Source organism: Streptomyces sp. a15 (assembly GCF_059026085.1).
In genome coordinates, this window is sequence record NZ_JBWLKM010000011.1 from 131,929 (window position 1) to 213,070 (window position 81,142).

Below are 81,142 nucleotides of genomic sequence, written 5' to 3' on the forward strand. Positions count from 1 at the left end.
CCGCACCCGTAGGCCGGTCGGTCCGGGTCTGACTGCGGGACTCTGCCAGACCCGTAGGCCGGTCGGTCCGGGTCTGACTGCGGGACTCTGCCGCACCCGTAGGCCGGTCGGTCCGGGTCTGACTGCGGGACTCTGCCAGACCCGTAGGCCGGTCGGTCCGGGTCTGACTGCGGGACTCTGCCGCACCCGTAGGCCGGTCGGTCCGGGTCTGACTGCGGGACTCTGCCAGACCCGTAGAGCGGCAGGCCGGGATCTGACGGCGGGACTCTGCCGCACCCGCGGGACGCGGAGCCGCCGTCCGCCGACGGGGCCTCGTCGGAGCCGCGAGGCAAGGGGCCAGGGCCCGCCGACGGGGCCCCATCCGAGCCGTACGCCAGAATCCCGCCCTCCCCCAACCGGGCTGCGTCAGAACCCTGGACCGGAGCGCCGCCATCCGCCCCCGCGGGCTCGGCGGAGCCGGAGCACAGGAAACCGAGACCTGGCGACCCAGTCCCATCCGAGCCGTACGCCACCATCCCACCGTCCCCCGACCGAGCCGTCTCAGCGCCCCGGACCGGAGCCCCACCACCCACCGACGCAGGACTGGCGGAGCCGAAGGACGGGAAACCCAGACCCACCGACCGGGCCGGCTCAGAGCCGTGCGCCACCATCCCACCGCCCGCCGACCAGGCCGGCTCAGAGCCGTGCGCCGGGATCCCACCGCCCGCCGACCGGGCCGCATCAGAGCCCTGCGTCGGAGCGCCGCCGCCCGTCGGCGCGGGCCTGGCCGTGCTGCGTTCGTGCGATGTCCGGTCCCCCTCGTTCATCGGGCCCATGGTGTCACGCGTCCCCTGAGCGTCTCGCGCGGAATCTAGTCGCCGAAGACGAACTCCGGTGCGGAGCGGGTGAGGACGGCCGACGCCGTGGTGGTCGGCCAGTGCGCGGTCAGTTCCTCGGCGGCGGTCTTCAGGAGATCCGATACGGTCTGCGCGCCGCCCTCGTGCATCGCTTCTGTGACCACGAGGATCCGGCCGGTGTGCTCGCCGACCGCGGAGTGGCCGCTCTGGCGGTTGGTCCAGCGGCGGGCATGTGCCCGGCCGGCGGAGTCGACGAAGGTCACCTCGCCGGGTGCGGGGTGTTCGGTGTCGCCGCCGAAGGTCGTGTAGTGCTCGTCGCCGAGAGCGTGGCGCACCTCGAGCAGGGGACCGGAGATGCGGTCGACGTCGAGGGCCGCGACCGGTACGCCGTAGGCGACCGAGAGGGCGTTGCACAGGTCGACCACCGGGTGGATGCGGGGCAGTTCGCCCTCCTTGCGCAGTCGCCGCAGCAGTGATTCCGAGGCGCACCGGTACTGCGTCGGCTTGAGCCCCATCCGGGAGAAGGTCCGCCGCCAGGCCAGTACCTCGGGGAACGCGCTCTCGGAGGCGTCGGCCAGCCGGGCCGTGGCGCGGGAGGTGTACTCGGCGACGCGCGCGGTGACGTCGGCGGAGGTGTCGATGCCGGTGGCGTAGAGCGCCCCGGCGGAGAGTTCGGGGTAGTCGGCCCAGAGGGCGTCCGCGTGCCGGAAGCGCATGCTCACGCCACCGCCAGTCGTGCGCTCAGGCCGACGAAGCAGACCGCGAACACCCGGCGGATGCCGGTCATCACCTGGGGCCGGGCCAGCACGCGGTGGCGTACGGCGGCGGCGCACATGCCGTACGCGGCGAAGACGACGAATGTGAGGGCCATGAAGACCGCGCTGAGCCGGAGCATCGAGCCGAGGGAGCCGGACTCTCCGACGGGGACGAACTGCGGAAGGAACGCGACGAAGAACATCGTGAGCTTCGGATTGAGGAGATTGAGCAGCACCCCGGAGGCGATCACGCGGGACACCGGTCGCGGCTCGGATTCCGTCTCGACCGTCAACGCGTCCTTGTCGCGCAGTGTGGCCCACGCCATGTAGAGGAGGTATGCGACGCCGAGGTACTTCACCGTCTCGTAGGCGACGGCGCTGGTGTGCAGCAGTGCGGCGAGGCCGGTGATCGTCGCGATCAGGTGCGGCACGATGCCGAGGGTGCAGGCGAACGCGGCGACGATGCTCGCGCGGCGGCCGTGGGACAGCCCGGCGGCGAGGGTGTAGACCACGCCGGTGCCGGGGGTGACCACCACGACGAGGCTGGTCAGTAGGAACGCGATGCTCAAGGAGGGCCTCCGCAGGGTTCGTTGTCCTCTCACCCTGTCGTGGTCTTGGCCCGGCCGACAGAGCCAAAGTGTGCGGGGTTGAGTGGTCCATAACCGGTTCAGGCGAACGCCGCGTCCTGACGCCCAGCGGGTCGCCGGGGTCGGGATCGTGCCGTGAGCCTGCGTGCCGCCCCCCGCCGGGCCGCCGCCCATCGCACCGGCGTTGCGCCGTTCGAGTGGTGCGCCGCCTGTCACGGTCGTAGCGTCGAGGCAGGGACGGGTGCGGACGGCGGCCGGGAGCGGACATGCCAGGACTCGCGGTGACCAAGGCGGCGGCGCTGTGTGCCGCGGTGGCGTTCGTGGCGGCCATGGGCCCGGCCTCCGCCTCCCCTGCGGCGCCGTCGTCGGGGGTGCAGGCCGCGGCGCAGCCGGTCAGGGACACCGTGCTCGTCGACTGCTCCTCGAAGCCGCAGGTGCGTCCGGCCGACTTCATCCTGGCCTGCGGCGACGGCAACAGTCGCCTGGCCTCGCTCCGGTGGACGCACTGGGACGCCGATTCCGCGAAGGCGAGGGGCGTCAACTGGGTGAACGACTGCGATCCGTACTGCGCGGCGGGGACCTTCCACTCGTATCGCGTCGTCGTCCGGCTCGACCAGCCGCAGAGCTGGAACAAGGATCCGCAGCAGCAGCGCTACGGGCGGATGACGCTCACCTTCCCCGGTGACCGGCCGGAGCGGCCGGCGCGCACGGTGACCTACTCGCTGTGGAACTGAGCGGCGCCTTGTCCGGTCGTCACCCGGCCTCTTCCGGGCTGCGCCCGATGAGGTCGGCGAGCAGTTGCCCGCTGGTCACCGTCCGGTCGTCCTTGTGGGCGTGCCACCGCTCGAAGGTGTCCGCCGCGGCGTCGGCGAAGGAGCCCGTCAGACCGCTCCCCCGCCAGGCCTCGGCGATCTCCCGCATCTCCGGCTCCCAGCGCCAGGCCCTGGGGCCGGCGCTCGCCAGTTGTTCCGGCCGGGCCAGCGGGGTGTCCGGCAGCAGGTGCGCGGCGACGTCGAGGAGGTCGTCCAGGACGCCGTGGTCCTCTGCGAGGGCGCAGGCCTCGGCGGCGAGCGCGTACGAGATCTTGTTGTAGGCGGCGAAGGCCAGCTTGAGCGCCGAGGCCCGGCCGACCGGGCCGGCCAGGACGACCGGCGTCAGCAGAGTGGCGTCGAACAACGCCCGGACCCCTGATACGACCGTGTCGTCGCCCGACAGATAGAGCCGGGTGGTTCCCGCCTCACGGGGCGGCGGTCCGGTGAGGCCTCCGTCGACGAGTGTCGCGCCGGTGCCGTGCAGCGCCTCGGCGATCTGTGCCATGCGCAGGGGACTGACCGCGTTGGCATCGACGTAGACGCCCTCGAAGCCGACGGCCGCCGTCTGACGGGCGACGTCGAGGGCGGCGGCCGGCGGACACACGCTGAGGAGCAGGGTGCACTCGGCGGTCAGCTCCGCCATGCTCCCGGCGGGCAGCAGCCCCAACTCCGCGGCCCGCCGCCGGGTCTCGGCCGAGCGTCCCTGCGGCAGCCACCAGACCCTGCTGCCCGCGGCCCTCACCTGTGCCGCCACCTGTGCACCCATGGCTCCGGGGTGCACGATCCCCACATCGGTATGAACCATGCCAGGACCCTATCGCCGTCGGCAGGCCGCCTCGACGCCGCCCGCTTCACATTTCCCACACGTTCCCATCACGTCACGTTCATCGACGGGATAAACTCCGGGCGCTCCATTCGCACCACAGGGGGGATTCCTCATGCGTATACGCCATGTCCTGGCGATGGCCGCTGCCGTCGGGTCGATAGCCGCCGTGTCGGCCGGGCCCGCGCAGGCCGCCGAATACACCTCGGCCTTGAAGCTCAAGGGCGTTCAGTACGACGCGCCCGGCGCGGACTCCAACAGCTGCTCCACCGGCAACACCAAGAGCGAGTACCTGACGATCAAGAACTACTCGGCCTCGAAGACCGTCAACCTCAAGGGTTACGTCGTCAAGGACGCCACCGGCAACCGCTTCGCCTTCACCGCCAACCACTATCTCCAGCCCGGCGACTACGTGAAGCTGCGCGGCGGCAAGGGCACCGACTCGGACGCGAACAACGTCGTCTACCGCCAGAACTGCAACTTCATCTGGAACAACGACAAGGACACGATCTACCTGTACAAGCCGGGCGGAAGCCGGGCGGACGTACACGCGTACACCAAGAGCGGTTCCGACCCCGACCGCAACGGTTACATCACCTTCCACAGCTGACGAACCGTCACGGCCGTCCGGTCAGCGGCGAGTGCGCCACTTGCTCAGCAGGCGCTTCGCCTGGGCGCGGCGGCGCGGGTCGGATGCGGCGCGTCGCGCCTGCTCAACAGTGCGACGGCCCTGAGGACTCCGGGCGTACTGCTTGATGCGCTCGATGACGCTCGGCATGGTCGTCTCTCCTCCGGTCGGCGGGTTTCGCTCTCTCGTCGCTGTTCCTACCCGGTGCCGGACGATTCAGGCCACGGTCCGGTTCCCCGTCCCCTCAGGGCCGGGAACCGGCCTGTTCCGGCACTCCGGACAGCGCGGTCGTCGCTTTAGAATTCTGGCGACCGACACGGGGGATGAGTGTTATGGACACCGTTATCGTGCAGTTGCCCGACGAAACAGAGTCTCGTCCGGGAGCAATTCAGCAAAAGCCGCGACTTCTTCACATGGGGCCGGGTGAGACCAGGGACTTCGGGCGGGGAGCCCCGGGCAGAGCGCTGCCCATCATCCTGGCCGATCCCGGTGTGTCGCGGCACGCGGGCCGCATCGAGGCTGCCGGGGACTTCTGGCGGTTGTCGAACTTCAGCGCGACCTCCACCTATGTCGTGGAGAATCTCGAAGGGGCCGGCGAATACGTCAAGGTGGCTCCGGGGCGGCTCGGTGCGCCCGTGCCGTTCGAATTCTCCCGGGTGGTGCTGCCCGCTCTGGACAGCACCGCGAGTTTCAAAGTGTTCGCGCCGCAACACGCCTATGCGCAGGACGGCGCCGGGGCCGACCACGGGGAGCGGACCGTGAGCCCGTTCTCCCTCGACCCGACGTCCAAGTACTTCCTCGTCCTGGTCGCGCTGTGCGAGCCCCGGCTGCGCACCGCGTCCGGCGTGGCGCTGCCCGGCGCCGGCGAGATCGTGGAGCGGCTGCGGCCCTTGGAGTCGTGCCGGGATCTGACCCGTTCCGCCGTGAACTACCACATCGACTACCTGACGTCCGCCAAGCTCCGGCTGCGGACCGGGAACGAGGACGAGACGCGGGTGGGTGCCAAGCGGGAGGACCTCGTCACGCTCGCGCTGCGCTTCGATCTGGTGCGCGAGGATCACCTGGCCCTGCTGCCCCAACGCCTCCTCGGGTACGCGCACTGACCCTGACATCTGTCAGGGACCGCGGCACCACACCTCTCCCTAGAGTCCTGAGTGCCGGCTAAGTGCCGTGCAGCAGCACATCAGTTCAGGGGGAACACACATGAAGAAGCTGATGCAGAGCTCCGCCGTCGCGCTGGCCGTGGCCACGCTCGGCGCGGGAGTCCTGGCCACCACGGCCGAGGCCGCGCCGGCCGCCCCGGCCGCACCGGCCGCGGTGAGCGGCGGCGACCCGACGCTCACCGACGTCTACATCTGGGCCACCAACGTCAATCTGCGCGAGCAGCCGACCAGCGAGTCCAACCGCCTGGCCGTCCGCTCGAAGTACTGGCTCGACGCCGTGTGCCAGACGCAGGGCCAGACCGTCACCGACCCCGCAGTCGGCACCAACAACTGGTGGACTGCGGTACAGGAGTTCGCAGGCAGCGACATCGCCTGGGTCAGCAACCTGTACCTCCGCTGTGGCGTGAAGATCGAGGGCGTCCCGGACTGCTGACGTCCGTCGGCCATCGCGTGCATGGGGCTTGCCCGGCGAGGTCGGGCAAGCCCCATGCGGCTGTCTGTCTCAACGACCGCCGTCGCTCAGCAGCGCGCAGACGAAGTTCTCCTGGATGGCGCGCAGTTGGCGCAACTGCGCGGGGGCCGCGGTTTGGTTGATCTGGGTGGTGACGGAGAAGGTCAGCGAGCGGCTGCCGTCCGGGGTGGCGGCGATCAGCTGCGTGTAGCCGGGGGTGTTGCCGGTGTGCCCGAGCACGACACCGCAGCGCGTCGCGTAGCGGAAGATTGCGAGGCCCGCGGAGTTGCGTCCCGGCCCCGCGGGCTCGGACGCGCCGTCGATCCAGCGCCGCTGCGCGCGTACGACGCCCTTGCCGTACAGCGCTCCCCCGGCGTAGCCGCGGATGAAGCGGGTCATGTCGGCGGGGGTGGAGACGATCCCTCCGGACGCCCACACGCCGGAGGCGCTGAGGAGCTCGCTGACGTCCTCCGGGGGTGCGGACGGGCTCACGTCGTATCCGTGCAGGTACGGCTCGGGGAGCCGGTAGCCCTGCGGAAGGCTGGTGTCGCGCAGGCGCAGCGGCTCGTAGACGAGTTCGCGCAGCAGTCGTTCGTACGGCGTGCCGGTGACCGCCTCCGCCATCAGCGCTACGGCGATGTTGTCGGAGTTGGAGTAGTGGTACTGGCTGCCGGGCCGGAACAGCAGGGGTTCGTCGGCCACGTAGTCGAGGAGGCGACGGGAGTTGAAGCGGTGCCGCGGGTCGGCGATCACCTCCTCGAGGAAGGCGGGGTCGTCCGTGTAATCCGGCAGGCCGCTGGTGTGGTTCAGGAGTTGCCGCAGCGTCACGGAGCCCCAGGCCCTGGGCAGCCGGGGCAGGCGTTTGCGCAGGGTGTCGTCCAGACGCAGGGCGTGTCGGTCGACCAGGGTGAGCGCCACCGCACCGCTGAAGGCCTTGGCCGTGCTCGCGATGCGCATGTGGTCGTCCGTGCGGGGCGGCCGGCCCGTGGCGAGGTCGGCGACTCCGGCCCGCAGGACCTGCTTCTCGTGGCCGCGACGGAGCACGGCGATGATGCCGGGCGGGCCGCCCGGGCTGCCTACGAACTCGTCGAGCTGGTTCTGCAGCGTACGGTCGTCCGGCGGTCGCGGGGTGGCGTCGGCGGCGCTGCTGACGGCGGCCGGGGCCAGGCCCGCCAGGCAGATCGCGATGACGAGCGCCGGCCGTAGCCGTGGGCGACGGACGTGGGTGCGGCGGGGCAGTGCGGGGCGCAGAGGCATGGCGGCTCCTGAGGGTGAGCTTCGGTGCTGACCCAGCCTCACCGGGTAAGCAGCCCGCCTGCTCCTCGTGCTGCTGCATACGGCCCAAGGACGGACCGGCTCGGACCATCGGACAATCCGACTCACCGTGCCCAAGAACCGCGCAGAGGCATGACACTGCCTGTGACACCTGGGGCCGTTGTGGCCACTGTGACAGGGCAGGATCTTCGAGCGAGGGAACGCCATGGCGCGCATCACCGGCAGGACCATCCTGATCGTCGGCGCCTCGTCGGGCATCGGCGCCGAGGTGGCGCGCCACCTCGCCCCCGGCGGCAACCGGTTCGTGATCACCGCGCGACGTGCCCCCGAAGTGGCCGCCGTCGCGCAGGAGATACGAGCCACGGGCAGCGCCTGCCTGCACATCGCCGCCGACGCCCTCGACCCGCAGGCGGCGGCCGACGTCGTGGCGGCCGCGGCCGCGGAGTACGGGACCATCGACATAGCACTGCTCAACGCCGGCCAGGGACCGGACATGTCCATGGACCAGGTCACCGTGGACGAGGTCGCACGGATCATGGCGTTGAACTACGACGTCGTGGTCAACTACCTCATCCCGCTGATCGGGCAGATGGGAAGCCAGAAGGCCGGGGGACTGATCGCCCACACCAGCTCACTGACCGGGCTGATGGGCATCCCCCGCCAAGGGCCGTACTCGGCGGCGAAGGCGGCCGCGCGCACGCTCATCGACGCCGCGCGCGTCGAACTGGCTCCCCGGGGCATCCGGTTCACCACGATCCACCCCGGCTTCGTGGCCACCGAGCGCATCAGCGAAGACGGACTGCCCAAGCCCTTCCAGGTCAGCCAGGAGCGGGCGGCCCGGCACGTCGTACGCGCCCTGGAGAAGGAACCGGCGCAGGCGTACTTTCCCTGGCCCACGGCGGCGCTGGTCCGCACGCTGCGCGCGCTGCCCACACCACTCTCCGCACTGCTCCTGCGGAAACTGGCCTCCCGGTAGGCAAGCTCTCCGCGCCGGTCACACGGCCGGCGCACGCGCTGGAGTGGCCACGGGCTCCGGTGGGCGCACGCGGAACCGGTCGCGGCGCAGCAGGGGCCGCTCGACGAGGAGGTACGAGGCGAGGGCCGCCGCGACCGTCGCCGCGACGCCCGCGGGGAGCAGCCGGTCGCCGTCCACGCCGAGATCGGAGAGCAGCCGGATGACGGGGTAGTGCCACAGGTACATCCCGTAGCTGAGGTTGCGTCCGACCCATGCCAGGGCGGACACCGACAGCAGACGGGAGGGCCACGACCGGGGGCACAGGTCCAGGGCAGCCACCACCGTGGCCGACAGGACGGCGACGGCGAGGAATCCGACCGTGTACCACACGGGGTTCCACCGGCTCGCTTCGGTGATCGGGACCTGCCAGGCGATCAGCCCCAGCAGTGCGAGCGCGGGCCAGCAGAGCCGTCCCGCCCATCGGCGCAGCAGTGCCAGTCGAGGGTCGTCGGCGCGCAGCCGGGCCAGGACGACGGCCAGCAGAGCCCCGACGAGGAGCTGGTCGGCGCGGGTGTCGGGGCCGTTGTAGATGCGGTGCGCCGCCGTGGGGTCCCAGAGCACCGTCCGCCAGAGCACCGGCAGGACGCACAGCGCCGCGACCCAGCCCAGCACCGACCGCGCCGTCGCATGGCGCAGCAGCACCAACAGCAGGAGCGGCCAGGCCAGATAGAACTGCTCCTCCACCCCCAGCGACCAGGTGTGGCTGAGCGGCGCGGTGAGGTCCGAGTACGGCCCGGACTCCCCGGCCCGTACGAGATTGACCACCGAGGCCGCGGCCAGCCCGGCCGCCATCCACGCTCCGTCGAGCAGTGGCAGCGGGAGCGCCACGGACAGCAGGGCGACGACCGCGCACATCACCAGCATGGCCGGCACCAGCCGCAGCCACCGCCGCCGGTAGAACGACCCCAGGCCGATCCGGCCGGTACGGGCGTACTCGGCCACCAGCAGCCGGGTGATGACGAAACCGCTGAGCGTGAAGAAGACGTCCACGGCCACCGAGCCTCCGGGCACCGGATCCGGCTCCACGTGATACACGATCACCAGCATCACCGCGACCGTCCGCAATCCGTCCAGCCCCGCCACCCGCCCACCACGCAGTGCCGACGAAAAGCCCCGCCCGCCACGTCTGCGCCGTTGCGCCGGTGAGGGGACGAGCGGCAGCGCCGCTCGCACGTCCGGGCTCTGCCGCTCCGTAGCCTTGTCAGCCTCGTCTACCGTGCTCCGATGGGGGGTGCTCATGACGACGGCGCCTGCCCAGCGCAGCAGAGATCACACAACTTCTCATGTTCCCCACAGGTTCAGCGCCGCTTTCCGGCCGCCGCAGACATCGCACAGAACGAGCGCGCGCCGCCTTCGCTGAGCTGTCAGTCCCGGGGGCTCACGAACCAGTCGAGCGCCGCGGTGAGTTCCGCGGGCTTCTCCACCGGGAGTTCGTGGCCGGCGTCCAGGATGCGGATGACCGCGTCCGGATAGCCCTTCGCCATGCGGAGCATCTGGGCGACGGGCAGTTGGACGTCGTGGTAGCCGTGCACCAGCAGGGTGGGGGTGCGGATCTCGCCGACGCGGTCGAGGACGTCGAAGGCGCGCATGGCGGAGTAGAGCGTCATCACCACCTCGCGCGGGGTGGCCGCCGAGGCGCCGATGTAGGCGCGGATCTCCTCGCGCGGGTAGCCGGGGGCGAAGGCGCGCTGGATGTTGGCGGCGACGAAGAGCTTGAAGGGGACCAGGGTGGAGGCCGCCATCAGCAGGCCTCTTCCCCGGTTGTAGGTCATCTTGCTGATGGAGTTCACCAGCACCATGCGGTCGACCCGGTCGGGGTGGGCGAGGGCGATGGTCTGCGCGATCATGCCGCCCATGGAGTGACCGACAGGGATGAAGCGGTCCACCTTGAGGTGGTCGAGGAGGGCCAGGACGTCGTCGGCGAGGTCCTCGATCGTGCGGGCGCCCGATCCGGTGCTCTCGCCGTGGCCGCGCAGGTCGAGGCGGACCACCCGGCGTCCCGGGGCGAAGTGGGCCATCTGGTGGTCCCAGCGGTGGCGGTTGGCCGTCCAGCCGTGGATGAACACCAGGGGCGTGGCCTCACCGTCACGGGGGCCCTCGTCGTCGTACGTCAGTGTGGCGGCGTCGAGAGCGAGCGTTGGCATGGGGCCTGGCCTCCTGCGATGGCGATGGAGTTACTGCCGAGTACGGTAATGGGCCTGAGGGCCGCCGTCACCGTAGCGGCCCGAGGAAATCGAGGATGTGGCCGAACACGTCGAGGGCGGCACCCCGGCCGAGGAACGTGTCGAGGTGACCGTAGCCCGGGATCTCCGTGTAGGTGACGTCCAGCTGGGGCTGCCGGTGGGCGAGGACGTCGTGGCAGAGCTTCTGGGAGTCCTGCCACAGGCCGTTCTCGCTGCCGGACAGCAACAGAACCGGGGTGTCGATGCGGGCCGCCGCGTCCAGGGCGTTCGGCGGCAGGGACCGGTAGCGCAGGTCGGTGTCGTGCCAGCGGACCACGGTGCGGGCCAGTTCGATGCGGCGCAGGTGCGGCAGGATCCACAGGGGCGCGGGGCCGAGGAGTTCGGCGAGGCGGTCGTGGGTGGTCTCGGTGAGGTGCTCGTGGACGAAGAGCGAGGCGCCCGTGCCCCAGGCCGAGTTGTGCAGGATCTGGCAGGTCGGGTCGGGGCAGCTCGCCTTGCGGGAGGCCAGCGCGAACAGGGGGGTGTACTTCGACCACAGGCCGACCTTGCGGATGTCGACGGGTATGTGGTCGATACGGGACTTCAGCAGCTCACCCGCCAGGGTCATGCGCAGGGAGGTGCGGCCGGCGAGCTTCGGCGTGAGGAACACGCCCTGGGACACCACCCCGGCCAGGCCCGGCACCAGGCCGGCCGTCATGCTCAGCGAGAGGGTGAGCGAGCCGATGCAGTGGGCGACGACGAACAGGGGCCGGTCGCCGATCCGGGCGCGGATGTGGGCGACGGCTTCGGGGAGGTCGTACAGGGCGACGTCGTCGTAGGTGTACTTCTGGCCGGTCTCGTTGTACGGCAGCCGGCAGCTGCCGCGCCAGTCCAGCAGCCACGGCTCGTAGCCGTCGTCGAGGAGGACGTCGACGAGGTTGCGGGTCTCGGGCAGCAGGAACATGTCGGCGGAGGCGGTGTGGCCGTGCAGGAGCAGGACGGCGGGACGGTCGGCCTCGCCGCTGTCGACGCGGGTCAGGCCGAGGCGGACGCCGTCGCCCGCGCGGAAGGGGATCTCCTCGACCCGCGTCGGGTCGAGGCGGTGGCGGAGCGGGCGCAGGGCCGTGGTGGAGCGGACCTTGCGGAGAGTGGGCCTGGTGCTGGTGCCGGTCGCCTTGAAGATCATCGGTTGTGCTCCGTGGGAGTCTGGGTGCGGCGCAGGTCGAGCAGGTCGGCGGCGGCCCGGGCGAAGGGGCCGAGCAGGCCGCGGCCCATCTCCAGGCCGAACCAGGCCAGCCAGGTCAGCTTGGCGGCCCGCTTCTCCTGACTGGTGAGGCGCGGGTCGACCTTGATGCCGTCGATCTGGTCGCGTACGTAGCTGTCGGCGGGGACGACGATCTCGCCCGCCAGGTGGGCGCTCTCGCCCTCCCGGCCGATCTCGACGCTCAGCGCGCGGGTCTGGCGCCAAACGTCGCGGCGGGCGCGGGCGTACTTGCGGCCCTCCAGCCACCAGCGTTCGCCGTCGGTGTCGCGCAACTGGAGCCGATAGCACAGGAGTTGGTGGCGCAGGCCGTGCTGGTGCGGGATGCCCTCCTCGGGGCGGATCCAGACGTCGCCACGCTCCACGAGGAGCGGTTCGGGGTGTACGGCGGTGCAGTGGAGCTCGCCGCGCACGTCCACCCGGCGCTCGGTCACCAGTTGGTGCATGCTCGCGATGGAGAGGGTGAGCTCCGTCGAACAGGGGGTGGCGGGCGCGGACGTGCCGATGGGGCGTACGGCGCCCTCGGCGGTCTCCTTGAACCACAGGTAGGGCTGGTCGTCCTTGTGCGGCAGCCGGGCCAGACCGTCGCCGGCGAGCCGCTCGAACGTCTTCAGCTGGGCCCGGGCGTCGTAGCGGGCGGCGGGTTCGAGGCCGAGCGCCTCGACGAGGGTGGCGGTGCGGTCCATGGTGGCGGCCGGGCCCGTGAGCGTCGCCTCGCACAGTTTCAGGGCCGTGGGGCTCTGCAACACGCGGGTCAGGAAGGTCAGTTCGGGTACCGGGTCGGCCTGGAGGCGGGCGAGGGTGTCCGTGCGCCACTCGTCCCAGTCCTGGACGCGTACGTGCATGCCTCCGAGGGCCATGTCGCGTACGACGTCGTCGAGGGTGTTGGGCACTCCGGTCAGGTTGTAGTCGTAGCCCCAGGCGTCGGGCTCGCAGACGGCGGCGACCGCGGCCCGGCTCACCCAGTCCACCGGGGCGGCGTTCAGATGCCGGAAGGCCGGTACGGTCCGGAAGCGGGCGAAGGCCGAGAACAGGCCGCTGCTGAGGTCCTGGGGGTTGTAGGCGCCGGTCTTCGTGTGGCCGCCGATGCCGCCGGGGCGCAGGGCCGTGACGACCAGACCGTGGTCGCGGGCGCGGCGCAGGGCGACCTCGGCGGCCCACTTGGTCTGGTCGTAGCCCGCGACGAGGCGGTCGACATGGGCGAGCGGGTCGTCCTCCCCCATGGCGGTGATGCCGACCTCGTTGAAGACGGCGATGGAGGAGATGTGGTGCAGCGGCTTGGGGCGGCCGCTCGCGGCGAGCTCGGCCAGGGTCAGGGTGCCGAGGACGTTGCTCTGCCGCAGTGACTGGTAGCCGCGCAGGAAGTCCACGGCGGCGGCGACGCCCACGACGCTGTCCAGTTCCTGGGCGAGAGTGCCCCACACGTCGTCGGACAGGCCGAGGTGCGGGCGGCGGATGTCGCCGGGCAGCACGGTGATCCGGCGGCGCACCTCCGAGGACCAGGGCAGGCGGTAACTCTTCAGCGCCTCACCCAGCCGGACGACAGCCGCGTCCTCGTCGGCCGCGCGGACCAGGCAGTAGACGTGTGCGTCGCTGTGCCGCAGCAGGTCCAGCAGCATGTGACTGCCGAGGAATCCGGTCGCACCGGTCAGCAGGATCCGACGGGGCGGCAGCGGCTCGGGGGAACCGGTGAAGGGCAGACGGTCGACGAGGGCGAGGTCGGCGAGGATCTGGTCGAGGTCTTCGCGGCGGGCGGTGGTGTGGGGTGTTGCCGGGGCGGGCGTAGCCAGAGTGGTCAAGGGTGCGAGTGTGGGTGTGGGTGTTCGGTGGGTTGTCGCGGGCGTGGGCATGCGGAGCCCTGCCGCGGGGGCGGCCTTGAGCCAGCGCTGGGCGAGGCTGCGCGGGCGGGCATCCGCGAACACCTCGTCCAGGTCGATCTCCAGGCCCAGTCGGTCCTCCAGCTCCGCGACGAGTTCCACGGCGTTCACAGAGCCGCCGCCGGCGTCGAAGAAGTCGGCGTCGACAGAGAGGTGCCCGCCGGGGAGGTGGCGGCCTGCGGCGGCGGCGATCAGGGCGGCCAGGTCATCGACGTCCGGGAGTGGGGCGGAGGCGGGCGTGGGGTCGGACGCGGCGGCGGGCAGCGGCTCGGCGGCGGGTTCCGTGCCCGGCGCGGGCACCTGACCGAGCGCGGGATCCGTGCCCGACGCGAGCACCTTGCGGGGCACGGACTCAGCGCTGGGCGCGCGCCCCATGCCGGGCGCGGGCGCAACCCCGGGCTCGGGGACATTACCGCGCGCCGACTCAACCCCGAGCACGACCTCCACCCCCGGCCCAGACGCAATGCCGGGCGCGGCCTCAACACCGGGCGCGAACACCTTGCGGGGCACGGACTCAGCGCTGGGCGCGCGCCCCATGCCGGGCGCGGGCGCAACCCCGGGCTCGGGGACATTACCGCGCGCCGACTCAACCCCGAGCACGACCTCCACCCCCGGCCCAGACGCAATGCCGGGCGCGGCCTCAACACCGGGCGCGAACACCTTGCGGGGCACGGACTCAGCGCTGGGCGCGCGCCCCATACCGGGCGCGGGCGCAACCCCGGGCTCGGGGACATTACCGGGCGCCGACTCCACACCAACCCCGAACTCAACACCGGGTGCATGCTCAACGCCGGGCGCAGACACCTTGCCGGGCACAAACTCAGTGCTGGGCGCAGACCCCATGCCGGGCGCGGGCGCAACCCTGGGCTCGGGGACGTTGCCGGGCGCCGTCTCAACACCGGGCGCGGCATCGACGCCCGGCCCGGACGCAGCGCTCAGCCCAGACGCAACGCCGCGTGCAGGCTCAACGCCGGGTGCGGGGGCACTGCCAAGCGCGGCATCAACGCCAACCCCGGGCTTCATGCCAGGCGCAGGCTCCATACCGACCCCGGGCTCAACACCGGGCGCAGGCTCCACACCCGGCACTGGACCACCCCCGGACCCGGACTGCGTACCGGCATCCGGCCCCGCCGAGTCGGCCGCCCGCGCCCCCTCTGTCGCCCGCGCCACCTTCGCCAGCAGCTCGCTCACGCTGAGTCCCGTCCCACCCCGCTCGATCGCCTCGGCGGTGGCCCGCTGTACGGCATGGGCCGCCGCGGCCTCGTTCACCTCACGCATGAGTGCCCTTCATGATGTGCGCTGTCGTTTCCCACACGGCCACCGGTCCGATCACCGCTGCCGATCCCCTCACCGCTACCGGCCCGTCACCGCTGCCGCCACGACCGGAACCCCCGAAGCTGTTCCGGCGTGACCACGGTCTCCAGTCGCTCGTCGTCCTGGTCGCCCCCGCCGAGCGCGGCCACCAGACGCCGGGCCGGTACGTTGCGTGCGGTCCGTTCCGCCGTCAGCCGGATCTTGGTACAGCCGAGTTGTTCGGCGCGGTCCGCGAGCCACTGCAACAGGCGTTCTTCGACGCCCCGGCCGAGTGCGCGGCAGCTCATCAGCCAGGCCAGTACGTCGAGCCGGTCGCCGTCGGCGCGTACGGCGAGGAGGCCGATCTGGCCGTAGTCGCCGAACCGGTCGCGCGCGGCGGCCGTCCACACCTCGCCGTGCTCCCGCCACCGGGCGAGGTCGCCGCCGTCGGCCGACCGGGCGCGGAGGGTGAACTGGTTGGTGCGGCGCACGAGTTGCTCGGCCCGTCGCAAGTCCGCCACGGCCAGGGCCCGGATGTCGACCTGCAACTCCAGTTGCGCGAGGAACTCCTCGAAACCGGCCTGTTCGCGTACGGCGTCCCGCTCCCGTTCCTGCTCGTAGAACCGGGCCCGCAGGGTGTCCTCGGCGGTCGTCGCGGCGGAGACGAGCGGCCACAACCGGCCGAGGAACTCCTCCAGTCGGTCCGCCGGCGGGCAGGTGAGCGACAGCACCTGCGGCAGTGCGGAGCGGACGCCGGCGATCTCCACGGGGTTGTCGTCGAGGAAGAGGAAGCTGTCGAGCCCTAGGCCGAGCGTGCGGGCCGCGTCCGCCAGGCGGCCCGACTTGGGTCCCCAGGTGGCGGAGAGCACGCTGAAGTGCTCGGCCTTCAACAGGCTGTCGGGGCGGTCCAGGACGGCCCGTACGGTGTCCTCGTCGTTGTTGCTGACCAGCGCCAGCAACGTGCCCGCCTCCCGCCACCGCAGCAGTCGGCGGGCGAACAGGGCGCGCGGACCGGCGAGGTCGACCGCCTCGGGGCCGATCTCCCCGGCGACGCCGCCCCACAGGGTCTCGTCGCCGTCGACCGCGATCACCTTCGGCGCGGGCCGGCGGACCGCCCGTACGACTTCGGCGAGGCGCAGGGCCACCGCCGCCTGGAAGTGCGGGGTGAACGGCAGGTGGGCCAGCCGTTCGGTCCGCTCGTCGAAGCGTTCGTCGACCTCGTGGTGGCGGGTCCAGTCGTCGGGGCCGAGCACCGCGATGCCGGGCAACTCGGCGAGTTCGGCGGCGACTTCGCGCTCCCAGCGGGTGAAGCGGTCCGTTGTGCGCCCGCACGGCAGGAAGCCGACGATCAGCGGCTTTCGGGTGCGCTCCGCCAGGGCACGAAGCGCGGCGGGATAGGCGGTGCGGAGCTCGGCGAGCAGTTCGTCGTCCACCGGACCGAACCGCTCGAAGTCCGCCGCCCGCAGCAGCACCGTGCCCACCGCCATGGCGGGATCGGCGAACGCGCCGGACGGATCCTGAAGGCTCGCGAGCACGTGGTGGTACGGGGCTTCCGCGACCGTCGGCCCGCCGTCCTGCGCGTCCTCGTCGACCGCCGCCTCGTACAGCACCGGCAGGTTGCCGAGGGCGAAGGTGGCGGCGAGGGCGAGCGTGCCGTGCGCGACAACGGACGCCGTCGTCGTCCGCACCGGTGCCGTCGGCTCCACGGCCGTCTCCTCCAACAACCGCACCAGCTCCTCCCCCAGCTCTTCCGCGCTCGCCGCGTCCAGGATGTCGAGGTTGTGGTCGAGCCGGATGCGGCCCGCGTCCGGGGTCATGGTGATCATCAGGTCGAGGTCGGAGTAGCCGGTCCCGGCCGGCAGGACCTCGAGGTGGGTGAGACGGCCGGCGCCGGAGCGCACGTAGTTGAAGTACACCTCCACCAGCGGCGCGTTGGCCCGATACAGGCCCTGCTTGGCAAGCGTCGCAAGCACGTCCGAGAACATCGCGCCCTTCGCAAGGATCTTCTCGAGGCGGCCGTCGGTGCGGCGCAGTACGTCCTCGATGCGTTCGTCCGCCCGGGCCTCGGCCGGGAACGGGACCGGGACGCCGTAGAAGCCCACCGCGTCGAACGCGTCGGCGTGGATGCGGGTGTCCACGGGCACGGCGAGCACGAAGCGCTCCCGCTCCCGCAGCCTGGCCAGCAGGACGGTCAGGGTGCCCAGGCAGAAGGCGGCGGGGGTGACGGCGAGTCGGCTCGCGGTCGCGGCCACGCGTTCCATGAGTCCGTCGGGGATCGTCACGGTCACGCTGCCGGCGCGGTACGACCGCGTCGCCGGACGGGGGTGGGCGAGCGTCAGGTCGAGCCGGGCACTGCCCTGGAACGCCTCGCGCCACTCGGCCGCGCCGGCGCCGGGCTCGCCGGCCTGCTGGGCCTTGATCAGCAGGTCGATGTCGCGGTTGGTGACCGTGTCGCCCAGTGCGGTTCCGGACAGCTCGGCGTCGATCTCCCCGGCCACCAGCAGCAGCGACTGGAGGTCGCTCACGGCGTGGTGCGCGCCGAAGACCAAAGTCTGTCCCTGGGCACCGGCATCGAGGAGCTCGAACCGCCACAGCGGCGGGGTCGTCAGGTCGAACGGTGGCTCCAGCAGCCGGCGCAGCCGGTCGGCGGCATCGGGAGTCCCGTCGGTGACGGTCGTCCAGCGCAGCACGGGCCGCGCCAACTCCCGCTCGACGAGCAGCTGTCGCCCGCCTTCCGGGCCCGTGACGATCGCGGTACGCAGTGCCGCGTGCCGTGCGGTGAGCCGGTCGAGGATGCCGGTGAGGGCGTCTTGGCCGGTCGGCGTGGTGAGCCGTAGCGCGAGGCCGACCGCGTGGGCCGCGTCCGGCATGCCGGGCTGGGCGCTGCGCAGGAGTCGTACGACGTCACGGGTGGCGGGCCGCAGTGCGGTCTCGGGTACCTCGGCGACGGTCTCGGCCGGCTGGTGCTTGCGTTCTCCCTCGGGCAGCGCGGTGGCCAGGGCGCGGGCCAGACCGCGGATGTCGGACGCCGAGAACACGGTGGCGGCCGGGAGTTCGGCGCCGAGTTCGCGGGCGAAGGCGTTGCGCAGACGAACGAGCATGAGGGAGTCCAGGCCCAGCTCCTTGAGGGCCGTGGTCGCGGACACGTCCACGGCTCCGCCGGCGACCTGGCCGACGCGGGCCCGTACGTACGCTTCGAGCCGTTCGGCGCGTTCGTGGTCCGTCGTCGCCGCGAACACGCTCTTGACGAGATCGTCGGAGCCGGCCGTGGGCGCCGGGGCGCCGACCAGGTCGGCGAGGATCGGGCGGGTGCGTGCCGCGTCCGGGTCCAGGGCCAGCAGCTCCCAGTCCAGGGCGAGGGGCGCGAGCTGGCGGCGCTCGGTGCCGAGCACGCGGTCGAACAGCTCGCCGCCCTCCTGCGGGGAGAAGGCGACCAGCCCGGACCGGCCGGTCTCGGCGGCCCGGGTGCCGGACGCGGCGACCATGCCGACGCCCGCCCAGGCGCCCCAGTCCAGGCTCAGCGCCCGGCGGCCGGTGCGGGAGAGGTGGTGGGCCCAGGCGTCGAGGAAGGCGTTGGCCGCCGAGTAGGGGCTCTGCCCTGCCGAGCCGAGGAGGCCGGCGGCCGAGGCGAACAGGGCGAGGCTGTCGGCCTCCGGGACCAGTTCGGTGAGCAGGGCGGTGCCGAGGACCTTGGGGGCGAGGACGCGCAGGACGCGTTCGTCGGTCAGGTTGGCGACGGTGGCGTCGTCGAGCACTCCGGCCGCGTGGACCACTCCGGCGATGGGCCCGGCCTCGTGTCGTACGGCGTCCAGGGCGGCCGTGAGGCTCTTCCGGTCGGCGACGTCGGCGCGGGCGAGGTGCACGGTGATCCCGCGCTCCTCCAGTTCCCCGATCCAGCTCGCGGCGTCCTCCGTGGGCGTGCCGCGGCTCAGCAGGGCCAGTCGGCGGGCGCCCCGGCCCGCCAGTCGTTCGGCGACGACCCTGCCCAGGCCGCCCAGACCGCCGGTGATCAGATACACGCCGTCCGGGGTGATCTCGCCGTGGCCGCCGTCGTCGGGGCGGGTGCGGGTCAGGCGCGGGACCAGGCGGCTGTCGCCGCGCAGGGCGACGAGGCGTTCGTCGTCGGCGTGCCGCAGCTGTGTCCACAGGGCGTCGACGCCGTCGGCGGGCGGCAGGTCGATCAGTGTGGTCGACAGTTCCGGGTGCTCCTGGGCCACGGCGAGGCCGAAGCCCCAGGCGAGCGCCTGCTCGGGGTGGGTGACCCGGGTGCTGCCACCGGCGGCCTGGCTGCCCCGTACGACGACGAACAGGCGGGGTGCGGGCCCCTGAGCCCGGTCGGCGAACGTCCGTACCAGGTGCAGGGTGTTCAGGCAGCACAGCCGGGCTGCCCGCTGTGCCGTGCCGGCGTCCTCGACGGGCGGGGCGTCGAGCGCCGACAGCTGGACCACGCGCTCGGGCGGTGCGTCGGCGAAGGCCTCGTCGAGGAGTCGGGCCAGCTGGCCCGGATCGGCCGGCTCGAGGACATAACGGCCCGGGCTCTCCATGGCGTACGTCGATCCCCTGCGGGCGATCACATGGGGCACGTCGGCGGAGCGCAGCCGCTCCCCGAGGGCGTCGGCCACGCCCGTCCCGTCGGCCAGGATCAGCCAACTGCCGCGGGTCGGCGGCTCCTTGGCGGCCGGACGCGGCTGCCAGCGGGTTTCGAACAGTGCCCCGTCCAGGGGTGAGAGGGTGGCGAGTACGAACTCCTCGGCCTCCAGCAGGAGTTGTTCGTCCTCGTCGTAGAGGCGCAGGTCAAGGGTGGCCGTGTCTCCGGCCGTCGAGCGCAGGGTGCAGGTCGCCCAGGCGGGTGCGGTGCCGCGTCCGGTGAAGCGGAGCCGGCCGACTCCGGCGGGGACGAACGCCCGTCCCTGGGGTGCGTCGCCGGGCAGGGCGGCGGTGTGGAACGCGGCGTCGAGGACGGCGGGGTGCAGCAGGTGGCCGTCGGCGGGCCTGCGGGTCAGCCTGCCGAGCGCCGCGTCGGCCGCGTGCCGGCCCTCCTCCAGGCCGCGGAAGGCGGGACCGTAGTCGATGCCGACGGCGGTGAGACCGGCGTAGACGGCCGGGAGGTCGGACTGTTCCTCGCACCGCTCGCGCCACGCGGCGAGGTCCTCGCCCGCGTCCTCTTCCGGTGCGGTGACCGAGATCCGGCCGACCACGTGCCGCTCCCACGGTGCACCCGTGGCCGCCGAGGCGATGGTGAAGTCCCGGAAGCCGTCCGCGGCCGGCTGGAGGACGAGTTGCAGCCGTACGGGCGTCTGCGCGTCCAGGCGCAGCGGCTGTACGAACCTGACGTCGGCCAGCCGCACTTCTCGGCCGTCCTGCACGGCGGTGGCGGCCTCCAGGGCCATGCCGAGGAAGGCCGCGCCCGGAAGCCAGACCTCGCCGGTGACCCGGTGGTCTGTCAGATAGGAGAAGCGCGGGTCGCGCAGGTCGATGTCGGTCTGGAAGAGGTGGCGGTCGGGTTCGTCGCTGGTCTCGACGTGGGTGCCGATCAGCGGCGAGCCGCTGCTGGTCGGGGCGGGTGCGAGCCAGTGGCGTTCGCGGGTGAAGGCGTATGTCGGCAGGTCGACGCGGCGCCCGGCCGGGAACAGTGCCGACCAGTCGGGGGTGTGCCCTGCCGTGTACAGCTCCCCCAGTCCGCGCAGGAGGGCGTCCCGTCCGCCGTCCCCGCGGCGCAGTGACCCGACGCCGATCGCTTCGACGCCTTCCTCGGCCGCCACGGCCTCGATCGACGCGCCGAGGGAGGGGTGCGGGCTCAGCTCGACGAAGTAGCGGTAGCCGTCGGCCAGCATCCGCCGGACGGTGTCGGCGAAGCGGACCGGCTCGCTGAGGTTCGCGAACCAGTACCCGGCGTCCAGCCGCTCCCCGGGCACCGGCTCGGCCAGGACCGTCGAGTACAGCGGGGTCGGCGTCGAGGTGCCCCGGACGGCGGCGAAACGGCCGAGGAGTTCCTCGCGCAACGGGTGCATCAAGGGGGTGTGCGAGGCGAACGGGGTCGACAGCCGGCGGGCGGGTATGCGCCGTTCCTCCAGGTGTCGGGCCAGGTCGGCGAGGGCTTCGGCGTCGCCGGAGACGGCCGTGGAGTGGGCGCTGTTGACCGCAGCGACGAACAGCCGGCCGGCGTAGGGCGTGAGCAGTTCCTCAACCTGCGGGCGGGCCAGTTCCAGGGCCAGCATGCCGCCCCGGCCCGCCAGCGGTACGACGGCCCGAGCCCGCCCGGTCACCACGGTCACGGCGTCGTCCAGGGTGAGCGCGCCCGCGCTGTACGCGGCGGCGATCTCACCGAGGCTGTGCCCGGTCACCGCGTCCGGGGCGATGCCGAGGGAACGCCAGGCGGCGGCCAGAGCCGCGTTGACGGCGAACAGCACCGGCTGGAGGATCTCCGTCCGGTCGAGGCGGGTGGTGTCCTGCGGGTCGCGCAGGACGTCGAGCACGGACCAGCCGGCGTGCCGGCCCACCGCCTCGTCGATCCGGGTCAGCTCGCCGCGGAACACCTCCGACTCGGCGAGCAACTGCTCACCCATACCGGGCCATTGACCGCCGTGGCCCGAGAAGACGAAGGCGACCTTGCCCGCGTGCTCCTCCCGGACCGGCGCAATCGGCGTCCGTCCCTCCGCCAACGCTTCGAGCCCCGCGAGGAGTTGGTCCCGGTCGCCCGCGACGAGTGCCACGCGCCGCTCGAAGTGGCTGCGGTGCCGGGCCAGGGTGTGAGCGACGTCGGACAGGTCGGTGTCCTCGGTGAGGTGCCCGGCCACACGGGCGGCCTGTTGCCGTACGGCGGTGTCGTTGCGCCCGGACAGCACGAACAGCCGCTCGCCCGGGGCGGGTTGGGCCGTGGGCTCGGCCTCGACGCGCGGGGCGGGGGCCTCCTCCACGATCACGTGCGCGTTGGTTCCGCTGATCCCGAAGGCGCTCACCCCGGCCCGACGCGGCCGCTCGGCCGACGACGGCCACGGCACCGGCTCCTGGAGCAGGCGCAGCCCGCTGTCGTCCCAGTCCACGTGACGGCTGGGCAGGCCGGCGTGCAGGGTGCGCGGCAGCGTCTCATGACGCAGCGACTGCACCACCTTGATGAGCCCGGCGACGCCCGAAGCCGCCTGCGCATGCCCGATGTTGGACTTCAGCGAGCCCAGATACAGCGGGCGGTCCTGGGGGCGGGCGTCGCCGAAGACCTCGGCGAGGGCGTTCACCTCGATGGGGTCCCCGAGGGTCGTGCCGGTGCCGTGGGCCTCCACATAGTCGATGTCGGCGGGCTCCAGCGCGGACAGATCCAGGGCGCGCCTGATCACCTGTGCCTGCGCGGGACCGTTCGGCGCGGACAGGCCCTGGCTGCGGCCGTCCTGGTTGACGGCGGTGCCGCGCAGCACGGCCAGCACCTCGTCGCCGTCCCGGCGAGCGTCACCGAGCCGCTTGAGTACGACCATCCCCGCGCCCTCGGCCCAGATGGCGCCGTCGGCTCCGTCGGAGAAGGAGCGGCAGCGGCCGGTCGGGGACAGTCCGCGCAGCCGGCTGAACTCGACGAAGGTCTGCGGTGTCACCATCAGGGTCACCCCGCCGGCGAGCGCGAGGTCGCACTCGCCCGCGCGCAGCGCCTGGGCCGCCAGGTGCACCGCGACGAGGGACGACGAGCAGGCGGTGTCGACGGTCAGCGCGGGACCGTTCAGGCCGAGTGTGTAGGCGAGCCGGCCGGAGGCGACGCTGAGCGCGGTGCCGGTGCCGACGTATCCGTCGAGCTGTTCCAGCCGGGAGCCGGACAGGTAGTCGCTGCCGAACATGCCGACGTACACGCCGGTGGTGCTGCCCGCGAGCCGGGCCGGCACGATGCCGGCGCGTTCCAGCGCCTCCCACGTCGTCTCCAGCAGGAGTCGCTGCTGGGGGTCCATGGCGGCGGCCTCCTTCGGGGTGATGCCGAAGAAGCCCGCGTCGAAGGACTCGATGTCGTCGAGGAACCCGCCTTCCCGGGCGTACGACTTGCCCATCGCCTCCGGATCGGGGTCGTACAGCGACTCGACGTCCCAGCGCCCGGCGGGGAACGGACCGACCGCGTCACGGCCCTGGGTGACGAGGTCCCACAGGCCCTCGGGGTCGCTCACGCCGCCGGGCAGGCGGCAGGCCATGGCGACCAGGGCGACGGGCTCGTCGGTCGCCGGTGTCGTCGCCGGGCGGGTCGTCGGCCGGGCCGGGGCCGTGCGGCGGGTTGCCGCGAGGACGGTGGTCAGGAGGTGGTCGGCGAGGCGGGTCGGTGTGGGGTGGTCGAAGAGGAGGGTGGCGGGGAGTCTGGTGCCCAGCCGGGTGCTGATGCGGTTGCGCAGTTCGACCGCCGTCACCGAGTCCATGCCGAGGTCGCGCAGCGGCTGGTCGGGGCGTACGGCCTGCGCCGAGCGCATGCCGAGTGCGAGGGATGCCTCCTCACGGACCAGGGCGAGGACACGGGCGGCCCGTTCCGTCTCGGGCAGTCGGGCTAGGCGGTCCGCGAGGCCCTGGCCGGTGTCACGACCGGTGCGGGGCGCGGGCAGCAGCGAGCGCCAGAGGGCGGACGTCGGGCCGTCCGTCGTGGCCGCGTTCTTCCGCAGGCGCGGCAGGTCCAGGGCCCAGGCGACCAGGTGCGGGCTGCTGCGGCGCAGGGCGAGGTCGACGAGGTCGCGCCCCTGGTCGGCGGTGAGGGCGCGCTGGCCGAGGCGGGCCATGCGGTCGAGGTCCGCGTGCGCGGCGGCCAGTCCCTCGCCCGCCCATGCGCCGAAGGACACCGAGACGCCGGGCAGGCCCAAGGCGCTGCGGTGATGGGCGAGTTGGTCGAGGAAGGCGTTGGCGGCCGCGTAGTTGGCCTGGCCCGGGTTGCCGAGGACACCGGCCGCCGAGGAGACCAGAAGGAAGAGGTCGAGCGGCAGGTCGGCGGTGAGGCGGTGCAGGTGGGCGGCGCCGTCGACCTTGGGGCGCAGGACCCGGGCGAGGCGCTCGGGGGTCAGTTCGGCGACGATCCCGTCGGCCAGGACGCCGGCGCAGTGCACGACACCGCGCAGGGGCAGATCATCGCCGACCCGGGCGAGGAGGTCCGCCACCGCCGCTGCGTCGGCGATGTCGCACGCCGCCACCTCCGCCTGGGCGCCGAGGGCGGTCAGTTCGGCGATGACGTCGGCGGTTCGGGCGTCCGCAGGTCCCTGACGAGACGTCAGCAGCAGACGGGGAACGCCGCGTTCAGCGAGCACGCGGGCGATGTGTCGGCCAACGGCGCCCAGTCCGCCGGTGATCAGTACGGTGCCGTCGGTGGGGATCTCGTTCGAGCTGCTCGCCGCGTCGACCGGGCGGGCCCGCACCAGCCGGGGGGAGAGCAACACGCCTTCTCGGACGGCGAGTTCCGGCTCGTCCGTGGACGCGACGGCGGCCGTCAGAGCGGCGGCGGGATCCGATGCGTCGAGGTCCAGCAGGGTGAGCCCGAGGTCGGGATGCTCGGCGCGGGCGCTGCGGGCCAGGCCCCAGAGCACCGACTGGGCGAGACCGGGCACGGTGTCGCCGTCGCCGGCCGCCACCGCACCCCGGGTCACCCACACGGTCCGGGCCGGCGCCTCCTCGGCCGGCAGGGCGATCAGCGCCTGCAGTTCGGCGAGGGCGGTGGCCGCCAACTCCTGTGCGACAGCGGCGGTTTCCTCGTCCGCCGCCGGGCGCGGCCAGAGCCGTACGCGAACGTCGGTGCCCGCGCCTGACGTCAGGAGGCCGCTCAGGGCCTCGGCGACCTGCGGTTCGGCGCGGTCACCGACGACGCTCCCCACCGTGCCGGGCGTCTCGGCCGCCGGCACATCGACCGCCGTCCACGCCACCTCGTACAGATGCCGCCCGTTCTCCGAACCGCCCCGCAGGTCCGCGGGGCTCGCCGCGCGCAGTCGTACGGACTCCAGGCGGCCCGCGAGGAGACCGTCGGTGTCCCACAGCGTCACGTCCAGGGTCACGTCGGTGCCCGAGCCGCCGGTCCGCCGTACGGACGCGGTCAGTTCGGTGGCGCTGCCCGGTGGCAGGACGCAGCGGCCCACCGCGACCGGGAGCAGGACCCGGTCCTCGGACGCGTCGAACGCGGCGGCGACGTGCAGCGCGGCGTCCAGGAGCGCCGGGTGCACCGGGTAGGGGTCGTCCGCTTCCCGGGCCACGGACGGAAGGGAGAGCCGCGCGAGGAGCTCGCCGACGCCGGTGGTGACGGCCTGCCGTACGCCCTGGAAGGAGGGGCCGTAGCCCAGACCGAGGCCGGTCAGGCGTTCGTACGTCTGCTCGCTCCAGGCTTCGTCGGCGGTCTCCGGCCACACCGGTGGCTGCCCCGCCGTCGCGGAGGCCGGCTCTGCGGCCGACGCCGTGGCGTGCAGCGTCCACCCGAGGGACTCGTCGCCGCGGGGGCGACTGTGCACGGTGATCTCCGGCACCGGACCGGCGGTGGTCACCTCGACGGACACCTCGACCGTGCCGACGGCGGGCAGGGTGAGGGGGGCGAGGAGGAGCAGGTCGGTGATGTCACCCGGGCGGGCCACCGCCAGCGCGGCGCGGCACAGTTCCATCAGGGTGGTGCCCGACACCACCGTTCGGCCGAACACGGTGTGGTCGGGCAGCCAGTCGGCGGTGGCTGTCGACCATTCGTTGCGGAACGTCCAGCGGGTCTCGTCCGGGGACTGGAGCTGGATGCCGAGCAGTGGGTGGGACGCGCGGTCGAAGAAGCCGGGGCTCCCGGTGGCGGTCGCGGGCTCGATCCAGTGGCGCTGCTGGTCCCAGGCGTACGTCGGCAGGTCCGCCGGGGCGGTGTCCGGCACCAGGCGGCGCCAGTCGATGTGCCGTCCGTGGACGTGGAGTTCGGCGGCGGCGCGGTCGAGGCAGGCGGGGCCGTTCTCGTCGCGGCGCAGCGAGCCGACGGCTATGAGGTCGTGGCCGGTGTCCTCGGCGACCGTGCGCAGGGCCGTCAACAGGGCGGGATGGGGGCTGAGTTCGACGAAGTGGCGGTACCCGTCGGCGGCCATGCGCTCGACGGTGGGCGCGAAGCGGACGGGCTCGCGCAGGTTGGTGTACCAGTAGTCGGCCTCGAGTTCCCCGGTGACGGGTTCGCCGGTGACCGTGGAGTACCAGGCGACGGAGGTCGGGTAGGTCGTGACCCCGTCGAGTTCGTCGAGGATCGCCGTACGGACCGGCTCGACCTGAGCACTGTGGGAGGCGTAGTCGACGTCGAGCCGGCGGGCGAACACCTGCTGCCGGTCGAGGTCGGCGAGCAGGGACTCCACGGAGTCCGTGTCACCGGCGATCACGGTCGACCGGCCGCTGTTGACGGCCGCGACCGAGATACGGCCGTCGTGCTCGGCGAGGCGGGCGGTCACCTCGGTGTGCGGGAGGGCGACGACGGCCATGGTGCCGGTGCCGGACAGGTCGGTCAGGGCCTGGCTGCGCAGCGCGACCACGGCCGCGGCGTCGTTGAGGCTGAGCGCCCCGGCTACGCAGGCCGCGGCGACCTCGCCCTGGCTGTGCCCGATCACCGCGTCGGGGCGTACGCCGCGGGCCCGCCACACGGCCGCCAGGGACACCATCACGGCGAAGAGGACCGGCTGAACGACGTCCACCCGGTCCAGGGAGGGGGCGCCCGGGTCGCCGCGCAGGACGGACGCGACCGACCAGGTCGTGAAGGGGCGCAGCGCGGCGTCACAGCGGTCGAGTTCGTCGGCGAAGACCGCGTCGCTGTCGAGCAGGTCGCGGGCCATGCCGGTCCACTGGGAGCCCTGGCCGGGAAAGACGAAGGCCAACTTCCCGTGTGGTCTGGCCTGTTGGGGGCCGACGATCTGATCCGGCTCGGGCTGTCCCTCGGCCAGCCGGCGCAGTGCGGTCAGCAGCGCGTCGCGGCCGCCCGCCTGCACGACGGCACGGTGCTCGAAGTGCGTGCGGTGGTGCGCCAGCGTGGCGGCCACGGACGACAGCGGCGCGTACGGCTCGTCGGCGAGGGCCCGGTGGAGCCGGTCGGCCTGCCCCTGAAGGGCGGGGACAGTACGTGCGGAGAGCGGGAAGAGGCTCGGGGCGAGGCGGTCGCCGGCGCTCGGACGGACCGGGTCCGGCGGGGTCTCCTCGGGCACCCGGGCGGGGCTCGGCGAAGCCCCCGCGCTCGGCCGGGCGTGTCCGGGCGGCGCTCCCGCACTCGGCCGAGCCGGGTCCTGCCCCAACTCCCCGCCCGGGCGAGCCGGGTTTCGCAGCCCCTCCTCGCTCGGGCAGGCCGGGCCCCCCGACACCCCCACACCCGCACGAACCGGCCCCCGCCCCAACTCCCCACCCGAACCGGCCAGATCCCGCAGCGCCCCCTCACTCGGGCCAACCACGCCCCGCGACACCCCCGCACCCGACCGAGCCGGAACCTGCCCCGACTCCCCGCCCGGGCGATCCAGATCCCGCAGCGCCGCCTCGTCGGCGTCGGCCGGGCCCCGCAATCCCTCCTCGCTCGCCCGAACCGGGCACCGCTCCGGCTCCCCGCCGCCCGCCCGAGCCGGCTCCCGCGGCGCCTCCTCCAGCACCACGTGCGCGTTCGTGCCGCTGATGCCGAACGCGCTCACGCCGGCCCGCCGTATTCGCTCGTCGTCCCGGGGCCAGCTCCGGGCAGTGGTGAGCAGGGTCAGGCCGCTGTCGGGCCAGTCGACGTGTTCGGTGGGGGTGTCGGCGTGCAGGGACGCCGGGAGTTGCTCGTGGGCGAGGGACAGTACCGTCTTGATGACGCCGCCGATGCCCGCGGCGGCCTGGGTGTGGCCGAGGTTGGACTTCAGCGAGCCGATGCCGAGCGGCCGGTCGGCGGGGCGGCCGGGGCCGAACACGGCGGCCAGTGCCCGCCCCTCGATGGGGTCGCCGAGCGGGGTCCCGGTGCCGTGGGTCTCGACGTAGTCGAGGTCGTCGGGCCGGAGACCGGCCGCGTCGAGGGCGGCGCGCACCACCCTTTCCTGCGCGGGGCCGTTGGGGGCGCTCAGGCCCTGGCTGCGGCCGTCCTGGTTGATCGCCGAGCCCTTGACGACCGCGAGGACCCGGTCCCCGTCGCGGCGGGCGTCCGCCAGTCGCTTGAGCAGGACCAGGCCGCAGCCCTCGGCCCACACCACGCCGTCCGCGCCGGCGGAGAAGGGCGCGCACCGCCCGGACGGCGACAGTCCGCGCAGCCGGCTGAACTCGACGTGCCCGCGCGGGGTCACCAGCAGCGTGGCCCCGCCGGCCAGCGCCAGGTCGCACTCGCCGCCCGCCAGCGCCCGCGCCGCCAGATGGAGGGCGACGAGGGAGGAGGAGCAGGCGGTGTCGACGGTGACCGCGGGGCCCTGGAGGCCGAGGGTGTAGGCGATGCGCCCCGACGCCACGCTGGCGGCCGAGCCGGTGCCGACGTGCCCGTCGAGCTGTTCCAGCGGGGCCGAGGCCAGATAGCCGCTGTCGTAGAGGCCGACGTAGACACCGGTGGAACTGCCGTTCAGTGCCTCGGGGACGATCCCGGCGCGCTCGATCGTCTCCCAGGCGGTCTGCAGCAGCAGCCGCTGCTGCGGGTCCATGGCGGCGGCCTCGCGCGGCGAGATGCCGAAGAAGGCGGCGTCGAAGCGGTCGATGCCGTTGAGGTAGCCGCCGCGCAGGGAGTACGCCGTGCCGGTGGCCTCCGGGTCCGAGTCGTACAGGCCCTGGGTGTTCCAGCGGCCCGGCGGTACCTCGGTGACGACGTCCTGGCCTGCGGACAGCAGCCGCCACAGTGCCTCGGGGTCGTCGGCGCCGCCCGGGAAGCGGCAGGCCATGGAGACGATCGCGATGTCGTCGTCCGTGCGTACGGGAGTCACGGGCGTCACGGACGGAGACTCGGCGACGGCAGGAGCCGGGGCGTCGCCGAACACGGCCTCGGCGAGTGCCGCGACGGTCGGGTGGTCGAAGACGAGGGACGGATCGAGGGTCCGGCCCGTCCGCTCCGAGAGTTCCGCGGCCAGGGTCACCAACTGCCGTGAGCCCAGCCCGAATTCGGCGATCGGCCGGTGCGGGTCGACGGCCAGCGGGTCCAGCCCGGATGCCTCGGCCACGGCGGACACCAGCCACGCCCGCACCCCCTCGGGCGTGGTGACGGACTGCTTCGGGGACTCGTTCGCAGGCATCTGGGGAGGTGTCCTCGTGACGTCGGGCTCGGGCTGATTCCCGTACGGGCGAAAAGGGCGATACGGCCGGCAATGCGGGCGTACGACGGAACACGCGGCCGGTGTACGGCCGCCTGGCCGCCGTCGGCGCCAAGCGGTGTGTGCCGACGGCGGGTGATCTCAGCGGGTGGCGAGCACGGCGAGGGTGCCGCCGAGGTGGGCCGCTCGGGAGGCGTGGCGCTGGATCTTGCCGCTGGACGTCTTGGGGATCGTGCCGGGGTGGACCAGGACGACGTCCCGCACGGGCACGCCGTGGGCCTCGCCGATCGCGCTGCGGATCAGGTCGGTGATCTTCTCCGCCTCGCCCGCGGCCTCCGGGGCCGCCTCGGCGACGAGGACGACCTGCTCACCCTCCACTCCCCCGTCTCCCCCGTCTCCCCCGTCGACGGAGAAGGCGGCGGTGCAGCCGGGGCGCAGGGCGGGGTGGGCCATCTCGGCGGACAGTTCGAGGTCCTGCGGGTAGTGGTTGCGGCCGTCGATGACGATGAGGTCCTTGAGGCGGCCGGTGACGAACAGTTCGCCCTCGCGCACGAATCCGAGGTCGCCGGTGCGCAGGAAGCGGCCCTCGCGGCCGGCGAGGGTGGCGCGGAAGGTCTCGCGGGTGGCGAGGGCATTGCGCCAGTAGCCCTTGGCGACGCTCGCGCCGGCCACCCAGATCTCGCCGACCTCGCCCTCGGGGAGTTCCTCGTGACGTTCGGGGTCGGCGATCACCAGGGTCACGCCCGGGCCGGGCCGGCCGCAGCCGACCGCCGCCGCGTCCGCCTCGCCCGCGTGCGGTCCGGTATCCGCGGCGGCGAGGAGACTGGGCGGGGTGTCCACCCGGCCGCCGGTGACCATCACGGTGGACTCGGCCAGGCCGTAGCAGGGGTAGAAGGCCTCGCGGCGGAAGCCGGCCGGGGCGAAGGTCTCGGTGAAGCGCCGCAGGGTGGCGGGCCGTACCGGTTCGGCGCCGTTGAAGGCGACCTTCCAGGACGTCAGGTCGAGTTCGTCGACGAGTTCCGGCGTGGCGTGCTTCAAGCACAGCTCGTAGGCGAAGTTGGGGCCGCCGCTGCTGTGCGGGCGGTACCGGCTGACGGCCTCCAGCCAGCGGTCGGGGCGCTGGAGGAAGTGCAGCGGGGAGAAGAGGGTGGCGGTGACGCCGAGGTAGAGCGTGTTCAGGACCGGGCCGATGAGGCCCATGTCGTGGTACATCGGCAGCCAGCTGACGATCAGTTCGCGGCCGTACTCCTCGATGGTGTCCGGGGTGTGGCCCATCCGTTCGGTGATGATCCGCTCGTTGTCGAGCAGGTTGCCGTGGGTGACGACCACGCCCTTGGGGGCGGAGGTGGAGCCGGAGGTGTACTGGAGGAAGGCGACCGAGTCGGCGGTGAGGTCGGGTTCGCGCCAGGAGGCGGCCGGCTCGTCGGGGATGTCCTCGGTGGCCACACAGGTGATGTCGGCCAGCTCGGGCAGCTGCTCGGCCATGCCGGTCAGGGCGGCGATCACCTCGCGGCCGCCCAGGATCACCTTGACGTCCGCGTCGGCTATCAGACGTCTCATCCGGGTCAGCGCACGGTGGTTCTGCGCCCGGCCCTGCGGGGGCACGCCCGGAACGGCGACGACCCCGGCGGACAGGCAGCCCAGGTAGCCGGTGATGAACTCCAGGCCGGGCGGGTAGAGCAGCATGGCCCTGGTCCCGGCCAGGCCGCGCTCCTGGAGCCAGCCGGCGACGGCCCGGGCGCGGTCGGCCAGACGCCCGTAGGAGATCTCCTGGATCTCCCCGCCGCAGTCGCCCGTGACGAGAAAGCGGTACGCGGTCCGGTCGGGCTGGTGCGAGGCGTGCGTGGTCAGCAGGTCGACCAGGGAACGAGCCATATGTACGTGTCTCACCTGTCTGGATAGGTGGCGAGGAACTGGAGTTCGAGGGCTCGGCAAGGGTGCGCACGCAAGCCGCGGGCGGACCGGCCCCCTTGCCCGTCCGTCCCTCTCGACCGCTCGCCCGAGGTGCCGCGACACCACTTGCTACCGGTGAGTAACACGCTAGCAAGTCCCACGGCCCCGGCGGGCCGCCACAGTGTAAACCCTGTGCATCAAACGGAATTTGAGAGCTCAACGACATGCCCGCTCATCACGGGATGGCTGCACGCAAAAGGCCCCGACACCGAGCATCTCGGTGTCCGGGCCTTGCGGGCCGGTTGCCGTCAGCCGCCGTCGAGTCGGGCGCGCAGAAGCCCCTTGCCCAGTTCGGCACCCTTGCGGCTGTCCGCCTGAGCCTTGCGGAACAGGTCGGCGACCTCGGTGTCCTTCTCGCGCTCCGCGTCCTGGATGTAGCTCTCCAGGCGCAGCGCGTTGCTCAGGCACGCTTCCACATACCAGATCAGGTTGTAGTCCTTGTCCGGCGTACCGGTCACGCCGCCGGTCTCCGTGCTGCTGGTCATTCGGGCCTCCTCCAGCGGTAGACGTTCCGGGACCGCCCGGGTACCCGCCCTCCGGCCGGGCACACCGCCCAGCAATTCCGACAGTTGCCACAGAAGCGAACAGAGTCCGAGCACTTTCGAAGCGATGTTTCCATCGACCGTGCGAGACCGGTCGATGACGGTGTGTACTGTGCTGCGGGTGCCTCACGTGAGGGCTTCGTGCTCTCCGCTGCCCGGTTTCTCCCCACCTCCCCCCGGATCTCTCCCGACTTTCCCTTGGAACCGATTCGATGATCGAATTACCGGACCTGGTGGCCGGCGGTCTCGCCGCCGGCACACTGTCCGCGCTCGTCCTCGGCGGCGGGTTGCTGCGATCGCGGCGCCAACAGGCCGCGCAACGCACGGAGATCACCGCACTGCGCGCCCAACACGACGGCGTGATACGGGTCTTCACGGCGGAGGTGGAGCATCTGGCGGCGCAGCGCGTACCCGCCGCCGCCCGCCGACTGGCCCATCCGCACGTGGTCGTCCCGGGCCCCCTGGATCCGCAGATCGCCGGGGCGCCGCTCGGTCTCGCGCTGGAGAACGTGCTGAGCGGGCTGCGGGCCGAGCTGGCCGCGCAGCGCACCCGGATCGACGCGGCCGCGCAGGCCGGGATGCGCGGGGCCACCCGCGAGATCCAGGCCGCGCTGTACCGGCTCCAGGACGCACTGCGCGGACTGCAACAGCGCTATGACGATCCGGAGTTGGCGCAGACGCTGTTCCAACTGGACCACGAGAACGAGCAGTCGCTGCGGCGCGCGCAGGTCGCCGCGGTGGTGTGCGGGGCCTGGGTCGGACTCGCCCGCGAGGAGTCGCATCTGGTGGAGGCGGTGACCGGTGGCCAGGCCCGGCTGGCGGGCTACCACCGGGTCCGGGTGCACAACCATCTGGAACCGGGTACCGCGCTGGTCTCGCACGCCGTCGAGCCGGTCGCGATCATCGTCGCGGAGCTCCTCGACAACGCGCTGCGGCACTCCGCGCCGGACACCGACGTCCTGGTCAACCTGGAGCACGTCCATCACGGCGTCTGCGTCACCCTCGACGACGCGGGCCTCGGCATGACCCAGGACGAACGGGCCCGTGCGCAGCGGCTGGTGGCCGGTTCCGAGCCGATCCTGCTCACCGACCTCGGCGATCCGCCGCGCATGGGGCTCGCCGCGATCGGCCGGCTCACCCGGCAGTTCGACCTGGGCGTGGACCTGTCCTCGCCGTCACCCTACGGCGGGGTGCGCGCGGTGCTGCGGGTCGACAGTCACCTCCTGAGCCGCCTCGACCCCGTCGAGCACCCGCCGGCGGCCAGCACGCCGCGCTCGACCCGCAGGTCCGCGCCGCAGGCACCGGCCGCCGTCTCCCACGGCCACGACGGTGGCGAGCAGAGCCACGGGTACGGGGCCGAGCCGAGCGACGACGCCGCCACCGCCGTATCGGGGCATCAGGCATCGCAGGCCGACGCGGGCGGCCTGCCGCGGCGGCGGCGCCGGACGCGGGGCGCGGCGCCGGACGCACCCGCGCCGGAGCGGGCGGCGCGCCGCCCGGAGGAGGCCGCGGCCGCGCTCGGCGCGCTGCAGTCCGGCACCGCCGCGGCCCGCGGGCACACCGAGGGCGCGCGGATCGCCGTACGGGAGGAGACCGCCGTACCGGAAGCGACTGCGCACGACATCGAACCGGCCGACTACGAACAGACCGACTACGAAGGGGGAGCGGCTCGATGACCAGCCGCGATGCGGGCGACACGGCGTGGGTGCTCGAACCGATCCTGCAGGTTCCGCATGTCGTCGCCGCCGTCCTGCTGACCAGGGACGGACTGGTGACGGGTTACACGGAGGCGCTGTCGCAGGCCTCGGCCGAGCGGGTCGCCGCGATCACGAGCACCGTGCAGGGCGCGTGCCGTGCCGCGGCCGCCGCGTTCGCCGACGCCGACCGGGCCGAGGTGCGGCAGGTCGTCGTCGAGTCGGACCACGGCTACGTCCTGATCGTGCCGACGGACCACGGCACCTGTGTGGCCGCCTACGGGGACAGCGAGGTGCGCCTCGACCTGCTCGCGCACCGGGTCCACTCGCAGGTGGCGCGGCTGGGCGAGAAGGCGATGGCCGCGGCGACCCGAGGGGCCGACGGCGGCACACCGGCATGACCGGCCGCCGGGCCGGCCGTCCCCTGGTTCCCGCGTATCTGTCGACGGGCGGTGTGGCCCGGACCGGCCGGCCGCCATTGGAGCGGCTGTCGGTGCTCACCCGCAGCGGTGTGCCGGTGGCGACAGGGCTGTCCGCCGATCTGCCCGCCGCCGCGCTCGCCCTGCTCGACGCCCTTGAGGACGGGTCGCTCACGGTCGTGGAGGCGGCGGCCCTGCTGCGGCTGCCGGTCTCGGCGGTCCGGGTCCTGGCCGCCGACCTGATCGACCAGGACCTGGTACTGGCCCGCCCGCCGATCCCGCCCGCCGAACGCTTCGACCCCGAACTGCTGAAGAGAGTGGCTGATGGCCTCCGCACCCTCAAGCACGACTAGCGGGATCCACCTGCCCGACACGGCTCGTGACCTGGTGAAGATCCTGGTCGCGGGCCCCTTCGGGGTGGGCAAGACGACACTCATCGCCTCGGTGTCCGAGATCCGTCCGCTGCACACCGAGGAGCCGCTGAGCGAGGCGTCCGCGCGGGTGGACGATCTCGCCGGGGTGCGGGACAAGTCGACGACGACCGTCGCCGTCGACTTCGGGCGGATCAGCCTGCCGGGCGGGATCGTGCTGTACCTGTTCGGCACGCCCGGCCAGGAGCGGTTCCGGTCGCTGTGGGACGACATCGCGTACGGGGCACTCGGCGCCCTCGTGCTGGTCGACAGCCGCCGGATCGACGCGTCGTTCGACGTGCTCGGGCTGGTGGAGGAGACCGGGCTGCCGCACGCGGTGGCCTTCAACGCCTTCCCCGACGCGCCGGGCCACTACACCGAGGCGCAGGTGCGCGCAGCCCTGGACCTGGAGCCGGGCACGCCGATCGTGACGTGCGACGCCAGGGACGGCAACTCCTCGATCGACGCGCTGCTCACGCTGGTCCACCATCTGATCGACCGCCACCCCCCGGAGCACCGGTGACCACCTATCCCCCGCCCCAGCAGTCCTTCTCCCGCTCGACGCCCGTGCGGCTGTGGGAGGACGGCTTCGCGCTGGACCCGTACCGCTACTACGCCGCCCTGCGCGCCCAAGGCCCGGTCGGCTGGGCGGAGTTGGCGCCGGGCGTGCCGGCGTACGTCGTCACGGACCGGCGGGCCGCGCTGGATCTGCTCAACGACACGGACGCGTTCTCGCACGACCCGCGACCCTGGGAGTCGACTGTCGCGGACGACTCGCCGGTGCTCGGCATGATGCGCTGGCGGCCCAACTCGCTGTTCGCGGACGGCGCCGCCCACCTGCGCTACCGCGGTGCGCTGATCGACACCTTCGAGCAGATCGAGCCGCACGACCTGCGGGCGCGGGTGCACCGAGCGGTACGTCTGCTGGTGAGCCGGATCGGGCCGCGCGGCGAGGCCGATCTGGTGGGCGAGTTCGCCCGGCCGCTGATGGCGCTGGTGTTCAACAGCCTCTTCGGGCTGCCGGACAGTCGCAGCGACCGGCTCGACTCCGCGCTCGGCAAGATGATGGAGGGCGGCGCCGAAGCGGCTCAGGGCGAGGTGGAGTTCAGCAGGTACGTCCTCGGGCTGATCGCCGCCAAGACGGAGCGGCGCGGCGACGACCTGCCGAGCCGGCTCCTGGACCATCCGGCCGGGCTGACCCCGGAGGAGGTCGCCTGGCAGGTGTTCCTGACGCTCGGCGCCGGGCACGAGCCGACCGCGAACCTGGTGTCCAACGCGCTGTCGCGGATCCTCGGCAACCCGCTCTACTACTCCACCCTCACCAGCGGTGCCCGGACGGTGCTGGACGCCGTGGTCGAGGTGCTCCACCACGAGACGCCGCTGGCGAACTACGGCATCCACTACGCCCGCCGTCCCGTGCCCCTCCACGGGGTGTGGATCAGGGCTGCCGTCCCGGTCGTGATCTCCTACGGGGCGCTCGCCCACAGCGCCGAGCAGGAGGTCACCAGCGGCCGCCACCCCAAGGACGCCTCGCACCTGTCGTGGTCGGCCGGCCCGCATGCCTGCCCGGTCAAACAGCACACCCTGCTCATCGCGACGGAGGCGATCGAACAGCTCACCCAGTGGCTGCCCGACCTCGAACCCGTTGTGCCCCGCGAGCGCCTCAGCTGGCGGCCCGGCCCCTTCCACCGCTCGCTCACCTCACTGCCCGTCCGGTTCAGCCCCCGCGCATCCGACCAGCCAGGAGCCCCGTCGTGACCGTGACCGATCGCATCGACCGCTTTGTCATCGACCCGTTCGGATCCGACATCGCCGGCGAGAGCGCCCGGCTGCGCGCCCTCGGCCCGATCGTGCCCGTGGAGCTGCCGGGCGGCATCCCCGCCTGGGCGCCCACCGGCTACGACGTCCTCAGGGACCTCATCCTCGACCCGCGGGTCAGCAGAGATCCCCGCAAACACTGGCGGCTGTGGCCCGAGGTCGGCGAACACCCGTCCTGGGGCTGGGTCCTGGGCTGGGTGGGTGTGGTCAACATGCTCTCGACGTACGGCGCCGACCACGCCCGGCTGCGCAAGCTGGTCGCGCCGAGCTTCACGCACCGGCGCACCGAGGCGATGCGGCCGCGGGTGGAGGCGATCACCACGGAGCTGCTGGACGCGCTGGAGGCCGCCGACACCGACGTCGTCGACATCAAGGCGGGGCTCGCTCAGCCCCTGCCGATGCAGATCATCTGCGAACTGTTCGGCGTGCCCGAGGAGTTGCGGGCGGACACCGGGCGGCTGATCGCGGCCATCATGGACACCTCCGACCCGAGCCCGGAGCACGCCGCGTTCGTGCAGCAGCAGATCGGCACGGTGCTGCCCGCGCTCATCGCGCACCGCAGCGAGCACCCCGGCGACGACCTGACGACGGAACTGATCCGGGTCCGGGACGAGGACGGCGACCGGCTCAGCGACGAGGAACTGCTGTACACGCTGCTGCTGGTGATCGGCGCCGGATTCGAGACGACGGTCAACCTCATCGGCAACGCCGTCGTCGCCCTGCTCCGGCGTCCCGAGCAGCTGGCGGCCGTACGGTCCGGGGAGATCGGCTGGGACGCGGTGGTCGACGAAACGCTGCGGGTCCACCCCTCCATCGCCTCGCTGCCGCTGCGGTTCGCCGTCACCGACCTCACCGTCGGCGACGTCACCGTTCCGGCCGGGGACGCGATCATCACGACATACGCCGCCGCGGGGCTGGATCCCGCGCACTACGGGCCGGACGCGGACGCCTTCGACGCGGCGCGCCGGGCCGACGACCACCTGGCGTTCGGGATCGGCGTGCACCGGTGCATCGGCGCGCCGCTGGCCCGTACGGAGGCTCTGACCGCACTGCCGGCGCTGTTCGAGCGGTTCCCGGACCTGCGGCAGGCCGTGGACGCGGACGAGCTGCGGCAGGTGCCGTCGTTCATCGCGTTCGGCTGGCAGGAGATTCCGGTACGGCTGCACGGCTGACCGGAGAGTCAGTACCGCTGCAGCGACGTGAGGCGCGGGAGCGCGACCGGTCCCCCGTTCCGGTCGGGCCCCCGCGGTGCCTAGAACTTACGTGTGAAACAGAACAGATGTGAATCGCGTCGATGCCCGCTGTGCCGTGCACAGGGCTCACCCGTGCACAGGTGAGTCCGGATGGCCCGGTTTCGCCCGGTCGAGGACGGGCGGTTCGAGGTCGTCCAGGACCAGGTGGGCCAGGACGACCTCGTAGAGATCGCTGCCGGCGGCCAGCAGCCGGCGTTCGAGGACGGGTTCCGCGCTGCGGACGTGCTCGCGCACGGTCTGCGCGTGCATGCCGAGTGTCTGGGCGGCCCGTTCGGAGTTCCCGCCCGCCGCGATCCAGGTGCGCAGCGTCCGGCGCAGGTCCCGGGCATCGGCGTCCAGTCGGCCGAGGAGGTCGTGCGCCCACGTGTGGACCGCGGTCCCGGCGAGAAGGTCGGCGAGCCGGGTGGGGGCGGTTTGCTCCGCGCCCCGCGCGGCCGGGATCTCGGCCAGGCCGACCTGGGTGTTCAGGGCGAGGTGGGCGGCGGCGCGGACGGTCAGGTCGGAGAAGTCGGTGCCCAGCATGCCTTCGACGCGTTCCATCCGGGCGCGGACGGTGTTGCGGCTGACGCCGAGGACCTTCGCCGCGTTGACGGCGGTGAACTCCAGCCCGAGCCGCGTGGTGGCGAGGAGTTCGGCGCGGGTGTGGTGCGGCAGGGTGTCGAGCGGGCGCAGCACCTGGGCGGTCCAGTCGCGCAGGGCGACGGGGTCCATCAGACGTTCGGGGTGGGTGCGTTCGGCGTAGACGGCCGCCTTGTCGGGCCGGAAGTGCGCGACGGCGAGGGCGCTGACGGCCTGCCCGTAGGCGGTGGCGGTGCGGGCCAGGCTCTGCCGGACGCTGCCGCCGAGAAAGACGCCGGGGTTGCGCTCGATGAGCGATCGCAGGGCCTCACCGACCGCTTCCCCGGAGGTCACGACGATCACGTGCCCGTCCATGGCGGGGCAGCGCACGACGAGGGCCTGCTCCTGGGTTGCCGCGAGGCACTCCTCCGCGATGCGGTCACGCTCCTCGGCGTCGCCTTCGAGGACGTAGACGCAGGCCGTGTCCGTGTCGAGCAGCCCCGGCCACAGGCCCGCGGCGACACGGCGGGCGGACACGGTGTCCTCCACCATCAGCAGTTGCAGGATCGCCAGCCGCAGATCGGAGGTCGCCCGCTCCAGCCGGCGTCCGGCGACGGTCGACTCACGTGCCCGCAGCAGGAGCTCGACGACCTGCGCGGTGTGGGTCACGATGTCGGACGCCCGCCGGTCGAACGGCGACGTGCGCGCCACCGCGAGGACGCCGGCCGACGACGGGACCGACCGCTCCACCCTGACCAGCCGCAGATGCCGGCCCTCCCCCTCCCACGCGGCGGAGGCGATACGCCCGGCGACGATGTCCGCGACCAGGCCTGCGTCACGATCCGCGTCCAGGCGCACCGGGGTGCCGCCGAGGAGCGCGCCGGCGCCGTCCTGGAGGGAGGCCTCGCCGCGCACGGCGTCGGCGAGCCACGCGACGACCCGGCGTACGTCGCGCCCGGTCGGCCGCAGATGGTCGAGCAACTCCTGCGCCCATGCCGCGTCCGTGCCCGTCACCTCCGGGTGACGGAATCCGTCCTCTCGGCCAGCCACGTCGGCCCTCTCCTCGCCCATCGCATCACCCGGCATTTCGGTCAGGGACGTTACCTCACCCCTGCCGGACGCCCGCCTGTGCGAGCGCTCGTCCCGTCGCCCACGCGAACGTGCCGGTGGTCGTCGGGAGAGTGGCCGCTCGCCGTGGGCGGGCTCAGGTGAACAGCGAGCCCGTTCCCTGCGGGTCGAAGCCGGCGAGGGCCTCGTCGACGCGGGCGAGGGTGTCGGCGTGCAGGTCGACGCGGGCGGCGGAGAGGTTCTCGGCGATGTGGGCCGGGGTGCGGCTGCCGGGGATCGGCACCACGTGGTCGTCCTGGTGCAGCAGCCAGGCCAGCGCCAACTGGCCCGGCGTCAGCCCCAGGTCGGCCGCGATGCCGCGCAACGGGGCGTAACGGTCGTTGTTGGTCCTGAGGTTGGCCTCGTCGAAGCGCGGGATGTTGCGGCGGAAGTCATCCTCGGCGAGGTTCTGCACGGTGCCGGCCAGGAAGCCGCCGCCCAGCGGGCTCCAGGCCACGATCCCCACGCCCAGTTCCCGGGCGGCGGCATGCAGTTCGGGCTCGACGGGCTGCCACATCGACCACTGGGTCTGCACCGCGGCGACCGGGTGGACCGCGTGGGCCCGGCGCAGCTGGTCGGCCGTGACGTTGGACAGGCACAGGTGGCGCACCAGGCCGTCCTTCACGAGGTCCGCGACGGCGCCGACGGTGTCCTCCAGCGGGACCTGCGGGTCGGGGAAGTGCGGGTAGTACAGACCGATCACGTCGGTGCCCAGGTTGCGCAGCGACTGCTCGGCGTACCCGCGTACGTAGCGCGGCTCGGCGTTCACGGCGAGCTCGCCGAAGGCGTACGACACCGGGAAGCGGTGGCCCTCGGCGCCCTCGGGGACGCGGAAGCCGAACTTGGTGGCGACGGTCACGCCGTCACGCCGGCCCTTGAGGGCCTCGCCGACGACGCGTTCGTTGTGGCCGTCGGCGCCGTAGCCGTCGGAGGTGTCGATCAGGGTGGCGCCCTCGTCGAGTGCGGCGCGCAGTGCGGCGACGGCTCGCTCGTCGTCGATCTCGCCGTACATGCCGGGTGACAGCACCATTGCGCCGAAGCCGATCGCGGAGGTCTCGAGGTCGCCGAGGAAACGGCGGGGCAGGGTGGTCATCGGGCTGCTCCTGGTGTCCGGTCTCTTACGGTCTCGGTCACTTGCGGTCTCTTGCGGTCTCTTGCGGTCTCTTATGGCCCCAGCCTGTCCCCGGTTCCCTGCCGTCGTCCAAGACCTAGCGCTATAACCGTTGGTTATGGACGTTCATGTGCGAGACCTCCGCTACTTCACGGTGCTCGCGGAGCATCTGCATTTCACCGTGGCGGCCCAGAAGCTCTTCATCTCACAGCCCGCGTTGTCGAAGCAGATCCGGGCGCTGGAGCGGCAGTTGGGTTTTCCGCTGCTGGAACGCAGGCCCCGCGAGGTCGTCCTGACGCCCCAGGGACAGGCTCTGCTGCCGAAGGCCCGGCAGTTGGTGGCGGCCTGGGACGAGGCCTGGAGGGAGGCGCGGGCCGCCGGTCCGACGTTCTCGCTCACCGTCGGCATGCAGACGGCCGTCGGCCGTGACCTGCAGCGCGAGGCGCTGGCCCGGTTCCGGGACCAGGGCTGGCGGATCTCCCTGCGGCTGGTCAGCTGGGAGGATCCGACCGCGGGGCTCGGCGACGGAGGGTCTGATGTCGCGTTCCTGTGGCTGCCGCTTCCCGCGCCCGGCCTCGTCTCGCGCACGCTGGTCCGCGAAGACCGCTGGGTCGCCCTGCCGGCCGGCCATCGGCTCGCCGCCCGGCCGGCGGTGGACTTCGCCGACCTCGCCGACGAACCCTTCCTGGCACTGCCCCGCTCGGCCGGACCGGTGCGGGACTTCTGGCTGGCCACCGACGCGCGCGAGGGCCGGGAGCCCCGGATCGGCACCGAGGTGACGTCTCCCGCCGACGCCTTCGAGGCCGTCGCCTCCGGACTGGGCGTGGCCCTGCTGGCGGAGGGCAACGCCCGGCTCTACCCGCGCCCCGACGTGATCTGTCGCCCCCTGCGGGGCCTGGCACCGGCGGAGCTGGCCCTGGTGTGGCGCGCCGACGACGCCCGGCCCGAGGTGGCGGAGTTCGTGGCCGCGTTCACGCCGCTGCCGTGACCGGCGTACCATGCCACCCCCGCCATTCCCCTGACCGGCACACCATGCCGCACGCGGGCCTGCGCGGACGTCATGGCCACGCTCACGCCGCTGCCACAACCGGCGCCCCGTATGCCACCCACGCCACTCCCCCGGCCCGCACACCGTGCCGCACCCGGGCCTGCGCGGCCCGCACCCCCGCACGGCATAAGCTCGACAGATGGCCAAGTACTTCGACGTGCACCCCGACAACCCGCAGCCGCGCACCATCTCCCAGGTCGCCGACAGCGTCCGCTCCGGCGCGCTCATCGCGTATCCGACGGACTCCTGCTACGCACTTGGCTGCCGCCTGGGCAGCCGCGACGGCATCGACCGGATCCGGACGATCCGCCGGCTGGACGACCGGCACCACTTCACCCTCGTGTGCCAGGACTTCGCGCAGCTCGGCCAGTTCGTACGGATCGACAACGACGTCTTCCGCGCGATCAAGGCGTCGACGCCCGGCAGCTACACCTTCATCCTTCCCGCGACGAAGGAGGTGCCGCGCATGCTCCAGCATCCGAAGAAGAAGACGGTCGGCGTGCGCATCCCCGACCACGTCGTCACCCAGGCCCTGCTCACCGAGCTCGGCGAGCCGCTGCTGTCCAGCACGCTGCTGCTCCCCGACGAGGAGGAGCCGATGACGCAGGGCTGGGAGATCAAGGACCGGCTGGACCACGTCCTGGACGCGGTGGTCGACTCCGGGGACTGCGGCACCGAACCGACGACGGTCATCGACTTCTCCAGCGGCGAGGCGGAGATCGTACGGAAGGGCGCGGGCGACACGTCACGGTTCGAGTAACGGGTTCACCAAGGGGTGTTCACGGCGAGGTCAGAGGGCCAGGGGTGCGGAAGGTGCCCCTGATCGGGCGTGTCACGATGCCCATGATCCGTTCGGTCGTCCGGACGGTTCCGCCGGCCGACACTCCCACCGAGAGGCAGCCCCAGCCATGACCGCCGTACAGGGAACCGCAGTCGACATCACCACCGACGACGGCACCGCCGACGCCTATCTGGCACATCCCGGTGACGGCCGCCCCCATCCGGCCGTGCTGCTCTACATGGACGCCTTCGGGCTGCGGCCGCAGCTGACGTCCATGGCCGACCGGCTGGCCGAGGCCGGCTACACGGTGCTGGTGCCCAACGTCTTCTACCGTGACGGGCGGGCGCCCGTGGCGGAGCTGCCGGAGTTCATCGACGAGGGGACGCGGCCGAAGCTCTTCGAGCGGATCGGCCCGATCATGGCGGCGTTGACCCCGGAACTGGCGATGCGGGACGCGGACGCGTATCTGCGTCTGCTGGCCGACTCGCCCGCGGCCGCCGACGGCCCGATCGCCGTCACCGGTTACTGCATGGGTGCCCGGCTGGCTCTCCTCACCGCCGGCACCTACCCGGACCGGGTCGCCGCCGCGGCCGGCTTCCACGGCGGGCGGCTGGCGACCGACGCCCCGGACAGCCCGCATCTGGTGGCCGGCACCATCACCGCCGAGCTGTACTTCGGGCACGCCGACCAGGACCCGTCGCTGCCGGTCGAGCAGATGGAACGCCTGGAGGAAGCGCTCACCGCGGCCGGCGTCCGCCACACCTGCGAGGTCTACTCCGGCGCGCACCACGGTTTCACGCAGGCCGACACCGACGCGTACGACCGCGCGGCCGACGAGCGGCACTGGGCGGCCCTGCTCGACCTCCTGAAGCGCACCTTCTGACCGGCGGTGTCACGCGGGGTAGGTGTGCTTGGAGCGTGTCACACCCGGGCGCTCCCAAGAGCCTGTCTGGCCGGAACTCGCCCTTGCTTGACCGAAGTTCAACCCTGCCGAATGTGAGTTGACTCCTTACCCCGGGTTACCTTCAGGAACCGCTTGCTTTACGCAGCCATTACCCGTAACTCTTCCCCCTCAGGCCATGACTCGGGGGGAGTTGGCATATGGAAGGCACGGTTGACGGGTTCCGCTATGGGTTAGTGACCCCAGTGGTGGCCTATGTGATGGCATGTCTGGGAGGCGCGCTGGGGCTGCGCTGCACGGTCCGGTCCCTGCTCGACACGCAGTCGTGGAAGGCCGGCTGGCTGGCGCTCGGCGCGGCCTCGATCGGCTGCGGCATCTGGACGATGCACTTCATCGCCATGATCGGTTTCCAGGTCGAGGAGACCCGGATCCGCTACGACGTGAGCCTGACGGTGCTCAGTCTGGCCGTGGCGATCGTGGTGGTCGGCATCGGCGTGTTCATCGTGGGCTATCGCGGTGCGAGCCCGGTCGCGCTGTCCGCCGCGGGCGTCGTCACCGGACTCGGTGTCGCCGCCATGCACTACCTGGGCATGGCCGCGATGCACCTGAACGGAGACGTGCGCTACGACCCGCTCGTCGTCGCGCTCTCGGTACTGATCGCGATCGTCGCCGCCACCGCGGCCCTGTGGGCGGCCGTCACCATCCGCGGCTTCCTGACGAGCCTCGGGGCCAGCCTGATCATGGGCGTGGCCGTGTCCGGGATGCACTACACGGGAATGGCCGCCGTGAGTGTCCACCTGCACGGCACAGGCAGCGGCACCTGGGCCGGCGACTCACCCCACTCGCTGCTCTTACCCATGCTGCTGGGGCCCGTCGTCTTCCTCGTACTGGCGGGTGTGGTGGTGATGTTCGACCCGCTGCTGGTCCTGGGCGACGGCGACTGGAGCCGGTCCGCACGGCTCGGGCGAGCCACGCCGCCCCCGCCCGCCGAACCGCCGCGCTCCGCCTTCGAGAGCACGGCCCGCGCCGTACCGCGACCGCGACAGCCGTACGAGACTCCACCGCGCACCCGCCGCCGGTGAGCTGACCCAACTCCCGGCCGGCTCTAGATCGTTGTTACGGTGCACCGGTGTCTGATTCCTCACGTGATACCGCCGAAGGCGCCGGCTGGGGCTCCGCGGAACGCGGTGCGTACCAGCAACTCATGCCGCAGAAGGTCGAGAAGATCTCCTGGCTCGACCCGCGGATGCTCTGGGCCGCCCGCAACGGCGTCGTGGCCTCCTGGTTCGGGGACCCCACGGCCCGTACCCGCAACCGGTGGGTCGAGCAGCGGGCGGCGGCCGGCGCACCGGCCGACAAGGTGATCCGGCGCGACGACCCGGACCGGTTCTCCTTCATGGTCATCGGCGACACGGGCGAGGGCGACGATCCCCAGTACGCCGTCGTGCCCGGGTTCCTGAAGGCCGGTCAGGACACGCGGTTCGCGGTGGTCGCCAGTGACGTGATCTACCCGGTGGGCAGCGCGGACGACTACGGCACGAAGTTCTTCCGCCCGTACCAGGACTACCGGGCGCCCATATACGCGATACCCGGCAACCACGACTGGTACGAGGACCTCGGCGCCTTCATGCGGGTCTTCTGCGACGACGCCCCGCCCCTCGAACCGGAGCCCAAGCCCCGCCCCCTCACCCGCGCCTGGCTGCGGTCCCTGCTGTGGCACCGGCCTCGCGCGAACGACGGCCAACGCCTCGACGAGGTACGGGCGTTGCGTTCCGCGGCCGCCCAACAGGCCGTCCAGCCGGGCCCGTACTGGGCCGTCGACGCCGGACCGGTGCGGATCATAGGCATCGACACGGGCCTGCTGGGCACCCTCGACGCCGAACAGGGCGCCTGGCTGCGCGAGGTCTCCCAAGGGCCCCGCCCGAAGATCCTGATCACCGGGTCGCCGGTGTACGTGGACGGCGAGCACCACCCCTGCGCGATCGACGGCGGCGGCACGGTCGACGACATCGTCCGCGACCCCGACCACCACTACGTGGCGGCGATAGGCGGCGACATCCACAACTACCAGCGCTACCCGGTGCAGGTGGACGGCCGCACCATCCAGTACGTCGTCGCGGGCGGCGGCGGCGCGTTCATGCACGCCACCCACACCATCCCCCACATCTCGGTCGCGAACGTCACCGAGAAGGACTTCCGCTGCTATCCGCTGCGCGGCGACTCCCTCGCCTTCTACAGCAGGCTGTACGGCCGTCGGCTGCGCCTGCGCCGCTTCTTCACCCTCACCGAGGCCGAGGCGACCGCCGTGGTCGCCGAACGGCTCGGCATCACACCGACCCGTACGCCCGGCGAGCCCACGCGGATCACCCGGCGCACCCGTCTGGTGGCCAGCCTGCTGGGCGCGGGCGGCCGCCCCGACCGGACCTCGCGGTTCCGGCTCCCGGTCCGCAAGATCTACACGCAGCTGTTCTCGCCCAGCTCGGCCACGTACAGCCCGCCGTTCTTCAAGTGCTTCCTGCGCCTGGACGTCACGCCGGAGACGATCCGGCTGCGCTGCTACGCGGCCACCGGCAACCGCGCCCAGGAGATCGATCCACCGGTCGAGGACGAGATCACCATCCCGCTGACCTGATCGCAGCCGTACGTCCACCGCCTGTGACAATCCAGACCCGACCGCTGTACGACACGACCGCTGGAGGAGCCCGTGCCGCCGACCTCTCGACCGCTGCGCAAGCTGGGCTTCCTGACCATCGGGCTGTTCGACGAGGCGGATCCGCGCCGGGGCCACGAGTCCACGCTGGAGATCATCGAGCTGGGCGAGCGGCTGGGCTTCGACAGCGCGTGGCTGCGCCACCGCCATCTGCAGTACGGCATCTCGTCGCCGGTGGCGGTCCTGGCGGCGGCCTCGCAGCGCACCCGCCGGATCGAGCTCGGCACCGCCGTCATCCCGCTGGGCTGGGAGAACCCGCTGCGGCTGGCCGAGGACCTGGCGACGGTCGACCTGCTGTCCGGCGGTCGCCTCAACCCCGGGGTGAGCGTGGGCCCGCCCATGCACTACGACCAGGTCAAGGGCGCCCTGTACCCGGACACGGCGGAGGCCGAGGACTTCAGCTACGAGCGGGTGCGGCGGCTGCTGGACTTCGTGCGCGGGGAGCCGGCCACCGACTTCAGCGGGGTCGAGGGGTTCGAGGTGTTCAGTGACCGGGTGCAGCCGCACTCCCCCGGGCTGGGCCGCCGCCTCTGGTACGGCGGCGGCAGCCTGGGCTCGGCGAGGTGGGCCGGCGAGCACGGCATGAACTTCCTGGTCAGCAGCGTCGTCAAGGCCGAAGGGGCCGAAAGGGCCGAAGGCGCACCGGACTTCGCCGAGATCCAGCTGTCCCACATCCGCGCCTTCCGCGCCGCCCACCCCGACGGCGAGGCCGCCCGCGTCTCCCAGGGCCTCGTCGTCATCCCCACCGACTCCGCCTCGCCCGAGCAGCGCGCCAAGTACGAGGAGTACGCGGCGAAGCGCACCCCTCGTACGGCGACGCCGCAGGGCCCGGCCCGTCTGATGTTCGCCCCGGACATCGTCGGCACGTCGGCCGAGATCGCCGAACGGCTGCACGCGCATGCCGCGTTCCGCGAGGTCGACGAGGTCGCGTTCGCGCTGCCGTTCACCTTCGAGCACGAGGACTACGTGCAGATCCTCACCGACATGGCGACGAAGCTGGGCCCGGCGCTGGGGTGGCGACCCGGCGTCTGAGCGGGGTCACCAGCGCCCGGGCTCGGTGCCGGTGATCGGCTCCGACGGCTTGCCGTCCACCCCTACCGGGACGTCTCCGGTGAGCATCACCCGGTGCATGGTCCGGGGGAAGCCGAGGTGGGCGTTGTCGCCGGGCGCGAGGTGGATGGTGGCCCGGTTGTCCCAGAAGGCCACGCTGCCCGGCTCCCAGCGGAACCGGACCGTGTACTCGGGCCGGGTCGCCTGCTCCAGCAGCATCTCCAGGATCGCGGCGCTCTCGGCCCGGGAGAGGTCGGCGATCTGCTCGACGTAGTAGCCGTTGACGTACAGGATCCGCTCCCCGGTCTCCGGGTGGACGCGCACCAGGGGGTGCAGCGAGGCGACCTGATGGTCCAGCAGATGCCGCACGTACGCGTCCTCGCCCGGCCGCGGCTGGTAGCCCACCCCGAGCCGGTGCTCGGCGCGCAGCCCGTCGACGAACTCCCTTACCGGGCTTGAGAGTCCGGCGTAGGCGGCCGCCAGGTTGGACCAGGTGGTGTCGCCGCCGTACGGCGGGACGGTCTCCGCGCGCAGGATCGTCGCGGCCGGCGGGTCGACGCGGGCGCCGTGGTCGCAGTGCCAGCCGCGCAGCAGGGTGTGCCGTCGGCGCTGCAGCCATTCGTCGTGCTCCATGCCGAATCTGCCGCCCAGCTCCAGCCGGTCGGCGGTCGTCTCGATCTCCGGGAAGTCCGGCGGCGAGGCGCCGCCGCGCTTGCGCAGCACGACCGGTTCGCCGAAGCGGCGAGCGAACGCGATGTGCCCCGCGTGATCGAGTCGCTGCCCGCGGAAGAACACCACCTTCCAGCGCAGCACCGCCGCCCGGATCGCGGCGACCACTGCGTCGTCGAGGCCGCCGGCCAGGTCGACGCCGGTGATCTCCGCTCCGATGTGTCCGGCGACCGGTTTCACCTCGATCCCCTCGTCCGAGCGGTCCGCGGTGGCCCTGTCCGTCGTCATGCGTGCTCCGATGGTCCGTCCCTGCCGGCCCGGTTCGGCCGGTTCCAGGGAGATCGTGACAGCGTTCGGCGGGCCTGGCGACAGGGCCTCGTCCCCGCCTGTACGACAGCCACCACCGCGTCCGCCACGCCCGCGACGGAGCGCCCGGACGTGTCGATGTGCGCCGAGCCGTGGCCCTCGTCGCGCATCAGCTCCTGATAACGCCGGGTACGGGCCAGGAACTTGTCCACCAAGTACCGTTCCCGGTCCGTCCGCTCCGCGTAGCGAGCCGACTCGCGCAGCCGGTCGCCCAGGACCGCGTCGTCCACCGTGAGCCACACGGCCCGGGTGTGCGGGACGGTCAGCCGGGTCACGCGGGTGGGCCACAGTGCGGAGCCCTCCAGGACCAGGCCGGGGCCGTCGCCGGTAGCGCGGTCGGTGATCAGTTCCTCGATGCGCGGCCACAGGCGGGCATAGTGGTCGAGGACCGAGCCGATCAGCTCGTCGACGTCGAGAGTCGCGTAGTGCTCGGCGACGTGCGGGGGCATCTCCCACTCCGCCGTGTGCCAGGGCCGCCCCGGATGCCGGGCCAACTTGTCCGTCGAGCGGCAGTCGAACCCGAGCCGCTCCGCGACCACCCGGGCCACGCTCGACTTCCCGGCGTGGGACGTCCCCCCGATCAGCACCACCCGCACCTCCCGCATACGCGACACCTCCCTGAGCCCCGTCCGTCCGGTTGATCATTGCTGCCCCTGTCCCTGACTCTGGATGCACGACACAGTCAAGGGAAGGTCCCGCAGTGATCAGCATCCCGACCCACACCCTCAACGACGGTACGACGATCCCCGCCCTCGGCCTCGGCACCTGGCCGATGGACGACACACAGGCGGAACAGGCGGTACGCGGCGCGCTGGAGGCGGGATACCGCCTGGTCGACACGGCGACGAACTACCGCAACGAGACCGGCGTCGGCCGTGGCGTGGCCGGCAGCGGCGTGCCCCGGGAGGAGATCGTGGTGACGACCAAGCTCCCCGGCCGCCATCACGGCTACGAGGAGACCCTCGCCTCCTTCGAGGAGTCCCGCACCCGCCTCGGCCTCGACCAGGTGGACCTGTACCTGATCCACTGGCCGCTCCCCCGCGTCGACAAGTACGTCGACTCCTGGAAGGCCATGATCAGGCTGCGCGAGGAGGGGCTGGTCCGCTCGATCGGCGTCTCCAACTTCACGGCCGAGCACATCGAACGGCTGGAGAAGGAGACCGGCGTCCTGCCCGCCGTCAACCAGATCGAGCAGCACCCCTTCCTCCCGCAGGACGAGCTGCGCTCCTTCCACGCCGGAAAGAGCATCGTCACCGAGAGCTGGAGCCCGCTGGGCCGGGGCACGGCCCTGCTGGACGACCCCGCCGTCGTCGCGGTCGCCGAGGCCCACGGGGTGACGCCCGGGCAGGTCGTGCTGCGCTGGCACGTCCAGCTCGGCGCGATCCCCATCCCGAAGTCGGCGGACCCGGAACGGCAGCGCCACAACCTCGACGTCTTCGGCTTCGAACTGGACGCCGCCCAGATGGCGGCGATCGCCGACCGCGCCCCTCGGCGGATCGGCGGGGATCCTGAGACGCACGAGGAGTTCTGACTCGTCGGCGGGGTACTCGGGGGCCCGCGGGACAGGGCGGCCCGGTGGTGCGGCACGCCCGGGAAGGAGCCGACGGTGGGCGAGCGCGACCGGCTGCGGGACTACCACGGAAAGCGGGACTTCGGCCGGACCGCCGAGCCGCGCGGGCGACCGGCCCCGTCCGGCGGGGGACCCCGCTTCGTCGTGCAGATCCATGACGCGAGGACCCTGCACTTCGACTTCCGGCTCCAGGTGGACGACGTACTGAAGTCCTGGTCGGTCCCGAAGGGCCCCTCCGCCGACCCGAAGGACAAGCGGCTCGCCGTGCCCACCGAGGATCACCCGCTGGAGTACGAGGAGTTCGAGGGCGTGATCCCGCGGGGCGAGTACGGCGGCGGCACGGTCATCGTCTGGGACCACGGCACGTACGAGCCGCTGAGCCACGACCGGAAGGGCCGGCCCGTCGACTTCGGGGAGTCGCTGGAGCACGGGCACGCGACGTTCCGGCTGCACGGTGCGAAGCTGCACGGCACGTACGCCCTGACCCGGTTCCGGGGCGGCGACGACGAGTCCTGGCTGCTGGTGAGGAAGGCCGAGGGACGCGCCCAGGGGCATGGCACGCCGGATCCGCGCCGGGCCCGTTCCGTGCGCTCCGGCCGCACGCTCGCCCAGGTCGGCGCCGAACACCGGGAGGACTGAGCCGCTCGCGAGACCCAGTGCCTTTCGAGTGATCAGTGCCTCTCGACTGATCAGTCCGGAGTCAGTGTCTGCTCGGCCCAGATGGTCTTGCCGCTGCCGGTCTGCCGACTGCCCCAGCGCTGGGTGAGCTGCGCGACCAGGAGCAGTCCGCGGCCCCCTTCGTCGAAGGCGTGGGCGCGGCGCAGGTGCGGGGAGGTGGAACTGCCGTCGGAGACCTCGCAGATGAGGGTGCGGTCGCGGATCAGCCGTAGCTGGATGGGCGGTTCGCCGTAGCGGATCGCGTTGGTGACCAGTTCGCTGACGACGAGTTCGGTGACGAAGGCGGCCTCGTCCAGTCCCCACTCGGTGAGTTGCTCGGTGGCGGCCTGCCGGGTCGCGGCCACGTGGGCGGGGTCCGGTGTGACGTCCCAGGTGGCGACCTGGTCCGCGCCCAGTGCCCGGGTGCGGGCCAGCAGCAGGGCGACGTCGTCGCTGGGCTCCTCCGGCAGTACGGCCTTCAGCACGGTGTCGCACAGGGCGTCGAGGGTTTCGGTGCGGGCTGTCAGGGCGCGGCACAGTTCGTCGGTGGCGTGGTCGATGTCGCGGTCCCGGTCCTCGATGAGGCCGTCGGTGTAGAGGGCGACGACCGAGCCTTCGGGCAGTTCCACTTCGCTGGCTTCGAAGGGCAGGCCGCCGACGCCGAGCGGGGGGCCCGCGGACAGGGGGATGAGCTGTGCGGTGCCGTCGGGCAGGACCAGGGCCGGCGGGGGGTGACCGGCGGCGGCCATGGTGAGGCGGCGGGAGACGGGGTCGTAGACGGCGTAGAGGCAGGTGGCGCCCAGTTCCGCGGCCTCCTCGTCGGTGTCGTCGGACGCGAGGTGGGTGACCAGGTCGTCGAGGTGGGTGAGGAGTTCGTCGGGCGGCAGGTCGACGTCGGCGAGGGTGCGGACGGCGGTGCACAGACGTCCCATGGTCGCCGAGGAGGGGATGCCGTGGCCGACGACGTCGCCGACGACGAGGGCGACCCGGCTGCCGGAGAGCGGGATCACGTCGAACCAGTCGCCGCCGATGCCGGCGATCGACCCGGAGGGCAGATAGCGGTGGGCCACCTCGACCGCGGCCTGGCCGGGCAGGCCGCGGGGCAGCAGGCTGTGCTGGAGGGCCAGCGCCGTGGTGCGTTCGCGGGCGAAGCGGCGGGCGTTGTCGATGCAGACGGCGGCGCGGCTGGCGAGTTCCTCGGCGAGGACGGCGTCGTCGTCGCCGTAGTCGTCCACGTTGGCGATCCGCACGCCGACGGCGACGCCCAGCGTGGTGCCGCGGGCGCGCAGCGGCACCGCCATCATCGAGTGGGCCCCTCTGCGATGGGGGCGGCCCGCGGGGGCGCGCGCGTTGCGTTCGGCGACCCACCGCATGAAGTCCGGTTCGCCGGCCTGGCTGAGGACCGCCCGCCCCTGCCGCAGCGCCCGCGCGGGCGGCGAGTACGCGGGATAGACGTCCGCCCCGCCCAGGCGTACGGCGGCCTCCGGTGTGCCCTCGGTGGCGGAGCCGTGCGCGATGCGGCGCAGGACGAGGTCGCCGGTGAGCATCGTGGGCGGTTCGTCCGCCCCGAGGACCCACTCCAGGAGATCCACGCTGGCGAAGTCGGCGTAGCGCGGGACGAGGAGTTCCACCAGTTCCTCGGCGGTGCGCACCACGTCCAGGGTCGTGCCGATGGCGGCCGACGCCTCGTTCAGCAGCGCGAGGCGCTGCCGGGCCCAGTACTGGTCACTGCTGTCCAGCGCCGCCAGGGCGACTCCGGTGACCTCGCCGGAGGCGTCCCGCACGGGCCACATCTCGGTGGTCCAGGCATGCTCCCGGTTGAGGGCGGGCGCGCCGGTGAAGCTCTCGTAGCGGACCGGCCGGCCCGTCTCGGCGACCTGGCGCAGGTTGCTGTGGAAGCCCTGGCTGTGCTCGGCGTCCTCCACGCTCTCCGGGAAGTGCCTGCCGAGCAGGGCTTCCTCCGGCACGCCCATCACCCGGCAGGCCGTGTCGTTGAGGCGCAGATAGTGCTGCCGGGTGTCGAAGATCGACATGGACACGGACGCCTGCTGGAAAGCCTGCCCTGCGAGCGTCGCCTCGCCGGGCGGGTCGGCGGTGATCACGTAACCGTTCGCAGTGCCGTCGCCGCCGAGCACGGGGTGTGCCGTCAGGCGGAGCGGGACGAGGGAACCGTCCCGGTGTCTCAGTACGACGGTGCCGGTCAGGGCCGCCACGGCCCGGTCCGGGGGGTCCTCGGCGAGCAGCTCCCCTGCCGCGCGTCCCACGATCTCCTCGGCCGGGTATCCCGTCAGGCGCCGGGCACCGTCACTCCACCCCGTCACGATGCCTCGGGCATCGGTGGTCGCCGCAGCGGAGGCGTGCTCCATATCGTCCAGGATGGTCCCTTTGTGGCACCGCATCAACCGTGGTGCGGCCTTCGGGGTCCCGTCCGTGCGGCCTTCGGGGTCCCGTTCGTCAGGCGCGGTGGGCGCGGAGTGCGTCCAGGGCCCGGTCGGCGTGGGTGTTCATCCGCAGTTCGCTGCGGACGACCTCCAGGAGCGTCCGGTCCTCGGCTATGACGAGGGTGATCCGCTTGGTGGGTGCGAGGGAGAAGCCCCGCTTCACGCCGAACAGCTCCCGGACCGTCCCCTCGGGGTCGGACAGCAGGGGCATGCCGAGGTTGTGCTGGCCGGCGAACTCCTGCTGGCGTTCGACGGCGTCGCCGCTTATGCCGACGGGCCGGGCACCGACGGCGGCGAACTCGGCGGCCAGGTCGCGGAAGTGGCAGGCCTCCGCGGTGCAGCCGGGGGTGAGGGCGGCGGGGTAGAAGAACAGCACGACGGGACCGTCGGCGAGCAGGTCGGTCAGGCTGCGCGGCGTGCCGGTCTCGTCCGGCAGCGTGAAGTCCTCGATCTGGTCGCCGATCTCCAAACGCTTGCTCATGACCGGGCCTCCGCGCTCTGCGCGACGCTGCGGGCCCACAGGACGAGGGGCACCTGGAGCGGCAGCCGTCCGATGGCGGCGGCCTTCAAGGGGGCGGGGCGGTGTCGCCAGTCCACGGCCATCTTGATGTTGGCGGGGAACACGCCGACGAAGAACGCGGCGGTGGCCCGTGCGGCCGCCCGCCGGGTGCGCGGTGCGGCGATGCCGGCGGCCAGCGCCAGTTCGGCGACTCCGCTGGCGTACGTCCAGGTCCGGGGCGCGCCCGGCAGGCTGCTCGGAACGGTCGCGTCGAACGAGCGCGGCGCGGCGAAGTGGGCGGCACCCGCGGCGGCCAACAGGCCGGCGAGTAGCAGGGGCGAGCGTTCGGACCGTGACACGGTTTCTCCTCTGGTGACCTGCCGCGCGATATTACTGGACGGTAGAGGTGTGTGGGCCCGCCGCCCCCTGCTGTCTCTTCGAGGGCGACTCTCTTCGAGGGCGAGCCGGGATGGTCGCGCGCATCGCCGCGCCTTCGGACGGGGTGTCCTCGGGGACGGCGGCGATGCGGGGGACGGGCGCGCTCAGACGGTGCCGGCCGGTGCCGTGGGTTGCTGCTCGGCTTCGTCGTCGACGGCGTGCGACAGGAAGTCGTCGACCATGCGGTGGAAGAGCGTGGCGAGCTCGCGCAGATCCTCGGGCGCCCAGTCGGACAGCGCCAGCTGCATGCCGCGGGCGCCGGCCTCGCGGATGCGGTCGATGGCCTGCTGGCCGGTCTCGGTGAGCTGGATGCGCTGGGCGCGGCGGTCGTCGGGGTCGGGTACGCGGGTGACGTACCCGGACTTCTGCAGTTGCTGCACGGTGCGGGTGACGTGGGAGGCCTCCACGCCCAGCCGGGCGGCGAGCTCCCCGGGCCGCAGCGGCTCGGAGTCGGCGACCTGTCGCAGCAGGGCCACGGCGGCGCGGTCCAGGGGGACTTCGGCCAGGGCCATCAGCCGGTCGTGCTGCCGCGCACGGGTGCTCAGATAGGTGATGCGGGTGAGCGCCCGCTCGATCTCGATGACTTCCGGGGACGCGGGGACGTCGGGGAGCGATGATGTGGACATGGGCTCCACTTTATCATCTTGTTGCGTAACTCAAGTAATTTACTGCCTGAGTTTCGGATGAGTACTGCACCTGTACTACGTCTCACGGCTTGCGGCCGACACCGCCGAAGTCGTCGACCTCCGGAATGTCGGTTCCGGCTGCCGGTCCCGGGCGCCAGCGGGTGACCGAGACCACACCCGGTTCGAGCAGCTCCAGACCGTCGAAGAAGCGGGCGAGCTGCTCCGGGCTGCGGTTGACCCGCGGGTTGTCTCCCGCCTCGTTCCACTGCTCGATCATGGTGCGCATCGCCTCCGGATCGATGACCTCGGTGTCGTCGCAGAGCACGAGGTGGCTCCCGGACGGCAGTGCGTCCACCAGGCGGCCCACGACGTCGTACGCGGCGTCGTCGACGATGTGGGCCGTGATCCCCAGCAGCACGAGCGCGATCGGCTCGGCGAAGTCCAGCGTCTCCGCGGCCCGCCGCAGGATCGTCTGCGGGTCCCGGAGGTCGGCGTCGATGTAGGCCGTCGCGCCCTCGGGCGCGCTGGTGAGCAGGGCCTCGGCGTGGGCCAGCACGATGGGGTCGTTGTCGACGTAGACGATCCGGGTCTCGGGGGCGATCCGCTGCGCCACCTCATGGGTGTTGTCGGCGGTGGGCAGTCCGGTGCCGACGTCCAGGAACTGGCGTATGCCGGCCTCGCGGACGAGGTGCTCCACCGTGCGCACCAGGAACGCCCGCTGAGCCCGGGCGATGTCGAGGATCTGCCCATTGGCCGCGACGATCTGGTCGCCGACCTGCCGGTCGATCTCGTAGCAGTCCTTGCCGCCCAGCCAGTAGTTCCAGATCCGGGCGGAGTGCGGCACGCTGCTGTCGATGAGCGGGACGTCAAGTGGCATGGAAACTCCCCGAGTTGATCTGGTGTGCTGCCACCCCACCGCCTGGGAGGCGGGTCCGTCAAGCGCCGGAGGGAACACCGCCCACGAGACGTTCCCTACACCCGGTCCGCCTTGCGCTCCGCCCGCAGCAGCCACGCCAGATACGCGCCGCCGCCCACGCCCGTGACCACGCCGACCGGCAGCAGGGCGGAGCCGGTGACGCGCTGGGTGAGCAGATCGGCCGCGGACACCAGCAGGGCGCCCATCCACGCGGCCGGCAGGACGTTCGGTCCAGTCGGCGGGCCGCGGGCAGGGCTACCCATTCCTGTGTGCCGAAGGAGAGCCGGAAGCGCACGGGCAGCCGGGGCATACCGGCGATCGCCCGGGTGAGCCACTCCGCGTCCGGGCCTACTGGCCACCAGAACGAGCCCGACTGGACGAGGACACCGCCGAAGCGGTGCGGTGCCGCGACGGCGGCGTAGGCCGCGGTGAGCCCGCCGAGACTCTGTCCGGCGACCACGGTGTCCGCCGGGTCGTCGGTGAGCGGCAGGCGCGCGGCGGCCCACGGCAGCAACTCGTCCGCCAGGAAGGAGACGTACTCGGGGCGGCAGGCGAGCTCCGTCCACCGGGTGGCCTCGTCCACGGCCTCCGGCAGGACGGCGGCGACGGGCGGGATGCGGCCGTCGGCGATCAGGTTGTCGAGGAGGTGCGAGAGACCGAGCCGTGGCTGCCAGCGCTCACCGTCGAACATGACGAGGACCGGAAGCTTCGCCGACTCCCTCGGACCGACCGGCGGTTGGTACAGCCAGACGCGCCGACTGCCGCCGAGGTATCCGCTCGCGACATTGTGTTCGGTGACGGTTCCGCGGGCCGCACCGGGCCTCGGCTCCCAGTCCACCGCCGGTGCGGTGGCCGGGAGTTCGGCGTACGAGACGGGGGTGCGCTCCCAACGGTGGGGCAGGGACCGGCTGTTGAGCGGGTCGGTGCGCCGACGGGTGCGCAGCCACTGCCAGTACTCGGGGGTTCCCGGGGCCGCGGGGCCGTCGCCCTCGTCGACGTACACGTCGTAGGTACCGCGCCAGTCGTGGCGCAGGCGGAGCGTCCAGTGCCATACGTCCGTGCCGGGGACGTGCTCCATCAGGTTGCCCTCGGGATCGCGCGGGTCGCCCAGCTTGCTGGGCAGGACCTGGACGGCACGGGTGGCGGGGGTGCCGTGCCACAGGAACGTCACGGCCAGGTGGTCGGGGCTGCCGTGCGGGTCGGGGGCGACGAGCGGCGTCGGCGCACCTCGGCCCAGAACCTCTCGACGCCCTCCGGCGCGGGCAGCTCGCAGGCCGGCTCCGTGATCCTACCCACCCTTACTCAACCCGGGAGTTGGACTCACCATGACCACACCCACCCGCAACCGTCGCCGCGCCGCACTGAGCGCCGCCGTCGCCGTGGCACTCACCGCGGGCAGCACCCTGGCGCTCACCGCCACCGCGTCGGCCGCGCCGACCGCTACCACCGCCTCCACCGTCACCACTGCGCGCTGGTCAGAGGGCTGTACCAGTCGGCGTACTCGGAGCGGAACGACGCGCTCTGGGTCAGCGTCTCCGTGGGCCGGCCGCCGGTCACCACCTCCAGCCTGCTCAAGGTCGACCCGGACACGCTCCAGGTGGAGGCCACGTACACCCCGCCGGTCACCGACACGACCACCGGCGCCGTGGAGGCCGTCTACGGTGTCGCCGTCGACGACGAGCACAACACCGTGTGGACGACGAACACCCGCAACAACACCGTCGCCGTCTACAGCCAGCGCACCGGCGAGCACCTCGCCACGCTGCCGGGCGTGAACCACGCCCGCGACGTCCGCGTGGACGAGAAGCACAACACGGTGTGGGCGAGCGGCTTCGGCGACGGCACGCTCGTCGCGTACGACAGCCGTACCTTCAAGGAGAAGGAGCGGATCACCATCGAGGGCGCGGGACCGGCGGGCCTCGCCGTCAACGAGCGCACCGGCACGGTCTACGCCGCCGACCTGTCCAACGACCGGATCATCGAGGTCTCGCCCGGCTCCGAGACACCCCGGTTCGTCCCGGCCGGCGACGGCGCGATCGCGGTCGCCCTCTCCAAGAACGGCCGCACCGCGTACACCGCCGACCAGACGGCCGGCACGATGTCCGTGGTGGACCTGCGCACCGGCACCGTCACCAGGTCGGTGGCGACCGGTGCGGGCGCCCTGTCCGTGGCCGCGGACGACCGCTCCGGAGACGTCCTGATCGTCAACCGCACGGCCGCCAATGTCACCGTCGTCGACCCGCGCACGGGCACGGTCGAGGAGACCGTCCCCACCGGCGCCAACCCGAACCATGTGGAGTCGGTGGACGGCACCGCCTACGTGGTCGACAAGTCCGGCGCCGGCACGGCCGGCGAGGACCAGGTGACGCGGATCCGTATCGGCCGCTGACCGGGGTGGGATGCCGAAGGCCCGCCGGTCGCCGGCATCCCCCTGAGGCCTTCAGTGCCGACGTACCCAGGCGCTCTGGCCTCCGTCGACCACCAGGTCGGTGCCCGTGACGTACCGCGCCTCCGGCCCCGCGAGGAACGCCACCACGTCGGCGATCTCCGCGGGGGTCGCGGCGCGGCCGGCACCGCAGTCGTCGAGCATCTTCCGCAGGTGCTCCCCGTACACCGAGTCGGCCTCGGCCGTCGTCATCGCCGTGACGACGGCGCCCGGGCTGACCGAGTTCACCCGGGCGCCGCGAGGTTCCAGGCGAGCGCGGCGGCCTGGACCCGTACCTGGACGGCCCGGTTGGAGACGATGTACGCGGGCACGGCGTCGTCCCCGGCCGCGGCGACGACGTCCAGGTCGAGGAGTTCCTCGGCCGGTGTCGTCGCCAGGGCGGACTCGTCCTCCTCGGACAGGGTGGCGTAGTGGCCGGCGACGCCCGCGATGCACACCAGGGACGTGCCCCGGGTGGCGACGGCCTCGAAGCAGTCGATCACATGGGCGGTGCCGACCATGTTGACCTCGAAGTTGGTCCGCGCGGAGGCGATCGCGGCGCAGACGCCCGCGGTGTGCACGACGGCCGCCAGCGGCCCTTCACCGGCGGCGGTCTCGGCGAGCTTCCGTACCGACGCGCGGTCGCACACATCGATCACCATGCCCTGCGCCTCGTACCCTTCGGCGCGCAAGGTGGCGACGCTCCGGTCGAGTTGGCCGCGCGAGGCGTCGGCGAGGAAGAGGGTGCGGCCGCTGCCGAGCCGGCGCGCGACCGCCGTTCCGATGCCTCCGGCCCCGGTGACGACCACCACCTCGCGGCGTACGTCGTACGGAAGACCCACCATGGGACAACCTCCTTGTTGTCAGGCCCCGGTTGCCGGGACCTCCGTTCTCACGGTCTCGCTCCAGGCCGCGCCCGCGGCGATCGCCTGCCGCCACAGCCGCATCGCCTTGGGCGGCATGCCGACCGCGAGGGCGCCGCTCACCCGGTCCCCGGTGCGGTACACGACGACGAACCGGCGCTCGGCCAGGTCTCCGTCCACCACGGCCACCTCGTCGTGGCCCCGCAGGAAGCCGTACGCCTGGACCTTCATGTCGTACTGGTCGGACCAGAAGTACGGCACCGGCGCGAACGGCTTGCGCGCCTGGGGGTTGAGGAGGTTGCGGGCGGCGGCCATGCCCTGTTCGGCGGCGTTGGTGCGGTGCTCGATCCGCATCGAGGTGCCGAACAGCGGGTTGTACCAGCGGGCGACGTCACCGGCCGCGTACACGTTGCGCGCGGCCTCGCAGAACTCGTCGCACACCACGCCGTCGCCCATGGCCAGTCCGCTGCCGTCGAGCCACTCGGTGTTGGGCAGCGAACCGACGGCGACGAGCACCTCGTCGGCGTCGATCACCTCGCCGTCCGCGAGCCGTACGCCGTCCTCGGTCACCTCGGTGACGGTGACACCGCAGCGCAGGTCCACGCCCCGGTCCACGTGGGCCCGGGACAGCACCTGGCCGACCTCCGTGCCGACGGCGTGGGCCAACGGCACGGGGGCGGGTTCGAGGAGGGTGACGTGGGCGCCCAGGCGCCAGGCCACGGCGGCGGCCTCCGCGCCGAGGAAACCGGCACCCACGACGACCAGACGCCGCCCCGGCGTGAGCCGTTCCCGCAGCATCAGGGCGTCGTCGAGGGTGCGCAGTACGTGCGCGCCCTCGCCGGGCAGCCGGCGCGGCCGGACGCCGGTGGCCACGATCAGCCCGTCGTACGGCACGTCACTGCCGTCGGCCAACCGCACCGTCCGGTCGGCGAGTTCGAGGCCGGTCGCGGCCACACCCAGCCGCAGGTCGAGGCCGAGCCCGGCCAGGTCGTCCGGGGTGCGCAGGGCCAGCCGGTCCGGCTCCCACTCCGCGGCCAGCAGTTGCTTGGACAGCGGCGGGCGGTCGTACGGCATCCACGGTTCGTCGCCGACGAGGGTGAGCGTGCCGTCGTAGCCCTCGCGGCGCAGCGTCTCGACCGCCGCGAGCCCGGCGGCCGAGGCGCCGACGACGACGATCCGCCTCACTGCTCGACCAGTCGGATGGCGGCGGCCGGACAGATCGCCACGGCCTCGCGCACGTCGTCGAGGGAGTCCGCCTGGGGTTTCTCGTCCAGCAGGAAGGCGATGCCGTCCTCGTCCCGCTGGTCGAAGACCTCAGGGGCGGCCATCACGCACTGCCCCGACGCGACGCACTTGGGCTCGTCCAGTTCCACTCGCATGATCGGTACCTCGTTCGTTTTTTTCTGTGGGGGGGTGACGGTCGGCGGTGGTTTCACCAGGTGACGGGCAGTTCGTAGACGCCGTAGACCGAGCCGTCGTGCTTGAAGGGCAGTCCGTCGACCTCGGCCGCCAGGCGCAGGGTCGGGATGCGGCGGTAGAGGGTGCTGTAGACGACCTGGAGCTCCATGCGGGCGAGCGGCTGGCCGAGGCACTGGTGGACGCCGAAGCCGAAGGCGACGTGACGGCGGGCGTCGCGGGTGATGTCCAGCCGGTCCGGGTCGGCGAAGGCCTCCGGGTCGCGGTTGGCGATGTCGTTGGGCATGATGACGCCCTCGCCGGCCCGGATCACCTGTCCGGCGATCTCGATGTCCTCCAGGACCGCCCGACGCCGTCCGCCGTGCACGATGCTCAGGTAGCGCAGCAGTTCCTCCACTGCCGACCCGATGAGCTTGGGGTCGTCGGTGTCGCGCAACAGGGCGAACTGGTCGGGGTGTTCGAGGAGCGCGAGCGTGCCGAGGGCGATCATGTTGGCGGTGGTCTCGTGACCGGCCAGAAGCAGCAGCACACCCATCTGGGCGACGTCCTGCCGGGACAGCTCACCCGACTCGACCCTCCCCACGAGCCCGGAGAGCAGGTCGTCACCGGGATGGGCCATCTTCTCGCCCATCAGCTCGTCCAGGTAGCCGAGCAGCCTGCCGTGGGCGGCCATCCGGTCCTCCATGGCCGCGTCCCGCGTGATGAGGGTCTTGCTGTTCTCCTGGAAGAAGTCGTGGTCCTCGTACGGCACTCCGAGCAGCCGGCAGATGACCAGCGAGGGCACCGGCAGGGCGAACGCCTGCACCAGGTCGACGGGGCCGCCGACGGTGAGCATGTCGTCGATGAGGTCGTCCACGATCTTCTGCACGCCGGGCCGCAGCGCCTCGACGCGTTTCACCGCGAACGGGGCCGTCACCATGCGGCGCAGGCGGGCGTGCTCCGGGTCGTCCATGAGGATGAAGCTGATGTTGTTCTTGCCGTTGCTGGGGGCCTGGAGCGGATATCCGGGTCTGGTGATGTCGGCGCTGACCCGGGGGTCGAGGAGCAGGGCGCGCTGATCCTCGTAGCGGGTGACCAGCCAGGGCGTGCTGCCGTCCCATAGACGGACCTTGACGAGCCGGCCCTCGTCCTGCTGGGCCTGGAGGGCCGGGGGCGGGTCGAAGGGGCAGCCCGCCGCCCTCGCCATCGGGAACTCGGGGACGGGTGCGGCCGTTTCGGGCGCGGGGCCGGTCAGGGTGTCGGCCATGGCTCTCCTCGGTGTGGGGGGCTCCGTTCGACGGGCGGAGCGCCGGGGTGAAGTGGTCGAGGACATCGATGAGCACATGCAAACAGAGGGGGCTGACGCCTTCCCGCCAGTCTCCTGACAGAAGGCTGACGTGACCCAGATCACATCGCACACGAGCCATGCAACTCCCTTACGAAATAAGGGAGTTGTAGAGATTCTCGCCGCGTGGCGGCCTCAGGCCTCGGCGTCGGCACGCCCCAGCCAGTAGCCGAACCCCCGGCGCGTGTGAATCAGCACGGGAGCCTCACGATCCACCTTGCGCCGCAGCCGGGAGACAAGCTGCTCGATGGCGTTGTCACCGCGATGGTCGCCCCAGACGTACCGGCCGATCTGCTCCTTGGACAGCACCCGGTGCGCGTTGACCAGGAGATGGCGCAGCAGGCGGTACTCGGCGGGCGTGAGGTCGACCGTCCGCGTACCGCGGCGCGCCTCGCACAGCGTGTCGTCCAGCACCAGGTCGCGATAGCCGAGCGCGCCGTCCCGCGGCCGGCCCGGCCGCACACCCCGCAGCAGGACCTGGACACGGGCCAGGACCTCCGGCATACGGAAGGGCTTGGTGACGTAGTCCCGCTCACCGAGGCCCAGTTCGGGAATCAGCCGGTCCAGGGCGTCGTACGCGGTCAGCAGGAGCACCGGCGGGCGATGGGCCAGGACCGGACGGTCCCGGCCGATGCTTTCCACGTCCGGCAGACCGGCGTCGAGGACCACGAGGTCGTACCGTCCCTCGCCGAGCCTGGCCAGCGCCTCGGTTCCGGTGTCGGCCAGGCTGATCCGGTATCCCGCCAGTTCCAGGGTGGTGGAGAGCAGTTCGGCGACGTCCGGCTCACCGACGACGACCAAGAGGTGCTGACCGGCCCCGCGGGCGAGCGCCGGCTTCTCACGGGTGCTGCCGTACATGCGCCTCACCCTACCGCCCTGCTTGCCTGACTCAATTAATTTCAGGCCAGTTCACAGCAAGGCCCCGCAGCGGTCAGGAACCCGACGTGACCGGCGCCAGCCACATGCCGACGACCGCGTCGACGAGGCCGGTGGCGGCGTCGTGCCAGTTGGACCGGGGCGTGCGGGCACCCTCGGCGAGGGCCCGCTCCCGTTCGGCGGACATGTGCAGGATCAGATGACGGACCATGTCCCCGCGTTCGGCGCGGACCTCGGCCGGCAGCTCGGGCAGACACCGCTCGAGCCCGTCGAGGATCTGCCGCAGGGACGGCGAGGACAGGGACTCCTCCACCATGATCGGCCGGAGCGCCGGGTCGGTCATCACCTGGGCGCAGAACCGGGCGTACCAGGTGGGGCTGCCGAGCGCCCCGAGGTGCTCGGGAACCGGGCGCACCAGACAGCCCACCCAGTCGCGTACGTCCGTGGAGTCGCCGGTCGCGGCCAGCAGCCGGGTGCGGATCTCCTCGACGGGCGCCGCGTGCTTGCGGATGATCGCCCGCACCAGGTCGGCCTTGGTGCCGAAGTGGTAGCCGACCGCCGCGTTGTTGCCCTGACCGGCGGCCTCACTGACCTGACGGTTGGACACCGCGTACACACCCCGCTCGGCGAACAGCCGCTCCGCCGCGCTCAGGATCAGCTCCCGTGTCGCGCCGACCTGTTCGGCCCGTACCGTCCCGCCCGCCATGACCACCCTCACCTCCGCACCGGGACTTCCCGCGTCACCGCGGTGACCAGTCCCTCGAGCCGCCGCGGGTCCACCGCCTGAGCAGCGGTTCCAGGACCGAAGCCTACGCAGGCAAGCGGAGCCCTTAAAGTAAGTCAAGCGGCTGACTTATTTCTTGCCGAGACCTTTCACGATGCCTACGGAGGCTCCGCATGTCCGACGCCCTCGCCAGACCCGCCGACGCGGGCAGCGACGCCCCGCCAAGGTCGAACGCCGTGGTGGCGGTGCTGGCCTTCGCCGGAATCGTCGTCTCGCTGATGCAGACCCTGGTCATCCCGATCGTGCCGGACCTGCCCCGGCTCCTGGACGCCCCCGCCTCCGACACCGCCTGGGCGGTCACCGCGACCCTGCTGGCCGCGGCGGTCGCCACCCCGGTGGTCGGCCGGCTCGGGGACATGTTCGGCAAGCGCCGGATGCTGCTGGTCAGCATCGTGCTGCTGGTGACCGGCTCGGTGGTCTGCGCGCTCAGCGACGCCCTGGTGCCGATGATCGTCGGCCGGGCGCTGCAGGGGCTGGCCTCCGGTGTCGTGCCGCTGGGCATCAGCATCATGCGGGACGAGCTGCCCGCCGAGCGGCTGGCCGGGTCGACGGCGCTGATGAGTGCCTCCCTCGGGGTGGGCGGCGCCCTGGGTCTGCCCACGGCCGCGCTGATCGCCGACAACTTCGACTGGCATGTGCTGTTCTGGGCCTCCGCCGCGATGGGCGTGATCGCCTTCGCCCTCGTCGTGTCGTTCGTACCGGAGTCGAAGGTGCGCACCGGCGGCCGCTTCGACCTGGTCGGCGCCCTCGGCATGGCGACGGGCCTGGTGTGCCTGCTGCTGGCGATCTCCAAGGGCGCCGACTGGGGCTGGACCAGCGGCACCACGCTCGGCCTGTTCGCCGCCTCGGTGCTCGTACTGCTCGCCTGGGGCGTCTTCGAACTGCGCACCCCGCAGCCGCTGGTGGATCTGCGCACCACGGCCCGCCGTCAGGTGCTGGTGACGAACCTCGCCTCGATCGCGATCGGCTTCTCCATGTTCGCGATGTCCCTGGTGCTGCCGCAGCTGCTCCAGCTGCCCGAGCAGACCGGCTACGGCCTGGGCAGGTCCCTGACCGCCGGCCTGGTGATGGCTCCCTCCGGGCTGGTGATGATGGCGACCGCCCCGGTCTCCGCCGCGGTGTCCAAGGCCAAGGGGCCGAAGGTGACGCTGATGATCGGTGCGGTGATCGTGGCGTGCGGGTACGGCCTGAACATCGTGCTGATGTCCGAGGTGTGGCACCTGGTGATGGTCTCCTGCGTGATCGGTGCCGGTATCGGCTTCACGTACGGCTCGATGCCCGCCCTGATCATGGGCGCGGTGCCCGCGAGCGAGACGGCCGCGGCGAACAGCCTCAACACCCTGATGCGGTCCATCGGTACGTCGGTGGCGAGCGCCATCGCGGGCGTCATCCTCTCGCAGATGACCATCAGCCTCGGCGGCTACGCCCTGCCGTCCGAGAGCGGCTTCAAGACCGTCATGGCCATCGGCGCGGGCGCCGCGCTCCTCGCCTTCGCGATCGCCTCGTTCATCCCCGGCCGGCGGCCCGAGGTCACGGCCGTGTCGGCGCCCGCGTCCGCGGAGCCGGCGGCGGGCGCGCCCTCGGTGAAGTGAGGGCGCGCGACTGATCCCGGCCGGGTGGGCTATCCCCGGGTGCGCAGCAGGCTCACGCCCGCGCCGAGCGAGACGACGCCCATGCCGACGCTGGTCATGACGCCCTGGTCGCCGTCGACGACGAAGGGAGCGGCGGCGACCGCGAGGTTGAACAGGAACAGGAACCAGAGCACGGGCCTGGACGACAGCATCGGCTTCATCGGGGGTTTCCTTCCGGGCGGTGAACGCGCTCGGTGGGTATCGCGTGACCTTGCGCCGTCCACGATTCCGTCGCATGCCGCCCGACTCGATGGAGTGCGCTACCGGACCGGTGGTGTAGCCCTCTGCACCACCGGCCGTGCCCTCCTGCCCGAGGATGATGCGCAGGCCGCCCGTACTGCGTTCTCAGTAGCCCGGTTGTCGGCAGACGAACGACGACACGGCGGCCCGGTACCGGAAGGCTGTGGAGGTGGCCGAGACCAGCCGGGGAGACCTCCGTTCCATGGCCGTACTTCTGTGTCGACCGGGCCGAGCGGCCTTCCGCCGACGCCTGCCCGCCGTCCCGCTGTGGGTCGTGGTGCCGGCCGGTGTCGCCGTCGGGGCCGGCCCGAGCGGGGGCGCGATCCTCACGCCGACCGTCTCGGCTCCCACGCACCCGGTCGAACGGGAGGCCTCTCTCGCCTGACGCCTCCCTCCCCGAGAGGGTCGTCCGTGTCACAGGGCACGGGCGACCCTCGCCCGTCGTTGCCGCCGGCATCGCCCACCATGTCTCCAGGACACCGACCGGAGAACCCGATGAGCTTCCCTCTGCAGCGCTACGCCGACGACCACGTCCGTACGGTCGACACGATGACGGCCGCGCTGCTGTTCGCCGCCTTCCTGTTCGGCAGCGAGATCAGCGTGCCGGGCACCCGACGGCCGGACGCCATGGGGGCCACGATCGCCCTGGCGGCCGTCTCCGCGTCCGCGCTGCTCTGGCAGCACAGCCTCCCCCGCGCCGCCGTCGCCGTGACCGCGCTGGGCGCGGCCGGTGCCGCCACGCTCGGCCATCTGCTCACGCCGCTGCTGCTGGGCCCGCTCATGCTGGCGCTCTACCGGCTGGCCGTCGCCTCCGACCGCAGGACGGCACGCCTCTCCTTTCTGGCGGCCCTCGCCCTGCTGGTGGCGGCGGCCCTGTTCCTCGACCCCCTCGACCATCCCTGGCAGCTCGACACGCTCAGCCCCGCCGCCTGCCTCCTGCTCCCGGTCGCGGCCGGCAACGCGACCCGGCTGCGCGGCGCCTACCTGGAGGCCGTGCAGGCCCGCGCCGAGTACGCCGAGCGCAGCCGGGAGGAGGAGGCGCGGCACCGGGTCGCCGAGGAACGCATGCGGATCGCCCGTGAGCTGCACGACGTGGTGGCGCACCATCTGGCGCTGGCCAACGCGCAGGCGGGAACCGCGGCGCACCTGTCGCACACGCATCCCGCGCAGGCCCGGCGGATCCTCACCGACCTCACCGGTACGACGTCCTCGGCGCTGCGCGAGATGAAGGCCACCGTGAGTCTGCTGCGCCAGGCGGACGACCCCCACGCACCGCTGGCACCCAGCCCGGGACTCGGCCAACTCGCCGAGCTGACGGACGGGTTCGGGTCCGCCGGTCTCGCCGTCCACGTCAGCACCGAGGGCAGGCCCAGGCCCTTGTCGCCCGGCGTGGACCTGACGGCGTACCGGATCGTGCAGGAGGCGCTGACCAACGTCGCCAAGCACGCCTCGGCCGAGGCGGCCCGGGTACGACTGTGCTACGGCGAGGACCAGCTCACGATCACCGTCACCGACGACGGCACCGGCCGGGCCACCGCCGGAGCACCCGAGCCCGGCCACGGCTTCGGCCTGATCGGCATGCGCGAACGCGCCCGTGCGGTCGGCGGCGCCCTCCAGGCCGGCCACCGGCAGGGCGGCGGCTTCGAGGTCACCACCCGCCTCCCCCTGCACCCCACCGCTCCGCACCACCAAGAACGGACCCCATGACCATCCGTGTGCTGCTCGCCGACGACCAGGCCCTGCTGCGGGCCACCTTCCGCATCCTGATCGACTCCTGTGAGGACATGGAGGTGGTCGCCGAGGCCACCGACGGCGCCGAGGCGGTCGACCTCGCCCGGATCCACCGCCCCGACGTCGTCCTGATGGACATCCGCATGCCCGGCACCGACGGCCTGACCGCCACCTCCGTGGTCTGCTCGGACCCGGACCTGGCCGGTACCCGGGTGCTGATCCTCACCACGTTCGAGATCGACGAGTATGTGGCGCAGGCGCTGCGGGCCGGGGCGAGCGGCTTCCTCGGCAAGGACGTCACCGCAGAGGCACTGCTCGACGGCGTCCGGACGGTGGCCGCCGGTGACTCCCTCCTCTCCCCCGGCGCCACCCGCACCGTGATCAGCCGTTTCCTGGCCGCTCCGGGGCTCGGGATCCGGCTGGCGGCGTCCGAGGACCTCGGCGCCCTGACCACCCGTGAGCGCGAGGTGATGGCGTGGGTGGCGGAGGGGCACTCCAACGAGGAGATCGCCGGGAAGCTCTTCGTCAGCCCGCTGACCGTACGCACCCATGTGCACCGTGCGATGACCAAGCTGGGTGCCCGCGACCGCGCCCAACTCGTCGTGATGGCCTACCAGTCGGGCCTGGTGCAGGCCCTGCCGCCGACCACCGACCGCTGAGCCGGGGGCGACGCCCGTTCAGGGGAAACCCGCCCGGAGGGCGCGTGGCGGTGGGCGGGCCGGTCGACAACTGACCCGTGAGCCTCCCGCTGATCCCTCCCATGCTCGCCACGCCCGGCACCCTGCCGCCCGCCGCGCAGGACGCGCGGTGGGCGTACGAGACCAAGCAGGACGGCCAGCGGGTGGTGGTCTATCTCGCCGGGGACGGCAGCGTGGTGCTGCGCGCCCGGTCCGGGGAGGTCGTCACCGTCGCCTACCCCGAGCTGCTGCCGCTGGGCCACGCGCTCGGCACCACCCCGGCCGTGCTGGACGGGGAGGTCCTGGCGCTGGACGAAGAGGGCCGCGGCGACTTCCAGTTGCTCCAGTCCCGGATGGGGCTGGTGCAGGCACCCGGCAGGGCGGCGCGCCGGGCGGCGGAGGTCCCCGTCCATCTCGTGCTGTTCGACGTGATGCACCTGGCAGGGCGCTCCCTCGTCGCTCTCCGCTACGCCCGGCGGCGCACTCTGCTGGAGGAGCTGGGTCTGGCCGGTCCCCACTGGTCGACTCCGGCCGCGCTCGTCGGCCACGGCGAACAGGCGCTGCGGGCCACCCTTGGGCACGGTCTGGAGGGTCTGGTCTGCAAGCGGCTGGACTCGGCGTACGAGCCGGGTGTCCGCTCCCGTGCCTGGATCAAGATCCGCAACATGCGCAGCGAGGACGTCGTCGTGGGCGGCTGGCTGCCCGGCAAGGGACGGCTCACCGGCCTGCCCGGTGCCGTCCTGGTCGGCCAGCGTGCCGCCGGGCGACTGCGGTACGTCGGCGGTGTGGGCACCGGCTGGAGCGAGGCGGAGCGGGAGCAACTCGCCGCGCTGCTGCGGACCGCCGCGACGGACGTGTGCCCCTTCGACCCGGTGCCGCGGGTGCCGGGTGCGCACTGGGTGCTGCCACGGCTGGTCGGCGAGGTCCGCTACAGCACGCGTACCCGGGCCGGGATGCTGCGCCAGCCGTCCTGGCTGCGGCTGCGGCCGGACCTCGCGCCCGAGGAGTCGGCGGCCGATCTGCCGGACGACCTCATCTGAACACCTCACCTGAACAGTTCATCTGACACCTCGTCAGAACCCGACTGTTGGGGCGGCCGTTACCAGAGAGTCGCCCGCGCCATCTTGGCGCGGACATGAAAAGCGGCCAAGCTGAACTGCCCTAACCCCCCACAGCCGTTGGGCTGCGCCCGGACCAGAGGAGGACGCAGTGTCGTCACCGTCGTTCAAGGCACACCGCAGGAGATGGACCACCGTCCTGGGCGGTGCCGCCGCTCTCGTCATCGCCTTCCCCACCGCCGCCTTCGCGGCCCCGCCGACGGCGTTGCCCGGCAACGCCGAAGCCGCCGAGAAGACGTTCCAGCCGGCCTTCGACTACGACACGGACGGCTGCTACCCCACTCCCGCCATCGGCCCCGACGGCACGGTCAACGGCGGGCTCAACCCGACCGGCGCCCTCAACGGCAACTGCCGCGACGCCTCGGACCTCGACAACACCAACAGCTACTCGCGCTACAAGTGCAACAACGGCTGGTGCGCCTACATGTACGGCCTGTACTTCGAGAAGGACCAGGCCGTCGCCGGCAGCAGCCTCGGCGGCCACCGCCACGACTTCGAGCACGTCGTGGTGTGGGTGCAGAACAACCAGGTCCAGTACGTCTCGACCTCCAACCACGGTTCGTTCACGGTGACCGCGGCGTCCGGGGTCCGCTTCGACGGCACGCACGCCAAGATCGTCTACCACAAGGACGGCGTCAGCACGCACTGCTTCCGGCTGGCGAACTCCAATGACGAGCCGCCGGAGAACCACAAGGGCACCTGGCAGTACCCGCCCCTGGTCGGCTGGAACGGCTACCCGACGGGCGTGCGCGACAAGTTGAGCGCGTACGACTTCGGCAGCGCCAACTTCGGCCTCAAGGACGGCAACTTCACCGCCCACCTGTCGTCGGCCAAGCCGTCGGGGATCGCCTTCGACCCGGCTGCCTGAGCCCGCGCACCACGGTTCGGGCCCGGGACGTAGGACCCGCGGCACCCGCGGCCTACGTCCCGCGCCCGATCCACACGCGGCATCGCGCGGCATAGCGTCCAGCGCATGAACACGAGCGACACAAGCGACACAAGCGGGCGGCTCGAAGAAGCGCTGGAGCGCCTGCACACCTCGGGCCCGGAGCGCCTGGGCCGGCTCACCAACCACGCCCCCATGGTCGTCGAGGCGCTCGCCACGCACGGGCAGGCCGGCGCCGTGCACCGCTGGCTGGACCTCTACCGCGGAAAGCTGGAGGCCTTCCCCGACCGGGTGGCCCCCGTCATCGACGACAACTGGCCCTCGGCGCTCGGCGATCCACGCCGGGCCGCCGACTGGATCGCCTACTTCACGCACGCGCTCGCCGAACACCCGTGGAAGGACGTCCTCGCCGTGTGGTGGCCGCGCCTGCTGCCCGGCATCTACGGCGGCTCCACGCACCCGGTCATCCGCGTCGGCCACGCCGTGCGTGCCCTCCAGGCCGAGGAGAACACGCCCCGCCGCACCGAACTCGCCCACGGCCTGGGCTACTGGGCGGCCCGCCACCACCCGGCCTCCGGCATCACCCCGCTGCCCGGTGCGCCCTCCGCCGCGCGGTCGCTCGACGCCGTGCCCGCGATCGACTCGGCCGAGGGCGGATTCCCGGCCCGGCTCGCCGCCGTACGCCGGCTGCCCGGCTGGGCGGACGACGTGACCGACCCGGACACGGCCGGGGAACGGCTCGCCGAACTCGTCCGTGCCGCGACGCACCGCTACGCCACCCACGGCCACGGCGAGGAGACCATGCTCGTGCACGCGGCGACGGCCCCCAACGCCGTGCTGCGCGCCCTGGGTTCGCTGCCCCGTGAGATGTGGGTGGCGAGTCTGCGCGCGGCCTGGACGGCATCGGCGGCGGTGACCGCGATGTACGCGCCCGCGGAACCGGTCGCGTACGCGCCGCCCGCCCGACTGACGGCCGAGGAGGTCCTGGAGCGGGCCCTCGCCCACGGTGACGAGCATGTCATCAAGCTCACCGACACGGCACTGGACGTCGGCGACGAACGGGCGTTCGCCGCCGCGCTCCGCTCGGTCGAACTCAGCGCGCCGCTGTCCTGAACGGCGGCCGGACAACGCCGTGGACGCGCGCGGATCCGGCCGCCGCTGCTGCTGCGCGACCTGCGCCCGGCTGCCGCGGTCTCGGCGTCGGCGGGCTCCTGACGGATGCGGTGGTCGCCGAGGCGCGACAGCCCGCGGGGCGTGCATGAGTCGGGCGGTACGGCACGGAGAGAGAGCCGGGAGGGTCTATCGTGGCCACATGTCGGTGCCCGAACTGATCCGTATCGTCTCCCGCGACTCGCCCATGGCGCTCGCCCAAGTGGAGCGTGTCCGCGCCGAGTTGGCGGCCCTGTATCCCGGGGTGCGCACCGCGGTCGTGCCGGTGAAGACGACCGGTGACAAGTGGATGGGGGATCTGTCCCAGGTCGAGGGCAAGGGGGCGTTCACCAAGGAGGTGGATGCCGCGCTGCTGGCCGGTGAGGCGGATCTCGCGGTGCACTGCGTCAAGGACGTGCCTGCCGACCGGCCGCTCCCGGCGGGCACCACGTTCGCCGCGTTCCTGAAGCGGGACGACATCCGCGACGCCCTCGTGCACCCCGGCGGCCTCACCCTGGACGAGCTCCCGGCGGGCACGCGGATCGGCACCTCGTCGGTACGCCGGGTCGCGCAGCTGGCCGCCACCCACCCGGAGCTGGAGTGCGTGCCGTTCCGCGGCAACGCCAACCGGCGGCTGGCGAAGCTGGCGGCCGGGGAGGCGGACGCGCTGCTGCTCGCGGTGTCCGGACTGGAGCGGATCGACCGGCGGGACGTGATCAGCGAGGTCCTCTCCCCCGAGACGATGATGCCGCCGATCGGCGCGGGCATCCTCGCCCTGCAGTGCCGGGAGGGCGACACCGAGCTCATCGACGCGGTCAGCGGGCTCGGCGATCCGGACACGCATCGCGAGGCGACCGCCGAGCGCATGTTCCTGCACGTCCTGCAGGGGCACTGCAACAGCCCGATCGCCGGGTACGCGCGCGTGGACCGCGGCGGCGAGCTGTCCCTGCGGGCGTGTGTGTTCACGCCGGACGGCAAGACGCGGCTGAACGCCCACGAGTGGGCGGGCCGCCTCGACCCGGCGACGCTCGGCACCTCGGTCGCCGTGGCGCTGCTGCGTCAGGGCGCCCGCGAGATCATCGACGGGATTCCGCACTGAGCGGCGAGGGCCCGCGTCAGGCGGTGCCCTCTTCGGCCTGGTCCCGCAGGAAGTTGCTCACCTGGCAGGCGAGGCCGTCACGCACCGCGCCGGTGCCGACGGCTCCCTCCTTCAGTCCGATGCCGCCCGCCCACAGCCGGCGCTCGGCCCACTCGTCGTCGGCCCGCAGCTGCACCTGGACATCCACCTGGCTCAGGGACGCCTCCGGACCGGCCGCGTACAGCACGGCGGTCGCCCGGCGCAGCGGGTAGACATCGAAGCCCTCGATGAACTGCGAGTTGCGCCAGTCGATGAAGGCGCTCTCCCCGTCGGGGCCGATGCGCACGTCGATCTGGCCGTCCTCCAGGTGCACGGTGGCGTGCCGGCTGCCGCGGTTCTCGACGGTCACGCGAACCCGGAAATACGTCAGCCCTTCGGCGGCGTCGTCCCGCCCACGCGGCGGCTCGGCCGCTTCCAGGCGGTGGACGCGGACACGCAGACCGGCATGCTCGTCGTACTCCTGCCAGTCCCCGACCACATTCGGCTCGTACACAATCCACCTCTCGACCTCAGAGAGCTGCTTCTTATCTGTGTGCTCAGCGCACTGTCAAACGAGCAGAATGCGCTGTGGCCAGCGAATTCGTCCCCTTGATCGGTGATCAAGCCGTGCGCAGGAACAATTCGCCGACCGGCCGGACGGCCGGATTCGCGCGCGTGCCGCACATCACTTTCCGGACGGGTGGTCAACGGGCCAGACGGCCCACCAGCGAGGAGGCCGCGGTGATGCCGAGCGCGGCGGCGACGATCAGCACCGCGAAGTCGAGCGCCAGGTGTGCGGGCGTGCCCAGGAGGAGGCCGCGCAGCGCGTCGACCTGATAGCTGAGCGGGTTGACCTTGCTGACCGTCTGGAGCCAGCCCGGCATGACGGACAGCGGGTAGAGGGCGTTGGAGCCGAAGAACAGCGGCATGGTGATCGCCTGGCCGATACCCATCAGCCGGTCGCGGCTGAGCACGATGCCGGCGATGGTCATCGACAGGCAGGAGAAGAAGACGGACCCGAGGATCACCGCCGCCGCGACGCCGAGCAGCTTGAGCGGGTTCCAGGTCAGCGCCACGCCGAGCAGGGCGGCGATGACGATGACGACGACGGCCTGGATCAGCGACTTCACGCCGGCCGCGAAGGCCTTGCCGGTGATCAGCGCCGAGCGCGGGGTGGGCGTGACCAGGAGCTTGTTCAGGACCCCGGCGTCGCGCTCCCAGATGATCTGGATGCCGTAGAAGATGGCGATGAACATCGCGGACTGGGCGATGATGCCGGGCGCGAGGTAGTCGATGTAGGGGACGCCGGGGGTGGGGATCGCCTTGATGCGGGTGAAGGTCTGGCCGAAGATCAGCAGCCACAGGGCGGGCTGGACCGCGCGGGTGTAGAGCTCGGTGCGGTCGTGGCGCAGTTTCTGCAGTTCGACGGCGCACATCGCCACGACCCGGGTGGGCAGCAGCCGCCAGCCCGCGCGGGGCTCGGGCGGGCGCAGCAGCAGGCCGATGCCGCTCTCGCGGGCGCGGTCAGCCGACGCGCCTTGCGGTGCGGCGGGTGCTTCGGACATCGCGGAACTCTCCTGACTGGTCGTCGAGACCGCTGCCTGCCATGTCACGGAATACGTCCTCGAGGGTGGGCAGCGGGTCCGTTGCCTTGGCGCCACGGCGCTCACCGAGTCCCCGTCGCAGTTCGGCCGGGGTGCCGAGGGCCCGGATGCGGCCGCGGTGCATCAGGCCGACCCGGTCGCAGTACTGGTCGGCCTCGTCCATGTAGTGCGTGGTCACCAGGACCGTCATGCCGGTGGCGGCGCGCACGGCGTTGATGTGCTCCCACACGTCGGTGCGGGCGATCGGATCGAGCCCGATGGTCGGTTCGTCGAGGATCAGCAGCCGGGGTGCGCTGACCAGGGCCTGGGCGAGTTCGAGGCGGCGGATCATGCCGCCGGAGTAGGTGCCGGCGAGCCGGTCGGCGGCCTCGGTGAGGTCGACGGCGGCCAGGGCCTGTGCGACGCGCTCGGTGCGCTCGCGGCGGGGCACGTCGAAGACCCGGGCGAACAGGGCGATGTTCTCCCGGCCGGTCAGGCCCGCGTCGGCGGACAGCTGCTGCGGCACATAGCCCAGCAGGCGTCGTACGGCCATGGCCTCCTCGGCGGCGTCGCGGCCGAAGATCTGGACCATCCCGGCGGGGACGGGCAGCAGAGTGGTGATGCAGCGGATGGCGGTGGTCTTCCCGGCGCCGTTGGGCCCGAGCAGCCCGAAGACCTCGCCCTGCGCCACCGACAGGTCGAGCGCGTCCACCGCGTTGGTCTCACCGAAGGAGTAGGTGAGCCCCGTGCAGGCGACGGCCCCTGGATCGTCCCGCGTCATGACTCCTCGGCCTCCTCGTGCAGATTGACGGCGAGCTCGCGCAGGGCCGGGATCGCCGCGTGCAGCGCTTCCCGGTCGGCGGCGTCCAGCCGGGCCACCTGGCGTCGTACGAGGTCGGCGCGGCGTCTGCGCCACTCGCTCAGCCGGGCTTCGGCCGCGGGGGTGGGCAGCAGTCGCGCGGCCCGCCGGTCGGCCGGGTCCGTCTCGCGTACCAGATAGCCCTGCCGGGACAGCTGGTTGACCAGCGTCGAGACCGAGTTGCCTGCCAGATACAGCTCCTTGGCGGCGTCCGAGATCCCGATGCCGGGCCGGTCCACGACGAGGCGCAGCAGCTCCACCTCGGCGCCGCGCAGCCGGGGATCGGGCATGTCCCGGCGCAGCCGGCGCCGGATCAGCCGCTGGACGCCGACGAGCGCGTCGGCCAGTTCCTCGGGGAAGGTCTCGGGTTCCACACCGAGGAGGTTACCTCTGTAGCAGAGGTAACTTTCCCAAAGGCTGGTCAAGAGCTGCGCAAGTCGGGCGAGCACCCCGGAGCGGATATCACTCAGTGAATTCCAAAGATTTCGGAACGTTGCCTGTAGGCACTATTTCCGGTGCATTTTCAACCTTTCAGAATCACACGGTCGCAGGCCGTCATCGTATTCACGGAAGCATTCACGGAATTTGTTTCGGCGCCGCCCGTCGCGGGAATGCGCAATTCAGTGCTTCGGACAGGAGGCACGTCCGTGGGAGCCGGCCCTCCGGCCCCGGTGTCCTCCGCCTGGTCCGAGCCCGCGCCCCCACGGTTTCTGTCCCCGCCAGCACCCTGCTGAGGGAGGCGCGCACCATGCCTGTCACTGGCAGAACGAAGCCGCACCCGCACGACGACGCCCCCGACACCGCCGCCGATTTCGCCCGGCTGGCGCGCCTGCCCGCCGGCCCGGCACGCAAGGCGCTCCGCGACGAGCTGGTCGAGACCTGGCTGCCGATGGCCGAGCGCATCGCCGTCCGCTTCCGGGGGCGCGGCGAGTCCCTGGAGGACCTGTACCAGGTCGCCGCCCTCGGCCTCGTCAAGGCCGTCGACCACTACGACCCCGCGCGGGGCTGCGCCTTCGAGGCGTACGCCGTGCCGACCGTCACCGGCGAGATCAAGCGGCACTTCAGGGACCACATGTGGACGCTGCACGTGCCACGCCGTGTCCAGGACCTGCGCAACCGGGTGCGTCAGGCCACGAAGGAGCTGTCCCAGACGACTCCGGGCCGGGCGCCGACCCTCGCCGAGGTCGCCGAGTTCGCGCGCATGACCGAGGACGAGGCACGCACCGGGACGGAGGCCCTGGAGTGCTTCACCGCGCTGTCGCTGGAGGCCGAGATGCCCGGCACCGAGGGGTACGCCCTGGGTGACGCGATCGGCGGCCCGGACCCGGCGTTCGACATCGTCGTCGACCGGGTGGCCGTCAGGCCCTGCCTGGAGGCGCTCCCCGAACGCGAGCGGACCATTCTCTATCTGCGGTTCTTCCGGGGCATGACCCAAAGCCACATCGCCGAGCAGCTCGGCATTTCCCAGATGCACGTCTCCCGGCTGCTCAGCAGCTGCTTCGACCGGCTGCGCGAGGAGATCCTCACCGAGGCCAAGTGAGCCGCCGCCGTCACTCCGGCGGCACCCCGGGAATCTGCGTGGGGCCGTAGCGGTCGAGGGCCTCTTCCAGCTCGGCGCGGATTTCCGGGGGCATCTGCCCGGCCCGCCCCCACAGGAGGATCAGTTCGGCGACGTTGCGCAGCTTGATGTTGGTGTGCTGGGAGACGTCCTTGAGCACTTCCCACCCCTGGTCGGGTGTGACCCTGCCGAGCGCGACGACCATGCCGATCGCCTGGTCGACGACGGCATGCGACGCCACCGCCTCCTTGAGCTGGTCGATCTCTGCCTGCAGCTCGAAGATGCGGTCCGACTCGTCGGCGGGTTCGCCCGGTACTGCTGACACGCTTCCATCCTGTCACTCGTCCGGCCCCGCGCCACCGGACGGGACGCGGACAGGCCACCGTTTCGGTGCCGCCACCGGGGTACTCGGCAGGCGCCCCGAGCGGTTCCGGTCGGACACTGGGAGGAAACCTGTGGCCCCCGGCCGACGAGAGCAGGACAGGAACGCCATGAACCACGACCTGAAACGACCCAGCACCACCAAGAAGGTCCTGTCCACGCACTCAGTGTTCGGCGCGCCCTGCTGGGTGAGCCTGACCAGCCGCGACCAGCAGACCACGGAGGAGTTCTACGGGGCCGTGCTGGGCTGGGAGTGGCAGCCGGCGAAGCTCGGCGACCGCTTCCGGGTCGCGCTGGCGGACGGCACACCCGTGGCCGGGATCGCCGCGGTGGCCTCCATGTGGCAGATGGCGGTGGCCTGGACGCCGTACTTCGCCGTGCCCAGCGCGGACGAGGCGGCGGCGCGGGCCCAGGAGCGCGGTGGTACGGCGGCAGTGGGGCCGCTGTCCTTCCCGCCCGGGCGGGCGGCGCTGCTCGCCGACCGGGACGGCGCGACCTTCGGGATCTGGGAGGGCGAGCTCGTCGCGAACTGGGAGAGCTGGCGCGAGGCCCAGCCGGCCTTCATCAAGCTCCACACGCGTGATGCCTTCGACGCCGCGATCTTCTACGGCGAGGTCCTCGACTGGGCGTCGGACCGTCCCGGCTGCTGCGAGGTGCACTACGAGGGCGGCGAGGTCGTCCTGCGCAGCCGGGGCGATGTGGTGGCGCGCATCGAGTCGGGTGCGCTGGGGTCCGCTCCCGATCCCGCGATCCGGCCGCACTGGCAGGTCCACTTCGCGGTCTCGGACGTGGCGGCCTGTGTGCGGGCCGCGGAGGTGCACGGCGGCAGCGTCCTGTCCAAGGGCAGCGAGGAAGCCGTCCTGCGCGACCCCGACGGCGCGCAGTTCACGGTGACCTCGCGACGCGAACGCTGACGCTGACGGACGGCGTGGCGCGTCACTTGGCCTTGCGCGATGGCCTCGACAGCAGGACGAGACTGCGTGCCTCGACCGTCATCTCCGTGCCCGCCTTGTGCTCGGCCTCGTCGGCGCCCTGCGGCTCGGCGGTGTCGATCAGGGTCGTCCAGCGTTCGCCGTAGGTGACGTCCGGCAGGAGGAAGTCCACCGGCTCCCAGTAACCGTTGAGCAGGAGCAGGAAGGAGTCGTCCACCACGGGCTCGCCGCACGGATCGGGTTCGGCGATGGCGTCGCCGTTGAGGAAGACGCCGACGGAGTGGGCGTCGGAGCGGTCCCAGTCCTCGTCGGCCATCTCGCGTGCGTCCGGCAGCAGCCACACCAGGTCGGGCAGCGGCTGGCCCGCGTGCGTCACGGTCTCGCCGCGGAAGAAGCGGCGCCGGCGCAGCACGGGGTGGGCCGCGCGCAGCCCGATGACGTACCGGGTGAAGTCGGCCAGCGCCTGCTGGTCCTCGGTCAGCCGCCAGTCGATCCAGGAGACTTCGTTGTCCTGGCAGTAGGCGTTGTTGTTGCCCCCCTGGGTACGGCCCAGCTCGTCGCCGTGGCAGAGCATCGGGATGCCCTGCGAGAGCAGCAGGGTGGCCAGGAAGTTGCGCTGCTGACGGGCGCGCAGGTCCAGGACGGCCGGGTCGGCGGTCTCGCCCTCGGCGCCGCAGTTCCAGGAGCGGTTGGTGCTCTCGCCGTCCCGGTTGCCCTCGCCGTTGGCCTCGTTGTGCTTGTCGTTGTGGGAGACGAGGTCGCGCAGGGTGAACCCGTCGTGCGCGGTGACGAAGTTGACGCTGGCCCGCGGGCGGCGCCGGCTGTGCTGGTACAGGTCGGCGGAGCCGGTCAGCCGGGAGGCGAACTCGCCGAGCGTGTGCGGCTGGCCGCGCCAGAAGTCCCGTACGCAGTCCCGGTACTTGCCGTTCCACTCCGACCACAGGGGCGGGAAGTTGCCCACCTGGTAGCCGCCCTCGCCCACGTCCCACGGCTCGGCGATCAGCTTGACCCGGCTGATCACCGGGTCCTGCTGGATCAGGTCGAAGAACGCCGACAGTCGGTCCACCTCGTGGAACTGCCGGGCCAGCGTGGCCGCGAGGTCGAAGCGGAAGCCGTCGACATGCATCTCGGTGACCCAGTACCGCAGCGAGTCCATGATCAGCTGCAGGACGTAGGGGTGGCGCATCAGCAGGCTGTTGCCGGTGCCGGTGGTGTCGTAGTAGTGGCCCCAGTCGCCGTCCACGAGGCGGTAGTACGAGGCGTTGTCGATGCCGCGGAAGGACAGGGTCGGGCCCTTCTCGTTGCCCTCGGCGGTGTGGTTGTAGACGACGTCCAGGATCACTTCGAGGCCGGCCGCGTGCAGCGCCTTCACCATCGACTTGAACTCGGTGACCTGCTGGCCGCGGGTGCCGTGGGCGGCGTAGGCGTTGTGCGGCGCGAAGAAGCCGATGGTGTTGTAGCCCCAGTAGTTGGACAGGCCGCGGTCCGTGAGCACGCCGTCCTGCACGAACTGGTGCACCGGCATCAGCTCGACGGCCGTGACGCCGAGCGAGGTCAGGTGCTCGACTACCGCCGGGTGCGCGAGACCCGCGTAGGTGCCGCGCAGGTCGGGTGGGACGTCGGGGTGGGTCCGGGTGAGGCCCCGTACGTGCGCCTCGTAGATCACGCTGTCGGCGTACGACCGCCCGAGCGGCCGGTCGTCGCCCCAGTCGAAGGCCGGGTCGGTGACCACGCCGAGCATGGTGTGCCCGGCGCTGTCGGCGGGGGACGGGCCGTCCGCTGCGCGCTCGAAGAGCGAGGCGTGGTTGTCGACCTGCCCGTCCACGGCTCTGGCGTACGGGTCCAGCAGGAGCTTGGCCGGATTGCACCGGTGGCCGAGGGCCGGCTGCCAGGGGCCGTGCACCCGGAAGCCATAACGCTGCCCGGGCCGGATGCCGGGCAGGTAGCAGTGCCACACGAAGCCGTCGACCTCGTTCATCTGGACGGCGCGGTGCGTGCCGCGGTCGTCGACGAGAACCAGGTCGACGCGTTCGGCGACCTCGCTGAACAGGGCGAAGTTGGTGCCGTTCCCGTCATGGGTGGCGCCCAGCGGGTAGGGGCGCCCGCTCCACACGGGCACCCCTTTCCGCTGCGGTCGGCGCGCGGTCACCGCGCATCCTCCAGAACGCCGTCCGGCGTGCTCGCGGGCCCGGCCAGGGCCGCGACGGGCACCTCGCGGGGCACCTGGAGCACCTCGGGCAGGCTGGGCCACGGCGCCGTGGGGACGAGCGGGACACGCTCGCCGGCTCGGGCGCGCTGCGAGAACCAGATGACCTTGCTGCCGGTGTCGGTGGCGCAGCAGCCCCAGCCGTCGCTCATCGCGGCGATGTGCTCCAGACAGCCGCGCAGGTCCTGGTCCGGGCGCAGTTCGCAGTCGTTCTCACCGATGGCGGTGATGAGGTGCTGGCCGTTCCACCACATCTCGATCGACGTGTTCTTGTCCGTGGCGTGCTCGTCGATGGCCTTCAGCAGCATCTCGGTGCCTCGACAGACGGGCTCGACCAGGATGTCCAGGTCCCAGTACCGGAGGTGAGCGGCCAGGATGCGCCTGACCTGTCCGACCCGTTCCGGGCTGACCTCCACGTCGAGGTGGTAGTAGCAGGGCGATGCGGTCTTCATCGTCGTTCGCTCCTCACCGGCGAAGCTCTCGCTTCCCCTCACCCCCTGCGGGGCCTGGGCCCCGAACACGAAGCGTGAGCACTGATCGCTTCTGAGTCACCTCAAGCGTGGACGGGCTACGCCATTCGTGCAACACGAGAGAAGCGACGAGGTGACCGAGGTGAATGGGACGCACGAGGTGGTTGAAGCTCCAACAAGACGCTGAGTCGTGACGCGTGCACCATGTGTGAAGACCTCGATGCCCGTAACGGATCCGTGCGCGCCCGCGCATGGCCACCGCCCGACGGTCGGGAGACGCGCCATCGAGCCCCTGGAAGGTGAACGGCACCATGCTGCTGCCGGCCAAAGCCGAAGTGGCCCGCCAACTGCGGCGGTACCGGGCGTGGGAACGCATGATGCTCGCGGCCCCCACCGACCGCAGGGTTCGGGCCACTTTCGAGAACTCGGGCTACACCCTCTGCGTGCTGATGGGGAAGCGCTGCGCGCGCGAGGCCGCGGACGCCGCCGAGCGCTATCTGCGGACCACTCTGACCGCCTACCTCCGGGAGGACAGCGAGCGGCCCGGGACCCGCGTCCGGGACAGACGGGCCCCGCCGGCCACGGGCCGGCGTTCCCCCGCGGGGAGGTAGGCACCTTCCGGCAGCTTGGATCCCCGGCCGGGCCACGGACCCGGCCTCGAGCACGGCGGAGGTGCATCCCATGAGTTCGAACCAGGTCATCGGCCGCATTCCGGTGCGGGACGTCAGGCCCGCCGTGGAGTGCGGCAGGCGTCCGGCGAAGGCCGTCGTGGGCGAGACGTTCGAGGTCACCGCGACCGTGTTCCGCGAGGGCCACGACGCGGTCGCCTGCAACGTCGTCCTGACGGATCCGGAGGGCGGACACGGCCCCTGGACGCCGATGCGGGAACTGGCGCCCGGCACCGACCGCTGGGGCGCCGAGGTCACCCCCGACGTCGAGGGACGCTGGACGTACCGCGTCGAGGCGTGGAGCGACCCGCTGGCCACCTGGCGCCGCACGGCCGGCATAAAGGTGCCGGCCGGCATCGACACCGGGCTGGCCCTGGAGGAGGGCGCCGACCTGTACGAACGGGCGGCGGCCGGGGTTCCGCAGGGCCCGGAGCGTACGGCGGTGCTGGCGGCCGTGGAGACCTTGCGCAACGACATCCTGCCGGTCGCCACACGTCTCGCCGCAGCGTTGACGCCGGAGGTGGACGCGGTCCTGGCCCACTATCCGCTGCGGGAGCTGGTGACGGCGTCGGAGACGCTGCCGCTGCTGGTGGAGCGGGAACGGGCCCTGTACGGCTCCTGGTACGAGTTCTTCCCGCGCTCGGAGGGCACACCGGAGCGGCCGCACGGCACGTTCCGCACCGCGGCCCGCCGGCTTCCGGCGATCGCCGCGATGGGCTTCGACGTGGTGTATCTGCCGCCGATCCATCCGATCGGCCACACCTTCCGCAAGGGCCGCAACAACACGCTCTCGCCCGGACCGCAGGACGTCGGGGTGCCGTGGGCGATCGGTTCCCCCGAGGGCGGCCATGACGCGGTGCACCCGGAGCTGGGGACGATCGAGGACTTCGACTGGTTCGTGCGGGAAGCGAGAGGCCTGGGCATGGAGATCGCCCTGGACTTCGCGTTGCAGTGCTCGCCCGACCATCCGTGGGTGCAGAAGCATCCGGAGTGGTTCCACCACCGCCCGGACGGGACGATCGCGTACGCGGAGAACCCGCCGAAGAAGTACCAGGACATCTACCCGATCGCCTTCGACGCGGACATGGACGGGCTGATCGCCGAGACCCTGCGGGTGCTGCGGCACTGGATGGACCACGGGGTGCGGGTCTTCCGCGTGGACAACCCGCACACCAAGCCGGTGGTGTTCTGGGAGCGGGTCATCGCCGACATCAACCGCACCGACCCGGACGTGATCTTCCTGGCCGAGGCGTTCACCCGGCCGGCGATGATGCACACCCTGGCGCAGACCGGTTTCCAGCAGTCGTACACGTACTTCACCTGGCGCACCAGCAAGCAGGAGCTGACCGAGTACCTGACCGAGCTGTCCGGCGAGGCGGCCGCCTACATGCGGCCCAACTTCTTCGCCAACACCCCGGACATCCTGCACGAGTACCTCCAGCGCGGCGGCCGGCCCGCCTTCGAGGTGCGTGCGGTGCTGGCCGCGACGCTGTCGCCGACCTGGGGCATCTACAGCGGCTACGAGCTGTGCGAGAACACCCCGCTGCGCGACGGCAGCGAGGAGTACCTCGACTCGGAGAAGTACCAGATCAAACCCCGCGACTGGGA

67 protein-coding genes and 2 pseudogenes are annotated in these 81,142 nt (G+C 72.2%); 32 read left to right on the plus strand and 37 right to left on the minus strand.

The window, feature by feature from the left end; all coding sequences use genetic code 11:
• Positions 1–850 precede the first annotated feature (850 nt).
• Both AC5P09_RS14825 and AC5P09_RS14830 read right to left on the minus strand, forming a co-directional pair.
• Positions 851–1,552, minus strand: a complete 702-nt coding sequence (locus AC5P09_RS14825; protein ID WP_493874332.1) for a B3/B4 domain-containing protein — start codon at positions 1,550–1,552, stop codon at positions 851–853.
• Positions 1,553–1,554: 2 nt separating this feature from the next.
• The gene (locus AC5P09_RS14830) at positions 1,555–2,160 is read right to left on the minus strand and encodes a LysE family translocator (RefSeq protein ID WP_493874333.1); all 606 of its coding nucleotides are present in this window, start codon (positions 2,158–2,160) and stop codon (positions 1,555–1,557) included.
• A 284-nt stretch (positions 2,161–2,444) separates the two neighbouring features.
• Here AC5P09_RS14830 and AC5P09_RS14835 point away from each other — a divergent pair, with 284 nt between their 5' ends.
• Positions 2,445–2,912 carry a hypothetical protein gene (locus tag AC5P09_RS14835; protein ID WP_493874334.1) on the plus strand — a complete coding sequence of 156 codons (468 nt, stop codon included), beginning with the start codon at positions 2,445–2,447 and terminating at the stop codon, positions 2,910–2,912.
• A gap of 19 nt (positions 2,913–2,931) precedes the next feature.
• Here the strand turns inward: AC5P09_RS14835 and AC5P09_RS14840 are convergent, their stop codons facing one another.
• Positions 2,932–3,795 (minus strand): NAD(P)-dependent oxidoreductase, encoded by an 864-nt coding sequence (locus AC5P09_RS14840; RefSeq protein ID WP_493874335.1) that lies wholly within the window; start codon positions 3,793–3,795, stop codon positions 2,932–2,934.
• A gap of 133 nt (positions 3,796–3,928) precedes the next feature.
• On the opposite strand from AC5P09_RS14840, the gene AC5P09_RS14845 reads away from it, so the two are divergent.
• Positions 3,929–4,423 carry a lamin tail domain-containing protein gene (locus AC5P09_RS14845; RefSeq protein WP_493874336.1) on the plus strand — a complete coding sequence of 165 codons (495 nt, stop codon included), beginning with the start codon at positions 3,929–3,931 and terminating at the stop codon, positions 4,421–4,423.
• A gap of 21 nt (positions 4,424–4,444) precedes the next feature.
• On the opposite strand, the gene AC5P09_RS14850 is transcribed toward AC5P09_RS14845, so the two are convergent.
• Positions 4,445–4,591 (minus strand): hypothetical protein, encoded by a 147-nt coding sequence (locus AC5P09_RS14850; protein WP_493874337.1) that lies wholly within the window; start codon positions 4,589–4,591, stop codon positions 4,445–4,447.
• A gap of 182 nt (positions 4,592–4,773) precedes the next feature.
• Between AC5P09_RS14850 and AC5P09_RS14855 the strand changes: the two genes are divergently transcribed.
• Entirely contained in the window at positions 4,774–5,544 is a 771-nt protein-coding gene (locus AC5P09_RS14855) for a serine/threonine protein kinase (protein WP_493874338.1), read from the plus strand.
• Positions 5,545–5,644: 100 nt separating this feature from the next.
• Positions 5,645–6,037, plus strand: coding sequence for a peptidase M23 (locus tag AC5P09_RS14860; protein WP_493874339.1), 393 nt, complete (start codon positions 5,645–5,647; stop codon positions 6,035–6,037).
• 69 nt (positions 6,038–6,106) lie between these two features.
• On the opposite strand, the gene AC5P09_RS14865 is transcribed toward AC5P09_RS14860, so the two are convergent.
• Positions 6,107–7,312, minus strand: a complete 1,206-nt coding sequence (locus AC5P09_RS14865; protein WP_493874340.1) for a serine hydrolase domain-containing protein — start codon at positions 7,310–7,312, stop codon at positions 6,107–6,109.
• Between the two features lie 223 nt (positions 7,313–7,535).
• Here AC5P09_RS14865 and AC5P09_RS14870 point away from each other — a divergent pair, with 223 nt between their 5' ends.
• Entirely contained in the window at positions 7,536–8,306 is a 771-nt protein-coding gene (locus tag AC5P09_RS14870; RefSeq protein ID WP_493874341.1) for an SDR family NAD(P)-dependent oxidoreductase, read from the plus strand.
• 18 nt (positions 8,307–8,324) lie between these two features.
• Here AC5P09_RS14870 and AC5P09_RS14875 read toward each other — a convergent pair whose 3' ends face one another.
• The 7 genes from AC5P09_RS14875 to AC5P09_RS14905 form a co-directional block, all read right to left on the minus strand.
• Positions 8,325–9,428 carry an acyltransferase family protein gene (locus tag AC5P09_RS14875; RefSeq protein WP_493874342.1) on the minus strand — a complete coding sequence of 368 codons (1,104 nt, stop codon included), beginning with the start codon at positions 9,426–9,428 and terminating at the stop codon, positions 8,325–8,327.
• Positions 9,429–9,709: 281 nt separating this feature from the next.
• Complete coding sequence (locus tag AC5P09_RS14880; protein WP_493874343.1) at positions 9,710–10,489, minus strand: alpha/beta fold hydrolase; 780 nt, start codon at positions 10,487–10,489, stop codon at positions 9,710–9,712.
• A 67-nt stretch (positions 10,490–10,556) separates the two neighbouring features.
• Positions 10,557–11,693, minus strand: a complete 1,137-nt coding sequence (locus tag AC5P09_RS14885; protein WP_493874344.1) for an alpha/beta hydrolase — start codon at positions 11,691–11,693, stop codon at positions 10,557–10,559.
• The gene (locus AC5P09_RS14890; protein ID WP_493874345.1) at positions 11,690–13,993 is read right to left on the minus strand and encodes a thioester reductase domain-containing protein; all 2,304 of its coding nucleotides are present in this window, start codon (positions 13,991–13,993) and stop codon (positions 11,690–11,692) included. The genes AC5P09_RS14885 and AC5P09_RS14890 overlap by 4 nt, the downstream gene beginning before the upstream one ends.
• Positions 13,994–15,009: 1,016 nt before the next feature.
• Entirely contained in the window at positions 15,010–29,085 is a 14,076-nt protein-coding gene (locus AC5P09_RS14895) for an SDR family NAD(P)-dependent oxidoreductase (RefSeq protein WP_493874346.1), read from the minus strand.
• A 159-nt stretch (positions 29,086–29,244) separates the two neighbouring features.
• A complete protein-coding gene (locus AC5P09_RS14900) occupies positions 29,245–30,978 on the minus strand; it encodes a fatty acyl-AMP ligase (RefSeq protein WP_493874347.1) in 1,734 nt (577 codons plus the stop codon).
• A 326-nt stretch (positions 30,979–31,304) separates the two neighbouring features.
• Complete coding sequence (locus AC5P09_RS14905; RefSeq protein WP_388353403.1) at positions 31,305–31,541, minus strand: hypothetical protein; 237 nt, start codon at positions 31,539–31,541, stop codon at positions 31,305–31,307.
• A 269-nt stretch (positions 31,542–31,810) separates the two neighbouring features.
• On the opposite strand from AC5P09_RS14905, the gene AC5P09_RS14910 reads away from it, so the two are divergent.
• Genes AC5P09_RS14910 through AC5P09_RS14935 form a run of 6 tightly spaced genes read left to right on the plus strand, consistent with a single transcriptional unit; the run spans position 31,811 to position 37,111 of the window.
• Complete coding sequence (locus AC5P09_RS14910) at positions 31,811–33,274, plus strand: ATP-binding protein (protein WP_493874348.1); 1,464 nt, start codon at positions 31,811–31,813, stop codon at positions 33,272–33,274.
• Complete coding sequence (locus tag AC5P09_RS14915) at positions 33,271–33,693, plus strand: roadblock/LC7 domain-containing protein (protein WP_493874349.1); 423 nt, start codon at positions 33,271–33,273, stop codon at positions 33,691–33,693. Before AC5P09_RS14910 ends, AC5P09_RS14915 begins: the two co-directional genes overlap by 4 nt.
• The gene (locus AC5P09_RS14920) at positions 33,690–34,064 is read left to right on the plus strand and encodes a DUF742 domain-containing protein (RefSeq protein WP_493874350.1); all 375 of its coding nucleotides are present in this window, start codon (positions 33,690–33,692) and stop codon (positions 34,062–34,064) included. The genes AC5P09_RS14915 and AC5P09_RS14920 overlap by 4 nt, the downstream gene beginning before the upstream one ends.
• Positions 34,036–34,644: a GTP-binding protein gene (locus tag AC5P09_RS14925; RefSeq protein WP_493874351.1), complete on the plus strand. Its 609-nt coding sequence runs from the start codon at positions 34,036–34,038 to the stop codon at positions 34,642–34,644. The genes AC5P09_RS14920 and AC5P09_RS14925 overlap by 29 nt, the downstream gene beginning before the upstream one ends.
• Positions 34,641–35,879, plus strand: coding sequence for a cytochrome P450 family protein (locus tag AC5P09_RS14930; protein ID WP_493874352.1), 1,239 nt, complete (start codon positions 34,641–34,643; stop codon positions 35,877–35,879). The genes AC5P09_RS14925 and AC5P09_RS14930 overlap by 4 nt, the downstream gene beginning before the upstream one ends.
• Positions 35,876–37,111 (plus strand): cytochrome P450 family protein, encoded by a 1,236-nt coding sequence (locus AC5P09_RS14935; protein WP_493874353.1) that lies wholly within the window; start codon positions 35,876–35,878, stop codon positions 37,109–37,111. Before AC5P09_RS14930 ends, AC5P09_RS14935 begins: the two co-directional genes overlap by 4 nt.
• Before the next feature lie 147 nt (positions 37,112–37,258).
• Here AC5P09_RS14935 and AC5P09_RS14940 read toward each other — a convergent pair whose 3' ends face one another.
• Both AC5P09_RS14940 and AC5P09_RS14945 read right to left on the minus strand, forming a co-directional pair.
• Positions 37,259–38,800, minus strand: a complete 1,542-nt coding sequence (locus AC5P09_RS14940) for a helix-turn-helix domain-containing protein (protein ID WP_493874354.1) — start codon at positions 38,798–38,800, stop codon at positions 37,259–37,261.
• A 154-nt stretch (positions 38,801–38,954) separates the two neighbouring features.
• Positions 38,955–39,950: an aldo/keto reductase gene (locus AC5P09_RS14945; protein ID WP_493874355.1), complete on the minus strand. Its 996-nt coding sequence runs from the start codon at positions 39,948–39,950 to the stop codon at positions 38,955–38,957.
• A 136-nt stretch (positions 39,951–40,086) separates the two neighbouring features.
• Between AC5P09_RS14945 and AC5P09_RS14950 the strand changes: the two genes are divergently transcribed.
• The 6 genes from AC5P09_RS14950 (at position 40,087) to AC5P09_RS14975 (ending at position 46,440) form a co-directional block, all read left to right on the plus strand.
• Positions 40,087–40,956, plus strand: a complete 870-nt coding sequence (locus AC5P09_RS14950) for a LysR family transcriptional regulator (protein WP_493874356.1) — start codon at positions 40,087–40,089, stop codon at positions 40,954–40,956.
• 199 nt (positions 40,957–41,155) lie between these two features.
• On the plus strand, positions 41,156–41,776 hold the full coding sequence (locus tag AC5P09_RS14955; protein ID WP_266446120.1) for an L-threonylcarbamoyladenylate synthase: 621 nt from the start codon (positions 41,156–41,158) through the stop codon (positions 41,774–41,776).
• A 148-nt stretch (positions 41,777–41,924) separates the two neighbouring features.
• Positions 41,925–42,680 carry a dienelactone hydrolase family protein gene (locus AC5P09_RS14960; RefSeq protein ID WP_493874357.1) on the plus strand — a complete coding sequence of 252 codons (756 nt, stop codon included), beginning with the start codon at positions 41,925–41,927 and terminating at the stop codon, positions 42,678–42,680.
• A gap of 218 nt (positions 42,681–42,898) precedes the next feature.
• Entirely contained in the window at positions 42,899–43,780 is an 882-nt protein-coding gene (locus AC5P09_RS14965; protein WP_493874358.1) for an MHYT domain-containing protein, read from the plus strand.
• 47 nt (positions 43,781–43,827) lie between these two features.
• Positions 43,828–45,330: a metallophosphoesterase family protein gene (locus tag AC5P09_RS14970; RefSeq protein ID WP_493874359.1), complete on the plus strand. Its 1,503-nt coding sequence runs from the start codon at positions 43,828–43,830 to the stop codon at positions 45,328–45,330.
• Positions 45,331–45,402: 72 nt separating this feature from the next.
• The gene (locus AC5P09_RS14975) at positions 45,403–46,440 is read left to right on the plus strand and encodes an LLM class flavin-dependent oxidoreductase (protein ID WP_493874360.1); all 1,038 of its coding nucleotides are present in this window, start codon (positions 45,403–45,405) and stop codon (positions 46,438–46,440) included.
• Between the two features lie 6 nt (positions 46,441–46,446).
• Here the strand turns inward: AC5P09_RS14975 and AC5P09_RS14980 are convergent, their stop codons facing one another.
• Together AC5P09_RS14980 and AC5P09_RS14985 are read right to left on the minus strand one after the other, a co-directional pair.
• Positions 46,447–47,415 (minus strand): TauD/TfdA dioxygenase family protein, encoded by a 969-nt coding sequence (locus AC5P09_RS14980; RefSeq protein WP_493874361.1) that lies wholly within the window; start codon positions 47,413–47,415, stop codon positions 46,447–46,449.
• Positions 47,412–48,098, minus strand: coding sequence for a hypothetical protein (locus AC5P09_RS14985; RefSeq protein WP_493874362.1), 687 nt, complete (start codon positions 48,096–48,098; stop codon positions 47,412–47,414). Before AC5P09_RS14985 ends, AC5P09_RS14980 begins: the two co-directional genes overlap by 4 nt.
• Before the next feature lie 95 nt (positions 48,099–48,193).
• Between AC5P09_RS14985 and AC5P09_RS14990 the strand changes: the two genes are divergently transcribed.
• Together AC5P09_RS14990 and AC5P09_RS14995 are read left to right on the plus strand one after the other, a co-directional pair.
• Positions 48,194–49,024 carry an aldo/keto reductase gene (locus tag AC5P09_RS14990; RefSeq protein ID WP_493874363.1) on the plus strand — a complete coding sequence of 277 codons (831 nt, stop codon included), beginning with the start codon at positions 48,194–48,196 and terminating at the stop codon, positions 49,022–49,024.
• 75 nt (positions 49,025–49,099) lie between these two features.
• Positions 49,100–49,702, plus strand: coding sequence for a DNA polymerase ligase N-terminal domain-containing protein (locus tag AC5P09_RS14995; protein ID WP_493874364.1), 603 nt, complete (start codon positions 49,100–49,102; stop codon positions 49,700–49,702).
• A gap of 50 nt (positions 49,703–49,752) precedes the next feature.
• On the opposite strand, the gene AC5P09_RS15000 is transcribed toward AC5P09_RS14995, so the two are convergent.
• The 6 genes and pseudogenes from AC5P09_RS15000 to AC5P09_RS15025 all read right to left on the minus strand — a co-directional run.
• Positions 49,753–52,086, minus strand: coding sequence for a SpoIIE family protein phosphatase (locus AC5P09_RS15000; RefSeq protein ID WP_493874365.1), 2,334 nt, complete (start codon positions 52,084–52,086; stop codon positions 49,753–49,755).
• Between the two features lie 88 nt (positions 52,087–52,174).
• The gene (locus AC5P09_RS15005) at positions 52,175–52,642 is read right to left on the minus strand and encodes a peroxiredoxin (protein WP_493874366.1); all 468 of its coding nucleotides are present in this window, start codon (positions 52,640–52,642) and stop codon (positions 52,175–52,177) included.
• Positions 52,639–53,019 (minus strand): DoxX family protein, encoded by a 381-nt coding sequence (locus tag AC5P09_RS15010; RefSeq protein ID WP_493874367.1) that lies wholly within the window; start codon positions 53,017–53,019, stop codon positions 52,639–52,641. The genes AC5P09_RS15005 and AC5P09_RS15010 overlap by 4 nt, the downstream gene beginning before the upstream one ends.
• A 183-nt stretch (positions 53,020–53,202) precedes the next feature.
• A complete protein-coding gene (locus AC5P09_RS15015) occupies positions 53,203–53,724 on the minus strand; it encodes a MarR family winged helix-turn-helix transcriptional regulator (RefSeq protein WP_493874368.1) in 522 nt (173 codons plus the stop codon).
• Between the two features lie 82 nt (positions 53,725–53,806).
• Entirely contained in the window at positions 53,807–54,601 is a 795-nt protein-coding gene (locus AC5P09_RS15020; protein ID WP_493874369.1) for an SAM-dependent methyltransferase, read from the minus strand.
• Between the two features lie 262 nt (positions 54,602–54,863).
• Positions 54,864–55,936, minus strand: a pseudogene (locus AC5P09_RS15025) (enterochelin esterase domain-containing protein); the annotation flags it as partial.
• Between the two features lie 29 nt (positions 55,937–55,965).
• Here AC5P09_RS15025 and AC5P09_RS15030 point away from each other — a divergent pair.
• Positions 55,966–57,029: pseudogene (locus AC5P09_RS15030) on the plus strand (YncE family protein).
• Between the two features lie 51 nt (positions 57,030–57,080).
• On the opposite strand, the gene AC5P09_RS15035 reads toward AC5P09_RS15030, so the two are convergent.
• From AC5P09_RS15035 to AC5P09_RS15065, 7 genes are all read right to left on the minus strand, one after another.
• A complete protein-coding gene (locus AC5P09_RS15035) occupies positions 57,081–57,314 on the minus strand; it encodes an SDR family oxidoreductase (protein WP_493874370.1) in 234 nt (77 codons plus the stop codon).
• The gene (locus tag AC5P09_RS15040; protein WP_493874371.1) at positions 57,311–57,910 is read right to left on the minus strand and encodes an SDR family NAD(P)-dependent oxidoreductase; all 600 of its coding nucleotides are present in this window, start codon (positions 57,908–57,910) and stop codon (positions 57,311–57,313) included. The genes AC5P09_RS15035 and AC5P09_RS15040 overlap by 4 nt, the downstream gene beginning before the upstream one ends.
• Before the next feature lie 18 nt (positions 57,911–57,928).
• A complete protein-coding gene (locus AC5P09_RS15045) occupies positions 57,929–59,113 on the minus strand; it encodes an NAD(P)/FAD-dependent oxidoreductase (RefSeq protein ID WP_493874372.1) in 1,185 nt (394 codons plus the stop codon).
• Positions 59,110–59,307, minus strand: a complete 198-nt coding sequence (locus AC5P09_RS15050; protein ID WP_493874373.1) for a ferredoxin — start codon at positions 59,305–59,307, stop codon at positions 59,110–59,112. Before AC5P09_RS15050 ends, AC5P09_RS15045 begins: the two co-directional genes overlap by 4 nt.
• 53 nt (positions 59,308–59,360) lie before the next feature.
• The gene (locus tag AC5P09_RS15055; RefSeq protein WP_493874374.1) at positions 59,361–60,590 is read right to left on the minus strand and encodes a cytochrome P450; all 1,230 of its coding nucleotides are present in this window, start codon (positions 60,588–60,590) and stop codon (positions 59,361–59,363) included.
• A gap of 213 nt (positions 60,591–60,803) precedes the next feature.
• A complete protein-coding gene (locus tag AC5P09_RS15060; RefSeq protein WP_493874375.1) occupies positions 60,804–61,526 on the minus strand; it encodes a response regulator transcription factor in 723 nt (240 codons plus the stop codon).
• Between the two features lie 73 nt (positions 61,527–61,599).
• Positions 61,600–62,250 carry a TetR/AcrR family transcriptional regulator gene (locus AC5P09_RS15065; protein ID WP_493874376.1) on the minus strand — a complete coding sequence of 217 codons (651 nt, stop codon included), beginning with the start codon at positions 62,248–62,250 and terminating at the stop codon, positions 61,600–61,602.
• 191 nt (positions 62,251–62,441) lie between these two features.
• Here AC5P09_RS15065 and AC5P09_RS15070 point away from each other — a divergent pair, with 191 nt between their 5' ends.
• Positions 62,442–63,920: an MFS transporter gene (locus AC5P09_RS15070; protein WP_493874377.1), complete on the plus strand. Its 1,479-nt coding sequence runs from the start codon at positions 62,442–62,444 to the stop codon at positions 63,918–63,920.
• Between the two features lie 29 nt (positions 63,921–63,949).
• Here AC5P09_RS15070 and AC5P09_RS15075 read toward each other — a convergent pair whose 3' ends face one another.
• Complete coding sequence (locus AC5P09_RS15075) at positions 63,950–64,120, minus strand: hypothetical protein (RefSeq protein ID WP_493874378.1); 171 nt, start codon at positions 64,118–64,120, stop codon at positions 63,950–63,952.
• 281 nt (positions 64,121–64,401) lie between these two features.
• Between AC5P09_RS15075 and AC5P09_RS15080 the strand changes: the two genes are divergently transcribed.
• The 7 genes from AC5P09_RS15080 to hemC all read left to right on the plus strand — a co-directional run bounded on the left by AC5P09_RS15080 (position 64,402) and on the right by hemC (position 70,859).
• The gene (locus AC5P09_RS15080) at positions 64,402–64,584 is read left to right on the plus strand and encodes a hypothetical protein (RefSeq protein WP_493874379.1); all 183 of its coding nucleotides are present in this window, start codon (positions 64,402–64,404) and stop codon (positions 64,582–64,584) included.
• A gap of 110 nt (positions 64,585–64,694) precedes the next feature.
• Positions 64,695–65,906 (plus strand): sensor histidine kinase, encoded by a 1,212-nt coding sequence (locus AC5P09_RS15085; RefSeq protein WP_493874380.1) that lies wholly within the window; start codon positions 64,695–64,697, stop codon positions 65,904–65,906.
• The gene (locus tag AC5P09_RS15090) at positions 65,903–66,589 is read left to right on the plus strand and encodes a response regulator transcription factor (protein ID WP_493874381.1); all 687 of its coding nucleotides are present in this window, start codon (positions 65,903–65,905) and stop codon (positions 66,587–66,589) included. The genes AC5P09_RS15085 and AC5P09_RS15090 overlap by 4 nt, the downstream gene beginning before the upstream one ends.
• A gap of 77 nt (positions 66,590–66,666) precedes the next feature.
• On the plus strand, positions 66,667–67,647 hold the full coding sequence (locus AC5P09_RS15095; RefSeq protein WP_493874382.1) for an ATP-dependent DNA ligase: 981 nt from the start codon (positions 66,667–66,669) through the stop codon (positions 67,645–67,647).
• A 169-nt stretch (positions 67,648–67,816) separates the two neighbouring features.
• Entirely contained in the window at positions 67,817–68,593 is a 777-nt protein-coding gene (locus AC5P09_RS15100; protein ID WP_493874383.1) for an NPP1 family protein, read from the plus strand.
• Positions 68,594–68,698: 105 nt separating this feature from the next.
• On the plus strand, positions 68,699–69,724 hold the full coding sequence (locus AC5P09_RS15105; RefSeq protein ID WP_493874384.1) for a questin oxidase family protein: 1,026 nt from the start codon (positions 68,699–68,701) through the stop codon (positions 69,722–69,724).
• A gap of 199 nt (positions 69,725–69,923) precedes the next feature.
• The gene (hemC, locus tag AC5P09_RS15110) at positions 69,924–70,859 is read left to right on the plus strand and encodes a hydroxymethylbilane synthase (RefSeq protein ID WP_345564685.1); all 936 of its coding nucleotides are present in this window, start codon (positions 69,924–69,926) and stop codon (positions 70,857–70,859) included.
• 16 nt (positions 70,860–70,875) lie between these two features.
• On the opposite strand, the gene AC5P09_RS15115 is transcribed toward hemC, so the two are convergent.
• The 4 genes from AC5P09_RS15115 to AC5P09_RS15130 form a co-directional block, all read right to left on the minus strand.
• Complete coding sequence (locus tag AC5P09_RS15115) at positions 70,876–71,391, minus strand: hypothetical protein (protein ID WP_266446050.1); 516 nt, start codon at positions 71,389–71,391, stop codon at positions 70,876–70,878.
• A 190-nt stretch (positions 71,392–71,581) separates the two neighbouring features.
• A complete protein-coding gene (locus AC5P09_RS15120; RefSeq protein ID WP_493874385.1) occupies positions 71,582–72,442 on the minus strand; it encodes an ABC transporter permease in 861 nt (286 codons plus the stop codon).
• Positions 72,402–73,241, minus strand: a complete 840-nt coding sequence (locus AC5P09_RS15125) for an ABC transporter ATP-binding protein (RefSeq protein ID WP_493874386.1) — start codon at positions 73,239–73,241, stop codon at positions 72,402–72,404. The genes AC5P09_RS15120 and AC5P09_RS15125 overlap by 41 nt, the downstream gene beginning before the upstream one ends.
• Entirely contained in the window at positions 73,238–73,693 is a 456-nt protein-coding gene (locus AC5P09_RS15130) for a MarR family winged helix-turn-helix transcriptional regulator (RefSeq protein WP_493874387.1), read from the minus strand. The genes AC5P09_RS15125 and AC5P09_RS15130 overlap by 4 nt, the downstream gene beginning before the upstream one ends.
• A gap of 374 nt (positions 73,694–74,067) precedes the next feature.
• On the opposite strand from AC5P09_RS15130, the gene AC5P09_RS15135 reads away from it, so the two are divergent.
• On the plus strand, positions 74,068–74,859 hold the full coding sequence (locus AC5P09_RS15135; protein ID WP_307672553.1) for an RNA polymerase sigma factor SigF: 792 nt from the start codon (positions 74,068–74,070) through the stop codon (positions 74,857–74,859).
• A gap of 10 nt (positions 74,860–74,869) precedes the next feature.
• Here the strand turns inward: AC5P09_RS15135 and AC5P09_RS15140 are convergent, their stop codons facing one another.
• Entirely contained in the window at positions 74,870–75,202 is a 333-nt protein-coding gene (locus tag AC5P09_RS15140) for an ANTAR domain-containing protein (protein WP_307672554.1), read from the minus strand.
• Between the two features lie 166 nt (positions 75,203–75,368).
• Between AC5P09_RS15140 and AC5P09_RS15145 the strand changes: the two genes are divergently transcribed.
• Positions 75,369–76,172 (plus strand): VOC family protein, encoded by an 804-nt coding sequence (locus AC5P09_RS15145; protein ID WP_493874388.1) that lies wholly within the window; start codon positions 75,369–75,371, stop codon positions 76,170–76,172.
• A gap of 22 nt (positions 76,173–76,194) precedes the next feature.
• On the opposite strand, the gene glgX is transcribed toward AC5P09_RS15145, so the two are convergent.
• Together glgX and AC5P09_RS15155 are read right to left on the minus strand one after the other, a co-directional pair.
• A complete protein-coding gene (gene glgX / locus AC5P09_RS15150) occupies positions 76,195–78,309 on the minus strand; it encodes a glycogen debranching protein GlgX (RefSeq protein WP_493874400.1) in 2,115 nt (704 codons plus the stop codon).
• A gap of 26 nt (positions 78,310–78,335) precedes the next feature.
• Positions 78,336–78,848, minus strand: a complete 513-nt coding sequence (locus tag AC5P09_RS15155) for a pep a2 (protein WP_493874389.1) — start codon at positions 78,846–78,848, stop codon at positions 78,336–78,338.
• A gap of 329 nt (positions 78,849–79,177) precedes the next feature.
• Here AC5P09_RS15155 and AC5P09_RS15160 point away from each other — a divergent pair, with 329 nt between their 5' ends.
• Together AC5P09_RS15160 and AC5P09_RS15165 are read left to right on the plus strand one after the other, a co-directional pair.
• Entirely contained in the window at positions 79,178–79,477 is a 300-nt protein-coding gene (locus AC5P09_RS15160) for a DUF5133 domain-containing protein (RefSeq protein ID WP_493874390.1), read from the plus strand.
• A 70-nt stretch (positions 79,478–79,547) separates the two neighbouring features.
• Positions 79,548–81,142 (plus strand): alpha-1,4-glucan--maltose-1-phosphate maltosyltransferase (locus tag AC5P09_RS15165; RefSeq protein ID WP_493874391.1); only part of this gene is annotated, 1,595 nt, incomplete at its 3' end.

Excerpts from the sequence above, each read along its gene's own strand:
- AC5P09_RS14825 (WP_493874332.1), bottom strand. The coding sequence starts at position 1,552 with ATGCGCTTCCGGCACGCGGACGCCCTCTGGGCCGACTACCCCGAACTC.
- AC5P09_RS14835 (WP_493874334.1), top strand. The coding sequence starts at position 2,445 with ATGCCAGGACTCGCGGTGACCAAGGCGGCGGCGCTGTGTGCCGCGGTG.
- AC5P09_RS14840 (WP_493874335.1), bottom strand. The coding sequence starts at position 3,795 with ATGGTTCATACCGATGTGGGGATCGTGCACCCCGGAGCCATGGGTGCA.
- AC5P09_RS14845 (WP_493874336.1), top strand. The coding sequence starts at position 3,929 with ATGCGTATACGCCATGTCCTGGCGATGGCCGCTGCCGTCGGGTCGATA.
- AC5P09_RS14850 (WP_493874337.1), bottom strand. The coding sequence starts at position 4,591 with ATGCCGAGCGTCATCGAGCGCATCAAGCAGTACGCCCGGAGTCCTCAG.
- AC5P09_RS14855 (WP_493874338.1), top strand. The coding sequence starts at position 4,774 with ATGGACACCGTTATCGTGCAGTTGCCCGACGAAACAGAGTCTCGTCCG.
- AC5P09_RS14860 (WP_493874339.1), top strand. The coding sequence starts at position 5,645 with ATGAAGAAGCTGATGCAGAGCTCCGCCGTCGCGCTGGCCGTGGCCACG.
- AC5P09_RS14865 (WP_493874340.1), bottom strand. The coding sequence starts at position 7,312 with ATGCCTCTGCGCCCCGCACTGCCCCGCCGCACCCACGTCCGTCGCCCA.
- AC5P09_RS14870 (WP_493874341.1), top strand. The coding sequence starts at position 7,536 with ATGGCGCGCATCACCGGCAGGACCATCCTGATCGTCGGCGCCTCGTCG.
- AC5P09_RS14880 (WP_493874343.1), bottom strand. The coding sequence starts at position 10,489 with ATGCCAACGCTCGCTCTCGACGCCGCCACACTGACGTACGACGACGAG.
- AC5P09_RS14885 (WP_493874344.1), bottom strand. The coding sequence starts at position 11,693 with ATGATCTTCAAGGCGACCGGCACCAGCACCAGGCCCACTCTCCGCAAG.
- AC5P09_RS14895 (WP_493874346.1), bottom strand. The coding sequence starts at position 29,085 with ATGCCTGCGAACGAGTCCCCGAAGCAGTCCGTCACCACGCCCGAGGGG.
- AC5P09_RS14900 (WP_493874347.1), bottom strand. The coding sequence starts at position 30,978 with ATGGCTCGTTCCCTGGTCGACCTGCTGACCACGCACGCCTCGCACCAG.
- AC5P09_RS14905 (WP_388353403.1), bottom strand. The coding sequence starts at position 31,541 with ATGACCAGCAGCACGGAGACCGGCGGCGTGACCGGTACGCCGGACAAG.
- AC5P09_RS14910 (WP_493874348.1), top strand. The coding sequence starts at position 31,811 with ATGATCGAATTACCGGACCTGGTGGCCGGCGGTCTCGCCGCCGGCACA.
- AC5P09_RS14915 (WP_493874349.1), top strand. The coding sequence starts at position 33,271 with ATGACCAGCCGCGATGCGGGCGACACGGCGTGGGTGCTCGAACCGATC.
- AC5P09_RS14920 (WP_493874350.1), top strand. The coding sequence starts at position 33,690 with ATGACCGGCCGCCGGGCCGGCCGTCCCCTGGTTCCCGCGTATCTGTCG.
- AC5P09_RS14925 (WP_493874351.1), top strand. The coding sequence starts at position 34,036 with ATGGCCTCCGCACCCTCAAGCACGACTAGCGGGATCCACCTGCCCGAC.
- AC5P09_RS14945 (WP_493874355.1), bottom strand. The coding sequence starts at position 39,950 with ATGACCACCCTGCCCCGCCGTTTCCTCGGCGACCTCGAGACCTCCGCG.
- AC5P09_RS14950 (WP_493874356.1), top strand. The coding sequence starts at position 40,087 with ATGGACGTTCATGTGCGAGACCTCCGCTACTTCACGGTGCTCGCGGAG.
- AC5P09_RS14955 (WP_266446120.1), top strand. The coding sequence starts at position 41,156 with ATGGCCAAGTACTTCGACGTGCACCCCGACAACCCGCAGCCGCGCACC.
- AC5P09_RS14960 (WP_493874357.1), top strand. The coding sequence starts at position 41,925 with ATGACCGCCGTACAGGGAACCGCAGTCGACATCACCACCGACGACGGC.
- AC5P09_RS14965 (WP_493874358.1), top strand. The coding sequence starts at position 42,899 with ATGGAAGGCACGGTTGACGGGTTCCGCTATGGGTTAGTGACCCCAGTG.
- AC5P09_RS14980 (WP_493874361.1), bottom strand. The coding sequence starts at position 47,415 with ATGACGACGGACAGGGCCACCGCGGACCGCTCGGACGAGGGGATCGAG.
- AC5P09_RS14985 (WP_493874362.1), bottom strand. The coding sequence starts at position 48,098 with ATGCGGGAGGTGCGGGTGGTGCTGATCGGGGGGACGTCCCACGCCGGG.
- AC5P09_RS15000 (WP_493874365.1), bottom strand. The coding sequence starts at position 52,086 with ATGGAGCACGCCTCCGCTGCGGCGACCACCGATGCCCGAGGCATCGTG.
- AC5P09_RS15005 (WP_493874366.1), bottom strand. The coding sequence starts at position 52,642 with ATGAGCAAGCGTTTGGAGATCGGCGACCAGATCGAGGACTTCACGCTG.
- AC5P09_RS15015 (WP_493874368.1), bottom strand. The coding sequence starts at position 53,724 with ATGTCCACATCATCGCTCCCCGACGTCCCCGCGTCCCCGGAAGTCATC.
- AC5P09_RS15020 (WP_493874369.1), bottom strand. The coding sequence starts at position 54,601 with ATGCCACTTGACGTCCCGCTCATCGACAGCAGCGTGCCGCACTCCGCC.
- AC5P09_RS15040 (WP_493874371.1), bottom strand. The coding sequence starts at position 57,910 with ATGGTGGGTCTTCCGTACGACGTACGCCGCGAGGTGGTGGTCGTCACC.
- AC5P09_RS15050 (WP_493874373.1), bottom strand. The coding sequence starts at position 59,307 with ATGCGAGTGGAACTGGACGAGCCCAAGTGCGTCGCGTCGGGGCAGTGC.
- AC5P09_RS15055 (WP_493874374.1), bottom strand. The coding sequence starts at position 60,590 with ATGGCCGACACCCTGACCGGCCCCGCGCCCGAAACGGCCGCACCCGTC.
- AC5P09_RS15060 (WP_493874375.1), bottom strand. The coding sequence starts at position 61,526 with ATGTACGGCAGCACCCGTGAGAAGCCGGCGCTCGCCCGCGGGGCCGGT.
- AC5P09_RS15065 (WP_493874376.1), bottom strand. The coding sequence starts at position 62,250 with ATGGCGGGCGGGACGGTACGGGCCGAACAGGTCGGCGCGACACGGGAG.
- AC5P09_RS15070 (WP_493874377.1), top strand. The coding sequence starts at position 62,442 with ATGTCCGACGCCCTCGCCAGACCCGCCGACGCGGGCAGCGACGCCCCG.
- AC5P09_RS15075 (WP_493874378.1), bottom strand. The coding sequence starts at position 64,120 with ATGAAGCCGATGCTGTCGTCCAGGCCCGTGCTCTGGTTCCTGTTCCTG.
- AC5P09_RS15080 (WP_493874379.1), top strand. The coding sequence starts at position 64,402 with ATGGCCGTACTTCTGTGTCGACCGGGCCGAGCGGCCTTCCGCCGACGC.
- AC5P09_RS15085 (WP_493874380.1), top strand. The coding sequence starts at position 64,695 with ATGAGCTTCCCTCTGCAGCGCTACGCCGACGACCACGTCCGTACGGTC.
- AC5P09_RS15090 (WP_493874381.1), top strand. The coding sequence starts at position 65,903 with ATGACCATCCGTGTGCTGCTCGCCGACGACCAGGCCCTGCTGCGGGCC.
- AC5P09_RS15105 (WP_493874384.1), top strand. The coding sequence starts at position 68,699 with ATGAACACGAGCGACACAAGCGACACAAGCGGGCGGCTCGAAGAAGCG.
- hemC (WP_345564685.1), top strand. The coding sequence starts at position 69,924 with ATGTCGGTGCCCGAACTGATCCGTATCGTCTCCCGCGACTCGCCCATG.
- AC5P09_RS15120 (WP_493874385.1), bottom strand. The coding sequence starts at position 72,442 with ATGTCCGAAGCACCCGCCGCACCGCAAGGCGCGTCGGCTGACCGCGCC.
- AC5P09_RS15125 (WP_493874386.1), bottom strand. The coding sequence starts at position 73,241 with ATGACGCGGGACGATCCAGGGGCCGTCGCCTGCACGGGGCTCACCTAC.
- AC5P09_RS15135 (WP_307672553.1), top strand. The coding sequence starts at position 74,068 with ATGCCTGTCACTGGCAGAACGAAGCCGCACCCGCACGACGACGCCCCC.
- AC5P09_RS15145 (WP_493874388.1), top strand. The coding sequence starts at position 75,369 with ATGAACCACGACCTGAAACGACCCAGCACCACCAAGAAGGTCCTGTCC.
- AC5P09_RS15155 (WP_493874389.1), bottom strand. The coding sequence starts at position 78,848 with ATGAAGACCGCATCGCCCTGCTACTACCACCTCGACGTGGAGGTCAGC.
- AC5P09_RS15160 (WP_493874390.1), top strand. The coding sequence starts at position 79,178 with ATGCTGCTGCCGGCCAAAGCCGAAGTGGCCCGCCAACTGCGGCGGTAC.